At 71.6% G+C, this 113,102-nt stretch carries 101 protein-coding genes, 1 tRNA gene and 1 riboswitch (2 of these 103 cut by a window edge); of the genes, 29 read left to right on the top strand and 73 right to left on the bottom strand.

Going from position 1 to position 113,102, the window contains the following annotated elements; all coding sequences use genetic code 11:
- Positions 1-698 carry the 3' portion of a slipin family protein gene (locus ACGFYQ_RS07275; protein ID WP_393740818.1) on the top strand. The gene continues 274 nt to the left of window position 1, outside the view, so the window shows 698 of its 972 coding nt (coding positions 275-972); its start codon lies off the left edge, out of view; it ends in the stop codon at positions 696-698.
- A 505-nt stretch (positions 699-1,203) separates the two neighbouring features.
- On the opposite strand, the gene ACGFYQ_RS07270 is transcribed toward ACGFYQ_RS07275, so the two are convergent.
- The 11 genes from ACGFYQ_RS07270 to ACGFYQ_RS07220 all read right to left on the bottom strand — a co-directional run bounded on the left by ACGFYQ_RS07270 (position 1,204) and on the right by ACGFYQ_RS07220 (position 17,581).
- The gene (locus tag ACGFYQ_RS07270; protein WP_393740816.1) at positions 1,204-2,898 is read right to left on the bottom strand and encodes a proline--tRNA ligase; all 1,695 of its coding nucleotides are present in this window, start codon (positions 2,896-2,898) and stop codon (positions 1,204-1,206) included.
- Positions 2,899-2,957: 59 nt separating this feature from the next.
- Positions 2,958-3,500, bottom strand: coding sequence for a GNAT family N-acetyltransferase (locus ACGFYQ_RS07265; protein ID WP_393740814.1), 543 nt, complete (start codon positions 3,498-3,500; stop codon positions 2,958-2,960).
- Positions 3,501-3,562: 62 nt separating this feature from the next.
- The gene (locus ACGFYQ_RS07260) at positions 3,563-4,408 is read right to left on the bottom strand and encodes a GNAT family N-acetyltransferase (RefSeq protein ID WP_393740812.1); all 846 of its coding nucleotides are present in this window, start codon (positions 4,406-4,408) and stop codon (positions 3,563-3,565) included.
- A 142-nt stretch (positions 4,409-4,550) separates the two neighbouring features.
- Entirely contained in the window at positions 4,551-5,708 is a 1,158-nt protein-coding gene (ispG, locus tag ACGFYQ_RS07255; protein WP_376679682.1) for a flavodoxin-dependent (E)-4-hydroxy-3-methylbut-2-enyl-diphosphate synthase, read from the bottom strand.
- 176 nt (positions 5,709-5,884) lie between these two features.
- On the bottom strand, positions 5,885-7,186 hold the full coding sequence (locus ACGFYQ_RS07250) for a M50 family metallopeptidase (RefSeq protein ID WP_393740809.1): 1,302 nt from the start codon (positions 7,184-7,186) through the stop codon (positions 5,885-5,887).
- On the bottom strand, positions 7,183-8,436 hold the full coding sequence (gene dxr, locus ACGFYQ_RS07245; RefSeq protein WP_393740807.1) for a 1-deoxy-D-xylulose-5-phosphate reductoisomerase: 1,254 nt from the start codon (positions 8,434-8,436) through the stop codon (positions 7,183-7,185). The genes ACGFYQ_RS07250 and dxr overlap by 4 nt, the downstream gene beginning before the upstream one ends.
- 20 nt (positions 8,437-8,456) lie before the next feature.
- Positions 8,457-9,758 carry a hypothetical protein gene (locus tag ACGFYQ_RS07240; RefSeq protein WP_393740805.1) on the bottom strand — a complete coding sequence of 434 codons (1,302 nt, stop codon included), beginning with the start codon at positions 9,756-9,758 and terminating at the stop codon, positions 8,457-8,459.
- Positions 9,759-9,847: 89 nt separating this feature from the next.
- Positions 9,848-11,791, bottom strand: a complete 1,944-nt coding sequence (locus ACGFYQ_RS07235) for an acyl-CoA dehydrogenase family protein (RefSeq protein WP_393740803.1) — start codon at positions 11,789-11,791, stop codon at positions 9,848-9,850.
- Between the two features lie 154 nt (positions 11,792-11,945).
- Complete coding sequence (locus ACGFYQ_RS07230; protein ID WP_393740801.1) at positions 11,946-13,391, bottom strand: aldehyde dehydrogenase family protein; 1,446 nt, start codon at positions 13,389-13,391, stop codon at positions 11,946-11,948.
- Between the two features lie 289 nt (positions 13,392-13,680).
- Positions 13,681-15,261, bottom strand: a complete 1,581-nt coding sequence (locus ACGFYQ_RS07225; RefSeq protein WP_393740799.1) for a PucR family transcriptional regulator — start codon at positions 15,259-15,261, stop codon at positions 13,681-13,683.
- A 130-nt stretch (positions 15,262-15,391) separates the two neighbouring features.
- Entirely contained in the window at positions 15,392-17,581 is a 2,190-nt protein-coding gene (locus ACGFYQ_RS07220) for an ATP/GTP-binding protein (RefSeq protein ID WP_393740797.1), read from the bottom strand.
- 457 nt (positions 17,582-18,038) lie between these two features.
- Here ACGFYQ_RS07220 and gabT point away from each other — a divergent pair, with 457 nt between their 5' ends.
- A complete protein-coding gene (gene gabT, locus ACGFYQ_RS07215; RefSeq protein WP_393740795.1) occupies positions 18,039-19,373 on the top strand; it encodes a 4-aminobutyrate--2-oxoglutarate transaminase in 1,335 nt (444 codons plus the stop codon).
- 153 nt (positions 19,374-19,526) lie between these two features.
- Positions 19,527-20,330: a phosphatase PAP2 family protein gene (locus ACGFYQ_RS07210; protein ID WP_393740793.1), complete on the top strand. Its 804-nt coding sequence runs from the start codon at positions 19,527-19,529 to the stop codon at positions 20,328-20,330.
- Here ACGFYQ_RS07210 and ACGFYQ_RS07205 read toward each other — a convergent pair.
- The 8 genes from ACGFYQ_RS07205 to ACGFYQ_RS07170 form a co-directional block, all read right to left on the bottom strand.
- Positions 20,296-22,101, bottom strand: coding sequence for a chitinase (locus ACGFYQ_RS07205; protein ID WP_393740791.1), 1,806 nt, complete (start codon positions 22,099-22,101; stop codon positions 20,296-20,298). The two genes, ACGFYQ_RS07210 and ACGFYQ_RS07205, sit on opposite strands and share 35 nt — an antisense overlap.
- Before the next feature lie 97 nt (positions 22,102-22,198).
- Entirely contained in the window at positions 22,199-22,663 is a 465-nt protein-coding gene (locus ACGFYQ_RS07200; protein ID WP_393740789.1) for a hypothetical protein, read from the bottom strand.
- A 155-nt stretch (positions 22,664-22,818) separates the two neighbouring features.
- Complete coding sequence (locus ACGFYQ_RS07195) at positions 22,819-24,237, bottom strand: NAD(P)/FAD-dependent oxidoreductase (protein WP_393740787.1); 1,419 nt, start codon at positions 24,235-24,237, stop codon at positions 22,819-22,821.
- A 23-nt stretch (positions 24,238-24,260) separates the two neighbouring features.
- Entirely contained in the window at positions 24,261-25,067 is an 807-nt protein-coding gene (locus ACGFYQ_RS07190; protein ID WP_393740785.1) for an ABC transporter permease, read from the bottom strand.
- On the bottom strand, positions 25,067-26,005 hold the full coding sequence (locus ACGFYQ_RS07185; protein ID WP_393740783.1) for an ABC transporter permease: 939 nt from the start codon (positions 26,003-26,005) through the stop codon (positions 25,067-25,069). Before ACGFYQ_RS07185 ends, ACGFYQ_RS07190 begins: the two co-directional genes overlap by 1 nt.
- Positions 26,002-27,168: an ABC transporter ATP-binding protein gene (locus tag ACGFYQ_RS07180; protein ID WP_393740781.1), complete on the bottom strand. Its 1,167-nt coding sequence runs from the start codon at positions 27,166-27,168 to the stop codon at positions 26,002-26,004. The genes ACGFYQ_RS07185 and ACGFYQ_RS07180 overlap by 4 nt, the downstream gene beginning before the upstream one ends.
- A 69-nt stretch (positions 27,169-27,237) precedes the next feature.
- The gene (locus tag ACGFYQ_RS07175; protein ID WP_393740779.1) at positions 27,238-28,488 is read right to left on the bottom strand and encodes a PotD/PotF family extracellular solute-binding protein; all 1,251 of its coding nucleotides are present in this window, start codon (positions 28,486-28,488) and stop codon (positions 27,238-27,240) included.
- A gap of 47 nt (positions 28,489-28,535) precedes the next feature.
- A complete protein-coding gene (locus tag ACGFYQ_RS07170) occupies positions 28,536-30,050 on the bottom strand; it encodes a gamma-aminobutyraldehyde dehydrogenase (RefSeq protein WP_393740948.1) in 1,515 nt (504 codons plus the stop codon).
- Positions 30,051-30,244: 194 nt separating this feature from the next.
- Here ACGFYQ_RS07170 and ACGFYQ_RS07165 point away from each other — a divergent pair, with 194 nt between their 5' ends.
- The 3 genes from ACGFYQ_RS07165 to ACGFYQ_RS07155 all read left to right on the top strand — a co-directional run bounded on the left by ACGFYQ_RS07165 (position 30,245) and on the right by ACGFYQ_RS07155 (position 32,848).
- A complete protein-coding gene (locus ACGFYQ_RS07165) occupies positions 30,245-30,796 on the top strand; it encodes an NADAR family protein (RefSeq protein ID WP_393740946.1) in 552 nt (183 codons plus the stop codon).
- Positions 30,797-30,847: 51 nt separating this feature from the next.
- A tRNA-Ser gene (locus tag ACGFYQ_RS07160) sits at positions 30,848-30,909 on the top strand.
- 343 nt (positions 30,910-31,252) lie between these two features.
- On the top strand, positions 31,253-32,848 hold the full coding sequence (locus tag ACGFYQ_RS07155; protein WP_393740777.1) for a TROVE domain-containing protein: 1,596 nt from the start codon (positions 31,253-31,255) through the stop codon (positions 32,846-32,848).
- A gap of 76 nt (positions 32,849-32,924) precedes the next feature.
- On the opposite strand, the gene ACGFYQ_RS07150 is transcribed toward ACGFYQ_RS07155, so the two are convergent.
- A complete protein-coding gene (locus ACGFYQ_RS07150) occupies positions 32,925-33,635 on the bottom strand; it encodes a DUF4190 domain-containing protein (RefSeq protein ID WP_393740775.1) in 711 nt (236 codons plus the stop codon).
- 110 nt (positions 33,636-33,745) lie between these two features.
- On the opposite strand from ACGFYQ_RS07150, the gene ACGFYQ_RS07145 reads away from it, so the two are divergent.
- The 5 genes from ACGFYQ_RS07145 to ACGFYQ_RS07125 all read left to right on the top strand — a co-directional run bounded on the left by ACGFYQ_RS07145 (position 33,746) and on the right by ACGFYQ_RS07125 (position 38,725).
- Entirely contained in the window at positions 33,746-34,771 is a 1,026-nt protein-coding gene (locus ACGFYQ_RS07145; protein WP_393740773.1) for an adenosine deaminase, read from the top strand.
- A 36-nt stretch (positions 34,772-34,807) separates the two neighbouring features.
- Entirely contained in the window at positions 34,808-35,497 is a 690-nt protein-coding gene (locus ACGFYQ_RS07140; protein WP_393740771.1) for a glycerophosphodiester phosphodiesterase, read from the top strand.
- Positions 35,494-36,663 (top strand): sensor histidine kinase, encoded by a 1,170-nt coding sequence (locus tag ACGFYQ_RS07135; RefSeq protein WP_393740769.1) that lies wholly within the window; start codon positions 35,494-35,496, stop codon positions 36,661-36,663. The genes ACGFYQ_RS07140 and ACGFYQ_RS07135 overlap by 4 nt, the downstream gene beginning before the upstream one ends.
- Positions 36,660-37,388 carry a response regulator gene (locus ACGFYQ_RS07130; protein ID WP_393740767.1) on the top strand — a complete coding sequence of 243 codons (729 nt, stop codon included), beginning with the start codon at positions 36,660-36,662 and terminating at the stop codon, positions 37,386-37,388. The genes ACGFYQ_RS07135 and ACGFYQ_RS07130 overlap by 4 nt, the downstream gene beginning before the upstream one ends.
- A gap of 149 nt (positions 37,389-37,537) precedes the next feature.
- A complete protein-coding gene (locus tag ACGFYQ_RS07125; RefSeq protein ID WP_393740765.1) occupies positions 37,538-38,725 on the top strand; it encodes a serine hydrolase domain-containing protein in 1,188 nt (395 codons plus the stop codon).
- Here the strand turns inward: ACGFYQ_RS07125 and ACGFYQ_RS07120 are convergent.
- The 3 genes from ACGFYQ_RS07120 to ACGFYQ_RS07110 form a co-directional block, all read right to left on the bottom strand.
- The gene (locus tag ACGFYQ_RS07120; protein WP_393740763.1) at positions 38,718-39,182 is read right to left on the bottom strand and encodes a hypothetical protein; all 465 of its coding nucleotides are present in this window, start codon (positions 39,180-39,182) and stop codon (positions 38,718-38,720) included. The two genes, ACGFYQ_RS07125 and ACGFYQ_RS07120, sit on opposite strands and share 8 nt — an antisense overlap.
- A gap of 77 nt (positions 39,183-39,259) precedes the next feature.
- Positions 39,260-40,438 carry a PotD/PotF family extracellular solute-binding protein gene (locus ACGFYQ_RS07115; protein ID WP_393740761.1) on the bottom strand — a complete coding sequence of 393 codons (1,179 nt, stop codon included), beginning with the start codon at positions 40,436-40,438 and terminating at the stop codon, positions 39,260-39,262.
- 92 nt (positions 40,439-40,530) lie between these two features.
- Positions 40,531-41,970: a gamma-aminobutyraldehyde dehydrogenase gene (locus ACGFYQ_RS07110; protein ID WP_393740759.1), complete on the bottom strand. Its 1,440-nt coding sequence runs from the start codon at positions 41,968-41,970 to the stop codon at positions 40,531-40,533.
- Between the two features lie 169 nt (positions 41,971-42,139).
- Between ACGFYQ_RS07110 and ACGFYQ_RS07105 the strand changes: the two genes are divergently transcribed.
- The 10 genes from ACGFYQ_RS07105 to ACGFYQ_RS07060 all read left to right on the top strand — a co-directional run bounded on the left by ACGFYQ_RS07105 (position 42,140) and on the right by ACGFYQ_RS07060 (position 51,888).
- Positions 42,140-42,643, top strand: coding sequence for an Lrp/AsnC family transcriptional regulator (locus ACGFYQ_RS07105; RefSeq protein WP_362131488.1), 504 nt, complete (start codon positions 42,140-42,142; stop codon positions 42,641-42,643).
- Between the two features lie 3 nt (positions 42,644-42,646).
- Positions 42,647-44,008 (top strand): aspartate aminotransferase family protein, encoded by a 1,362-nt coding sequence (locus ACGFYQ_RS07100; protein WP_393740756.1) that lies wholly within the window; start codon positions 42,647-42,649, stop codon positions 44,006-44,008.
- A 197-nt stretch (positions 44,009-44,205) separates the two neighbouring features.
- Positions 44,206-44,973, top strand: a complete 768-nt coding sequence (locus ACGFYQ_RS07095) for an ABC transporter ATP-binding protein (RefSeq protein WP_393740754.1) — start codon at positions 44,206-44,208, stop codon at positions 44,971-44,973.
- Entirely contained in the window at positions 44,955-46,028 is a 1,074-nt protein-coding gene (locus ACGFYQ_RS07090) for a hypothetical protein (RefSeq protein WP_393740752.1), read from the top strand. Before ACGFYQ_RS07095 ends, ACGFYQ_RS07090 begins: the two co-directional genes overlap by 19 nt.
- Before the next feature lie 26 nt (positions 46,029-46,054).
- Positions 46,055-47,146, top strand: a complete 1,092-nt coding sequence (locus ACGFYQ_RS07085) for an LOG family protein (protein WP_393740750.1) — start codon at positions 46,055-46,057, stop codon at positions 47,144-47,146.
- 80 nt (positions 47,147-47,226) lie between these two features.
- Positions 47,227-48,132, top strand: coding sequence for a hypothetical protein (locus ACGFYQ_RS07080; RefSeq protein ID WP_393740748.1), 906 nt, complete (start codon positions 47,227-47,229; stop codon positions 48,130-48,132).
- Positions 48,133-48,234: 102 nt separating this feature from the next.
- Positions 48,235-48,837, top strand: a complete 603-nt coding sequence (locus tag ACGFYQ_RS07075; protein WP_393740746.1) for a hypothetical protein — start codon at positions 48,235-48,237, stop codon at positions 48,835-48,837.
- A gap of 146 nt (positions 48,838-48,983) precedes the next feature.
- Positions 48,984-49,220 (top strand): ferredoxin, encoded by a 237-nt coding sequence (locus tag ACGFYQ_RS07070; protein ID WP_393740744.1) that lies wholly within the window; start codon positions 48,984-48,986, stop codon positions 49,218-49,220.
- Positions 49,210-50,604 (top strand): NAD(P)/FAD-dependent oxidoreductase, encoded by a 1,395-nt coding sequence (locus tag ACGFYQ_RS07065; protein ID WP_393740742.1) that lies wholly within the window; start codon positions 49,210-49,212, stop codon positions 50,602-50,604. Before ACGFYQ_RS07070 ends, ACGFYQ_RS07065 begins: the two co-directional genes overlap by 11 nt.
- A gap of 39 nt (positions 50,605-50,643) precedes the next feature.
- A complete protein-coding gene (locus ACGFYQ_RS07060; RefSeq protein ID WP_393740740.1) occupies positions 50,644-51,888 on the top strand; it encodes a cytochrome P450 in 1,245 nt (414 codons plus the stop codon).
- A gap of 46 nt (positions 51,889-51,934) precedes the next feature.
- On the opposite strand, the gene ACGFYQ_RS07055 is transcribed toward ACGFYQ_RS07060, so the two are convergent.
- The 9 genes from ACGFYQ_RS07055 to rpsB all read right to left on the bottom strand — a co-directional run bounded on the left by ACGFYQ_RS07055 (position 51,935) and on the right by rpsB (position 61,801).
- Entirely contained in the window at positions 51,935-52,969 is a 1,035-nt protein-coding gene (locus ACGFYQ_RS07055; RefSeq protein ID WP_393740738.1) for an ABC transporter ATP-binding protein, read from the bottom strand.
- Positions 52,969-54,585: an ABC transporter permease gene (locus ACGFYQ_RS07050; protein ID WP_393740944.1), complete on the bottom strand. Its 1,617-nt coding sequence runs from the start codon at positions 54,583-54,585 to the stop codon at positions 52,969-52,971. Before ACGFYQ_RS07050 ends, ACGFYQ_RS07055 begins: the two co-directional genes overlap by 1 nt.
- Before the next feature lie 95 nt (positions 54,586-54,680).
- The gene (locus tag ACGFYQ_RS07045) at positions 54,681-55,781 is read right to left on the bottom strand and encodes a thiamine ABC transporter substrate binding subunit (RefSeq protein ID WP_393740735.1); all 1,101 of its coding nucleotides are present in this window, start codon (positions 55,779-55,781) and stop codon (positions 54,681-54,683) included.
- Positions 55,782-55,866: 85 nt separating this feature from the next.
- A riboswitch (TPP riboswitch) is annotated at positions 55,867-55,976 on the bottom strand.
- A 74-nt stretch (positions 55,977-56,050) separates the two neighbouring features.
- Entirely contained in the window at positions 56,051-57,163 is a 1,113-nt protein-coding gene (gene rlmN, locus ACGFYQ_RS07040) for a 23S rRNA (adenine(2503)-C(2))-methyltransferase RlmN (RefSeq protein ID WP_393740733.1), read from the bottom strand.
- A 93-nt stretch (positions 57,164-57,256) separates the two neighbouring features.
- Positions 57,257-58,333 (bottom strand): phosphatidate cytidylyltransferase, encoded by a 1,077-nt coding sequence (locus ACGFYQ_RS07035; protein ID WP_393740731.1) that lies wholly within the window; start codon positions 58,331-58,333, stop codon positions 57,257-57,259.
- Positions 58,333-58,890, bottom strand: coding sequence for a ribosome recycling factor (gene frr, locus ACGFYQ_RS07030; protein ID WP_030016386.1), 558 nt, complete (start codon positions 58,888-58,890; stop codon positions 58,333-58,335). The genes ACGFYQ_RS07035 and frr overlap by 1 nt, the downstream gene beginning before the upstream one ends.
- A gap of 85 nt (positions 58,891-58,975) precedes the next feature.
- Entirely contained in the window at positions 58,976-59,755 is a 780-nt protein-coding gene (gene pyrH, locus ACGFYQ_RS07025; RefSeq protein WP_073913371.1) for a UMP kinase, read from the bottom strand.
- Positions 59,756-59,917: 162 nt separating this feature from the next.
- The gene (gene tsf, locus ACGFYQ_RS07020) at positions 59,918-60,754 is read right to left on the bottom strand and encodes a translation elongation factor Ts (protein WP_393740728.1); all 837 of its coding nucleotides are present in this window, start codon (positions 60,752-60,754) and stop codon (positions 59,918-59,920) included.
- 135 nt (positions 60,755-60,889) lie between these two features.
- Positions 60,890-61,801: a 30S ribosomal protein S2 gene (gene rpsB / locus ACGFYQ_RS07015; protein ID WP_393740726.1), complete on the bottom strand. Its 912-nt coding sequence runs from the start codon at positions 61,799-61,801 to the stop codon at positions 60,890-60,892.
- A gap of 249 nt (positions 61,802-62,050) precedes the next feature.
- Between rpsB and ACGFYQ_RS07010 the strand changes: the two genes are divergently transcribed.
- Entirely contained in the window at positions 62,051-62,539 is a 489-nt protein-coding gene (locus ACGFYQ_RS07010) for a M23 family metallopeptidase (RefSeq protein ID WP_393740724.1), read from the top strand.
- A gap of 435 nt (positions 62,540-62,974) precedes the next feature.
- On the opposite strand, the gene ACGFYQ_RS07005 is transcribed toward ACGFYQ_RS07010, so the two are convergent.
- The 18 genes from ACGFYQ_RS07005 to proS all read right to left on the bottom strand — a co-directional run bounded on the left by ACGFYQ_RS07005 (position 62,975) and on the right by proS (position 77,516).
- Positions 62,975-63,532, bottom strand: a complete 558-nt coding sequence (locus ACGFYQ_RS07005; protein WP_393740942.1) for a TetR/AcrR family transcriptional regulator — start codon at positions 63,530-63,532, stop codon at positions 62,975-62,977.
- 52 nt (positions 63,533-63,584) lie between these two features.
- Positions 63,585-64,421 carry an RNA polymerase sigma factor WhiG gene (whiG, locus tag ACGFYQ_RS07000; protein WP_362394126.1) on the bottom strand — a complete coding sequence of 279 codons (837 nt, stop codon included), beginning with the start codon at positions 64,419-64,421 and terminating at the stop codon, positions 63,585-63,587.
- 209 nt (positions 64,422-64,630) lie between these two features.
- Positions 64,631-65,854 carry a DNA-processing protein DprA gene (gene dprA / locus ACGFYQ_RS06995; RefSeq protein ID WP_393740721.1) on the bottom strand — a complete coding sequence of 408 codons (1,224 nt, stop codon included), beginning with the start codon at positions 65,852-65,854 and terminating at the stop codon, positions 64,631-64,633.
- Entirely contained in the window at positions 65,851-67,482 is a 1,632-nt protein-coding gene (locus tag ACGFYQ_RS06990; protein ID WP_393740716.1) for a YifB family Mg chelatase-like AAA ATPase, read from the bottom strand. The genes dprA and ACGFYQ_RS06990 overlap by 4 nt, the downstream gene beginning before the upstream one ends.
- A complete protein-coding gene (locus tag ACGFYQ_RS06985) occupies positions 67,482-67,853 on the bottom strand; it encodes a YraN family protein (RefSeq protein WP_393740714.1) in 372 nt (123 codons plus the stop codon). Before ACGFYQ_RS06985 ends, ACGFYQ_RS06990 begins: the two co-directional genes overlap by 1 nt.
- Positions 67,854-67,962: 109 nt before the next feature.
- The gene (locus ACGFYQ_RS06980; protein WP_005311352.1) at positions 67,963-68,271 is read right to left on the bottom strand and encodes a DUF2469 domain-containing protein; all 309 of its coding nucleotides are present in this window, start codon (positions 68,269-68,271) and stop codon (positions 67,963-67,965) included.
- 55 nt (positions 68,272-68,326) lie between these two features.
- Positions 68,327-68,833, bottom strand: a complete 507-nt coding sequence (locus tag ACGFYQ_RS06975) for an NUDIX hydrolase (RefSeq protein WP_393740712.1) — start codon at positions 68,831-68,833, stop codon at positions 68,327-68,329.
- Entirely contained in the window at positions 68,823-69,605 is a 783-nt protein-coding gene (gene lepB / locus ACGFYQ_RS06970) for a signal peptidase I (protein ID WP_393740710.1), read from the bottom strand. The genes ACGFYQ_RS06975 and lepB (ACGFYQ_RS06970) overlap by 11 nt, the downstream gene beginning before the upstream one ends.
- A gap of 44 nt (positions 69,606-69,649) precedes the next feature.
- Complete coding sequence (gene lepB / locus ACGFYQ_RS06965; protein ID WP_393740708.1) at positions 69,650-70,555, bottom strand: signal peptidase I; 906 nt, start codon at positions 70,553-70,555, stop codon at positions 69,650-69,652.
- A gap of 104 nt (positions 70,556-70,659) precedes the next feature.
- Positions 70,660-71,553, bottom strand: coding sequence for a signal peptidase I (gene lepB, locus ACGFYQ_RS06960; protein WP_393740706.1), 894 nt, complete (start codon positions 71,551-71,553; stop codon positions 70,660-70,662).
- A complete protein-coding gene (gene lepB / locus ACGFYQ_RS06955; RefSeq protein ID WP_393740704.1) occupies positions 71,546-72,292 on the bottom strand; it encodes a signal peptidase I in 747 nt (248 codons plus the stop codon). The genes lepB (ACGFYQ_RS06960) and lepB (ACGFYQ_RS06955) overlap by 8 nt, the downstream gene beginning before the upstream one ends.
- A 44-nt stretch (positions 72,293-72,336) precedes the next feature.
- Positions 72,337-72,687, bottom strand: a complete 351-nt coding sequence (gene rplS, locus ACGFYQ_RS06950; RefSeq protein WP_073911044.1) for a 50S ribosomal protein L19 — start codon at positions 72,685-72,687, stop codon at positions 72,337-72,339.
- 133 nt (positions 72,688-72,820) lie between these two features.
- Entirely contained in the window at positions 72,821-73,642 is an 822-nt protein-coding gene (gene trmD / locus ACGFYQ_RS06945) for a tRNA (guanosine(37)-N1)-methyltransferase TrmD (protein WP_393740701.1), read from the bottom strand.
- Positions 73,642-74,211 carry a ribosome maturation factor RimM gene (gene rimM, locus ACGFYQ_RS06940; protein ID WP_393740699.1) on the bottom strand — a complete coding sequence of 190 codons (570 nt, stop codon included), beginning with the start codon at positions 74,209-74,211 and terminating at the stop codon, positions 73,642-73,644. Before rimM ends, trmD begins: the two co-directional genes overlap by 1 nt.
- Positions 74,212-74,306: 95 nt before the next feature.
- Positions 74,307-74,546, bottom strand: coding sequence for an RNA-binding protein (locus ACGFYQ_RS06935; protein ID WP_007266827.1), 240 nt, complete (start codon positions 74,544-74,546; stop codon positions 74,307-74,309).
- Between the two features lie 2 nt (positions 74,547-74,548).
- Positions 74,549-74,989 (bottom strand): 30S ribosomal protein S16, encoded by a 441-nt coding sequence (gene rpsP / locus ACGFYQ_RS06930; protein WP_030386406.1) that lies wholly within the window; start codon positions 74,987-74,989, stop codon positions 74,549-74,551.
- A gap of 318 nt (positions 74,990-75,307) precedes the next feature.
- On the bottom strand, positions 75,308-75,904 hold the full coding sequence (locus ACGFYQ_RS06925; RefSeq protein WP_328927878.1) for a hypothetical protein: 597 nt from the start codon (positions 75,902-75,904) through the stop codon (positions 75,308-75,310).
- Between the two features lie 199 nt (positions 75,905-76,103).
- Complete coding sequence (proS, locus tag ACGFYQ_RS06920) at positions 76,104-77,516, bottom strand: proline--tRNA ligase (RefSeq protein ID WP_393740696.1); 1,413 nt, start codon at positions 77,514-77,516, stop codon at positions 76,104-76,106.
- Between the two features lie 131 nt (positions 77,517-77,647).
- Between proS and ACGFYQ_RS06915 the strand changes: the two genes are divergently transcribed.
- Positions 77,648-78,334, top strand: a complete 687-nt coding sequence (locus ACGFYQ_RS06915) for a methyltransferase type 11 (RefSeq protein ID WP_393740693.1) — start codon at positions 77,648-77,650, stop codon at positions 78,332-78,334.
- Between the two features lie 13 nt (positions 78,335-78,347).
- On the opposite strand, the gene ftsH is transcribed toward ACGFYQ_RS06915, so the two are convergent.
- The 6 genes from ftsH to ACGFYQ_RS06885 all read right to left on the bottom strand — a co-directional run bounded on the left by ftsH (position 78,348) and on the right by ACGFYQ_RS06885 (position 88,423).
- Positions 78,348-80,282 carry an ATP-dependent zinc metalloprotease FtsH gene (ftsH, locus tag ACGFYQ_RS06910; RefSeq protein ID WP_393740691.1) on the bottom strand — a complete coding sequence of 645 codons (1,935 nt, stop codon included), beginning with the start codon at positions 80,280-80,282 and terminating at the stop codon, positions 78,348-78,350.
- Between the two features lie 127 nt (positions 80,283-80,409).
- Positions 80,410-81,984, bottom strand: coding sequence for a signal recognition particle protein (gene ffh / locus ACGFYQ_RS06905; RefSeq protein ID WP_393740689.1), 1,575 nt, complete (start codon positions 81,982-81,984; stop codon positions 80,410-80,412).
- 314 nt (positions 81,985-82,298) lie between these two features.
- Positions 82,299-84,725 (bottom strand): [protein-PII] uridylyltransferase, encoded by a 2,427-nt coding sequence (locus ACGFYQ_RS06900; protein WP_393740687.1) that lies wholly within the window; start codon positions 84,723-84,725, stop codon positions 82,299-82,301.
- A 207-nt stretch (positions 84,726-84,932) separates the two neighbouring features.
- Positions 84,933-85,271 (bottom strand): P-II family nitrogen regulator, encoded by a 339-nt coding sequence (locus ACGFYQ_RS06895; RefSeq protein WP_328927872.1) that lies wholly within the window; start codon positions 85,269-85,271, stop codon positions 84,933-84,935.
- The gene (locus ACGFYQ_RS06890; RefSeq protein WP_393740684.1) at positions 85,268-86,617 is read right to left on the bottom strand and encodes an ammonium transporter; all 1,350 of its coding nucleotides are present in this window, start codon (positions 86,615-86,617) and stop codon (positions 85,268-85,270) included. The genes ACGFYQ_RS06895 and ACGFYQ_RS06890 overlap by 4 nt, the downstream gene beginning before the upstream one ends.
- Positions 86,618-86,932: 315 nt before the next feature.
- Positions 86,933-88,423, bottom strand: coding sequence for a hypothetical protein (locus ACGFYQ_RS06885; protein ID WP_393740682.1), 1,491 nt, complete (start codon positions 88,421-88,423; stop codon positions 86,933-86,935).
- Between the two features lie 373 nt (positions 88,424-88,796).
- On the opposite strand from ACGFYQ_RS06885, the gene ACGFYQ_RS06880 reads away from it, so the two are divergent.
- Positions 88,797-89,465: a bifunctional DNA primase/polymerase gene (locus ACGFYQ_RS06880; RefSeq protein ID WP_393740680.1), complete on the top strand. Its 669-nt coding sequence runs from the start codon at positions 88,797-88,799 to the stop codon at positions 89,463-89,465.
- A 90-nt stretch (positions 89,466-89,555) separates the two neighbouring features.
- Here ACGFYQ_RS06880 and ftsY read toward each other — a convergent pair whose 3' ends face one another.
- Positions 89,556-90,779, bottom strand: a complete 1,224-nt coding sequence (ftsY, locus tag ACGFYQ_RS06875) for a signal recognition particle-docking protein FtsY (RefSeq protein ID WP_393740678.1) — start codon at positions 90,777-90,779, stop codon at positions 89,556-89,558.
- Between the two features lie 143 nt (positions 90,780-90,922).
- On the opposite strand from ftsY, the gene ACGFYQ_RS06870 reads away from it, so the two are divergent.
- Positions 90,923-92,365, top strand: a complete 1,443-nt coding sequence (locus ACGFYQ_RS06870) for a cytosine permease (protein WP_393740676.1) — start codon at positions 90,923-90,925, stop codon at positions 92,363-92,365.
- Positions 92,366-92,428: 63 nt separating this feature from the next.
- Positions 92,429-93,415: an LLM class flavin-dependent oxidoreductase gene (locus tag ACGFYQ_RS06865; RefSeq protein ID WP_393740674.1), complete on the top strand. Its 987-nt coding sequence runs from the start codon at positions 92,429-92,431 to the stop codon at positions 93,413-93,415.
- A gap of 41 nt (positions 93,416-93,456) precedes the next feature.
- Here ACGFYQ_RS06865 and ACGFYQ_RS06860 read toward each other — a convergent pair whose 3' ends face one another.
- The 4 genes from ACGFYQ_RS06860 to ACGFYQ_RS06845 form a co-directional block, all read right to left on the bottom strand.
- Complete coding sequence (locus ACGFYQ_RS06860; protein WP_393740672.1) at positions 93,457-94,887, bottom strand: sugar porter family MFS transporter; 1,431 nt, start codon at positions 94,885-94,887, stop codon at positions 93,457-93,459.
- A gap of 227 nt (positions 94,888-95,114) precedes the next feature.
- Positions 95,115-99,266: an AAA family ATPase gene (locus ACGFYQ_RS06855; RefSeq protein ID WP_393740670.1), complete on the bottom strand. Its 4,152-nt coding sequence runs from the start codon at positions 99,264-99,266 to the stop codon at positions 95,115-95,117.
- Positions 99,267-99,449: 183 nt separating this feature from the next.
- Positions 99,450-99,668, bottom strand: a complete 219-nt coding sequence (locus tag ACGFYQ_RS06850) for a hypothetical protein (protein ID WP_069922122.1) — start codon at positions 99,666-99,668, stop codon at positions 99,450-99,452.
- Positions 99,669-100,017: 349 nt separating this feature from the next.
- On the bottom strand, positions 100,018-100,299 hold the full coding sequence (locus ACGFYQ_RS06845; protein WP_393740667.1) for an acylphosphatase: 282 nt from the start codon (positions 100,297-100,299) through the stop codon (positions 100,018-100,020).
- A gap of 136 nt (positions 100,300-100,435) precedes the next feature.
- Here ACGFYQ_RS06845 and ACGFYQ_RS06840 point away from each other — a divergent pair, with 136 nt between their 5' ends.
- A complete protein-coding gene (locus tag ACGFYQ_RS06840; RefSeq protein ID WP_393740665.1) occupies positions 100,436-101,350 on the top strand; it encodes a CAP domain-containing protein in 915 nt (304 codons plus the stop codon).
- Between the two features lie 33 nt (positions 101,351-101,383).
- On the opposite strand, the gene ACGFYQ_RS06835 is transcribed toward ACGFYQ_RS06840, so the two are convergent.
- Complete coding sequence (locus ACGFYQ_RS06835) at positions 101,384-101,989, bottom strand: flavodoxin family protein (RefSeq protein WP_393740663.1); 606 nt, start codon at positions 101,987-101,989, stop codon at positions 101,384-101,386.
- Between the two features lie 125 nt (positions 101,990-102,114).
- On the opposite strand from ACGFYQ_RS06835, the gene ACGFYQ_RS06830 reads away from it, so the two are divergent.
- Positions 102,115-102,522 (top strand): winged helix-turn-helix transcriptional regulator, encoded by a 408-nt coding sequence (locus tag ACGFYQ_RS06830; RefSeq protein ID WP_393740661.1) that lies wholly within the window; start codon positions 102,115-102,117, stop codon positions 102,520-102,522.
- Here ACGFYQ_RS06830 and mutM read toward each other — a convergent pair.
- The 9 genes from mutM to ACGFYQ_RS06785 all read right to left on the bottom strand — a co-directional run bounded on the left by mutM (position 102,495) and on the right by ACGFYQ_RS06785 (position 111,444).
- Entirely contained in the window at positions 102,495-103,355 is an 861-nt protein-coding gene (gene mutM, locus ACGFYQ_RS06825; RefSeq protein ID WP_393740659.1) for a bifunctional DNA-formamidopyrimidine glycosylase/DNA-(apurinic or apyrimidinic site) lyase, read from the bottom strand. The genes ACGFYQ_RS06830 and mutM overlap by 28 nt on opposite strands.
- 131 nt (positions 103,356-103,486) lie before the next feature.
- Positions 103,487-104,347 (bottom strand): ribonuclease III, encoded by an 861-nt coding sequence (gene rnc / locus ACGFYQ_RS06820; protein ID WP_393740657.1) that lies wholly within the window; start codon positions 104,345-104,347, stop codon positions 103,487-103,489.
- Between the two features lie 19 nt (positions 104,348-104,366).
- On the bottom strand, positions 104,367-104,540 hold the full coding sequence (rpmF, locus tag ACGFYQ_RS06815) for a 50S ribosomal protein L32 (RefSeq protein WP_003965982.1): 174 nt from the start codon (positions 104,538-104,540) through the stop codon (positions 104,367-104,369).
- Between the two features lie 2 nt (positions 104,541-104,542).
- On the bottom strand, positions 104,543-105,211 hold the full coding sequence (locus ACGFYQ_RS06810; RefSeq protein ID WP_393740655.1) for a YceD family protein: 669 nt from the start codon (positions 105,209-105,211) through the stop codon (positions 104,543-104,545).
- Between the two features lie 111 nt (positions 105,212-105,322).
- Positions 105,323-106,336 (bottom strand): cell division initiation protein, encoded by a 1,014-nt coding sequence (locus ACGFYQ_RS06805; RefSeq protein WP_393740653.1) that lies wholly within the window; start codon positions 106,334-106,336, stop codon positions 105,323-105,325.
- Positions 106,337-106,439: 103 nt separating this feature from the next.
- The gene (coaD, locus tag ACGFYQ_RS06800) at positions 106,440-106,919 is read right to left on the bottom strand and encodes a pantetheine-phosphate adenylyltransferase (protein WP_393740940.1); all 480 of its coding nucleotides are present in this window, start codon (positions 106,917-106,919) and stop codon (positions 106,440-106,442) included.
- A gap of 14 nt (positions 106,920-106,933) precedes the next feature.
- Positions 106,934-107,512, bottom strand: a complete 579-nt coding sequence (gene rsmD, locus ACGFYQ_RS06795) for a 16S rRNA (guanine(966)-N(2))-methyltransferase RsmD (protein ID WP_393740651.1) — start codon at positions 107,510-107,512, stop codon at positions 106,934-106,936.
- Positions 107,513-107,555: 43 nt separating this feature from the next.
- A complete protein-coding gene (gene recG / locus ACGFYQ_RS06790; protein WP_393740649.1) occupies positions 107,556-109,754 on the bottom strand; it encodes an ATP-dependent DNA helicase RecG in 2,199 nt (732 codons plus the stop codon).
- 37 nt (positions 109,755-109,791) lie between these two features.
- On the bottom strand, positions 109,792-111,444 hold the full coding sequence (locus tag ACGFYQ_RS06785; RefSeq protein ID WP_393740647.1) for a DAK2 domain-containing protein: 1,653 nt from the start codon (positions 111,442-111,444) through the stop codon (positions 109,792-109,794).
- Positions 111,445-111,685: 241 nt separating this feature from the next.
- On the opposite strand from ACGFYQ_RS06785, the gene rpmB reads away from it, so the two are divergent.
- On the top strand, positions 111,686-111,871 hold the full coding sequence (rpmB, locus tag ACGFYQ_RS06780; protein WP_007266795.1) for a 50S ribosomal protein L28: 186 nt from the start codon (positions 111,686-111,688) through the stop codon (positions 111,869-111,871).
- A gap of 97 nt (positions 111,872-111,968) precedes the next feature.
- On the opposite strand, the gene thiD is transcribed toward rpmB, so the two are convergent.
- The gene (gene thiD / locus ACGFYQ_RS06775) at positions 111,969-112,769 is read right to left on the bottom strand and encodes a bifunctional hydroxymethylpyrimidine kinase/phosphomethylpyrimidine kinase (RefSeq protein WP_393740645.1); all 801 of its coding nucleotides are present in this window, start codon (positions 112,767-112,769) and stop codon (positions 111,969-111,971) included.
- On the bottom strand, positions 112,766-113,102 hold the final stretch of the coding sequence (locus ACGFYQ_RS06770; protein ID WP_393740643.1) for a thiamine-phosphate kinase. 647 nt of this gene lie beyond the right edge of the window; the window shows 337 of its 984 coding nt (coding positions 648-984); the start codon falls outside the window, past its right edge; its stop codon occupies positions 112,766-112,768. The genes thiD and ACGFYQ_RS06770 overlap by 4 nt, the downstream gene beginning before the upstream one ends.

Raw genomic sequence — 113,102 nt, 5'->3', positions numbered from 1 at the left:
ACTTCAAGGTCGTCGACCCGGCGAACGCGATCGTGGCGGTGGAGGACTACCGCTTCGCCGTCTCGCAGATGGCGCAGACCTCGCTCAGGTCGATCATCGGAAAGTCGGACCTGGACGATCTGCTGTCCAATCGGGAGATGCTCAACCAGGGCCTGGAGCTGATGATCGACAGTCCGGCGGTGGGCTGGGGCGTGCAGATCGACCGGGTCGAGATCAAGGACGTGTCCCTGCCGGAGACGATGAAGCGGTCGATGGCCCGGCAGGCGGAGGCGGACCGGGAGCGGCGGGCCCGTGTGATCAACGCGGACGCGGAGCTTCAGGCATCGCACAAGCTGGCCGAGGCGGCGGAGGTCATGTCGGAGCAGCCGGCGGCGCTGCAGCTGCGCCTGCTGCAGACGGTGGTGGCGGTTGCCGCCGAGAAGAACTCGACGCTGGTCCTGCCCTTCCCGGTGGAACTCCTGCGCTTCCTGGAACGCGCGGCCCCGACTCCGGCCCCGGCCTCGGGCGAAGCCCCGCCCCCGGACGACGCCGCGGCCCCCCGGGCGGTCACCGGACCGGAAGGCGGCCTGTCCCTGGACGGGTCGCCGCCGCCCCAGGGCGGCGCAGCGGCCCCCCGGGCGGTCACCGGACCGGGAGACGGCCTGTCCCTGGACGGGTCGCCGCCGCCCCCGTCGGGCCCGGACGAGCCCTGCGGCTAGTGCTGTGACCGCAAAGGTTCACCGGAGCGCGACGCCCAGCACGGCACCTCGCCGCGTTGTCGGACCGCGCAAGTACGTCCAGTACGAGCCGCGGCCCTCCGCCTTGCGATGCACCGCACCTGGGGGCACCTCCCTGGGGGTCCCCCCGGACGGAGTCTGGGGGAGGTAGCTGGGGGAGCCGCGCCCCGGCAAACCTTTCCGGCCACAGCACTAGGCGGCAGCCGCTGCGCGGAGCAGTCCCCCACCCCGCCCTTCCCGAAACCAGGCTCCGCCCGGACCCGCGCCTCAAACGCCGGCGGGGCTGGATCTGGCTGATGCCGTCTCCCTGGCGGGCGTGGAATTGCGCGCAGCGCATTCATCCCGCCCAGGCGGGCTGGATCGCCCGCAGGGCAATTGCAGCCTCGCCGGGCACAACCCAGCCCCGCCGGCGTTTGAGGCGTGGGGGTCCCCCCGGACGGAGTCTGGGGGAGGGTCTGGGGCGGAGCCCCAGCAGACGGCCCGCGGGTTACGTCAGGCGGGTCAGGGCTTCGGGGAGGGGGAGTTCCTCGCGGGTGCCCGAGGCGCGGTGCTGGAGTTCGACCACACCCTCCGCCGAGCGACGGCCCGCGACCAGGATCCACGGGACGCCGATGAGCTCCGCGTCCGTGAGCTTCACGCCCGGGGACAGGCCCGGGCGGTCGTCCAGCAGGACCCGCAGGCCCGCCGAGGCCAAGGCGGCCGCCGCCTGCTCCGCCAGCGCCAGCGGCACGGCCTTGCCCGCCGCCACCACGTGGACATCGGCCGGGGCCACGGCCGCCGGCCAGCACAGCCCGCGCTCGTCCGCCGTCTGCTCGGCCAGTGCGGCCACCGCACGGGAGACACCGATGCCGTACGAGCCCATCGTGACCCGGACGGGCTTGCCCTCGCGGCCCAGCACGTCCAGCCCGAAGGCGTCCGCGTACTTGCGGCCCAGCTGGAAGATGTGGCCGATCTCGATCGCCCGGTCGAGCCGGAGACCGGCGCCGCAGCGCGGGCAGGGGTCGCCCGGCTCCACGACCACCACGTCCAGGTACTGGTCCACCTCGAAGTCCCGGCCGCAGACCACGTTGCGGGCGTGGGTGTCCACCCGGTTGGCGCCGGTGACCCAGGCGGTGCCCGGCGCCACCCGCGGGTCGGCCAGGTAGCGGACCTTGTCCAGGCCCTGCGGGCCCACGTAGCCGCGTACGAGGTCGGGCCGGTCCGCGAAGTCCTCGGCCGTCACCAGTTCCACCACGGCCGGGGCCAGGTGTTCGCCGAGCTTGCCGAGGTCCACCTCGCGGTCTCCGGGCACGCCGACCGCCACGATCTCGCCGTCGACCTTCACCAGGAGGTTCTTCAGGGTCGCCGAGGCGGGCACCCCCAGCTGCGCGGCCAGGGTCTCGATGGTCGGGGTGTCCGGGGTGTCCACCTCCTCAAGCGCCGGGTGCTGCGCGGACACCGGGGCGAGGGCGAAGGTCACGGCCTCGGTGTTGGCGGCGTAGTCGCAGGACGGGCAGTCCACGAAGGTGTCCTCGCCCGCCTCCGCCGGGGCCAGGAACTCCTCGGACGCCGAGCCGCCCATCGCCCCCGACACCGCCGACACGATCCGGTGGTCCAGGCCGAGGCGCGTGAAGATGCGCTGGTAGGCGGCGCGGTGGAGCGCGTACGACTCCGCCAGACCCTCGTCGGATACGTCGAAGGAGTACGAGTCCTTCATCTGGAACTCGCGCCCGCGCAGCACCCCGGACCGGGGCCGCGCCTCGTCGCGGTACTTGGTCTGGATCTGGTACAGCATGACCGGCAGGTCCTTGTACGAGGTGCACTGGTCCTTCACCACCAGGGTGAAGATCTCCTCGTGGGTCGGGCCGAGCAGGTAGTCCGCGCCCTTGCGGTCCTTGAGCCGGAACAGCAGGTCCCCGTATTCCGACCAGCGCCCGCTGACCTCGTACGGCTCCTTCGGCAGCAGCGCCGGGAGCAGCACCTCCTGCGCCCCGATCGCGTCCATCTCCTCGCGGACGACGCGCGAGACGTTGTCCAGGACCCGCTTGCCGAGCGGCAGCCACGTCCATACCCCGGCCGAGCTGCGCCGGACGTATCCGGCGCGGACCAGCATCCGGTGGCTGAGGGTTTCGGCGTCGGCCGGGTCCTCGCGGAGGGTCTTGGCCATGAGGCGGGACATGCGCTGCACGTGTTGCGTAGACATGCCCGGAGGTTACCGGCGGCCGTGCGGGCAGCGGAAACCCGTTTCCGCGGGCCCGTTCCTCAGAGCCTCAGCAGGGGCAGCGGGGCGCCCATGACGGCGTACGGGAGGCTCGCGCTCGGGAAGTGGACCTGGCGGGCGAGATCCTTGTAGCCGAGGGCCCGGTAGAGCCCGCGGGCGGGGCTGTCGGTGTCGATGGCGGAGAGGATCGAGCGCGGTTCGGCGGCGTTGTCGGTGATGCCGGTGATCAGCGCGCGGCCGACGCCGTGGCCCTGGAATCCGGGGTGGACGTGCAGCTCGGTGATCACGAAGGAGTCGTCGAGCCAGTCCTCGTGGCCCCCGGCCCGCAGGTAGGGCTCGACGATCGTGGACCACCAGTGCGTCCGGTCGTTCGGCATCCCGTAGACGAAGCCGGTGAGCGCGCCGTCCTCGGCGAAGGCCCCGAGGGCGCGGGCGCCGCGGCAGGCCATGTGCCGCTGGACGATGTAGCGCCGGATGCCGACCTCCTCCTCGCTGAGGCCGAAGGCGACGGCCTGCACGCGCAGGGCCTCGTCCACGCGGGCGGCGAGGTCGAGGGGGCCGATGCGGAGTCCGGAAGGCAGCATGCGGCGACCTTACTGCGCGGTAGGGGCCTGCCGGTATGCCGTCGCCAAGGTCTGGTACGGATTCAGAACAGCACGCTCATGAAGGCGCCGACCTCGCGGAAGCCGACCCGCCGGTACGAGGCCCGGGCGGCGGCGTTGAAGTCGTTCACGTAGAGGCTGACCACGGGTGCGACGTCCTGCAGCGCGTAGGCGACGACGGCGGCCATCCCGGTCTCCGAGTGGCCGCGCCCGCGGAACTCGGGGTCCACCCACACGCCCTGGATCTGGCAGGCGCGGGAGGTGGCGGCGCCGATCTCCGCCTTGAAGACGATCCTGCCGTCCTCGACGCGGGCGAAGGAGCGGCCGCTGCCGACGAGTTCGGCGACCCTGGCCTGGTAGAGCAGCCCGCCGTCGCCGGCCATCGGGGAGATGCCGACCTCCTCGGTGAACATGGCCACGCAGGCGGGCATGATCAGGTCCATCTCTTCCTTGCGGACGCGGCGGACCAGCGGGTCGGCCTCGACCGTGGTGGACGGGGACTCGATGACCATGAGGGGCTGGTGGGAGCGCACGTCGCGGGCCGGTCCCCAGCTGGGCTCCAGGAGCTGCCACAGCAGCCGGGTGGCCCCGGCGGGCCCGACGATGGAGGAGCAGCGGCGGCCCGTGCGCCGGGCGCGGTCGGCGAAGGCGCGTACGGCGTCGGGTTCGGCGCAGACGGGGACCAGGTTGGCGCCGGCGTAGCAGAGGGAGCGGAGCTCGCCGTCGGCGTACCAGCCCCACATCTCGCCGCCCAGGCGCCAGGGGTCGAGTCCGGCGACCTGGACCCGGGAGGTGACGAAGGCGTTCTCGACCGGCTCGCGTCCGAGGACTTCGAGGGCGGCGTCGAGATCACTGGGCTCAAGGACCCGGGTGGTGGTCTGCGTCAACACTGGGGCCTCACCGTGCAAGTCTGCTGATCTCCGCACTGTACCCGCCGCGACCGGAGGATGCCCGGTCCCCCAGGTCACGAAAAAGCCCCGGCCCCGGCCCGCGAGCTGCGGGAACGGGGCCGGGGGCGGAACGTCGCGGGCGTCAGACGCCGATGGCGACCGTCGGCTCGCCCGACATCACGCCGTCCTTCTCCATCTGCTCGGCGATCTTCATCGCCTCTTCGATGAGGGTCTCCACGATCTTCGACTCGGGGACGGTCTTGATGACCTCGCCCTTCACGAAGATCTGGCCCTTGCCGTTGCCGGAGGCGACGCCGAGGTCGGCCTCGCGGGCCTCGCCGGGGCCGTTGACGACGCAGCCCATGACCGCGACGCGCAGCGGGACCTCCATGCCCTCCAGGCCCGCCGTGACCTCCTCGGCCAGCTTGTAGACGTCCACCTGGGCCCGCCCGCAGGACGGGCAGGAGACGATCTCCAGGCGGCGCGGCTTGAGGTTCAGCGACTCCAGGATCTGGTTGCCGACCTTGACCTCCTCGACCGGCGGGGCGGAGAGGGAGACGCGGATGGTGTCGCCGATGCCCTCGGAGAGCAGCGCGCCGAAGGCGACGGCGGACTTGATGGTGCCCTGGAAGGCCGGGCCGGCCTCGGTGACGCCGAGGTGCAGCGGGTAGTCGCAGGCGGCGGCCAGCTGGCGGTAGGCGTTGACCATGACGACCGGGTCGTTGTGCTTGACCGAGATCTTGATGTCGCCGAAGCCGTGCTCCTCGAAGAGGGAGGCCTCCCACAGCGCGGACTCGACCAGCGCCTCGGGGGTGGCCTTGCCGTACTTCTTGAGCAGCCGGGCGTCGAGCGAGCCCGCGTTGACGCCGATCCGGATCGGGGTGCCCGCGGCCTTGGCGGCGTGCGCGATCTCCTTGACCTTGTCGTCGAACTGCTTGATGTTGCCCGGGTTCACGCGGACGGCGGCGCAGCCGGCGTCGATCGCGGCGAACACGTACTTGGGCTGGAAGTGGATGTCCGCGATGACCGGGATCTGCGACTTCTTCGCGATGACGGCGAGGGCGTCGGCGTCGTCCTGGGTCGGGCAGGCCACGCGGACGATGTTGCAGCCGGAGGCGGTGAGCTCGGCGATCTGCTGGAGCGTGGCACCCACGTCGGAGGTGCGGGTCGTGGTCATCGACTGCACCGAGATGGGTGCGTCGCCGCCGACGGCCACCGACCCCACCTGGATCTTGCGGCTGACCCTGCGGTCGGCAAGCTTCGTCGGCACGGCCGGCATTCCGAGAGAGATGGCAGTCATCTGCTGTGCAACCCCAAGGTGTGGATCAAGGTCCCGAGATCGGCGGGCTCCAGGCTTCGAGATTACGCCAAACCCCGCGCGCTCCACGCATCCGAGGGGGGTCCCCCACCCGAACGCAGGGAGCCGGGCACGATGCGTGCCCGGCTCCCGGTCCGGTCCTCACGGCCCGACGGCCGCTAGGTGATCTTGATCGGGTTCACCACGTCCGCCACCATCACCAGCAGCGTGAAGCAGATGAACAGCCCCGCCACCACGTACGCGACGGGCATCAGCTTGGCCACGTCGAACGGGCCGGGGTCGGGGCGCCGGAAGACCCGCGCCACGGCGCGCCGGACCGACTCCCACAGCGCGCCGGCGATGTGCCCGCCGTCGAGCGGGAGCAGCGGCAGCATGTTGAACAGGAACAGCGAGAGGTTGAAGCCGGCCAGCAGGTTGAGGAAGAACACCAGCTGGTGCTGGGCGGGGATGTCGAGGGTGAAGATCTCACCGCTGACCCGCGCCGCGCCGACGACGCCCATCGGACTGTCCTGCTTGCGCTCGGCCCCGTTGAAGGCGGCGTCCCACAGGTCCGGGACCTTGGAGGGCAGGGCGACCAGCGACTCCACACCGCTCTGCATCATCTCGCCCATCCGGCCGACGGACTGGCCGAAGGACTGCGGGACGTAGCCGGAGGCGGGGGCGAAGCCGAGGAAGCCGGCGGTGACGTACTGGTCCTTGACGTAGTTGCCGCTGCCGTCCGTCTTGGCGACCTTGTTCTCGATCAGGTTCGCCTTCAGGTCGATCCGCTGGCCGACCCGCTCGACGGTGATCACGGCGGGGCCGACGGTGGCGCGGATCTCCTTCTGCAGGGCGGACCAGTCCTCGACCGGGCGGCCGTTGAAGGCGACGATCTTGTCGCCCGCCTTCAGGCCCGCCGCCTTGGCGGGGGCGGCCGGGTCTCCGGGGGCGCACTTGTCGCGCTTCTCGCTCTGCTGGATGACGCAGTCCGAAACCGTGGCGACCGACGTGGTCTGGGTGTTCAGCCCGAAGGTCATCAGGGTGGTGAGGAAGATCGCCACCGCCAGGACCAGGTTCATGAACGGGCCGGCGAACATCACGATCACGCGCTTCCACGGCTTGCGCGTGTAGAAGAGCCGGGTCTCGTCGCCGGGCTGGAGCTCCTCGTACGCCGCCGAGCGCGCGTCCTCGATCATCGACCGGAACGGCGAGGTCGAGCGGGCGGTGACCTTGCCGTCCTCGCCGGGCGGGAACATCCCGATCATGCGGATGTAGCCGCCCATCGGGATGGCCTTGATCCCGTACTCGGTCTCGCCCTTCCTCCGCGACCAGATGGTCGGCCCGAAGCCCACCATGTACTGCGGCACCCGGATGCCGAACAGCTTGGCCGTGGAGAGGTGCCCCAGCTCGTGCCAGGCGATGGAGACCAGCAGGCCGAACGCGAAGATCACGACCCCGAGCACCGTCATCAGCAGTGTCATGCGCCCGCCTCCACGGCGGCCCGAGCCGCCATCTCCCGGGCCCGGGCCCTGGCCCAGACCTCAGCTTCAAGGACGTCCTGGACCGTCAGGGAAGTTCCCGACTCCGGTGTCCCGTGCTCATCGACCACGGCAGAGACGGTATCCATGATTGCCGTGAACGGCAGCCGACCTGCCAGGAACGCCTCGACGCACTCCTCGTTGGCCGCGTTGAACACGGCCGGGGCGGTGCCGCCGAGGGTGCCGACGTGCCGGGCGAGGCCCACCGAGGGGAAGGCCTCGGTGTCCAGCGGGAAGAACTCCCAGGTGGACGCCTTGGTCCAGTCGAAGGCGGGGGCCGCGTCCGGGATCCGCTGGGGCCAGCCGAGGCCGATCGCGATGGGGCCGCGCATGTCCGGCGGGGTGGCCTGGGCGAGCGTGGAGCCGTCCGTGAACTCGACCATCGAGTGCACGTAGGACTGCGGGTGGACCACGACCTCGATGCGGTCGAAGGGGATGTCGTAGAGCAGGTGCGCCTCGATGACCTCCAGCCCCTTGTTGACGAGGGTGGCGCTGTTCACCGTGATCACCGGGCCCATGGCCCAGGTGGGGTGCGCGAGCGCGTCCTCGACCGTGACCCCCGCCAGCTCCTCGCGGGTGCGGCCGCGGAAGGGCCCGCCGGAGGCGGTGACCACGAGCTTGCGCACGTCGGCCCGGGTGCCGGCGGCCAGCGCCTGGAACAGCGCCGCGTGCTCGGAGTCCACGGGGATGATCTGGCCGGGCTTCGCGAGGGCCTTGACCAGCGGGCCGCCGACGATCAGCGACTCCTTGTTGGCCAGGGCCAGGGTCCGGCCCGCCCGCAGGGCGGCGAGGGTGGGCGCGAGGCCGATGGAACCCGTGATGCCGTTGAGGACGGTGTGGCACTCGGAGGCGGCGAGCTCGGCCGCCGCGTCGGGGCCGGCCAGGATCTCGGGCAGCGCCTCGGAGGCGCCGTACTGGGCGCTCAGCGCCTCTTTCAGGGCCGGTACGACGTCCTCGCGGGCCACGGCCACCGTCGTGACCCGCAGCAGCCGGGCCTGCTCGGCCAGCAGTCCGACCCGCCCGCCGGCGGCGGACAGCGCGGTCACCCGGAACCGGTCCGGGTTGCGCAGGGCGAGGTCGATGGCCTGGGTGCCGATGGACCCGGTGGACCCGAGGATGACGATGTCCCGGGGGCCGGCCGCGGGGTCGAAGAGGAGGTGCGGATCGGCGAGGGGGGCTGGGCGGTCGCTCATGCCCCCATTGTTGCCGGAAGTCATGAGCGGCCCGACACGGAGCCCCCTTCCGTGACCCGCAGGAGAAGGTGGGGGAGCGTTCCGGCGAAGTCCGGGAGCGTGACGGCGACGCGCCACCAGGCGTCCGGATCGGCGCCGAGGGCCAGGGCGAACAGCCGGTCCGCCTCGGCCCGGGCGGCGAGCACGGCCTCCGGCCGGTCGTGCCGGTCGGGGTGGTCCACGTCCCCGAGCCAGTGGTCCTCGTCCAGGGCCCAGCAGGCGGGCGCCTTGTGCCGGATCACGTCCTCACCGGTGAGCAGCCCGCGCGCCAGGCAGTCCCGGACCCACCGGATGTCCTCCTCGACGGAGTCCACGGGCACGGCGAGGCTCGCCAGGGCCAGTTCGCGGTCCACGCCCCCGACGGGCTCGGCGGCCTTCGGGGCGAGCCGGCCCACCGCCGCGACGAGCCCGGCGACGGGTGGTCCGCCGGCCGGCTCGGCCAAGGTCCCGCGGACGGTCCGTGCCACGAGGACCGGCAGGGTGCCGCGGAAGGTGTGGGCGTGCCGGAGCAGCTCCGCCCACAGCCGGGGATCGTCGCGCAGCGGGCGCAGCGTGCGTGCGACGGCCGTCCGCATGCCCGCCCGTTCGGGCAGGGTCCAGCGCAGGCCGCTGGTCCCGGGGAGGTCCGCGAGCAGCAGGGTCCGGTGCGCGGGGGCGACGTGGGCGACGAGCTCGTCGCAGGTGAGCAGCCCCATGCGCACGGCCCGTACGGCGGGCCGGTACCACTGGCGTCCGGACGTGTACCACCGGTCGGTGTCGAGCAGCGCCTGGCAGACCTTCCGGGGCAGTCCGCCGACCAGCAGCAGGGCCTCGACCACGCTGGGCGGCAGCGGGTCGCGGGCGTGCTCGCGCAGCAGTATCTCCGGGTCGAGGGGCTCGTGCGGCATCCGCAGCAGGGTGAGGGGTATCCGGACCCGGCGGCCGTGCCGACGGAGCAGCGCGATCAGCTCGTCGGTGCCGAACGGCCCGGGCCCGACCTCCCGCAGCAGCTCCGGTGACGGCCCGGGGCGGGCCGCGTACCGCGCCGGTCCGGGCAGCCCGGGCAGGGGCCGTCCGACGACGTGGGGGTTGCGGGCGACGAACTGCCGGTCCTCCTCGCTGCCGTGGCGCAGCAGCAGGGTGACGGTCGAGGCCGACAGCCATTCGTCGCGGCACAGGTACTTGCGGGTCGGCGCGTCGAGCCGGCCTATCAGGTCGACGACGACGTGGTCCGGTGCGTGGCGCAACAGGTGCGCCACGCACCAGGCCAGCCGTCGGCTGTTGCGGTCTTCCGCGGTCGGCATCGCTGTCTCCGCCTTGCCCGTGCTCGTACGCGTACTGGTACTCGTACTCATCCTCGTACGTCTGTCCGACGTCCGGCGATGATCGCAGGTCAGCGGATGGGGCGGTGCACGTTTTCCCGAGCGGAGGGGCCGGGGGCGGCGTCGGCGATCCAGGGACCGTCGCCCGAGGGGTCGATGATGCCGTCCTCCAGCCAGGTGTAGGTACCGGTCAGGACGCCCTCGACGACCTTGCGGTCGAGGTCGTCGGTGTTGGTCCAGAGCCGGCCGAAGAGCTCCTCGACGCGGATCCGGGACTGCCGGCAGAAGACGTCGGCGAGCTGGTACGCCTCGCGGCCGTGGTCCCCGGTGGCGCGCAGGTGCTCGGCGCGGACGCAGGCCGCGCTCATCGCGAAGAGCTCGGCGCCGATGTCGACGATCCGGCCGAGGAAGCCCTGTTTGGTCTCCATGCGGCCCTGCCAGCGCGACATCGCGTAGAAGGTCGAGCGGGCGAGTTTGCGGGCTCCGCGCTCCACATAGCGCAGGTGGGTGGCGAGGTCGGGGTGACCGCTCGGGTGGAAGGCCCGGTAGGTGCCCGGGACCTGGCCGGCGCCGGTGGCCAGCTGCGGCAGCCAGCGGGCGTAGAACCCGGCGGCGCGGGCGCCCGCCTTCGCCTTGTCGCCGAGTGCCTTCTCCGGGTCGATGAGGTCGCCCGCGACCGACAGGTGGGCGTCGACGGCCTCGCGGGCGATCAGCAGGTGCATGATCTCGGTGGAGCCCTCGAAGATCCGGTTGATGCGCAGGTCGCGCAGCATCTGCTCGGCGGGGACGGCGCGCTCGCCGCGGGCGGCCAGGGACTCGGCGGTCTCGAAGCCGCGGCCGCCGCGGATCTGGACGAGCTCGTCGGCCATCAGGCAGGCCATCTCGGAGCCGTAGAGCTTGGCGAGGGCCGCCTCGATGCGGATGTCGTTGCGGTCCTCGTCGGCCATCTGGGAGGCCAGGTCGACCACCGCTTCGAGGGCGAAGGTGGTGGCGGCGATGAAGGAGATCTTGGCGCCGACGGCCTCGTGCTTCGCGACGGGGCGGCCCCACTGCTCGCGTACGCCGGTCCACTCGCGGGCGATCTTCAGGCACCACTTCCCGGCGCCGACGCACATGGCGGGCAGCGACAGCCGGCCGGTGTTGAGGGTGGTCAGCGCGATCTTGAGGCCGGCGCCCTCGGCGCCGATGCGCTGGGCCGCGGGGACCCTGACCTGGTGGAAGCGGGTGACGCCGTTCTCCAGGCCGCGCAGGCCCATGAACGCGTTGCGGTGCTCGACGGTGATCCCCGGCGAGTCCGCCTCCACGACGAAGGCGGTGATCCCGCCGCGGTGGTTCTCGCTCTTGGGGACGCGGGCCATGACCACGAGGAGGTCGGCCACGACCCCGTTGGTGGTCCACAGCTTCACGCCGTCGAGGAGGTACGCGTCCTCGCCGTCCGGGACCGCCGTGGTGGCCAGGCGCGCCGGGTCGGACCCCACGTCCGGCTCGGTGAGCAGGAAGGCACTGATGGCGGTGGTGGCACAGCGCGGCAGGTAGGCGTCCTTCTGCTCCTGCGTGCCGAAGATCTTCAGCGGCTGGGGGACGCCGATGGACTGGTGGGCGGAGAGCAGGGCGCCGATCGCCGGGCTGACGGAGCCGACGAGGGCCAGCGCCTTGTTGTAGTAGACCTGGGTGAGACCGAGGCCGCCGTACTTGGGTTCGATCTTCATGCCGAGGGCGCCGAGCTCTTTCAGCCCGCGCACGGTCTCGTCGGGGATCTTCGCCTCGCGCTCGATGCGCGCGCCGTCGATCTCCGTCTCGCAGAAGGCCCGCAGCCTGGCCAGGAAGGCCTCGCCGCGCCGGACGTCCTCGTCGGCGGGGAGCGGGTGGGGATGGATCAGGTCCAGCCGCAGCCGGCCGAGGAAGAGCTCCTTGGCGAAGCTGGGCTTGCGCCAGTCCTGTTCCCGGGCCGCTTCCGCGACCTGCCGTGCCTCGCGCTCGGTCACCTTGGGCTGTGCGGGTTGTGTTGCGGACATGAGGGGGCTCACCTCGCCGCCGGAGTCGGGTGGGCACCGGATCACCAGCCGGTGCTACCTGTGAGTCGTACCCCGTTCACGCCCTCGGGAAAAGGGGGACGGCCGGAGCCCCCGCACAGTAGGCTCCGGCCGTCGGCTTTTTGGCCGTACGAGATCAGATGTCGAGGCCGGTCAGGACCAGGACTCGCTCGTACGTGTAGTCGTCCATCGCGTAGCGGACACCCTCGCGGCCCACACCCGACTGCTTGACGCCGCCGTAGGGCATCTGGTCGGCGCGGTAGGACGGCGCGTCGCCGACGACCACACCGCCGACCTCGAGCTCGCGGTGGGCGCGGAACGCGGTCTGGATGTCGCGGGTGAAGACGCCGGTCTGCAGACCGAACTTGGAGTCGTTCACCGCGGCGAAGGCCTCGTCGGTGCCGTCGACCTTCTGCAGCGTCAGCACCGGTCCGAAGACCTCCTCGGTGGCGAGCTTGACGCCGGCCGGGACCTCCGCGAGGACGGTGGGCTCGTACGAGGCACCCTCGCGCTTGCCGCCGGTGAGCAGCTTGGCTCCGGCGGACACGGCCTCGTCGACCCAGGACTCGACCCGCTTGGCGGCGTCCTCGGAGACGAGGGGGCCGACGTCGGTGGCGGAGTCGGACGGGTCGCCGGTGACCTGGGCCTGGACCTTCGCGACGACCTTCTCCACGAGGGTGTCGTAGACGGAGGCGTCGGCGATCACGCGCTGCACCGAGATGCAGGACTGACCGGCCTGGTAGTTCGAGAAGGTCGCGATACGGGTCGCGGCCCAGTCGAGGTCGGCCTCGGAGGCCCAGTCGGCGAGGACGACGGCCGCGGCGTTGCCGCCGAGCTCCAGCGTGCAGTGCTTGTGGGGCACCGACTGCTGGATGGCGTAGCCGACGGTGTCGGAGCCGGTGAAGGAGATGACGGGGAGGCGCTCGTCCTTGACCAGGGCGGGCATCTTCTCGTTCGCGACCGGCAGGACCGACCAGGAGCCGGCCGGGAGTTCGGTCTCGGCGAGCAGCTCACCCAGGATCAGCCCGGAGAGGGGCGTGGCCGGGGCGGGCTTGAGGATGATCGGCGCGCCGACGGCGATGGCCGGGGCCACCTTGTGGGCGCACAGGTTCAGCGGAAAGTTGAACGGCGCGATGCCGAGGACCGGGCCCTTGACGAAGCGGCGGGTCAGCGCCAGGCGGCCGACGCCACCGGCGTCGGTGTCGAGGCGCTGGGCCTCTCCGCCGTTGAAGCGGCGGGCCTCTTCGGCGGCGAAGCGGAACACGGACACCGCACGGCCGACCTCACCGCGGGCCCACTTGACGGGCTTGCCGTTCTCGGCGGAGATCAGCTGGGCGATCTCCTCCGTGCGCTCGGCGAGCCGCTTGGACACGTGGTCCAGGGCAGCGGCACGCACGTGGGCGGGGGTCGCGGAGAACTCCGCCGTCACGGCGTGCGCCGCGGCCACGGCCTCTTCGACCTGGGCGTCGGTGGGCACGCTGACCGTGCCGACCAGGCGGCCGTCCCACGGGGAGTGGACGTCGAAGCTGTCCTCGCCGGTGGCCTGGCGGCCGGCGAGCCAGAAGGCGTGGGTGGAAGTCATGCGAATCCCGGCCCTTCGAGTGTGTGCGGTGGGTCGTTGTCCCCTCCACGGTAGGTCTCCGTCGGGGTTTCACGGTTTATCCGGGGTGTAGTACCTGAGGGCGAGGCCGCGCCGGTTTGTCACTGTCGTCCCAGCGGCTGGAATGCGCTGCGCGCAACTCCACGCCCGCCCGGCGGACGGCATCAGCCAAATCCAGCCCCGCCGACGAGGCGCGGGTCCGGGCGGAGCCCGGGAGGCCCGCGCAGCGGCCTCGGCCCCACCCCCGCACCCAAACCCGCACCCGCACCCGCTACGACGGCGTCGGGGAGGCCTTCAGGGCGAGCCACAGCTCCATGCGGACGTCCGGGTCGTCCAGGGAGCGGCCGAGGATCTCCTCGACCCGCTTCATCCGGTAGCGCAGGGTGTGCCGGTGCACACCGAGATCGGCGGCGGCCGCGTCCCACTGGCCGTGCCGGGAGAGCCAGGCCTGCAACGAGGCCACCAGATCGCCGCGCCCCGTCTCGTCGTGCTCCCGCAGCGCCCGCAGCGTGCCGTCCGCGAACGCCCGTACGGCGTCGTCGGCCAGCAGCGGCAGGACCGAACCCGCCGCCATGTCCTCGTGCTCCACCAACGGCCGTCCCCGTCGCCGGGCCACGGCCAGGGCCTGGTCGGCCTGTTTCAGCGCCGCCGCCACGGCGCCCGGGCCGGCCGGCGCGGACAGGCCGACGACGAGTTCGTCCGGCTCGGGACCGGCGGCGTCCCGGCCGCGCCGCGCCTCCAGGGCCTCCGCGTGGTCCAGGCAGGCCTGTACGGCCGAGCCCCCGTCGGCGGCCAGGACGACGAGCCGGCCCGGTTCCGGGACCACGAGCAGCGGCTCGCCGGTGCGGGCGGCCGCCGACTCCACGGTGTCGGCCAGCAGGGCCAGGCCCTCCGGCTGCGCGGTGCCCGGCAGCGCCGGCTCGGCCGCGATCAGCCGGAACGGGGCCTCCAGCAGGGCCCCGTACAGATCCCCGGCCACGGCTCTCGCGTGCTCCGCCTCCCCCGCCAGCAGCATCCGCAGCACCGCGGCCCCCAGCCGGGACTCGGCGTCGTGCAGCGAGCGCGAGCGCTCGGTGGTGAGGGTCAGGAGCGCGACCGCGGAGTGGACCGCGTACCGCTCGGCCGTGCCCAGCGGGGCCCCGGTGCCGACGGCGAGCGCGCCGCGCGCCCGTCGGCCCGTGCCCAGGGACTGCAGTTCGACCCGGTCCTCCGAACCGCCGACCACGGCGCTCGCGGGCGCGGGCCGCTCCCGCAGCCGCTCCACGTCCGGGGTGAGCCGGGCGGCGCGCCGCGCGGCCCAGTCGGGGGCGGCCGCGACGACCGCGCCCGAGGTGTCGTACAGCGCGGCCCAGCCGTGCACGTGCGCGGCCAGCCTCGACAGCAGCTCGGCGGGCCCGTCGGCGGAGAGCGCGGCGCGCGTCAATTCCCGCTGCGCCTCGAAACCGGCGGTCACGGCCCGGTACTGGTCGGCCGCGAGCGCGGCGGAGACGGCCTTGCTGATGGCGAGGAAGGGGGTCCGCCGCGGGACCTCCAGCAGCGGCATGTCCTCGGTCCGCGCCGCCTCGACCAGCGCCTCGGGGATCGCCTCGTAGTTCACGCCGATCGCGAAGCCGATGCCGACGACCCCGGCCGCGGCGAGGCGGCGTACGTACCGGCCCATCTCCTGCGGATCCTCCGCGTCCAGCTTCATCGCGGTGATCAGGAGCAGTTCCCCGCCCTCCATGTAGGGCACGGGGTCGGCGAGCTCGCTGACGTGGGCCCACCGCACGGGGGTGTCGAGTCGGCCCTCCCCCGCCCGGACGCTGAGCTTGAGGGCCGAGTGCTGGACGAGCGAGGCGAGGGTGAGCGGCATCGGTTACCAGGGGCCTTAGCGGGAGGGGACGGCGGAAGGGGGCGACAGAAGGGCATCAGAGGAGCCGCACCCCATTTCGCCGTGTCGTATGAACGGCTCCCCTCGATTCTGCCACCTCGTACGGGTCAGTTCAGGCCGTCCCGCCGAGCCGGACCAGCAGCGGAGCCGCCCGTTCCCCTTGAACCGAGGTCAAGGAGACCACCGCGTGCCCGGCTGGCACGGTGTTGGCGAGGGCCGACGCGGACCAGCGCTCCCGGTCGACCTGGCGCACCGTGACCGCGTCCGTGGTGACGTCTTTCCCGGTGATGAGCTTGCGCACAGCGTGCAGGAAGCGGGTGGTGGCCCGGTCGGCGTAGACCGCCCGGCTAGTGACGTCCCGGGTCTCGATGAGCTCGGTGCCCCACGCCTCTGAGAAGCGCTTGCCGTCCCAGGTGGTGACCCCGGAGAAGGCCATGCGGCAGCCGACCGCGCCGAGCACCTGGGTACGCAGCTCCTCCGGCACCTCGTCCAGCGTGCGCAGCGTCAGCAGAACGCCCGCGTTGGCCGAGCGCAGCCGCTGCAGGCCGCGCAGCGTCTGCGGGGTCAAGGTGTGCGAGGCGTCATCGAAGGCGAGGCACGCGAAGAGGGAGCGGTCCGTGCGCGCCGCGGCGGAGGTGTTGAACTGAGCGAGCAGAAGCCGGGCCAGCATGCGCGAGGCGTCTGGATGGGCCCGCTCGGGCAGGTCGATGCGGACCCGGACCGGGTGTTCCAGGGAGCGCAGCGAGAAGGGGTGCCCGACGCCGCTGGTGTCGAAGAAGCCGTGGAAGGCGGGCCGGTCCAGGAGCCCGGCCCGGTCAGCGAGCATGGGGCCCGGGTCGCCGTGGGCGCCGTATTGGCGTTCGCGGGCGTCGAGCTCGCGCAGCATGGCCTGAGCCCCGGCGGCCTCCAGGTCCCGGCGGAGCGCAGCCAGGGCGGCGGGCACCCTGTCGAGGAGCTCACGAAGCTCGGCCACCGCGGGGAAACGTCCATACGCGGCGCGGAACGGCCCCAGCAGCTGGGCGAGGGCGGTCGCGGCCCGACGGGTCTCGATCCCGGGAATGTCGCCGACGAAGGCCTCGGCAAGCAGGGAGGCGGCCTCGTCGGGGTCGCTCGTGCCCCCGTAGAGGTCGAGGTCATGGACGGAGGCGGGGTCACCGGGGCGGACCACGACGTCGTAGGCGTCGTCGGGGCCGAGCCCGGCACCTGCGGCGCCGACGGCGATCACCGCGGCTCCCCCGGCGAGCGCCTGGAGGGCAAGGGATTCGACGACGGGACGGACCAGGCGGGCCGTCTTGCCCACACCGGAGGGCCCGACGGCGAGCATCGAGGTTGCCAGCACCGAGGGGTCCAGGGCCAGCCCGGTGCCCCACCTCTCGTCTGGGTTGGGTTCGGCGTCGGTGACGAGGCCGATCCGGACCTGGGCGACGGTCAGGTCGTGTGCGGCGATGCGCACGGGCAGGTCGCGCGCCTTCGAGGGGTGCGCGCACGCGGCCGCGCCGTTATCGCGCACGGACTGCGCGAACGCGGACCGGCGCGAGGGATCGACCCGGACGGATGTGAAGGCCCGGCTGATCCGCGCGTGGTCGACATCGTTCATCCGGCCCGCTTCCGCCTCGGCGGCCAACCGGTCGGCGGATTCCGCCAGTCCGGCGGCACGCAGCTGCGGCCAGGCCACCGGGTCCTCGGGGCTGCCCGCGACGGCAGCCGCCGGAGCGGTTTCGGTGCGGGTGAGCAGTGTGCGCCAGCCGCCGAGCCGGGCGAAGACGTAGAGGAGGGGGAGGTAGATCATGACGTACAGGGCGTAGGTCAGCAGTGAGCCCGCGACATCGCCGAGCTCCTGGTAGGGCAGGTGCCCGAAGGCGAGCGGGTAGACCGGGAGGACTTTGTTCTCGATCAGCAGGACGACCACCAGGGCTCCGGCCGCGGCGCCCAGTGCGCGGTACCAGGGCCCGCGCGAGGCGATCAGCCGGTCGAAAGCGGCGCGCCAGCCGCCGAGCCGGGCGAAGACAAGGAACAGGCCGACGGTGACGAGCAGCTCGTAGAGCTCGAGGGCGACCCAGCCGCGGTAGTCGAGGGGGGCCATGACAAGGCCGTGGCTCCACCAGTTCTCGGGGGTGAAGAGGTAGAGCGGGCTCCCGGCGAAGGGCAACCTTCCCTCGAGGAACATCCGTCGGCAGGCGAAATAGACCAGAAAGGCGACCACGACCCGCGTGAGCACTGCCCGGTTGGACCCCTCGGGCTTGCGGACGGGCGGGACGTAGGCCTGGCGCCAGACGCCCGGGGCAGCGGTCGGCCGGGGCACGCGCAGCCAGGTACTGAAGGGCGAGCCGGTGGTCTGCGCCCCCGCGCGCGGGGGGTGGGCGGGCGGCGGCGGAGGGGGGGCCGCGGCCGGACGCGGCGGGCGCGCGGGCGGCGGCCCGGCCGGGCGGGGCACGTGTGCTCCGGCAGCGCGGCCGCCGGCCCCGTCGGCCGGACCCCCATACCCGCCCTGGCTGTGGCCGTGCGTGCCGTCGGTGTCCATGAAACCCCTGCCCCCCTGACCGTGCCGTGCGCTGCGGCGCTCAATCTAGTGCCCGGCCCGGGCGTTGGGGCCGTACCCCGCCAGGACCGGCGGGACACGTCCCGCCTCCTTCCTATGGCCGTCACGGACAAGGACACGCGGGCACCACTCCCGAACGGAGCATGCAGTACCCCCTCCCCCGGGCCTAGCCTGCGGACAAAGACACAAGTGCGTCCGAAAACACCCCCAGGAGCCCTCTATGACCGCTGTCCCGCAGGAGCGCCGCATCGTCACCGCGATCCCCGGCCCCAAGTCGCAGGAGCTGCAGGCCCGCCGCCTCGAGACGGTGGCCGGCGGCGTGGGCTCCGTGCTCCCCGTCTTCACGGCGCGCGCGGGCGGCGGCATCATCGAGGACGTCGACGGCAACCGCCTGATCGACTTCGGCTCCGGCATCGCCGTGACCTCGGTCGGCGCCTCCGCCGAGGCCGTCGTGCGTCGCGCCTCCGCGCAGCTCGCGAACTTCACGCACACCTGCTTCATGGTCACGCCGTACGAGGGCTACGTCGAGGTCTGCGAGGCCCTCGCCGAGCTCACCCCGGGCGACCACGCCAAGAAGTCGGCCCTGTTCAACTCCGGCGCCGAGGCCGTCGAGAACGCCGTCAAGATCGCCCGTTCGTACACCAAGCGCCAGGCCGTCGTCGTCTTCGACCACGGCTACCACGGCCGTACGAACCTCACGATGGCGCTGACCTCGAAGAACATGCCGTACAAGCAGGGCTTCGGTCCGTTCGCCCCCGAGGTCTACCGCGTCCCGGTCGCCTACGGCTACCGCTGGCCCACCGGCGCCGAGAACTGCGGCCCCGAGGCCGCCGCCCAGGCGATCGACCAGATCACCAAGCAGATCGGCGCCGACAACGTCGCCGCGATCATCATCGAGCCGGTCCTCGGCGAGGGCGGCTTCATCGAGCCGGCCAAGGGCTTCCTGCCCGCGATCGTGAAGTTCGCCAACGACAACGGCATCGTCTTCGTCGCCGACGAGATCCAGTCCGGCTTCTGCCGCACCGGCCAGTGGTTCGCGTGCGAGGACGAGGGCATCGTCCCCGACCTGATCACCACCGCCAAGGGCATCGCGGGCGGTCTGCCGCTCGCCGCCGTGACCGGCCGCGCCGAGATCATGGACGCCGCCCACGCGGGCGGCCTGGGCGGCACCTACGGCGGCAACCCGGTGGCGTGCGCCGGTGCGCTCGGCTCCATCGAGACCATGAAGGAGCTCGACCTCAACGCCGCGGCGAAGAAGATCGAGTCCCTCATGAAGACCCGCCTGACGGCCATGCAGGAGAAGTACGACATCATCGGCGACATCCGCGGCCGCGGCGCCATGATCGCGATCGAGCTCGTCAAGGACCCCGCGTCCAAGACCCCGTTCCCGGAGGCGGCCGCGCAGCTCGCCAAGGCCTGCCACGCCGAGGGCGTGCTGGTCCTCACCTGCGGCACCTACGGCAACGTGCTCCGCTTCCTCCCGCCGATCGTCATCGGCGAGGACCTGCTGAACGAGGGCCTGGACATCATCGAGGCCGCGTTCGCGGGCATCTGATCGAACGGCTAGAACGCGGCTAGAACGTCCGAGCGCAGCGCTCGCCCGATACCGCCGGTAATCGTCGGGCGCTGTGAAGAACGTGTGGGGGGCCGATGGCGGGAGCGCGTTCCCGCTGTCGGTCCCCCTTCCGCTGCCGTACGGTTTCTGCAGATGAGTGAGACACCCCGCTCCCGGGAAACCGAGGGCGACACCAGTGCCGGGCTTCCCCAGCGCCGTACTGGGCATGCGTTCGCGCACACTCCTCACCGATCGGACGGCCGACCGCCCCAAACCCCCCGGGGCGTGCGGCAACCCGATCCGGGCGGCCGTCCCGGAACCATCCCCCCTGTTCCGGGACGGCCGGCTACTCTCCCCGAGGCCGCCGTCCAGGCCGCGCTCTGGCTGACCGTGCTCTGCCTGACCGCCTTCGCCCTGATCACCTGGCAGGTCCTGGTCTCGGGGCCCCTGCTGTCCCCGGACGCGCGCCTCAGCCGCGCCCTCGTCCGCAGCGTCCCCGACACCGTCACCGAACGCCTCTCGGACCTCGGGAACGTCCCGGTCGCGCTGCCCGTGCTCGTCCTCGCCGTGGCGTACGCCGCCTGGCGCGGCGACCGGCGCGGGGCGGCGGCCGCGGCCCTGGCCATGGCGCTGGTCCCGGCCCTGATCGTCCCGCTGAAGGAGTGGACCGCCCGTCCCGGCCCGCTGGAGCCCTGGGCCGCCGGCTACTACCCCTCGGGCCACACCGCGACCGCGGCCGTCGCCTATCTCGGCGCGGCCCTGCTCGTCACCCCGTACACACGCCGGCCCTGGCCGACGGCCGTCGCCCTCGTGCTGACGGGGGCGACGGCCGTGGGCCTGGTCCTGCGGGGCTGGCACTGGCCGCTGGACGTGCTGGCCAGCCTCCTCGTGAGCGCCCCGCTGCTGCTGGCGGTGCGGTGGGTCAGCCGCCGAAATACGCGTCGAAGTTCCGGCTGAACTCCCAGCCCCCGAACCGGTCCCAGTTGACCGACCAGGTCATCAGGCCGCGCAGGCCCGGCCAGGTGCCGTGGGTCTGGTAACCGCCGCAGTCGGTCTTCTTCGTCAGGCAGTCCAGGGCCTTGTTCACCTCGGCGGGCGGGGTGTGGCCGTTGCCCGCGTTGGTCGTGGCCGGCAGGCCGATGGCGACCTGGTCCGGGCGCAGCGGCGGGAAGACGCGGGCGGTGTCGCCGGCGACCGGGAAGCCGGTGAGCAGCATGTCGGTCATGGCGATGTGGAAGTCCGCGCCGCCCATGGAGTGGTACTGGTTGTCGAGGCCCATGATCGGGCCCGAGTTGTAGTCCTGGACGTGGAGCAGGGTGAGGTCGTCGCGCAGGGCGTGGATGACCGGGAGGTACGCGCCGGCCCGCGGGTCCTGGCCGCCCCAGGGGCCCGAGCCGTAGTACTGGTAGCCCAGCTGGACGAAGAAGGTCTCCGGTGCCGCCGTCAGGGCGAAGTCGGGGCCGTACTTGGCCTTGAGGGTCTTCACGGCCGAGATCAGGTTGACGACCACGGGGGTGGTGGGGGCGCGGAAGTCGGTGTCCCCGGTGGCGAGGGAGAGGGAGTGGCCCTCGAAGTCGATGTCGAGGCCGTTGAGCCCGTACTCGTCGATGATCTTGCTGACGGAGGAGACGAAGGTGTCGCGGGCGGCCGTGGTCGCGAGCTGGACCTGGCCGTTCTGGCCGCCGATGGAGATGAGCACCTTCTTGCCGGCGGCCTGCTTGGCCTTGACGGCCGCCTTGAACTCGGCCGGGGATTCAACGTTCGGGCACTCGGCGACCGGGCAGAGCCGGAAGCGGATGTCGCCCGAGGTCACCGAAGTCGGTTCGCCGAAGGCGAGGTTGATGACGTCCCAGGAGGCGGGCACGTCCGCCATCCGGAGGTGGCCCGAGCCGTTGGCGAAGCTCGCGTGCAGGTAGCCGACGAGCGCGTGCGCCGGGAGGCCGCCGCCACCGCCGCCACCGCCGCTCGTCGTGGCCACGGAGACGGGGGCGCTCTTCGGGGACTCGCCCGCCGAGTTCACCGCGCCGACCCGGAAGGTGTACGTGGTGGACGCGGCGAGCCCGGTCACCGTCGCCGAGGCGGAGGTGACGGAGAGGGGCGCGGCGCCGTCCCGGTGGACGGTGTACGAGGTGGCCCCGGGCACCGCCGACCAGGACAGGGAGACCGAGCTCGACGAGGTGGCGGAGGCCGTCAGACCGGTGGGGGCGGCCGGGGGCTGGGGCTGGCCGGGGCCGCCGGGGTCGGGTCCGACCAGGGTGAGGTCGTCGGTGACGTGGGCGGACTGGCCGTACCAGCCGTGGGTGTAGACGGTGACGGAGGTCGTGGCCGGGCCGGTGCGGAATCCGGTCGTCAGCTGCTTCCAGGCGCCCGGGCTCTGTGTCCACGTCGACACGTCGGTGGTGCCCGTCCCGGTCGCGCCGAGGTAGACGTACGCGCCCTGCACCCAGGCGGCCAGCGTGTACGCCGAGTCGGGCTTGACGGTGACGGTCTGGGAGCAGCGGGCGTTGTCCTGGCCGGCCGGTGTGGCCTTGAGGGCGGAGCCGCCGCCGTGCACGGGCGAGGTGACGGTGGCTCCGCTGCCGCCGGAGCAGCTCCAGCCGTCGAGGCCGGCTTCGAATCCGCCGTTGCGTACGAGGTCGGCGTCCGCTGCCGCGGCAGGCGGGCCCGCGGCGAGGAAGCCGGCCGCCGCGAGTGCGGCGGCCGTGAGGAGGGACCACGCTCTGCGCACAACTGCCTCCGGTGCATGGGGGGATGGAGGGGGTCTGGGGGCACCTCCCAGCGGTAGCCGGGGGAGGCGCCCAAGATGGTCCAGACCAATGCCCTTGTCAAGATGTCCGGTCCTCCTCCGCCACCACGCGCGCGGCCGCCTCGTGCATGGCGAGCTCCAGCACCGCCGGGTCGGTGAGCGTGCCCTGCCCGTCCGGGAGCACCAGCCAGCGCACCCCGCCGGTGGCCCGGCCGGGGTAGGGCACGACGATCCAGGTCCCGCGCCCCGCGCCCCGTACGCCCGTCCCGATCCAGCGGGAGGCCGTGCCGGGAGGCACGAAAAAGCCCAGCCGCGAGTCGCCGAAATCGGCGAGCACGGGGCCGGGCCGGGCGAGGAGCAGGTTCAGCACGTCGAGGGTGGCCTCCCCCAGCTCCCCGGGCAGGATCAGCACGTCCCAGCGCCGGCCGGCGGGCAGCAGGGCGACCCCGAGGGGGTTGCGCTCCCACTCCCACCGGCAGGCCTCGGGGTCCGGCGCCACCGATGCCAGCCATTCCACTGCCGTCTTGGTCTCCGGGATCGCCATCGCCCGGCCTCCGTTCGTCTCGTGTCGGTGAAGGGTTCTCACCGGGAGAGAGCGCGACCGGGCGCGGCCATGACGCGGGTTCCGTTACTCCGGGGTGGTGAAGCGGGTCACACGACCACGGGCAGGTGTGCGCCGGGGGCGTGCGCGTCGGCGGATCAGCTGTCGAAGCCGAGGCCGAAGCGGTCCAGCGTCCTGAGCCAGAGGTTGCGGTGCCCGCCGCGGCGGTCGGCGCGGGCCAGCGACCACTTGGTGAGGGTGATCCCGGTCCAGGCGAAGGGCTCCGGCGGGAACGGCATCGGCTTGGACTTCACCATCTCCAGCCGGGTGCGCTCGGTGGGGACCCCGTCGAGCAGGTCCAGCATCACGTCCGCGCCGAAGCGGGTGGCACCCACCCCGAGCCCGGTGTAGCCGGCAGCGTAGGCGACCTTCCCGGAGTGCGCGGTGCCGAAGAAGGCCGAGAACCGCGAGCAGGTGTCGATCGCCCCGCCCCAGGCGTGGCTGAAGCGGATCCCCTCCAGCTGCGGGAAGCAGGTGAAGAAGTGCTCGGCGAGCTTGAGGTAGGTCTCGGGGCGGTGGTCGTACTCCGAGTCGAGCTTCCCCCGGTAGGGGTAGATCGCGTCGTAGCCGCCCCACAGGATCCGGTGGTCCTTCGTGATCCGGAAGTAGTGGAACTGGTTCGCGCTGTCGCCCAGCCCCTGCCGGTTCTTCCAGCCGATGGCGGCGAGCTGCGCCTCGTCCAGCGGCTCGGTCATCAGCGCGTAGTCGTAGACCGGCACGGTGAACGGGCGGATGCGGCGGACCAGCGAGGGGAAGATGTTGGTGCCCAGGGCGACCCGGCGCGCGAGGATCGTCCCGTACGGGGTCTGCACGGTCATCCCGGGGCCGGCCGAGGCCATCGTGAGGCCGCGGGTGTTCTCGTAGATCCGCACCCCGAGGTCCAGGCAGGCCTGCTTGAGGCCCCAGGCCAGCTTCGCCGGGTTGAGCATGGCGACGCCGTCGCGGTCCCAGAGGCCCGCGAGGAAGGTCGGGGAGTCGACCTCGGCGCGCAGCGCGTCGCCGTCCAGCCATTCGGAGCCGCCCGCGAGGCCGAGGCGGCGGGCCTCCTCGTGGAGTTCCCGCAGCTCTTCGACCTGGTGGGGCTCGGTGGCCACGTCGATCTCGCCGGTGCGCTCGAAGTCGCAGTCGATGCCGTAGCGGGCGACCGCCTCCTCGATGGCGTCGAGGTTGCGGGCGCCCAGCTCCTCCAGCTTGGCGAGCTCCCCCGGCCAGCGGGCCATCCCGTTGCCGAGGCCGTGGGTGAGCGAGGCGGCGCAGAAGCCGCCGTTGCGGCCGGAGGCGGCCCAGCCCGCCTCCTTGCTCTCGATCAGTACGACGTCCCGTCCGGGGTCGCGCTCCTTGGCGAGCAGCGCGGTCCACAGACCGCTGTAGCCGCCGCCGACGACCAGCAGGTCGCACCGCTCGTCGCCGGTGAGCGCCGGCTGCGCGGCGGGCTTGCCGGGATCGTCCAGCCAGTACGAGACCGGCTTCGCTTCGGAAAGGGATTTCGCAACACTACGCATGGCGACTGGGGCCATGGCTTCCAACTCCCTACAGGGGTCTACTTCGGTTGTGCCTTCTTGCGGCGGTTGCCGACCATCTGGCCGGCGAGGACCACCAGCACCGCGATGACGAACATCGCCGTGCCGATGACGTTGATCTGCACAGGCGTACCGCGCTGGGCCGATCCCCACACGAACATGGGGAAGGTGACGGTGTTGCCCGAGTTGAAGTTGGTGATGATGAAGTCGTCGAAGGAGAGCGCGAAGGAGAGCAGCGCGCCCGCCGCGATACCGGGTGCCGCGATCGGCAGGGTGACCCGTACGAAGGTCTGCACCGGGCCCGCGTAGAGGTCGCGGGCGGCCTCCTCCAGCCGCGGGTCCATGGACAGGACACGCGCCTTGACGGCGGCGACGACGAAGCTGAGGCAGAACATGATGTGGGCGATCAGGATCGTCCAGAAGCCCAGCTGGATCCCCATGTTGAGGAAGAGGGCGAGCAGTGAGGCCGCCATCACGATCTCGGGCATGGCCATGGGCAGGAAGATCAGCGAGTTGACCGCGCCGCGCGCCCGGAAGCGGTAGCGCACCAGCGCGAAGGCGATCGCGGTACCGAGCGCGGTCGCGGCAAGGGTGGCCCACAGGGCGATCTGGAGCGAGAGCGAGAGGGAGCCGCACAGGTCGGCGACGCCGCAGGGGTCCTTCCACGCGTCGAGCGAGAACTCCTGCCAGGCGTAGTTGAACCGCCCGGTGGGGTTGTTGAAGGAGAAGACGGTCACGACCACGTTCGGCAGGATCATGTACGCGAGCGTGCCGAGGCCCGCGATGACGACCAGATTGCGCCGGAGCCAGGCTATGGGGGTGCGCATCAGACCAGGTCCTCCGTCCCCGCTCGGCGGATGTAGATGGTGACCATGATCAGCACGATGGCCATGAGGATGAAGGACAGCGCGGCCGCCGTCGGGTAGTCGAGGATCCGCAGGTACTGCGACTGGATGACGTTGCCGATCATCCGGGTGTCCGTGGAGCCGAGCAGTTCGGCGTTCACGTAGTCGCCGCTCGCCGGGATGAAGGTGAGCAGGGTCCCGGAGACCACTCCCGGCATGGACAGCGGGAAGGTCACCTTCCGGAAGACCGTCGCGGGTCGGGCGTACAGGTCCCCGGCCGCCTCGTGGAGGCGGGTGTCGATGCGCTCCAGCGAGGAGTACAGCGGCAGGATCATGAAGGGGAGGAAGTTGTACGTCAGACCGCAGACGACCGCGAGCGGCGTGGCCAGCACCCGGTCGCCCTGGGTCATGCCGAGCCAGCTGGTGACGTCGAGGAAGCCGATGTTGTTGAGGACGGCGACGACCGGGCCGCCGTCGGCCAGGATCGTCTTCCAGGCGAGCGTGCGGATCAGGAAGCTGGTGAAGAACGGCGCGATGACCAGCACCAGCAGCAGGTTGCGCCAGCGGCCCGCCCTGAAGGCGATCAGGTAGGCCAGCGGGTACCCGAGCAGCAGGCACAGCGCGGTGGCGGTGCCGGCGTACAGCAGGGAGCGCAGGAACTGCGGCAGGTACTCGGTGAAGGCGTCCCAGTAGGTCTGGAAGTGCCACGTGACCTCGAAGCCCTCTTCGAGGGAGCCGGTCTGCACCGAGGTGGAGGCCTGGTAGACCATCGGCAGGACGAAGAAGACCAGCAGCCACAGGATGCCGGGGAGCAGCAGCCAGTACGGGATCAGCCGCTTGCGTACGGACGCCTTGTGCACCGGAGGTTCGGTGGGGGCGGGCGCCTGGGGCGGCGCTGTGTCTGCAGCGGGGCTGGTCATGCGCCCTCCTCGACCGTCTCGATGCCCGCGTCGCCCATCGTCCCTGCAAGCATGGACTGGGCGGCGTCGAGGCCGAAGGAGTGCTCCGGGTTCCAGTGCAGGATCACCTCGGCGCCCGGGACCAGGCGGGCGTCCCGCTCTATGTTCTGGGCGTACACCTCCAGCTCGGGACAGACCTGGCTGTCGATCACGTACTGGGTGGAGACGCCGATGAAGGAGGAGTCCGCGATCCGGCCGGGGACCTTGTTGCGGCCGGCCGCGATGGTGTGCTCCTCGTCGGCGTGCACCAGCGAGATCTTCTCCGGGCGCACCCCGACCAGCAGCTTGCCGCCGGTGCGGGGGGTGGTCGCGCAGCGGGCCGCGGGCAGCCGGAGCTTCGTACCCGAGGCGGAGACGACGACCTCTGAGCCGGCGGACTCCACCGAGGCCTCGATGAGGTTCGAGGTGCCGAGGAAGTTGGCGACGAACGTGGTGCCCGGGTTCTCGTACAGCTCGGCGGGGGCGCCCAGCTGCTCGACGCGGCCGCCGTTCATCACGGCGACCGTGTCGGCCATGGTCATGGCCTCCTCCTGGTCGTGCGTGACGTGCACGAAGGTGATGCCGACCTCGGTCTGGATGCGCTTGAGCTCCAGCTGCATCTGGCGGCGCAGCTTGAGGTCGAGGGCGCCGAGCGGCTCGTCGAGCAGCAGCACCTGGGGGTGGTTGATCAGGGCCCGGGCGACGGCGACGCGCTGCTGCTGGCCGCCGGAGAGCTGGTGCGGCTTGCGCTGGGCGAACTGTCCGAGCTGGACCAGCTCCAGCATGTCGTCGACCTGCTTCTTGACCGACTTGATGCCGCGGCGGCGCAGGCCGAAGGCGACGTTCTCGTAGATGTTCAGGTGTGGGAAGAGGGCGTAGCTCTGGAAGACCGTGTTGACCGGGCGCTTGTACGGCGGCAGGTGGGTGACCGCCCGGTCGCCGAGGTGGACCGTGCCGGTGGAGGGCTCCTCCAGGCCGGCGATCATGCGCAGGGTGGTGGTCTTCCCGCAGCCGGAGGCGCCGAGCAGGGCGAAGAAGGAGCCCTGGGGAATGGTGAGGTCCAGCGGGTGCACGGCGGTGAAGGTGCCGTAGTGCTTGCTGATCCCGGCGAGGCGGACGTCGCCGCCCGCGGTCTTGTCAGTCATGGATGGGTCCCGGGGTTGGGTAGGGCGAAGCGGTCAAGGGAGGGGTTCGCGGCGGCGGGGCGGGTACGGCTACGCGCCGATCAGCTTGGCGAACTTCTCTTCGTACGCCGTCTCTTCCTCGCTGCTGAGCGAGCGGAAGGCGTGTGCCTTGGCGGCCATCGCCTTGTCCGGGACGATCAGCGGGTTGTCCGCGAGGGCGGGATCGATCTTGGCCAGCTCGTCCTTGACGCCCTCGACCGGGCAGACGTAGCTGATGAAGGCGGCCAGCTGGGCGGCGATCGGAGGTTCGTAGTAGAAGTCGATGAGCTTCTCGGCGTTGCCCTTGTGCCGGGCGTGCGCGGGGACCAGCAGGTTGTCGCTGGAGGTGATGTATCCGGGTGCCGGGATCGCGTACTGGATGTCCGGGTTGCCGGCCTGGAGCTGGATGACGTCGCCGGCCCAGGCGAGGCAGGCGGCCAGGTCTCCCTTGTCGAGGTCGGCGGTGTAGTCGTTGCCGGTGAAGCGGCGGATCTGCTTGGTGTCCACGCCCTTCTGGAGCCGGCCGATCGCCCCGTCGAAGTCCGCGGTGGTGAAGTTCGCGGGGTCCTTGCCCTGGTCGAGCAGGGTCATGCCGACGCTGTCGCGCATTTCGGTGAGGAAGCCGACCCGGCCCTTGAGGGTGGGATCGTCGAGCAGCTGGGTGACGGAGTCGACCTTCTTCCCGCCGGTGGCCTTGGTGTTGTAGGCGATGACGGTGTCGATGCCGGTCCACGGGTAGCTGTACGAGCGGCCGGGGTCCCAGTCGGGGGTGCGGAACTGGGGGATCAGGTTGGCGTAGGCGTGCGGGAGGTGCGAGGGGTCCAGCTTCTGCGCCCAGCCGAGGCGGATGATGCGGGCGGCGAGCCAGTCGGTGACGACGATCAGGTCGCGGCCGGTGTCCTGACCCGCTGCGAGCTGCGGGCGGATCTTCCCGAAGAACTCGACGTTGTCGTTGATGTCCTCGGTGTACTTGACCTTGATCCCGGTCCGCTTGGTGAACTCCTCCAGGGTGGGGCGGGTCTTCTCGTCGTCGCTGGTGTCCATGTACTCGGTCCAGTTGGAGAAGTTGATCTCCTTCTCCTGTGCCGAGTGGTCGTCGGAGGCAACCGCCGTGTCACCCGCGCGCTTGGCGGGCGGGATGCCGCACGCGGCGAGGGTGGACAGGCCTCCGAGGGTGAGCGCCCCGACTCCGGAGGCGCGCAGCAGCGAGCGGCGGGTGAGGGCGCCGCGCCCGCTGGTGAGGCTGCGCCGCATCGCGGCGAGTTGCGCCGCCGAGAGGCGGTCGGGCTCGAACTGCTCCATGCGCGTTGCCCTTTCGGGATGTTGGGCCGCTGGTCAGGCGGTGGCTTCTATCGGTCCCCGAAGATCGTGCAGTGCCAGTCCTTCGCGGCCACCGCGGTGTTGTCGTACATCACGTGCTTGACCTGCGTGTACTCCTCGAAGGAGTACGCGCTCATGTCCTTTCCGAACCCGCTCGCCTTGTAGCCGCCGTGGGGCATCTCGCTGATGATCGGAATGTGGTCGTTGACCCAGACGCAGCCCGCCTTGATCTCGCGGGTGGCCCGGTTCGCCCTGTAGACGTCCCGGCTCCAGGCGGAGGCGGCGAGTCCGTACGGGGTGTCGTTGGCCAGCGCGATGCCCTCGTCGTCGGTGTCGAAGGGCAGGACGACCAGGACCGGGCCGAAGATCTCGGACTGGACGACCTCGCTGTCCTGGGCGGCGCCGGTGATGAGGGTGGGCCGGTAGTACGCGCCCTCGGCGAGTTCGCCCTGCGGGATCTCGCCGCCGGTGACGACGGTGGCGTACGCGCGGGCGCGCTCGACGAAGCCGGCGACCCGGTCGCGCTGGGCGTGGGAGACCAGCGGGCCGAGGTCGGTGGTGGCCGCGAAGGGGTCGCCGAGACGGACGGTCTCCATCAGTTCCGCGACACGGGCGACGAAGGCGTCGTGCAGGGGCCGCTGGACGTACGCGCGGGTGGCGGCGGTGCAGTCCTGGCCGGTGTTGATGAGGGAGGCGGCGACGGCGCCGTGCGCGGCGGCCTCCAGGTCGGCGTCGTCGAAGACGAGGAACGGGGCCTTGCCGCCGAGCTCCAGGTGGAGCCGCTTGACGGTGGCGGTGGCGATCTCGGCGACCCGCTTGCCGACCGCCGTGGAGCCGGTGAAGGAGGTCATGACCACGTCGGGGTGGCCGACCAGGTGCTCGCCGGCCTCGCGTCCGGCGCCCGTGACGATGTTGATCACGCCGTCGGGCAGCCCCGCGTCCTTGGCCGCCTGCGCGAACATCAGCGAGGTCAGCGGGGTGAGCTCGGCCGGCTTGAGGACGATGGTGTTGCCCGCCGCGATGGCCGGGAGGATCTTCCAGGCCGCCATCTGGAGCGGATAGTTCCAGGGCGCGATGGATCCGACGACACCGATGGCCTCGCGGCGTACGTAGGAGGTGTGGTCCCCGGAGTACTCGGCGGCCGCCTGCCCCTGGAGGTGCCGGGCGGCCCCGGCGAAGAAGGCCGTGTTGTCGATGGTCCCCGGCACGTCGAACTCCGTGGACAGCTTGATCGGCTTGCCGCACTGGAGGGACTCGGCGTACGCGAAGTCCTCGGCCTGCTCGGCCAGTACGGCGGCCAGCCGGTGCAGGGCGTCCGAACGCTCCCCGGGGGTGGCGCCGGACCATGCCGGGAAGGCCCTCTTGGCGGCGGCGACGGCCTCGTCGACGTCCGCTGCGCTCGCGAGCTCGTAGGTGAGGACCTCGTCTCCGGTGGCGGGATCGACCACCGTGTGTGACCGGCCGGAGGTGCCGGACCTGAGTCGCCCGTCGATGTACTGCGCGCCGTCCGCGAAGCGGTCCTTGACCTGGAAGCGGTTGCCCATCACGCTCTCACGCTCTCCGTAGCTACAGTTCGAGCTACAGCTCGAATTGAGTGCCGATCCTGACAGAGGAGGGTCCCCCGGCCAAGTGATTCCGTTGTTGCCTTTTGATTACGCGACGGAATCGGTCGACCATGTGTCGAGGCACGCCCTAAATCCCGTACGAAGTGTCCGTGGCGACTGTCAGACTCGCGTGCATGGAGATGATCGACGAGCTGATCAAGCAGGTCAGCAATGGTGAGCGGGTGAAGTTCCTGCCGTTCTGGGGGCACCGTCCGAGGCACGACGGGACGCTCGGGCCGAGCTGCCTCAGCCAGTGGTGGCCGTCCGAATTCACTGTGGGTGACGTCCGCTATGCCACGGCGGAGCACTGGATGATGGCCGGGAAGGCCCGGCTGTTCCGCGACGCGGAGGCGGAGCGCGCCGCGCTGGACGCGACCACTCCGGCGGCCGCGAAGAAGGCCGGGCGGCTCGTGCGCGGCTTCGACGACGCCATATGGGAGCGGGAGCGGTACGCGCTTGTGGTGGAGGGCAGCGTGCACAAGTTCGCCTCCGACCCGGCGCTGCGCTCGTACCTGCTGTCCACCGGGAACCGGGTGCTGGTGGAAGCCAGCCCGCTGGACCGGGTCTGGGGCATCGGCCTGGCGGCCGACGACGAGCGCGCCCTCGATCCGGCGCGCTGGCAGGGACTGAACCTGCTGGGCTTCGCCCTGATGGAGGCCCGGGAGCGGCTGCGCGCCGGGCATTAATCCCTCGCGCTCCCCCGGGGCGGGCGTCTAGCGTGATCCTTGTCCAGGTGCGCAGGTGAGACCTACTTCCACTCTTAATGGGGAGGTCGCGGGTTCGAGTCCCGCCACCGGCTTCGGGTCGGTGTAGCTCAGTCGGCAGAGCACCACGTGGTTTCGCCGAATCTGTTCTCTGGACACCTACGTCACGCACCTCCCGGTGCGCGGGCTGCGGCTCCTTCTTTTGCAAAGACACCAGGCCGCCGCCACCTTGATCTCGGGAGGCCCGCGTGCGGGATGCCCGGTGCGCAGGCAACGGTTACTTCCTCGGATCAGGAGGTGGCGGGTTCGAATCCCGCCCGGCCCCGGCCGGTAGCTCAGCTGGATGGAGCACCTGACTTAGTCCGTCGCCGACCTCTGAGCTCGGGCATCCCGCACGTCACGCCTCCCCCGCTTTCCTTTGAATTCGGGGGGATTCAGATGGCTCGTTTCAACCTGCGCGCGTCCAAGGCGGCGCCCGCCTCGCCCACTTCGCCGGTGCGGTCCGCCGGACGCGCCCACACCGCGCTGGGCGGCCCCGGCCACCTGCGCGATCCGCGCTCCGAACTGTTCCTGCTCGCCGTCGCCAACTTCGTGACGCAGCAGACCTTCCACGAGAGCGGCACCGCCCGCGACAACCGCTTCGCGGCCCTCGTGCGGCGGCTCGCGGTGGAGGACCCCGCGTGGACGGCCGGCCTGCTGGGCTGGCTCCGCGGGGACGCGAACATGCGGACCGCCTCGCTCGTCGGCGCCGCCGAGTACGTGAAGGCGCGCCTCGACGCGGGCACCACCGACGGGCCTTCGAACCGGCAGGTCGTGGACTCCGTGCTGCGGCGCGCGGACGAGCCCGGTGAGCTGCTGGCCTACTGGACGGCGACGTACGGGCGGAACGTGCCCAAGCCCGTCAAGCGCGGCATCGCCGACGCCGTGCGCCGGCTCTACTCCGGCACCTCGCTGCTGAAGTACGACACCGCGTCCAAGAGCTACCGCTTCGGCGACGTCCTCAACCTCGTGCACGCCTCCCCCGACCCGGCCAAGGCCTGGCAGGGCGAGCTGTTCCGCTACGCGCTCGACCGCCGGCACAACCCGGACAGCGCGCGGCTCCCGGCCGGCAACCGAACCCTCGCCGCCCATCAGGCACTGATGGAACTGCCGGTCCCCGAGCGGCGCGCCGTGGTCACCGGGGCGGACGGCGCCGAGCGGCTCGCGGAGGCGGGCATGAACTGGGAGGCGCTGGCCGGCTGGTTGCAGGGGCCGATGGACGCGGCCGCCTGGGAGGCGGTCATCCCGTCGATGGGTGCGATGGCGCTGCTGCGCAACCTGCGCAACTTCGACGAGGCAGGGGTCTCGGACGAGGTGGCGGCACGGGTCGCGGCGAAGATCTCCGACCCGGAGGCCGTCGCCCGGGCGCGGCAGTTCCCCTTCCGCTACCTGGCGGCCTATCAGCACGCGCCTTCGCTGCGCTGGGCGTACCCGCTGGAGCGCGCGCTCGGCCACTCGCTGGGCAACGTACCGGCGCTGCCCGGTCGGACGCTGGTCCTCGTCGACCGCTCCGGGTCGATGTGGTCCCCGCTCTCGGACCGCTCCACGCTCAACCGGGCGGACGCGGCGGCCGTGTTCGGGGCGGCACTGGCGCTGCGGGCCGAGGACGCGGACCTGGTGCAGTTCGGCTCGACCAGTCAGGTGGTCCCGTACACGCGGGGCGAGTCCGTACTGAAGGTGCTGGAGCGGTTCGGGGACCTCGGCGGCACCTACACGGCCCAGGCCGTGCGGGAGCACTACCGGGGCCACGACCGGGTGCTGATCGTCACCGACGAGCAGGCCGCCGCCTCGTACGGCGGTGACCCGACGGCCGAGGTGCCGCGGTCGGTGCCGGTGTACACCTGGAACCTGGCGGGCTACCGGGTGGGCCACGCGCCGTCCGGCTCCGCGAACCGGCACACCTTCGGCGGGCTCACCGACGCGGCCTTCCGCATGGTGTCCCTGATCGAGGGCGGCCGGGACGCCGACTGGCCGTGGGCGGCGGCCTCGGCTTGAGCCCTGGCCCAGGCTGAGGCCCGGCTCAGACTGAGGCCCGGCTCAGCCTGAGGCCCGGCTCAGCCTGAGGCCCGGCTCATATCTTCTCGTGCACCCGCGAGTTGGAGTACGGGCTCTCGTAGTCGGAGTCGTCGTCCCAGTCCCCGCGCATGAAGGGGGCGAACATGGCGACCAGCATCAAGGCGCCCAGCACGATGCCTATCGCGCCGAGGATGATGCCGGCGAGCGCCATCCCGCCGTTGTCGGCCTCGCCGCGCGTCGCCTTGCCCTTGCCCAGGGCGCCGAAGACGACGGCCCCGATCCCGAGCCCGATCGCGAGGAAGCTGGTGAAGCAGCCGACGACCGAGATGATGCCGAGGACGAGGCCGGTGACGCCGAAGCCGTTGCTCTTCGGCGCCGCGTACAAGGGGTACCCGGTGTTGCCCGGGTAGCCGGCGTATCCCGGGTATCCGGGGTACCCCGCGTCCCCGGGGTACCCGTAGCCCGGCGCGGGGGTCGGCGTCGGCATCGGAGTGGGCATCGGCGTCGGCGTCGACGTCGGATACCCGTACCCGCTCGCGTCCGGCTGGGCCGGATACCCGTACGCGGGCGGCTGAGTCGGCGCGGGCGTCGGAGCGGGCTGCGGCATCTGCGCCCCCGGCATCCCGGCGACCGTCTGCTGGTCGTGCACGGACGGCGGTCCCGCGACGCCCGGCGCACCCGGCGGGCCCTGCTGCTTGCCCAGGTCCACCGCCGGCCGCTCCGGCGGCGCCCACGGGTCCCTCGGCTCAGGGCTCTGGTCGGTCATGCGGCGCCCCCCTCTCGTACAGCCATGCTAAGCGCTGCCACCGACAGTCACGTTGCTGCCTACGATGAAGGCCGACCTGCCCGCACCCGCGTCCTTCCGGAGGCACCTTCATGACCGACCTGCATCCCTTCATCGCGGGACTGCCCAAGGCGGAACTGCACGTCCACCACGTCGGCTCGGCATCACCGCGCATCGTGGCCGAGCTCGCCTCCCGGCACCCCGACTCGAAGGTCCCGACCGACCCCGAGGCGCTCGCCGACTACTTCACCTTCACCGACTTCGCGCACTTCATCGAGGTCTACCTCTCCGTCGTGGACCTGGTCCGCACCCCCGAGGACGTCCGGCTGCTGACCTTCGAGGTCGCCCGTGACATGGCCCGGCAGAACATCCGCTACGCCGAACTCACCATCACCCCGTACTCCTCCACCCGCCGCGGCATCGAGGAGAAGGCCTTCATGGAGGCCATCGAGGACGCCCGCAAGGCCGCCGAGGCGGAACTCGGCGTCATCCTGCGCTGGTGCTTCGACATCCCCGGCGAGGCCGGCCTGGAGGCCGCCGCCGAGACCGCCCGCCTCGCCGTGGACCTGCGCCCCGAGGGCCTGGTCTCCTTCGGCCTGGGCGGCCCCGAGATCGGCGTCCCGCGCCCGCAGTTCAAGCCGTACTTCGACCGGGCCCGCGCCGCCGGCCTGCACAGCGTGCCGCACGCCGGCGAGACCACCGGCCCCGAGACGATCTGGGACGCCATCCGCGAGCTGGGCGCCGTGCGCATCGGCCACGGCACCAGCTCCACCCAGGACCCGGAACTGCTCGCGTACCTGGCCGAGCACCGCATCGCGCTGGAGGTCTGCCCGACCTCCAACATCGCCACCCGCGCGGTCACCGACCTCGACCGGCACCCCGTCAAGGAGATGGTCGCCGCGGGCGTGCTCGTCACCATCAACAGCGACGACCCGCCGATGTTCGGCTCCGACCTGAACAACGAGTACGCGGTGGCCGCCCGCCTCCTCGACCTCGACGAGCGCGGTCTCGCCCGGCTCGCCAAGAACGCCGTGGAGGCCTCCTTCCTCGACGAGGCCGGCAAGGCGAAGCTCAACGCGGAGATCGACACGTACACGGCCGAATGGCTCGCGCGCTGACTCCCCTTGATCCCGCCGGCCCCTGAGAATGGGGCCATGCGCACCCTGACTGCCGTCGGCCACCGCGGCGATCCCTACCGTGTCCGTGAGAACACCCTGCCCTCGATCCGCTCCGCCTTCGCGCGCGGGGCGGACGCGGTCGAGATCGACGTACGGCTGACCCGCGACGGGGTGCCGGTCCTGCTCCACGACGAGACGCTCCAGCGGCTGTGGGGCCATGACGTGCGCCTGGACGCCGTCACGGCCCCGCAGCTCAAGGAACTGACGCAGAGTGGGATCCCCACGCTGCGCGACGCGCTGACGGCGGCAGGGGCGGGCCGGTTGATGCTCGACCTGCCGGGTGCCTCGTACGAGGCGGTACGGACCGTGGTGGACCAGGTCCGCGAGTGCGGGGCGCGCGAGCGCACGTACTACTGCGCGGGGCCGAACACCATGCTGTCGGTCCGTGCCGCCGATCCGGGCGCGGAGATCGCGCTGACCTGGACCACGCTGTCGCCGCCGCGCCGGGTGCTGATCGACGCGGTCTCCCCGCGCTGGCTCAACTACCGCTTCGGGCTGGTCAGCCGGGAGCTGACGGACGCGCTCCACCGGGACGGCCTGCTGGTGTCGGCCTGGACCGCGGACACCAGGCGGACGATGCGGGGGCTCCTGAAGGCAGGGGTCGACTCGATCACCACCAACCGGGTGGACGCGCTGACCGCCGTACGGGCCGAGCTCGGGAAGTGATACGCGCGCGGGCCGTGCGGCTGGGCCGGGCCTGGCCGTGGGGGGTGGACCTGGGCCTGACGCTACTGGTGCAGCTGGCCGTCACGATGCCGTTCGTGCTGCCACGGGAGGCCGGGCTGCCGGCCGTGACCTGGGGCTCGTACTCGATGACCACGCTGGGCGTGCTGCCGCTGGTGTGGCGGAGGTACCGGCCGGTCACCGTGCTGACGGTGATCCTGCTCGTCGGCGGGGTCTACAAGGTGGCGCTCGACGGCCCCGGCCAGCCGCTGCCGTACGCGGGGCTGATCGCCTTCTACACGGTCGCCCTGCTGTGCCCCGCACGGGTGCGGGCGGCGGTCGGGGCGCTCTCGGTGGCGGCCGTCCTCGCGTCCGTGGGGCTGGCGAAGGGTTCGGCCAGGGAGCTGTCCTTCACCCTGTTCTGTGCGGGCGCCGCCTACGTGCTGGGCCGGCTCCAGTACACGCGGCAGGCCTACACCGCGGCCGTCGAGGACCGGGCGGCGCAGCTGGAGCGGGCGAACCGGATCGAGGCCGAGCAGGCCGTGGCGCGCGAACGGGCCAGGATCGCACGGGAGATGCACGACATCCTCTCGCACGCCGTCAGCATCATGATCGTGCAGGCGGAGGCCGGTCCGGTGGCGGTACGCCGGGCCCCGGAGCGGGCCGAGGCGGCCTTCGAGGCGATCTCGGAGACCGGCCGGGACGCGATGGTGCAGCTACGGGCGATGCTCGGGGTGCTGAGGGAGGACGGGCCGGCGCCGCGCGAGCCGCAGCCGGGGATCGCGGCGCTGCCCCGGCTCCTGGACCGCGTGCGGCAGGGCGGGCCGGCGGTCTCGTACGAGGAGACCGGCGAGGTCCGGGCGCTGGCCCCGGCGGTGGACACGGCCGTGTACAGGATCGTGCAGGAGGCCCTGACGAACGTGGTGAAGCACGCCGGGGCCCGGCGCGTGGCGGTCCGGCTCCACCACGCGCGTGAGGAGCTGACGGTCACGGTGACGGACGACGGGCGGGGTCCGTCCGCGGGCGGTGCCGGCGGGCACGGCCTGATCGGGGTCCGGGAGCGGGCCGCCGCGCACGGCGGGTCGGTGGAGGCCGGTCCGGGGCCGGGCGGACGGGGCTTCTCGGTGCGGGTGTTCCTTGTAACCTCCCCGGTGGAGGTGGGGAATTGACGATCCGTGTGGTGGTGGCGGACGACCAGGAGCTGGTGCGCAGCGGGTTCGCGATGATCCTGGACGCCCAGGAGGACATCGAGGTCGTGGCCGAGGTGGGGGACGGAGCGGCGGCGGTGGAGGCGGCGGCCCGGCTCTCGCCGGACGTGGCGCTGCTGGACATCCGGATGCCGGTGCTGGACGGGATCGAGGCGTGCCGGACGATCTCGGCGCGGGGCGCGTGCCGGACGGTGATGCTGACGACCTTCGACGCGGACGAGTACGTGTACGAGGCGCTGCACGCGGGAGCGAGCGGGTTCCTGCTGAAGGACGTGCGGCGGGACGATCTGGTGCACGCGGTACGGGTGGTGGCGGCGGGCGAGTCGCTGCTGGCGCCTTCGGTGGCGCGGCGGCTGATCGAGGAGTACACGGCGGCGACGGCGCGACCTTCGGTCGCGGCGCTCGCGGCGGGCCGGCTGGAGGTGCTGACGGCGCGGGAGCGGGAGACGCTGCTGCACTTGGGGCGGGGGCTGTCGAACGCGGAGATCGCGGCGGCGCTGGTGGTGAGCGAGCATACGGTGAAGTCGCACGTGGGCAACGTGCTGGCGAAGCTGGGGCTGCGCGACCGGATCCAGGCGGTGATCTGCGCATACGAGACGGGCTTGATCGCGGCGGGGGCGCCGGCGGGAGCGAGGGCGGGGGCGAGGGCGGGGGCTCACTCTGAGGTATCTCCCTCTGGGGAGTGAGAGCCGGGCGTGTCGGCTCCCTCGCGCCGGTGAGTTGTCGTACCGCTGAAGACCCCTCCGTGGGGTGATCCGCAACTATCCCTCTGACCAGCAGCATTGAGTCATCGGAGGCCGCAGTGGCCCCGGATGTCTCACAGGGGGATCCCGTCATGAACGCTCGTTCGCGCACAGTGATCGCCGCCGCTCTGGTGCTGGGGATCACTTCCGGTCCGGTCGCCGCTCATGCCGCACCGGCACCCGTCCCGGCGGAGCTGGCCGCGCCCGTCGTCCGTACGCCGCCCAACGCGGCGGCGCTGGAGAAGGCGATCGCCGGGCTGGGTCCGGAGCACAGGGACGCGACGGCCGCACTGGTCCGGGTCGGAGGTACGAGCGGGAGCTGGCGGGGGAGTTCGGGTGTCGCGGACATCCGCACCGGACGGGACGCGGTGGAGCAGGGGCGCTTCCGGGCCGGGTCGGTGACCAAGACCTTCACCTCGGCGGTGGTACTCCAGCTCGCGGCCGAGGGCCGGGTGGATCTGGACCGGCCGGTCCGGTCGTACCTGCCCGCGACCGTCCCCGACACCTACAGCACGGTCACCGTCCGGCAGCTGCTCAACTACACCAGCGGCATACCGGCGGCGGACGGCCCGGGCGATTCGTTCGAGGCGCAGTGGCAGCACCGCTTCGACATCACCGACCCGCATGCGCAGTTGGCCAATGCCTTTGCCAAGAAGCCGGAGTTCACCCCGGGCAGCGCCCAGCACTACCTGAACATCGACTACACGGTGCTGGGCGTGCTCATCGAGAAGGTGACGGGCACGACGTACGAGGAGGCGGTCGCCCGGCGGATCCTGAAGCCGCTGGGCCTGCGTCAGACCTCGTTCCCGGCCCGGACGCAGACGAAGATCCATGGTCCGCACAACCGGGGCTACCAGGCGGTGGTGAAGGCGGACGGCTCCAGGGAGCTGCGGGACGTGACCGAGTGGAACTCCTCGGACCGGTGGGCGGCGGGGGACATCATCTCGACCACGGCCGATCTGGAGCGGTTCACCATAGCCCTGTTCAGCGGGCGGATCGTGCCGAAGGCCCAGCTGGAGGAGATGTTCACGGTACCGGCGGTGAAGGACTTCGTGAGCGGGAAGGACGCCACGCTGACGGCGGGGATGTCCCGGATGGTCCTGCCCGACGGCACCGTGGCCTGGGGCAAGACCGGCGGCCGGCACGGCTACAACACGGCGATAGGCGGAACCCGCGACCTCTCCCGCACCCTCGTGTACTCGGTGAATTCCACCGACGCCAAGGGCCAGGACATGAACCCGGTCGCCCTCGGCATCGTGATGGCGGCCTTCGCTAAGTAGGCATCGCCTCAAGGCGCTTGATCATGCGGCGCAGGATCAGCAGGGGGATCACCCCGAAGACGCCGAACGACATGTCGATGACGCTCCACCAGAAGGGTATGCCGCGGATCGGGCCGCAGATCAGGGCCAGCGGGATGATGCCGGCGCAGGCGACCATGCCGGCTTCGACGATCCAGATGTTGCGGACCGGGTCCCGGTGGACGCCGTAGAAGAAGACGGCGATGACGAGGTGCGCGAAGGCGAGCCAGTCGGTGCCGTAGAGGAGGAAGGGGTGCTCGGCGTCGGCGCGGTCCAGTCCGTCGCCGACCCGCCGCAGCCACTCGTTGTCCAGTAGGGCATTGGCCCAGTGGAGCTCGCTGACCAGGGGGAAGGCCGTCAGTCCGCTGAGCACGAGGCAGACGAGGAACAGGGTCAACCAGGCACGGATCCGCCGCTGAAGGGCACTTCTCTCGCTCATGGAAGGAAGCCTACGCCGATTTCTGAACACGTTCAGCCATATTGATGAACGTGTTCAATTCTGGAGCCGGTCCGTGATCAGAGGCCGACGATCGCGTTCCACCGCCGGGCGAAGGAGCGGCGTTCGGCCGAGGAGATGTCCCGGGCCACGACGAGCCGCTCGCGCATGTCGCCGTCGGGGAAGATCAGTGGGTTCTCGGCCAGTTCGGCGGTCTCCTTGTCGCCGGAGCCGGCCAGGACCTCGCGGGCGGCCGGGACCGGGCAGACGTAGTTGACGGACGCGGCGAGCTCGGCCGCCACCTCCGGGGCGTAGTAGTGGTCGATCAGGGCCTCCGCATTGGCCTTGTGCCGGGACAGGTTGGGCACGAGGAGGCTCTCCGCCCAGAGTTCGGCCCCCTCCTCCGGAACCACGAACTCGATGTCCGGGTTGTCGGCCTGCAGCTGGATGGCGTCACCGGAGTAGGCCTGGCAGGCCAGGACGTCGCCCTTGCTCAGATCGGAGGTGTAGTCGTTGCCGGTGAAGCGGCGGATGTGCTTCTTGCGCACCATGTTCTCGACCTGGTCGCACATCCGGTGGAAGTCGGACTCCGTCCAGCGGGTGACGTCCACCCCGTCGCCCTGCATCAGCAGCGCGAAGGACTCGTCGAGGCCGGAGAAGAGGGTGACCTTGCCCGAGAGGTCGGGGTGCCAGAGGTCCTTGACCGACTTGATCTCCCGGCCGAGTGCCTTGCGGTTGTAGGCGATGCCGGTGATCCCCGACTGCCAGGGGACGGTGTGGAGCCGGCCCTCGTCGAAGGCGGGGGAACGCAGTTGGGGGTCCAGGTGCCGGGCCACATTGGGCTGCGCCGAGCGGTCCATCTCCTGGGCCCAGCCGAGGTGGACGAAGCGCGCGGCCATCCAGTCGCTGACCACGACCAGGTCGTGGCCCGTCTCCTGATGGTTCATCAGGGCTGGGCTGACCTTGCCGAAGAACTCGTCGTTGTCGTTGATCTCCTCGGTGTACCGGACCTCGATGCCCGTCCGCTCGGAGAAGGCGTCGAGCGTCGGACGGCGCTCCTCGTCCTCGTCGTCGGTGTCGATGTACAGCGGCCAGTTGGAGAAGGCGACGCTCCGGTCCCCCGCGGACCGGTCGAGGCCTTCACGCCGGCCCTCGGGGACATAGGCGGCGGGGACTCCGCAGCCGGTGAGGGCGGCCAGCAGGCCCGTGGCACCGAGGCCGCGCAGCGCGGCGCGGCGGGAGAAGGCGAGTTCAGGCATGGGTTCAGCCTCGGGGAGCGCGAAGGGGCGGGCAATAGACATGTTGTCTACCGCCCGCCCCTTCAACGCTGTGCTGTGATCGATGCGACCGATCAGCCGTCGAGCGAGGTCATGACGTGCTTGATGCGCGTGTAGTCCTCGAAGCCATAGGCGGAGAGGTCCTTGCCGTAGCCGGACTTCTTGAAGCCGCCGTGCGGCATCTCGGCGACGAGCGGGATGTGGGTGTTGATCCACACGCAGCCGAAGTCGAGGTTCTTGGACATCCGCATCGCGCGGCCGTGGTCCTTGGTCCACACGGAGGAGGCGAGGGCGAACTCGACGCCGTTCGCGTACGCCACGGCCTGGGCCTCGTCCGTGAAGGACTGGACGGTGATGACGGGGCCGAAGACCTCGTTCTGGATGATCTCGTCGTCCTGCTTGAGGCCGGAGATCACGGTGGGGGCGTAGAAGTAGCCCTTCTCGCCGACCTGGTGGCCGCCCGCCTCGACCTTGGCGTGGGCGGGGAGGCGCTCGATGAAGCCCGCGACCTGCTTGAGCTGGTTCGGGTTGTTCAGCGGGCCGTAGAGCACGTCCTCGTCGTCCGGCTGGCCGGTCTTGGTGTCGGCGGCGGCCTTGGCGAGCGCGGACACGAACTCGTCGTGGATCGACTCGTGCACGAGCACGCGACAGGCGGCCGTGCAGTCCTGGCCGGCGTTGAAGTACCCGGCGACGGCGATGTCCTCGACGGCCTTGGCGATGTCGGCGTCCTCGAAGACCACGGCCGGGGCCTTGCCGCCGAGCTCCAGGTGGACGCGCTTGACGTCCTTGGAGGCGCTCTCGGCGACCTGCATGCCCGCGCGCACCGAGCCGGTGATGGAGGCCATCGCCGGGGTGGAGTGCTCGACCATGGCCTTGCCGGTCTCGCGGTCACCGCAGACGACGTTGAAGACGCCCTTGGGCAGGACCGAGTCGATGATCTCCGCCATCAGGACGGTGGAGGCGGGGGTGGTGTCCGAGGGCTTGAGCACCACGGTGTTGCCCGCGGCGATGGCCGGGGCGAACTTCCACACGGCCATCATCATCGGGTAGTTCCACGGCGCGACCTGGGCGCAGACGCCGACCGGCTCGCGGCGGATGATCGAGGTCATGCCCTCCATGTACTCGCCGGCCGAGCGGCCCTCGAGCATGCGGGCGGCGCCCGCGAAGAAGCGGATCTGGTCCACCATCGGCGGCAGCTCCTCGCTGGCCGTGAGGCCCAGCGGCTTGCCCGTGTTCTCCGACTCCGCGGCGACGAGCTCGTCCGCGCGCGCCTCGAAGGCGTCCGCGATCTTCAGCAGCGCCTTCTGGCGGTCCGAGGGCGTGGTGTCACGCCAGCCCGGGAAGGCCGCCGCGGCGGCGGCCATGGCGGCGTCGACGTCGGCCTGGCCCGACAGCGGGGCGGTGGCGTACACCTCGCCGGTGGCCGGGTTGACCACCTCGGTGGTCCGCCCGTCGGCGGCGTCCTTGAACTCCCCGCCGATGTAGTTGCGCAGACGACGCAGTTCGGTGGTCACTACAGCCACACTCCTGATCACATGTCCAACGATTGAGACGAATCCCAAGCCTAGCCTCTCGGCGGACGCTTTCGACAGACCCGCACGCCACGAACTACGAAATCAGTGAGATCCGAGTCCCCAGACAACGGATTTCATCGATTCCGTCTTGCGGAACAGACGACTCCTCGTGCACAGTGAGGTCGTGGTCAGTCGAAGCGCAGATTCCAGGAACAGACAACCGTCCCCTTCGGTCGATGCTGTGTCCCTGGCGATCATCGAGCAACTGCAGGAGGACGGTCGCCGTCCCTACGCATCGATCGGCAAGGCCGTCGGCCTCTCCGAAGCGGCTGTGCGCCAGCGCGTGCAGAAGCTGCTCGACCAGGGCGTCATGCAGATCGTCGCCGTCACCGACCCGCTCACCGTGGGCCTGCGGCGCCAGGCCATGGTCGGCATCAACGTCGAGGGAGACCTCGACCCGGTGGCCGACGCCCTGACCGCAATGGCCGAATGCGAGTACGTGGTGATGACCGCGGGCTCGTTCGACCTGATGGTGGAGATCGTCTGCGAGGACGACGACCACCTGCTGGAAACGATCAACAAGAAGATCCGCACGCTCCCCGGCGTGCGGACAACCGAAAGCTTCGTTTACCTGAAGCTCAAGAAGCAGACCTACATGTGGGGAACTCGATAGCCCGTGAGCCAGGACCTCTCCAAAACCGCGTACGACCACCTGTGGATGCACTTCACCCGCATGTCGTCCTACGAGAACGCGCCCGTCCCCACCATCGTGCGTGGTGAGGGCACCTACATCTTCGACGACAAGGGCAAGCGCTACCTCGACGGTCTCGCCGGACTGTTCGTGGTCAACGCCGGTCACGGCCGCAAGGAACTGGCCGAGGTCGCCTACAAGCAGGCCCAGGAACTCGCGTTCTTCCCCATCTGGTCGTACGCACACCCCAAGGCTGTGGAGCTCGCCGAGCGCCTCGCCGACTACGCCCCGGGCGACCTGAACAAGGTCTTCTTCACCACGGGTGGCGGCGAGGCCGTCGAGACCGCCTGGAAGCTCGCCAAGCAGTACTTCAAGCTGCAGGGCAAGCACACCAAGTACAAGGTCATCTCGCGTGCCGTCGCTTACCACGGCACCCCGCAGGGCGCCCTGTCCATCACCGGTCTGCCGGCCCTGAAGGCCCCCTTCGAGCCGCTGGTCCCCGGCGCGCACAAGGTGCCGAACACCAACATCTACCGCGCCCCGATCTACGGCGACGACCCCGAGGCCTTCGGCCGCTGGTGCGCCGACCAGATCGAGCAGGAGATCCTCTTCGAGGGCGCCGACACCGTCGCCGCCGTCTTCCTGGAGCCGGTGCAGAACGCCGGCGGCTGCTTCCCGCCGCCGCCCGGGTACTTCCAGCGGGTCCGCGAGATCTGCGACGAGTACGACGTGCTGCTCGTCTCCGACGAGACGATCTGCGCCTTCGGCCGCCTCGGCACGATGTTCGCCTGTGACAAGTTCGACTACATCCCGGACATGATCACCTGCGCCAAGGGCATGACCTCGGGCTACTCCCCGATCGGTGCCTGCATCATCTCGGACCGCCTCGCGGAGCCCTTCTACAAGGGCGACAACACCTTCCTGCACGGCTACACCTTCGGCGGCCACCCGGTCTCCTCGGCGGTCGCGCTGGCCAACCTCGACATCTTCGACAAGGAAGGCCTCAACCAGCACGTGCTGGACAACGAGGACGCCTTCTTCTCGACGCTGAAGAAGCTGCACGACCTGCCGATCGTCGGCGACGTCCGCGGCAACGGGTTCTTCTACGGCATCGAGCTCGTCAAGGACAAGAACACCAAGGAGTCCTTCACGGACGAGGAGACGGAGCGCGTGCTCTACGGCTTCCTCTCCAAGGCGCTCTTCGACAACGGCCTGTACTGCCGGGCCGACGACCGCGGCGACCCGGTCATCCAGCTGGCCCCGCCGCTGATCGCCGACCAGGGCACCTTCGACGAGATCGAAGGAATCCTGCGCTCGGTGCTCACCGAGGCGTGGACCAAGCTGTAGCCAGCCCCCGGACCAGGCGTCGAACCGTCCGACGCCGCACTGGTCCGTCCACATGGCCCGGATCCTCCGTTCGAGTGAGAACGCGGGGGTCCGGGCCGTGTGCTGTCACCATCCAAGACGTTCATCTCTTTACATCTCAGTGCGGCGCCAGTTACCGAACGGGCTCCGCTTCGTTCCCCCGGACGGAGGTGTACGCCATGGTGGCTCCACCGGACTCTGCCCCGCCTGACAATGCCCCGCTCCAGGACGATCAGCTCTGGGCACGGTCCCTTCACTACTCCCACAGCGGTTCCCCCGGCCTCATCGGGGTCTCCGTCGGAGTCCGCCAGGGCGAGATCCTGGCCCTGACCGGCCCGCGCGGCAGCGGGAAGACCACCCTGCTGCGCTGCCTGTCCGGACAGCTGCTTCCCGAACAGGGCGAGGTCTGGTTCAACAGCATTCCCGTGCACACCATGGGCGCGCTGGCCCGTGAGCGGCTGCGCCGTGACCGGTTCGGCTGGATCGGCCCCGAGCCACAGCTGCTGCCCGAGCTGAAGGTGTGGGAGAACGCGGCCCTGCCGCTGCTGATCGCCGGCGCCTCCCACCGCGCCGCCAAGCACGCCGCCTGCGAATGGCTGGACCGCCTCGACATCGGCGGCTACGCCCGCAAGCGCCCCCGGGCCCTCACCCGGGCCGAGTCCCAGCGGGTGGCGCTGGCCCGGGCCCTGGTCAACGAGCCCGCGGTGATCTTCGCCGACGACCCCACGGCTCCGCTGCACCGGGCCGAGCGCGCCCTGCTGCTCCGTACGCTGACCACCGCGGCCCGCTCCCACGGGATCACCGTGCTGCTGGCCACCCACGACGAGGGGACAGCGGCCGTCGCCGACCGCCGCCTGGCCCTGCTCGACGGCCGCACCGCCGCCGCCGCGGGGCCCTACGCCTCCGAGACCACGGAGGACCAGGCCGCGTGCTCGCTCTCCGCCTAGCCCGCGGCTCCCGCCCGCTCGTCCAGCTGCGCCGGCTCCTGGTCGCCGCCGCCTCGGCCGGTACCGGGTTCCTGCTGCTCTACGTGCTCGCCGAGGCGGTGGCCCGGCCCGCCGGATCGTTCCCTCGGCTGCTGTGGGCCCTGGTGCCGCTGGCCGCCACCGTCCACTTCGCCGTCGCCGTGGCCCGGACCGACCCGTCGACGCGGCCCCGGGAAGGACTGGACGCCGCCGGGCTGGGACCCGTGCGGCTCGGTCTCGTCGCGGCGATCTCCACCGCCGTCGCCTGCACTCTGGGCAGCGCCCTGGCCCTGGCCGCCTTCCTCCACCTGCGCGGCGATCTGGCCGGGCTGCCGTTCGACGGGGCCGGGGCCGGGCTGCTCCACGCCGACCAGCCGCTGCCCGTCGCGGCCGCCCTCACCCTCTTGGCCCTGCTCCCCCTGACCGCGTCGGCCGCCGCCGCGTGCACCCTGCGCCGACGCACCCCCCTGGCCCCACAGACCGGACTGCCCTGGGGCATCGCGCTGACCGCCTGCGGACTCGCCGTCGAGGCATACGCGGGGCGGGGCGGGCCCGGCATGCTCGCCGGCTGGTCGCTCACCGCGATCGGCCTCGCCCTCGCCGGACCCGGCCTGGCCTACGCGTGCGGCACCCTGGTCCAGGCCGTGCGCCCGGGCGCGCTCCGGCTGCTGGCCGGGCGGGCCCTCCAAGAGGAGGCCCCGCGGCTCGGCCCGCCCCTCGGCGTGCTGTGCGCGGTCGGGGCGGGCGCCCTCACCGCTCTGGCCCTGCGGGACCGGGGCGGGCTGCTCGTCCCGCTGGGCCCGCTGACCGCACCGGCCGCGGCCCTGGTCGCCCTGTGCGCCGCCGCGACCCTTCTCACATCCGCGGTGGAGGCCCGCCAGGGCCGCGCCGCCGACCGCGAGGCCCTGCTCGACCTCGGCGCACCCGCCAAGGTCCTCCGTACGGCCGCGAGTTTGCGGGCGACCGCCCTGATCGCCGTATGCGTACCGGTCAGCTGGGGTGTGGCACAGCTGACGTCCCTGGCACTGACCCGCTGACACGGGCAGCCCTTAGGGTGGGCCGAATGGTCAACGCAGACATCGAGATCGAGACGCTCGCCGAATTCGACCAGGTCGTGGCCCGCGGCTCGCTCAGCGGTTACCGGATCCAGTCGGTCAACCTCCTGGAGCGGACCTTCGCGCTGCTGTCCGCCGACACCTCGGCGGCCGTGTTCCTGGGCTGCGCGATGGAGCCCGACGCCTCCGTGAAGGTCCGCGCCGACGGCGCGCTGGTCTTCCCGCCGGTGCCGGACCTGCCGTTCAACCCGTACCGCGGCCTGCTCTACACGCCCGAGGAGCTGTTCGCCGGGCTGCCCGCCGGGTACGAGGCCACTCCGGACGCCCAGGCCTACGCCTGGATCCAGGAGACCAAGGCGGACGGCGACGTCTTCTCCTCGATGCTGCGCTCCATCCACGACGACGCCATCTCCGACGCCCTCGACGAGCACCTCGCCGGTGCCCGGGTGGTCGGCGTGATGGGCGGCCACGCCATGTCCCGCGGCGGTACGGAGTACCGGGGCGCGGCCGAGCTGGGCCGGGTGCTGGCCCGGTCCGGGCTCACGGTGGCCACCGGCGGCGGCCCCGGCGCGATGGAGGCCGCCAACCTCGGCGCCTACCTGGCCCCGGCCCCGGACGAGGCCCTCCCGGAAGCCCTGGAGCTGCTGGCCAAGGCTCCTTCCTTCGCCCCGTCGGTGTCCGACTGGGCGCGGGCGGCCTTCGCCGTACGCGACCGGTGGCCCGGTGGCGGTGACTCGGTGGGCATCCCGACCTGGTTCTACGGTCACGAGCCGCCGAACGCCTTCGCGGGACACATAGGGAAGTACTTCGCGAACGCCACCCGCGAGGACGGGCTGCTGGCGCGGTCCACGGCGGGCGTGGTCTTCCTGCCGGGTGCGGCGGGCACGGTCCAGGAGGTCTTCGACAGCGCGACGCCGAACTACTACGCGTCGCGGGGCGAGCCGGCGCCGATGATCCTGGTCGACCGGGCCCACTGGACCGAGCACCTCCCGGCCTGGCCCCTGCTCCAGGCACTGGCGCGCGGCCGGGCGATGGAGTCCCGGATCGCCCTCGTGGACTCGGTGGACGAGGTTCCGGACGCACTCGCGTCAATGAGCTGAGCTCCGGAAGCAACTTCCCGGCCGGTTCTCACGTCTGGCAGAGGTACCGCAAATCCTGCCAGACGTGAACGGAGCCCTTGGTGCTCATAGGCCTGCTGACCGCTGTCGCGGCGTCCATCTGCTACGGGACGGGATCCGTCCTGCAAGCCGTCGGATCGCGCCGCGCCGCCCGGATGTCCCCGTCCGCCGCCGGGGTGACGGCGCACGGCGGCCCCAACCTGTCGTCCACCGCCAAAGCAGCGATGACCTGGGAGTTCATCGTCGGCACGATCCTGGATTTCGTGGGCTTCGGGCTGGGCGCGCTGGCGGCCCGGCTGCTGCCGCTCTTCCTCTCCCAGACGGTCATCAGCGCGAACCTGGTGATCACGGCCGTGCTGAGCGTGAAGATGCTCGGCATCCGGCTGAGCCGCAAGGAGTGGACCTCCATCGGCGTCGTCTGCACGGCTCTGGTGCTCCTGGCGACGGCGGCGGGCCACGAGGGCGGCCACCACGCGCCGATGTCCACGCACTGGTGGCTGCTGGCGATCACCCTGCTGCTGATGGTGGGCGGCACCGTGGCCGTACGCCTCCTGGGCGGCCGGGCGGCGATCCTGGCGGGCCTGCTGTCGGGCCTGGGCTTCGGCGCGCTGGGCGTCGGCGTCCGGATCCTTGACGGCGTCGACCCCTTCGACCTCGGCACGCTGCTCGCCGACCCGGCGCTCTACGCCATTCTGCTGGCGGGCTTCGGCGGCATGTACCTGCACACGGTCGCCCTCCAGATCGGCTCGGTGAACGGCGCGACGGCGGCCCTGGTCGTCGGCGAGACGGTCCTCCCGGGCGCGATCGGCGTCCTGTGGCTCGGCGACGCCTCCCGCCCGGGCCTCGCGTGGCTGGCTGCCCTGGGCTTCGTGCTGGCCGTCACCGGCGCGGTGGCGGTCGCCTGGTACGGCAAGCACGAGGGCTCCGACGCGGAGGCGGAAGCCCCGGTCCCCGAACCGGTGGCGTAGCCCCGCCGGTTCCCCGGTCGGCCGGTTCACCCGGTCGGCCGGTCCCCGATGGTGGCGCGGGCGCGGCTGCCGCTTGCTGGACGGGGGAGAAAGCGAGGGTTCATGGAACCCACGGGTGAGCGGCTGCGGACCCCGCGAGCCGCAGGACTGGCCGGAATCGCCTTCGCGCTGCTCCTCGCGGCGGCGATCGTGCTGATGCGGATCGCCGTCCCGTCGGGGGACGCCGCCGACGCGGCCGTCGATCCGGACCGGCGCTGGGCGGTACGGGTGGCCCTGGAGATCGTGCCGTTCGCGGGGATCTTCTTCCTGTGGTTCATGGGCGCCTTGCGCGCCCACGCCGGCGAGGCCGAGGACCGGTTCGTCGCCACCGTCTTCCTCGGCAGCGGGTTCGTCTTCGTCGCCACCCTGTTCGTCGCCGCCGGCGCGGCGGGCACCGTGCTGGCGGAGGACACGCCCTCCGACTTCGGCCGCCACTACGCTTACACGGTCCTCGCGACCTACGCCATGCGGATGGCCGCCGTCTTCGTCTTCGCGACCTCGACGATCGGGCGGCGGCTCGGGGTCTTCCCCAAGCCGCTGGTCCTGCTGGGCACCGTCGCCGGGCTGGTCCTGATCGTCGTGGGGTCCGGTGTGCCCTGGTCCGAGCTGGTGTTCCCGGCCTGGGCTCTGATCATCAGCGTCCACATCCTGCGTACCCGGCCCTGACCTGCGGACCATCCGCCCGGCAGGCCGTCCCCGGATCCCGCGTGCATGCTGGATGAGGGAGGGACCGGGGAGGGGCAGGGGGCTCGGGAACGACGGGAATCACGGGGACCACGGGGATGATCGGGCCACGGAAGGGCTGATCTTTCATGAGGCTTGTCGTCGACCTCAATCGCTGCCAGGGATACGCGCAGTGCGCGTTCCTCGCTCCCGACGTGTTCGCCATGCACGGGGACGAGTCGCTGCTGTACGACCCGGAGGCGGACGAGGAGCAGCGCGAGAACGTCGCGCGCGCCGTCGCCGCCTGCCCGGTCCAGGCGATCCTCGTCGAATACGACGCGTCGGACGAGCCCGCACTCACCGCGGAGGTGCGCGGTGAACGGTGACGGAAGCCTGGAACGCCTCAAGCGCGACGGCCGCATCGTCGTCGTCGGCGCCTCCCTGGCCGGCTTGCGGGCGGCCGAGACCATGCGCGAGAAGGGCTTCACCGGTTCGCTCACGATGATCGGTGACGAACCGTACGAGCCGTACGACCGGCCCCCGCTGTCCAAGCAGGTCCTGCTGGGCAAGGCGACCGCGGACCGCACCCTGCTCCCCCGCCGCCGGGACATCGACGCGAAGTGGCGGCTCGGGGTCCCGGCCACCGGCCTGGACATGGCGGCCCGGCGGGTCAAGCTCGCCGACGGCGACGAGGTGGAGTACGACCGGCTGCTCATCGCCACCGGTGTACGGGCCCGGCCGTGGCCCAATGAGGAGGAGGGAGCGCTCGACGGCGTCTTCGTCCTGCGCACCCGCGACGACGGCGCGGCACTGGAACGCAGCCTCGCGGCCGGTCCCCGCCGGGTGCTGGTGATCGGAGCCGGCTTCACCGGGTCGGAGATCGCGTCCGCCTGCCGGGAGCGCGGCCTGCCCGTCACCGTCGCCGAGCGGGGCAACGCTCCGCTGGTCGGCGCGCTCGGCGGGGTCATCGGCGAGGTCGCGGCCGAGATGCACCGCGAGCATGGGGTGGACCTGCGTACCGGCGTGATGGTGACCGGGCTGGAGGGCGACCCCGCAGGGCGGGTCCGCGCCGCCCACCTCTCGGACGGCGCCACCGTCGAGGCCGACGTGGTGGTCGTCTCGCTCGGCGCGCAGCGCAACACCGAATGGCTCGCCGGATCCGGACTGGGTGCGGGACCACGGGGCATCGCCTGTGACGCGGGCTGCCGAGCCTTCAACATCTGGGGCATCGTCACCGACGACATCTATGTGGCGGGTGACGTGGCACGTTCCCCGCACGCGCTCTTCGGGTACCAGTTCCTGTCCCTGGAGCACTGGGGCAACGCCGTCGCCCAGGCCGAGACGGCGGCGCACAACATGCTCAGCGAAGGCATGGACCGCCGCCCCCACGTGTGGGTCCCGGCCTTCTGGTCCTCCCAGTTCGGCGTGAACATCAAGTCCGTCGGCGTCCCCCCGATGGGGACGGAGATCCTCATCACGCAGGGCTCGCGCGACGAGCGCAGGTTCGCTGCCGTGTACGGGTACCAGGGGCGCGTCATCGCCGCCGTCACCTTCGACCAGTGCCGCTGGCTGCCGTTCTACCAACACCTGATCGAGACGACCGAGCCGTTCCCGCCGTCGTTCACCACCGTGGACCGCAGGCCGGAGGGGCACAAGCCGATGCCCGCGGACTTCCCCGACCCGTCGGTGCCCACGCACGGCCCGACCATCACCCTCAGCGGCTACTCGCCGGCCGACCGGAAGATGACCTTCACCCCCGCGCGCCACTGACCCCACCGCGCCCTCCCCCGAGGACCACGAGGACCTGTCATGACACAAGCCATCCTGCGGGAGATCATCGACTACGCGAACCGTGCCGATCCGTATCCGCTGTACGAGGAGCTCCGCAAGACGCCGGTGGCCCACGACGGGGACGGGCCTTACGTCATCAGCACGTACTACGAGATCCTCAACCTCCTCCACGACCCGCGGATCAGTTCCGACCGCCGCAATCTGACGCCGACCTCGGGTGACCCGCTGGGCCAGACCGAGGAGGAGGAGACGACCCTGCCGCCGGCCTTCCTGAACCTCGACCCACCGGAGCACGACCGGCTGCGCCGGATGACGAACCGGCCGTTCGGGCCGCCGCACTCCCCGCACCGGGTCCACGGGATGCGCGGCGAGCTGGCGGGCATCGTCTCCGGGCTCATCGACGGCATCGTCGCCTCCGACGCGCTGGACCGGATCGACCTGGTCGACCAGTTCTCCTACCCCTTCCCGGTCTCGGTCATCTGCCGCCTGCTCGGTGTGCCGCCGGAGGACGAGCCGCGCTTCCACGTCTGGGCGGACACCCTCGCGGCCAGCCTGGACCCGGACCCGGACGCCGATCCCTCACAGCGCCACAAGGGCTCGCAGGACGTCCGGATGGAGCTCGGCATGTACCTGGCCGGGCTGATCGAGGAGCACCGCAAGAACCCCGGCGACGACATGCTGTCCCACCTGGCGACGGCGGACGGACCGGACGGCACGATGACGACGATGGAGATGCTCAGCACCGCGGCCCTCCTGCTGATCGCGGGCCACGAGACCACCGTCAACCTCATCACCAACGGGATGCTCACCCTGCTGCGCCACCCGGAGTTCCTCCAGCGGCTGCGCGAGGACCCGGGCCTGGCCGTCCCCATCGTCGAGGAACTGCTCCGCTACGAGCCGCCGGTGCAACTGCTGCCCCAGCGCAGCACGCTCGCCGAGATCGAGGTCGCCGGGGTCACCATCCCCAAGGGCGCGTCGCTCTGGCTGATCCTGGCGTCCGGGAACCGCGACCCCCAGCGCTTCGACCACCCGGACCGCTTCGACCCTGACCGCGGGGACATCCAGCACCTCGGCCTCGGCAGCGGGATCCACAGCTGCTTCGGAGCTCCGCTGGCCCGGCTGGAGGCTCAGCTGGCGCTGAGCGAGCTGGCCCGCAGGCTGGAGAACCCGCGGCTGCTGGAGGACCCGCCCCCGTACCGCCAGAACGCGGTCCTGCGCGGCCCGCGCCACCTGCCGATCGCCTGCGACGGGATCCGCCCCTAGTGCTGTGGCCGGCAAGGTTTGCCGGCCACAGCACTGGAAACGGCCCTCAAGACCCGGGGGCGTCCGCCGGGAGTACGACCACCTCCGCCGGGGCGAAGGTCACCGCGACCCGGTCCCCCACGGCCGGCGCTCCCGCCAGCCCGCACTCCGCCTCCAGCACCGGCCCCGACTCAGGCCGCAGCAGCAGCGCGACGTGCGTGCCCCGGAAGGTGCGCGAGAGCACCTCGCACCGCAGGCCGTCCGGGCCCAGCACGACCCCCGCCGGGCGGATCAGCAGCTGCCGCTCCCCCTCCGCCGCCCCCGCGGGGACGGGCACCTTCCCCCACGGGGTCCCCGCCACGCCGGCCGACACCACGGCCGGCACCACGTTCTCGAAACCCAGGAACCGCGCCACGAACTCCGACGCGGGCCGCTGCCACACCTCCAGCGGGGTACCGGCCTGCGCGATCCGCCCGTCCCGCATCACGACCACCCGGTCGGCCAGCGCGAAGGCCTCCCCCTGGTCGTGCGTGACGGCCAGCACGGTGGTCCCCAGCCGGGAGAACAGCCCCTGGAGCTCGACCACGAGGCGCTCCCGCAGCCCTCGGTCCAGCTGTCCCAGCGGTTCGTCCAGCATCAGCAGCCGCGGCGACGGGGCCAGCGCCCGGGCCAGCGCGACCCGCTGCTGCTCGCCGCCCGACAGGGAGGCCACCGCCCGCTTCCCGGCCCCGGGGAGCCCGACCAGCTCCAGCAGCTCCTCGACCCGGCCCTCGCGGGCGTCCTTCGAGGAGCCCCGTATCCGCAGCCCGAAGGCGACGTTTCCGCCGACGTCCCGGTGCGGGAAGAGCTGGTGGTCCTGGAACATCAGGCCGACGCCCCGCCGGTGCACGGGCACGGCCGCCTGGTCCGTTCCGCCCAGCAGCACCCGCCCCGCGGACACCGGCTGGAGACCTGCGACGACGCGCAGCAGGGTGGACTTGCCGCTCCCGCTCGGCCCCAGCACGCACACGATCTCGTGCTCGGCGACCTTCAGGTCCACGGAGTCCACGGCCGCCCGCTCACCGAAGCGGACCGACACCCCTTCCAACTGAAGCAGCGTCATCAGAACTCCCCGGAGGTCTTGTCGGGTCGCAGTCGCTCCAGCACCAGCAGGGACACCGCGCACACCAGCATCAGAATCGTGCTCAGGGCCATCGCCTGCCCGTAGTTCAGCTCACCGGCCCGCCCCAGCAGCCGCGCCACGGCCACCGGCAGCGTCGGCCGGTCCGGCCGTGCGATGAAGACGGTCGCGCCGAACTCCCCCAGCGAGACCGCGAAGGCGAACCCGGCCGCGATCAGCAGGGCCCGCCGCACCAGCGGCAGGTCCACCTCCCGCCACGCCCGCAGCGGGGAAGCGCCGAGCACGGCGGCCGCCTCGCGCAGCCGCGCGTCGACGGCGCGCAGGACCGGCAGCATGGTCCGTACGACGAAGGGCACGCCCACCAGCGCCTGCGCGAGCGGCACCAGGATCCACGAGGTCCGCAGATCCAGCGGCGGCTCGTCCAGGGTGATCAGGAAGCCGAAACCCACCGTCACGGCGGACACCCCGAGCGGCAGCATCAGCAGCGCGTCGAAGCCCCGTACGAAGCGACCCGCGCGCCGTGTCAGCGCGGCGGCCGCGAGCCCCCCGATGACCAGGGCGATGGCGGTGGCGGCGAGCGCGTACTGGAGCGAGTTCCAGATCGCCTCCAGCGGCGGCACCAGGAACGTGCCGCCACCGGCGCCCGCGTCCTGCAGCGCCCGGTAGAAGCCGAGGCCGTATCCGCCGGGAGCGTCGAAGGACCGCTCCACCAGGACCGCCAGCGGGGCCACGATCAGCAGGGCGACCGTCAGCAGGACCCCGCCCAGCAGGCCCCGCTGGGCCCAGCCGCGCGGCCGGTGCGCCGTGCGCCCCGGGTCCACGAGCCGCAGCGCGGTCTCCCGCCGGCGCACCGTCCGTGCGTGCACGGCGAGGACCCCGCCGATCGCCGCGAACTGCACCATCGTCAGCACGGCGGCCGTGGACAGGTCCAGGAGCTGCGCGGTCTGCCGGTAGACCTCGACCTCCAGGGTGGAGTACGAGGGCCCGCCCAGGATCTGTACGACGCCGAAGGAGCTGAAGGTGAACAGGAACACCATCAGCGAGGCGGCGCCCACCGCCGGGGCCAGCGCGGGCAGCGTCACCCGCCGCCAGGCGGCGAACCGTCCGGCGCCCAGCACACGGGCGGCCTCCTCCTGCCGCGGGTCCAGCTGCGCCCAGAGCCCGCCGACCGTCCGTACGACGACGGCGTAGTTGAAGAAGACGTGCGCGAGCAGGATCGCCCACACGGTGGTGTCCAGCCGGACGCCCCACAGCTCGTCCAGCAGACCGCCCCGGCCGACCAGCGCGAGGAACGCGGTGCCGACCACCACGGTCGGCAGCACGAAGGGGACGGTCACCACCGCCCGCAGCAGCTGCTTGCAGGGGAAGTCGAAGCGCGCGAAGACGTACGCGGCGGGAAGTGCGATCAGCAGCGTGAGCGCGGTGGACGCGAGCGCCTGCCAGGTGGTGAACCACAGCACGTCGGCGATGTCCGGCCGGGCGATCACCTCGCCGATCCGGCCGAACTGCCAGCCGTCGTCGGTCTTGAGCCCGCGCCCGACGATCGCGGCGACGGGATAGGCGAAGAACAGCCCGAAGAAGACGAGGGGTACGGCCATCAGGGCGAGCCGCACCGCGGTCGCCCGCCCGCCCTCGCGAGGGCCGGGGCCCGGTGCGGCGCCCCCCGGCGCCGCACCCGGCTCCTTGGTGCCGCTTACTTCACGACGAGCGAGGTCCATGCCTTGACCCACTGCTCACGGTTCTTGGCGATGGTCTCGGGAGCGACGCTCTCCGGCTTCTCGATCACCACACCGTGCTTCGTGAACAGCTCCGGCAGGGAAGCGTCCTTCGTCACCGGGTTCACGAACATCTGGAGGGGCATGTCCTCCTGGAACTTCTTGCTGATCAGGAAGTCCACGAGGGCCTTGCCGCCCTCCTCGTTCTTCGCGCCCTTCAGCAGACCCGCGAACTCGATCTGGCGGAAGCAGGTGCCGGTGGAGACGCCCGTCGGGGCCTCGGCCGGCTGCGGCTCGCCGTACAGCACCTCGACCGGCGGGCTGGAGGCGTAGGAGACGACCAGCGGCCGGTCGCCCTTGGCCTTCTTGCCGCCCGCGGAGCCGGAGAAGCGCTCGTTGTAGGCCTGCTCCCAGCCGTCGACGACCTCGACGCCGTTGGCCTTGAGCTTGCTCCAGTAGTCCTTCCAGCCCTCTTCGCCGTACTTGCCGACGGAGGCGAGCAGGAAGCCGAGGCCGGGCGAGGAGGTCGCGGCGTTCTCGGTGACCAGCAGGTTCTTGTACTCCGGCTTGACCAGGTCGTCCAGCGTCTGCGGCGGGGCGAGCTTCTTGTCCGCGAAGTACTGCTTGTCGTAGTTGACGCAGATGTCACCGGAGTCGATCGGCGTGACCCGGTGCTCCTTGTCGAGCACGTACTCCGGCTTCACGCCGGCCAGGCCCTTGGCCTCGTACGGCGTGAAGATGCCGTTGTCGAGGGCGCGCGAGAGCAGGGTGTTGTCCACGCCGAAGAAGACGTCGCCGCGCGGGGAGCCCTTGGTGAGGATCTCCTGGTTGAGCGCGGCACCCGCGTCCCCGGACTTCAGCACCTTGACGGTGTAGCCGCTCTGCTGCTCGAACTCCTTGAGGACCGGCTCGGACACGACGAAGGAGTCGTGGGAGACAAGCGTGACGGTCTTGGACTTGGGGGCGTCGCTCGCGCCCGCGGGCTTGTCCTTGGCGTCGCCGCCGCCGCAGGCGCTGAGCGCGGTGACGCCCAGCGCGGCCGCGAGCGCCGCGCCCGCGATCCTCTTGGTGGTGCTCACTGGTGAATTCCTCCTGGGATGTCCAGGAGAAGACGCGGCCCTGCCCGGCGCTCTGTGGGAGCGGACGCCGGGCAGGGCGCAACAGCTTGAGTGGTGACCGAACTTCCTACCCCGAATGACCGGGGCGAGGTTCAGAGGGTCTGCGGATGACGGATACCGCACTCTCAGCGCTGTGGCGCTCCCCTGTCGGAATATGAAATTGGTTCGGCCACAGGGTACCCCGTGGCCGATTGTGACCGGTCGTGGCCGGAAACCGACGCAGTCGGAACTCAGCGCTCCGAAGCGGCCAGCTGGCCGCACGCGCCGTCGATCTCCTGGCCGCGGGTGTCCCGTACGGTCACGGGCACGCCGTGCCGGGCGATCGCCTCCACGAAGGCCTTCTCGTCCTCGGGCCGCGAGGCGGTCCACTTGGATCCGGGCGTCGGGTTCAGCGGGATGAGGTTGACGTGGACACGCTTGCCCTTGAGCAGCTTGCCCAGCAGGTCACCACGCCAGGCCTGGTCGTTGATGTCGCGGATCAGGGCGTACTCGATGGAGATCCGGCGGCCGGACTTCTCGGCGTACTCCCAGGCGGCGCCGAGCACCTCGCGGACGTTCCAGCGGGTGTTCACGGGGACCAGGGTGTCGCGCAGCTCGTCGTCGGGGGCGTGCAGCGAGACCGCGAGGCGGCACTTGAAGCCCTCGTCGGCGAAGCGCAGCATGGCCGGGACCAGGCCGACGGTGGAGACGGTGATACCGCGCTGCGACAGGCCCAGGCCGTCGGGCTCCGGGTCGGTGAGCCGGCGGATGGCGCCGACCACGCGGTTGTAGTTGGCCAGCGGCTCGCCCATGCCCATGAAGACGATGTTCGACAGGCGCGCCGGGCCGCCGGGGACCTCGCCGTCGCGCAGCGCGCGCATGCCGTCGACGATCTGGTGCACGATCTCGGCGGTGGACAGGTTGCGGTCCAGACCCGCCTGGCCGGTGGCGCAGAACGGGCAGTTCATGCCGCAGCCGGCCTGCGAGGAGATGCACATGGTGACCCGGTCGGGGTAGCGCATCAGCACGGACTCGACGAGCGTGCCGTCGTGCAGCTTCCACAGGGTCTTGCGGGTGGTGTCGTTGTCGCACGAGATGTGCCGGAGGACGTTCATCAGGTCCGGGAGGAGCTCCTGCTGGAGCTTCTCGCGGGAGCCCGCGGGGATGTCGGTCCACTCGGCCGGGTCGTGCGCGTAGCGCGCGAAGTAGTGCTGCGAGAGCTGCTTGGCCCGGAACGGCTTCTCGCCGATCGCGGCGACCGCCTCACGGCGCTCGGCCGGGGTCATGTCGGCGAGGTGCCGGGGCGGCTTCTTGGCTCCGCGCGGGGCGACGAAGGTGAGCTCTCCCGGAACAGGGCGGGCCATGGCAGGTACTCCTTGTAAGACGAAAGGCGCGCCGCAGAAGCAGCGCGCCTTCCAAGAGTAACCGCCCGGCGTGTTACGACGCCTTTCCGCAGGTCAGCCCGTACCCACGAACGCGGCCAGCAGCAGCCACACCACCGGAGCCGTCGGCAGCAGCGAGTCGAGCCGGTCCATGATCCCGCCGTGTCCCGGCAGCAGGGTGCCCATGTCCTTGATGCCCAGGTCCCGCTTGATCATCGACTCGCCGAGGTCGCCCAGCGTGGCACTGACCGCGACCGCGAGGCCCAGCAGCAGGCCCTGCCACCAGGAGCCGCCGTCGATCAGGAACTCCATGCACAGCGCACCGGCCGCCATCGCGAAGGCCACCGCGCCGAACAGTCCCTCGCGGGTCTTTCCGGGGCTGATGCGCGGCGCGAGCTTGTTCTTGCCGAAGCGCCAGCCGACCGCGTAGGCCCCGGTGTCGCTGACCACGGTCAGGAGCAGGAAGGTGATCACCCGCTGCGGCCCGTCGTCGGCGGTGAGCAGCATGGCGACGAAGGTGGCCAGGAAGGGCACGTAGAACGCCGCGAAGGCACCCGCCGTGACGTCCTTGAGGTAGTCCTCGGGCGGCTCGGTCATCCGCCAGACGAGGACCGCCAGCACCGTCAGGGCCATCGCCACCCAGGCGCCCTCGGCACCGCGGACGTATCCGGCGATGACCATGGCCGCGCCGCCGATGGCGAGCGGCACCAGCGGGGCCTTGATGCCCTTCTTCTCCTGCAGCCGGGAGGTGAGCTCCCACAGGCCCACGACGACCGCCACGACGATGACGCCGACGAAGACCGCCTTGACGATCAGCAGCGAGGCGAAGATGACCGCGCCGAGGCCGACGCCGACCCCTATGGCGGCACGCAGGTCCCGCCCCGCGCGCTTCTTCGGCGGCGGTGGCGAGGAGTCCTGCGGCTGCGGGGCATGCGGGGGCGGGGGGCTGGGCATGGGCTCCTGCGGCGGCGTCTCGGCGCGGAAGAGGAGGCCGCCGTCCGGGGCGGCCCCCCGATCGCGTGCTTCCCGGTCGTCGAAGTCACGGCCGGCGGCATCGGGCACGATGGGCATGGGCCGAGTGTGCGGGCCCACCTGCGCATCGTATGCGGGACCCGCCGGAACGGGCTCCGGCTGCCAGGAAGAGTCGTTCATCAGACTTCGAGGAGCTCGGCTTCCTTGTGCTTGAGCAGCTCGTCCACCTGCGCGACGTACTTCGCGGTGGTGTCGTCGAGCTCCTTCTCCGCGCGGCGCACCTCGTCCTCGCCGGCCTCCTTGTCCTTGACGAGCTTGTCAAGGGCGTCCTTCGCCTTGCGGCGGACGGCGCGCAGGGAGATCTTGGAGTCCTCGGCCTTGGTGCGCGCGACCTTGATGTACTCCTTGCGGCGGTCCTGCGTCAGCTCGGGGAAGGTCACCCGGATGATGCTGCCGTCGTTGCTCGGGTTGACGCCGAGGTCGGAGTCGCGGATGGCCTGCTCGATGTTGCGCAGGGCGCTCTTGTCGAACGGGGTCACGATCGCCATGCGCGGCTCGGGCACCGAGAAGGACGCGAGCTGGTTGATGGGCGTGATGGCGCCGTAGTACTCCGCCACGATCTTGTTGAACATCGCCGGGTGCGCACGACCGGTGCGAATCGCGGCGAAGTCTTCCTTGGCGACGACGACGGCCTTTTCCATCTTCTCCTCGGCCTCGAGGAGGATCTCTTCGGTCACCACGTGCTCCTGCATGTCTTGAATGGATGGTTCAGGCGGGCGGGGCGGGCGGGGCCGGGCCGGGCTCGGTCCGGCGACGGACTGCTCAGGCCCGGGTTCCCTGGTCGCTGACGAGCGTGCCGATCTTCTCACCCTTGACGGCGCGCGCGATATTGCCCTCGGCGAGCAGCTCGAAGACGAGGATCGGCAGCTTGTTGTCGCGGCACAGCGTGATGGCGGTCGCGTCCGCGACCTTGAGGTCGCGGGAGAGGACCTCTCCGTACTCCAGCGCGTCGAACTTCACCGCGTCCGGGTTCTTCTTCGGGTCGGAGTCGTAGACCCCGTCGACACCGTTCTTGCCCATGAGCAGGGCCTCGGCGTCGATCTCCAGGGCGCGCTGGGCGGCCGTGGTGTCGGTGGAGAAGTAGGGCATGCCCATGCCGGCGCCGAAGATGACGACGCGGCCCTTCTCCAGGTGCCGCACGGCACGCAGCGGGATGTACGGCTCCGCGACCTGGCCCATGGTGATGGCGGTCTGCACGCGGGAGTCGATGCCTTCCTTCTCCAGGAAGTCCTGGAGGGCGAGGCAGTTCATGACCGTGCCGAGCATGCCCATGTAGTCGGACCGGGCCCGGTCCATGCCGCGCTGCTGGAGTTCGGCGCCACGGAAGAAGTTTCCGCCGCCGATCACGACGGCGATCTCCGCGCCGTCACGGACCACCGCGGCGATCTCGCGCGCGATGGCGTGGACGACGTCGGGGTCGACGCCCAGTCCTCTGCCACCCGAGAAGGCCTCGCCCGACAGCTTCAGCATGAAGCGGCGGCCCTTCTTGTCCTGGTCGCTCTTGTCGTCGGATGCGGTGTGGGGGTCCACGCCCTGATTCATGGAGATCTCCTCGTGCACATACGAAGAAGGCCATTGCCGGTGGGTCCTCGCGGTTCCCTCTGCGGCAATGGCCTCCTCGTCAGATCTGCGGTCGTCCTGCGCAAGCGCGGACGACTGCCTCAGACCCTACCGGGGTCCGGTGTCCGTCGCGTACGGACGGACTCAGATGCCGACCTTGATGCGGCTGAAGCGCTTCAGGGTGACACCGGCCTCGTCCAGAACCTTCTGGACGGACTTCTTGTTGTCCAGCGCGTACGCCTGGCCCAGCAGTGTGGCGTCCTTGAAGAAGCCGTTGATGCGACCCTCGACGATCTTCGGCAGGGCGGCCTCGGGCTTGCCCTCCGCGCGGGTGACCTCTTCGGCGATGCGACGCTCGGACTCGACCTTCTCGGCCGGAACGTCTTCCTTGGAGAGCCACTGCGGGGCGAACGCGGCGATGTGCTGCGCGATGCCGCGGGCGACCTCGGCGTTCTCCTTGTCGAGCTCGACGAGGACACCGATCTGGAACGGCAGGTCGGGCATCGTGCGGTGCATGTACGACGCGACGTAAGCGCCGGAGAACTGCGCGAAGCGGTCCAGGACGATCTTCTCGCCGAGGTTGGCGTTCGCCTCGTCCACGAAGGCCGTGACGGTCTTGCCGGGCTCGATCTCGGACGCGAGCAGCGCCTCGATGTCGGCCGGGGAGCTGGCGGCGACGTGCGCGGCCAGCTGGTTGGCGACGGCCAGGAACTTCTCGCCCTTGGCGACGAAGTCGGTCTCGCACTTCAGCTCGACGAGGACACCGGAGGTGTTGTCGTCGGCGATCAGGGAGACGACGGCACCGTTCTCGGCAGAACGGCCCTCGCGCTTGGCGACGCCCTTCTGACCCTTGATACGGAGGGCCTCCTGGGCCTTCTCGACGTCGCCGTCAGCCTCGACCAGCGCGTTCTTGCAGTCCAGCATGCCGGCGCCGGTGAGCTCGCGGAGCTTCTTGACGTCAGCGGCGGTGTAGTTCGCCATGAGTCTGTGATTCTCTCTCGAAGTCGTAGATCTACGGGTGAACGGCGGAGGCGCCGCGCTTTTGGCGCGGCTCCCCCGCCGTCATCGTCCGTGCTGCGAGTGCCCGGCGCGTGAACGCCGGGCGCTCTCAGTGGGTCAGGCCTGCTCGGCGTCGGCGGCCGGGGCCTCGACAGCCTCGGCGGCCGGGGCCTCGACAGCCTCGGCGGCCGGGGCCTCGGCGACCTCGGCAGCGGCCTCGGCCGGAGCGGCCTCGGCGTCGTCAGCCTTCTTGTCGCCCTCGAGCAGGTCGCGCTCCCACTCGGCGAGCGGCTCGGCGGCGGCCTTCTCGCCCGGCTTCGAGTCGCCGGTCGCGGCGCCGGAGCGGGCGATGAGGCCCTCGGCGACGGCGTCGGCGATCACGCGGGTGAGCAGGGTGACGGAGCGGATCGCGTCGTCGTTGCCCGGGATCTTGTAGTCGACCTCGTCGGGGTCACAGTTGGTGTCGAGGATCGCGACGACCGGGATGTGGAGCTTGCGCGCCTCACCGACGGCGATGTGCTCCTTCTTGGTGTCGACGATCCAGACGGCGCTGGGGACCTTCGACATCTCGCGGATACCACCGAGGGTCTTCTCCAGCTTGGTCTTCTCGCGGGAGAGGACCAGGAGCTCCTTCTTGGTGAGACCCGAGGCGGCGACGTCCTCGAAGTCGATCGCCTCAAGCTCCTTCAGACGCTGAAGGCGCTTGTAGACGGTGGAGAAGTTGGTGAGCATGCCACCCAGCCACCGCTGGTTGACGTACGGCATACCAACGCGCGTCGCCTGCTCGGCGATGGCCTCCTGGGCCTGCTTCTTGGTACCGACGAACATGATGGAGCCACCGTGCGCGACGGTCTCCTTCACGAACTCGTAGGCGCGGTCGATGTACGACAGCGACTGCAGCAGGTCGATGATGTAGATGCCGTTGCGCTCCGTGAAGATGAAGCGCTTCATCTTCGGGTTCCAACGGCGGGTCTGGTGACCGAAGTGGACGCCGCTTTCCAGCAGCTCCCGCATCGTGACGACGGCCATGGCCATCTCCTTGGTTTCTCGGTTTGGTTCCTGACGCCCCGACGCGCCCTGCCCCCATGAGGGACCGAGAGACGCTTTCACCTGGCCGTTTCCGGCTGATGCTGGGGCGTGCGAAGTCGACCCGGTGACCCGGATCGCCACAAGAAGTGTACGGGACCCGGCGGTATGCCGGGTGACGCCGTTGTCCACATCCGCCGGTCCGTCCACAGGGCGGCGCGCGCGACGGCCTGGCGCGGGACCCTTCGGGCCATGACGACACTGCTGCTCAGCCTGCTGCTGACCCTGGCCCAGGCGGCCGTCCCCGGGGTCCGGCCCCTGCCCGCACCGCTCTCGGTGGCCCGCTGGTGGGACCCGCCCCCGACCCCGTACGCGGCCGGCCACCGCGGAGTGGACCTGTCCGCGCCGGTGGGCGCGGAGCTCCGCGCGGTCGCCGCCGGCCGGGTCCACTACGCGGGCCCGGTCGCCGGCCGCGGGGTCCTCTCGATCGCCCTGCCGAACGGCCTGCGCACGACGTACGAGCCGGTCCGCCCGCTGGTCTCGGAGGGCGATCAGGTCACGGCGGGCCAGGTGGTGGCGATCCTGACGGAGGGCTCCCACTGCCCGACCCCGTGCCTGCACTGGGGCCTACTGGCGGGCGAGTCCTACCTCAACCCCCTCACCCTGCTCCCCCACCCCACTCCCCGCCTCCTGCCGGCCTACCCACCCAGCCCAGCCGACGCACGAGGCGCGGGGCCCTAGACGGAGCCCCGATCCTTCAGCCCCGCCGGCGTTCGAGGCGCGGGCGCCCGGGGCGGGGCCCGATCTTTCAGCCTCGCCTCGCCGGCGCTTGAGGCGACGCGGGGTCCGGGGCTGAACCCCGACCTTTCAGCCCCGCCGGCATTCGAGGTGCGGGCGCCCGGGGGCGGAGCCCCAACTTTCAGCCTCGCCGGTCTTCGAGGCGCGGGGTCCAGGGCGGACCCCCGACCTTTCAGCCCCGCCGGCATTCGAGGCGCGGGCGCCCGGCGGCCGATCCCCAACTTTCAGCCTGGCCGGTCTTCGAGGCGCGGGGTCCGGGGCGGCGCCCCGATCTTTCAGCCTCGCCGGCGTTTGAGGCGCGGGGTCCGGGGCGGCGCCCCGATCTTTCAGCCTCGCCGGCGTTTGAGGCGCGGGGTCCGGGGCGGCGCCCCAGGGACCTCAGCCCCGGACGCCCCGCAGGGCCATGGCGACGGCCGTCTCCGTCACGACCTCCGGATCCTCGGCCGCGCCGAGCTCGATCCGCCGGACAGCGGCATCCACGACTCCCTGGAGCAGCATCGCCGCAAGACGCGGTTCGGCCTGCCCCAAAGAACTCAGCGCCTCGACGATCATCGCCACCAGCCCCCCGTGCGCAGCACGGATCTTCTCCCGCGCCCCGGCGTCCAGCTCGCTCGCGGAGATCGCCACGACCGCCCGGTGCCGCCGGTCCCCGACCAGCGCCAGCTGGCTCCGCACATAGGCCTCGATCTTCGCCTCCGGCGACTCGGCCTGCTGCATCGCGGCCTCGATCTCGGCGGCCCAGACGGGGAAGTCCACCGCGCACAGCTCTTCGACCACGGCCGCGCGGGAGCGGAAGTACTCGTACACGGAGGACCGGGCGAGCCCGGTCCGCTCCGCAAGGGCGGGGAAGGTCAGCGCTTCCGTCCCGCCTTCGGACAACAGGGAACGCGCGGCGTCCAAGAGGGCGCCACGCTGCATCGACCGGTGCTCGGCCACGGAGGCCGCTCGAATCCTGGGCACGACTCCACTCTACGGAGGTGCCGCAAGCTCACCGCCCCACATCCGCGAGCTTCGCCCGCAGTTGCAGCACGGACTTGGTGTGGATCTGGCTGACCCGGCTCTCGGTGACGCCCAGCACGTTGCCGATCTCGGCCAGCGTGAGCCCCTCGTAGTAGTAGAGGGTGACCACCGTCTTCTCCCGTTCGGGCAGGGTGTTGATGGCCCGCGCCAGCAGGCGCCGCAACTCCCGGTCCTCCGCCACCGCAACCGGGTTGTCGGCGGCGGTGTCCTCCAGTGTGTCCATCAGCGAGAGGCGGTCGCCGCCCTCCCCGCCGACGTGCAGCAGCTCCTCCAGCGCGACCACGTTGGCCAGGGACAACTGGCTGAAGACCGTGTGGAGATCCTCCACGCCGATCCCCATCTCCCCGGCGACCTCGCTCTCCGTCGGGGTGCGCCGCAGCTGCGCCTCCAGCGTGGCGTAGGCCCGCTCCACGGCCCGCGCCTTCTGCCGCACCGAGCGCGGAATCCAGTCCAGCGCCCGCAGTTCGTCGATCATCGCGCCGCGGATCCGGGTGATCGCGTACGTCTCGAACTTGATCGACCGGTCGATGTCGAACTTCTCGATGGCGTCGATCAGCCCGAAGACCCCGGAGGAGACGAAGTCGGCCTGTTCCACATTGGGCGGCAGGCCCACGCTGACGCGGCCCGCCACGTACTTGACCAGCGGCGAGTAGTGCAGGATCAGCTGCTCCCGCAGCCGCTCGTCACCGGTCTCCTTGTACGAGCGCCAGAGCACCTCCAGGGACGAGGGCGCGGTGGACCGCACGCTGCCACGGGCAGCGGGGGGCACCGCAGCGCGGTCGGACCCTGAGGTGTGCTGGGGCATGCTTCGCCTTTGCCGGAGCGGGATTCCTTGGGAGCGTAGCGTGACGGGAGTGTCGCGGTGCGCGAAGAGTACGGGATCGCGCGGGGGCGCAGGAGCGACCCGGCTCGCGCGGGCGACCCGGGACCGGCGCCTGGCGCACGGTCCCGGCGACTGCCACCGGGAGGACCGCGTCTCTCATCGGTTTCACTCTTTCACCGGAACGCTCCAGGTCAACGACCGCCTCGCCGGGTGGTTCCGGTTTGTATGCCTCCTTCAGGTGTTCGTGCGCTCAACTTCCAGCCGTCGCCCTGCCGTTCGACGAACCCCAGAGAGTGAAGTTCGTACAGTCTGCCGATGACTTCATCGGAGCCGTTGCCGGAGGCAAGTGCCACTTCGTCCACGTGAACTGGGCGTCCGGCCGGGAGCGCTTCGAGGACTCGGGCCGTGTCCGGGTCCAGCAGGTCCCTGGCGAGCACGGGGCCGCGCCGCTCGGGGGCCAGCTCGCCGATGGAGCCGACCAGTTCCGCCACCTCCGCCGCGTCGCTGACGAGCACGGCCTCGCCCCGCAGCAGTTCGTGCACCCCGGCCGAGAGCCCGCTGGTGGCGGGACCGGGGATGCCTATCGTGAACCTCCCGAGCTCCTGGGCCCGCCGGGCGGTGACCAGGGACCCGCTGCGGTGGGCGGCCTCCACCACCACCGTGCCGCGGGTGAGGGCGGCGATGACCCGGTTGCGCAGGACGAACCGGCTGGGGGTCGGGTGGCTCCCGGGCGGCAGCTCACCCAGGACCAGCCCCTGGCCGGCGATCCGGCCGAGGAGCCCGGCGTGTCCGCGGGGATAGGCGACATCCACCCCGCAGGCCAGCACCGCCGCCGTGGCACCGCCCGAGGCGAGGGCCCCGCGGTGGGCGGCGCCGTCGATGCCGTACGCGGCCCCCGAGACCACGACCCAGCCGCGCTCGGCGAGCCCGGCGGCCAGGGTCTGGGCCATGTGCGCGCCGTACGGGGTGCAGGCCCGGGCCCCGACCACGGCAACCGAGCGCAGCGCCCAGGTCCGCAGGTTCGGCCGGCCCCGCAGCCACAGGCCGACGGGCCGGGCGTCGCCGAGGTCGTCGAGCTGCGTCGGCCACTCCGCCGATCCGGGGCACACGAACCGGCCCCCCGACGCGGCGGCCAGCTCCAGGTCCCGGCGCGGGTCGGCCAGCGCCGCCCGCCTTCGGTACCCGGCGAGCCGCTCCGCCCCCACCCCGGCCGGGACGCCCACCTCCGCCTCGGGCCCGGTCAGCATCCGCATCAGCCCCACGGCCCCGTACTCCCGCAACCACCGCCCGCCCCGCTCGTCCCCGGGCTCCAACACCCGCGTCAACGCCGCCCTCGCCAGGCGTTGGCGATCCTCGTCCCCGGGCCCTGGCCCGGGGACGGTCTCGGACCGGGCGCCGGCCTCGGCCCCGGTCATGAGCCGGCCCCCGCCGCCAGCGTCGCCCCACGGGCGATTCCGGTCCGCAGCTCCAGGGCGACGGCCACGTCGAGTGCCTCGGGCCGGTCCCGCCCCCGCAGGTCGGCGACGGTCCAGGCGACCCTCAGCACCCGGTCCAGCCCCCGGGCGGTGAGCAGTCCGCGTTCCAAATCCCGCTCGGCCTGTGCCAGTGCCCCGGGGCCCGCCTGCCATCGTGTGCGCAGCTCCTGCCCGGGCACTTCCGAGTTGAGCCGCCACGGGGTGTCGGCAAGCCGGGCGGCAGCGCGATCCCTGGCTTCGCGAACGCGGTCGGCGACCACCGCGGTGGATTCCCCTCGGCCGCCCTGCCCCAGCAGGTCGGAACGGGTCACGGGCTCGACCTCCACTCTGAGGTCCACCCGGTCGAGCAGCGGCCCGGACAGCCGTGCCTGATAGCGCCGGATCACCGAGGGCGGACACTCGCAGCCGGCTCCGAGCAGGGTGTGGCGTCCGCACGGACAGGGATTCGCCGCGAGCACCATCAGAAATCTGGCGGGCAGCCGCACCACGCCCGCGGCGCGGGCGATGACCACGTGCCCCGATTCGAGGGGCTGCCGCAGCGCGTCCAGTGCCCGGCCGTGGAACTCAGCGGCCTCATCGAGGAACAGCACGCCCCGGTGCGCCAGGGAGACTGCCCCCGGCCTGGGAATCCCGTTCCCGCCTCCCACCAAGGACTGCATGGTCGCCGAATGGTGCGGCGCGCAGTAGGGCGCTCTGGCGACGAGTGGCTCTCCGGGCGGCAGGATTCCCGCTACCGAGTGGACGGCCGTGACCTCCAAGGATTCCTGCCGTGTGAGCGGCGGCAGGAGCCAGGGCAGTCGCTCCGCGAGCATGGTCTTGCCCGCTCCGGGAGGCCCGTTGAGGAAGAGGTGATGGCTCCCGGCGGCCGCCACCTCCAGGGCACGGCGTGCATGGTGCTGCCCGGCCACGTCGGCGAGGTCGGGAAAGTCCGAGTCCCGCCGGCCGTGGCGGCCTGCGGACAGGCCCGTGCCCAGGCCCGCGCCCGGGAGGACCAGGCCGGCCAGTATCGGATCCGGGCGGCCCGGCGGGTCCGGGGGATCCTCCTCGGGGACCACCCCGTCGGTCAGGACCGCGATGAGCTGGCGCAGGCTGCGCACCCCGAGCACCGAGACGTCCGGCACGAGCGTGGCCTCGGCGGCGCACTGCTGCGGCACCACCACCTGCCGGTATCCGGCCTCGGCCGCGGCGAGCACCGCCGGCAGGATCCCCCGGACCGGCCGCACCCGGCCGTCCAGCCCCAGCTCCCCGATGAGCACGAGGTCGGCGATCGCACCCGGGTCGACCACCTCCGCGGCGCCCAGCACGGCGGCCGCGACGGCCAGATCGAAGCCGGCTCCCGACTTCGGTACGGAGGCCGGGCTGAGCCCGACCGTGAGCTTCTTCTGCGGCCATGCCGCGCCCGAGTTGACCACGGCGGCGCGCACCCGGTCCCGGCTCTCCACCAGGGTCTTGTCCGGCAGTCCCACCAAGGTGAAGGCCGCGACCCCGGGCTCCAGGTCGGCCTGGACCTCCACCACCACGCCGTCGACACCCGCCAGGGCCACCGAACAGGCGCGGGCGAACCCCATCAGGCCACCCCCCTGACGTGCTCCACCACGGGCGCACCGCGCCGCGGCAGCAGGACTCCGACGAGGTCGATGCGCACCCCGCCCGGGGGTGGTCCGCCGTGGTCGGCGAGCCAGCGCCCGGCGAGCGTCCGTAAGCGCTCGGCCTTGCCGGCCCGCACGGCGGCCATGGGATGCTCGAAGTCTCCCGCCCGGCGGGTCTTCACCTCGCACACGACGAGGGCGTCACCGTCCCGGGCGACGATGTCGATCTCCCCGCCGCGGCACCGCCAGTTCCGCGCGATCACGGTCATCCCGGCCTCGGTCAGCCGCCTCGCCGCGAGCTCCTCGCCGTACCGCCCCAATGCCTGCTGTGCCACGCCCTTCGCGTTCATCCGGCACCACCTCCGGTACCGACGATCCCGCGCCCCCGCCCACCCTGTGGATCTTGGTGGACAACTCCGCCGTTGTGGATAACCCGGTCACTCGTACGACGGAGGAAACTCAGCTGCCCGGCAGTTCGAGGTCGCTCTTGTTGAGCTCCTCGATGTTCACGTCCTTGAAGGTCAGCACCCGCACCTGCTTGACGAACCGGGCCGGCCGGTACATGTCCCAGACCCAGGCGTCCGCCATGGAGACCTCGAAGAAGACCTCCCCCTGGACCGAGTGCACCTGCATCTCGTAGTCGTTGGTGAGGTAGAAACGACGTTCGGTCTCGATCACATACTTGAACAGCCCGACGACGTCGCGGTACTCCCGATAGAGCTTCAGCTCCATCTCGGTCTCGTACTTTTCGAGGTCCTCGGCACTCATGGCATGTTCCCCTTCAGCCGTGCGTCCCCCTATTGTGCGCCAGGCCCATGCGCCCCTAAACGATTTCCGGGGCCAGGACCACCGGCGCACCCGGAGGACCGTCGTCGAGCAGCGTCCGGAGCAGCTCGGCGAGTCTGGTCGGGTACACCGTCTCATGGGCCGCGAGAAGTTCCTCGGAGGTCCACCACCTGGCTCCGGTGACGCTGCGCCGCTCCAGCTCGGTGAGGCCGCCCATCTCGGTCGCCGTCTGGGCGGTACGGGCCAGGAAGTACCACTCGTCCTGCTCCCAGCGGCGCCCGTCGAAGGGGAACGAGCAGTACCGGCGCCACAGGACGGGCCCCAATTCCACCTGTGTGATCCCCGTCTCCTCCGCCAGCTCCCGCAGCGCGGCGTGCTCCCGGGTCTCGTCGCCCTCCAGCCCGCCGCCCGGGGTGAACCACCAGTCGTCCGCGGGGTTCGCCGGTTCGAAGCCGTGCAGCAGCAGGATCCGGTCCGCCGGGTCCAGCAGGATCACCCGCGACACCTTCCGGGGGCCGGGCGCCGCGGCCGCCTCAGCGGGCACCAGCCCGCTCCCGCCGCCGCCCGCGCCCGAGAACCCGTACGAGCGGCCCGTACGCGGCCCCCAGGACCACCAGGGCGGCCCCCACCGCCACCGCCGCCAGCTGGAGCCGCAGCGGCCCCGGCCGGGAGACACCGCCGGGCAGCCCGGCATAGGTCGACGGCCGCTCCAGCATCTTCATGGAAGGCCAGGCCAGCGCGTCGACGCGGGCACTGACGGTCGAGCGGGGCACGGTGCCCTGTCCGGCCTCCTGGAGATGGGCCCGGGAGTCCAGGGAGGCGGCCCGGCGGTCGCCCAGCAGGAAGAGGTTGCCCTCCGGCACCGTCACCTCGAAGGGGGTGCCGGGGGCCGGGGCCTGCCCGGGTGGTGTGGGAAGCCCCGAGTCGGGCTTGGTGGCGTCGATGTACGGCTCGTCCAGCGCCGTGCCGTTCACGGTCAGCTCACCGCCGGCGCCGCAGCACTTCACGGTGTCGCCGCCGATGCCGACGACCCGCTTGACCATGGGCGAATCGCTCCACATGGAATCAGTAAAGATGACCACGTCCCCACGGCGCACCTCACCGCCGTCGATGCGCTGCGCCAGCACCCGGTCCCCCGGCACCACGGTGGGCATCATCGAGTCGGTGGGCACGGTGTAGGGCTGGTAGACGAGCGCCCCCCACACGAAACCGCCGAGGAAGAGCGCAAAACCGATGGCCACGGCGATGCCCGACAGCACGCTGCCGAGACCACCGTGGCCATCCTTGCCACTGCGTATTGCTTGTGTTCCGCCCATTGCAGCGCCCCCACACCTCGGAGATCGTCGACCTGGGCGGCACCCTACCCGGCGGTACGCCCGCTGGTCAGCCTCCGCCGGCGCCACATGACGAGCGGCACAGCGCCGGTGAGCCCCAGCGCGGCGGGGCCGAGCCCGACCGGTGCCAGCCCGGAGGCACCGAGGCCGAGCGCGGTGGCCTTGGTCTGGTTGCCGATGCCCGGCTGGTCGAAGGTGTCCGGGATCGGCAGGGTGGACCAGCGGTTGATCGGCCACGCGACCACCACGGCCCGTCCGACGACCTTGTCGACCGGCACGAAGCCCTGGGTGGAGTCCTGCATGTGGTAGCGGGAGTCCTGGGAGTTCTGCCGGTGGTCGCCCATCACCCAGATCTTGCCCTTGGGCACGGTGATCGGGCCGAACGGGGCGTCGTCGCAGGGGGTGTTGCCGGGGTAGATGTACGGCTCGTCGAGCGCCTTGCCGTTGACGACGACCGGTCCCCCCTTCTTGCACTCGACCGTGTCCCCGCCGATGGCGATGGTCCGCTTGATCAGGTCCTTCTCGGCGGCGTCCGGCATCAGGCCGATCTTGCTGAGGATCTGCTGGGCGAGGTTCGGCTCCGGGGTGGGCTCTCCGGACAGCCAGTTCGCCGGATCGTGGAAGACGACGACCTCGCCCCGCTCGGGCTCGGAGCCGAACCAGGGAGTCAGCTTGTCCACGAGCACCCGGTCCCCGCGCTGCAGGGTGTCCTGCATGGAATCGGACGGGATCGAGAACGCCTGCACCAGGAAGGTCTTGATCAGCAGGGCCAGCAGCAGTGCGATACCGATCAGGAGCGGAAGCTCCTTCCAGAACGAGCGGTGCGGGCGCGCCGCGGTACCGCCGTCCTCGGCCTCGCCCTCGACAGCGTCGTCCGGCCGCTCCTCGCCCTCGTCGCGTCCGGAACGTGCGCCTACCGCCACATCCCCCACATCCACTCCCTCACTCGGATTCGCCGCCCGCTCCGGATCGGACACGGGCCCTCCCCTCCCTTAACGAGCGGGAGTTCCCTAAGGCGCGGGAGACCCAGGACACACTATGCGAACGACGTGCCCCGACGGCGCCGACGACGCCCGCGTGCCTCGCGTCGCGCCTGATCGGGCACCGTCCGGAAGGTCGCGGGCGTCTCCAGCCGGCGCCAGTGTCCGAACGGCCAGGCGATCACCACGGCCTCGCCCACGACCCCGTTCTCGTCGATGGTGCCGTCGAAGGCCTCGTCGAGGTGGTAGCGGGAGTCGGCCGAGTTCGCCCGGTGGTCGCCCATCACGAAGAGCCGGCCCGCCGGCACCCGCACCTCGAAGCGGATGTCCGAGGGCGCGTTGCCCGCGTTCACGTACGGCTCATCGAGCGGCGAGCCGTTGACGGTGACCCGGCCCCTGGCGTCGCAGCACATGACGGTGTCCCCGCCGACGCCGATGACGCGCTTGATCAGGTCCTGCTCGTCGGCCGAGGGCAGCAGTCCGATGAAGGTGAGGGCCTGCTTGATCTGCTTGACACCGACCGGGTCCGGAGCGGGCCTGGCGGCCTCGCCCTTGAGCCAGCCGCCGGGGTCCTTGAACACGACGACGTCGCCGCGCTCGACCTTGGAGCCGAACCACGGGGTCAGCTTGTCCACCAGCACCCGGTCGCCGATCTGGATGGTCTGTTCCATCGAGCCCGACGGGATGAAGAAGGCCTGCACCAGGAAGGTCTTGAGGACCAGGGCGATGCACAGCGCCACGGCCACCAGCAGGGGCAGCTCACCGGCCCGGCGCGTACGGCGGCGCCGACGCACCCGGCGGGCCAGCCTGCGCCGCTCGGCCCGGCCGCCCGGTACCACCGGGACGGGTTCCGGCTCCGGCTCGGGCTCGGGTTCCGGCTCGGGCTCCCACTCGGATTCCCAGTCGGGTACGCGCCCCCGTCTGCCGCGCGGCCGCCCGCGGCTACCCATGCCCGCCCCCGGCCGTGCCCCAGCGCGAGACGGGCCAGCCGATCCACGCGGCCCGCCCGATCACCTTGTCCACCGGCACCATCCCCCCGCCCGGTTCTCCCAGGTGGTCCCTCGAGTCCCGGGACTGGGAACGGTGGTCACCCATCACCCACAGGGTCCCAAGGGGTACGACGATCCGGAAGGGCACCTTCGAGGGCGCGTCACCCGGGTACAGGTACGGCTCCTCCAGCGGGACGCCGTTGACCTCGATGCGCCCGCCCGCGTCGCAGCACACCACGTCGTCGCCGCCGACGCCCACGACCCGCTTGACGAAGTCGGTGTCGGACGGCTCCGCGAGCCCGAGCGCCGAGGCCACGCCGTGCAGTGCCTCGCCGACCGGGTGGCCCGCGGGGCGTTCCCGTACGAAGGACCCGGTGCCGTCGAAGACCACCAGGTCCCCACGGCGCGGCTGATCGCCGAAGCGGTACGCCAGCTTGTCGACCAGCACCCGGTCACCGACTTCGAGCGTCGGCTCCATCGAGCGGCTCGGAATCAGGAAGGGCTGGACCACGAAGTTGCTGAGCAGCAGCAGGAAGACGGTGCAGACCACGCCGAGCACTCCGGCCCGCCGCCATGTCAGCCGCGGAAACCATGTCCGCCCCTCCCGCGACCGCGACGTCGAAAACGCAAAACGCGACCGCTCCTCCCCCTCGTCGGGGGAAGAGTGGCCGCGCTGCGTGTGAGGTGCTTCGGTGTCCATCGGGGGCGAGCCTATCCGGCCGCCCCGGGACCCCGGAGGGGACCTCAGTTGTCGCGCTTCTCCTTGATCTTCGCGGCCTTGCCGCGGAGCTCACGGAGGTAGTACAGCTTGGCGCGGCGCACGTCACCGCGGGTGACGAGCTCGATCTTCTCGAAGATCGGGGAGTGGACCGGGAAGGTACGCTCCACGCCGACGCTGAAGGAGACCTTGCGAACGGTGAAGGTCTCGGACACACCGGCGCCCTGGCGGCGGATGACGACACCCTTGAACTGCTGGATACGGGAGCGGTTGCCCTCGATCACGCGGACGTGCACGTTGATCGTGTCACCCGGGCGGAAGGCCGGGACGTCCGAGCGGAGCGCGGCGGCGTTGACGCCATCGAGCAGGTGAGACATGTTCTTCGTCTGCTTTCTTCGCATGACGCCACAGGTCGCCGATGCGGGTTTCCGTAGAGAATTCGGGAGCCGTGGGACTCGGCGGACGACGGTCCCCCTGTGGCAGGGGCGTCCACGAGCACACAGCAGCCGCCTATTCTTCCACGGCTTGGGGCCTGCGCCAAAATCGGCCGTCGGGGGACGGCTTCCAGCCCAGGATGGAGAGGATCTCCCGGTCCTTCTTGTCGAAGGCGGAGGCCTCGCAGCGCTCGATCAGGTCGGGGCGGTTCCGCGCGGTCCGGCGGAAGGCCTCGTCCCGGCGCCAGCGGGCGATCTTCCCGTGGTGACCGCTGAGCAGCACCTCCGGGATGCCCCGGCCGCGCCACTCGGGGGGCTTCGTGTAGACGGGCCCCTCCAGCAGGTTGGCCATCTCGCCGGGGGCGAAGGAGTCGTCGCGGTGCGACTCGGCGTTGCCGAGCACCCCGGGCAGCAGCCGGGCCACTGCCTCGGTGACGACCAGTACGGCCGCCTCGCCGCCCGCCAGGACGTAGTCGCCGATGGAGACCTCGTACACCGGCATGCGCGTGGCGTACTCGTCCATGACGCGGCGGTCGATGCCCTCGTACCGGGCCGGCGTGAAGATCAGCCAGGGCCGCTCGGAGAGCTCGACGGCCAGTTCCTGGGTGAAGGGCCGGCCGCTGGGGGTGGGGACGACCATGACGGGCCCGTGCGCGCCCGCCTCGTAGCCGTCCGCCAGCGCCGCGTCCAGGGCCTCGCCCCACGGCTCGGTCTTCATGACCATGCCGGGGCCGCCGCCGTACGGGGTGTCGTCGACCGTGTTGTGCCGGTCGTACGTCCAGTCCCGCAGGTCGTGGACGTGTACGTCGAGCTGGCCGCGGGCGCGGGCCTTGCCGACGAGGGAGACGTTCAGCGGCTCCAGGTATTCGGGGAAGATCGTGACGACGTCGAGACGCATCAGGCTTCTTCCCCGGAGCCCTGGGAGTCCTCGTCCCGGGTCGAGTCGATGATCGCTTCGCGCTCGTCGATCAGCCCGGGCGGCGGGGTGATGACACAGCGCTGCTCCTCCAGGTCGATCTCGGCGACGATCTCCTCGACGAAGGGGATCATCACCTCGGAGCCGTCCGGCCGCTCGACGATGAAGAGGTCCTGCGAGGGCAGGTGCGAGATCTCGGTGATCCGGCCGATCTCGGTGCCGTCGGCGAGGACCACGTCCAGGTCCATCAGCTGGTGGTCGTAGTACTCGTCGGGCTCCTCCGGCAGCTCCGCCGGGTCCACGTCCGCGATCAGCAGGATGTTGCGCAGTGCCTCGGCACCGGTGCGGTCCTTGACGCCCTCGAAGCGGAGGAGCAGCCTCCCGCTGTGCACCCGGCCCGTCTCGATGGTCAGCGGTCCCGCCGACGCGGGTTCCGTCCGGAGTACGGCACCGGGGCTGAGCCGCAGCTCCGGCTCGTCCGTCCGCACCTCGACGGTGACCTCACCCTTGATCCCGTGGGCGCGGCCGATCCGCGCGACTACCAGCTCCACTGTGTGTCTCTCCTGTTCAGACGACGACGGGCCGGGGCGGGCACGTATGCCCTCCCCGGCCCGTGCCGGTGATCACTCTTGCAATGGACCCGGTCTCAGCGGACCTGGTCCACGTCGACGAGGTCGACGCGGATTCCCCGGCCGCCGATGGCGCCCACGACGGTACGCAGAGCACGCGCGGTGCGGCCGTTGCGGCCGATCACCTTGCCGAGGTCGTCGGGGTGGACCCGGACCTCGAGCACCTGCCCGCGGCGCAGGTTGCGCGAGGCGACCTGCACGTCGTCGGGGTTGTCCACAATGCCCTTCACGAGGTGCTCAAGAGCCTCCTCGAGCATGATCAGGCCTCGGTCGACTCGGCGGCGGCCTCAGCCTCGTCCGCCTTCTTGTCGGCCTTCTTGGCCTTCTGCGTGATGGCCTCGCCCTTGCCCTCGCCGATGCCCTCGAGGGCCTTGGCGAACTCGTCGAAGGAGCGACGCTTGCTCTCCTTCGTCTCCGGCTGCAGGAGCGGCGCGGGGGCGGGGAGACCCTTGTGGGCCTGCCAGTCACCGGTCAGCTTCAGGATGGCGAGCACAGCCTCGGTGGGCTGGGCGCCGACGGACAGCCAGTACTGCGCACGCTCGGCGTTGACCTCGATGCGCGACGGGTTGTAGGTCGGGTGGTAGATACCGATCTCTTCGATCGCGCGACCGTCCCGGCGGGTGCGGGCGTCGGCGACGACGATGCGGTAGTGCGGCTGGCGAATCTTGCCGAGGCGCTTGAGCTTGATCTTGACTGCCACTGGAGTGGTGTCTCCTGAACTTGACGTGGTTGGGCACATGAGATGCCACGTGGGGTTGCGGTACTCGGGTGCCCGATGGACGCGTCAGCCGGAGGAGAGAGGGGTCCTATGCGACTGTCGAGTACAGCTAGCCATTGTGCCATACGCCTGCGGCGGGATCGGCCGCGCGGGGTGGATCAACACCCCCGCCCTGCGGGCGCGGCTGGGCCCCGCCCCGGCCGCCGCGTGGTGGCGCGGTGCGCCATCACGCGGCCTGCCGCGGGTACCGCTACGCGAGCGTGAGCGTCCGTCGGAGGGGCGGTGACCCGGGCGGGGCGGTCAGGAGGCCGCCGCGATGGCCACCTCGGGGATGCGGAAGGGCTTCATGCAGCCGCCGCACACGATCGGCGCCTGGGCGAGCACGGAAGGGACCACGCGGACGTTGCGCCCGCAGTCACAGACCGCCTTGACGCGCACGCCGCCGCCGGAGGAGCCGTGCCGGGCGGCCGGTCCTCGGAAGCTGCGCTTGGTGTCGGCGGCCGTGGCGGCCGTGTGCGCCTTCAGCGCGCGCTGGAGCCGCTCCATGGTGGGGCGGTAGCGCCGCTTCGCCTCGGGATTGAGCGTGACCAGCGAGAAGCCGCTGCTGGCGTGCGGCTCTTCGGAGTGGTCCAGCCCCATCTCCTCGGCGATCGCGAGGAATCTGCGGTTGTGGTAGCGGCCGGCGCGCGAGGTGTCGCGGACTCCGCGGGCGGCGGCGATGCCGTGGACTGCCTCGTGCAGCAGTCGCTCGAAGGAGAGCTCGGCGCCGCAGGCGGACGAGGACTCTCCGATCAGGGACTCGGGCGCGGCAAGGTCAGGCAGCTCGGGGTGGTACCGCTGAATATCGGCCCACGCCTGCGCCAGCTCTGCGGCGAGAACAGGGGGTGTCGTGCTCACGTCGTGACAACGAGCCGAGGTGCCCCGGTGTTCCGATTCCGGGCCATTCCAAATTTTTTGCACGTACCAGTCAGTTCAGTCTCATGCGTCCTGAGGAGGACGGGTGCGTCGATCTCAGGAGGAGTCGGTACGTAACGTCGACCGATAAGCATCAGCCCCGGCGCGCGGCACAGGCCGCACGCCGGGGCATGGGAGCCGCTCAGTAGGAGCGCGCGACGATCGCGAGGGTGCCGGGGGCGTCGTCCGCCTCCGGAACCGACCCGTCGGCGGCGATCAGGCAGCGCACGGAGACGGCCTGCTCGGCCAGCTTCGCCTCGCCCTCCGGACCGAGGTCCGCCCACGGGATCCGTGCCCAGCCGCCGGCGATGGCGGCCTCGGCGGCCTCCTCGATCGTCGAGACGTCCGAGGTACGGGCCTCACGGCGCTCGCGGGACTCGCGCAGCAGCTGCGCCTGGTCCTCGTCCAGCACCTTGGGCAGCAGGTCGGCGAGCGCGTCGATCTGCACCGGGGTCTTCCCGCCCGGGATCCGGCGGGCCAGCATCGCGGTGCCGGCCTCCAGGTCGCGGGGGCCGATCTCGATGCGGACCGGTACGCCCTTGAGCTCCCAGTCCACGGCGCGGCGGCCGAAGGGGGTGTCCACGCGGTCGTCGACCTGCACGCGGATGCCGGCGGCCTTCAGCTGGGCACCGAGCTCGCGGACCTTCGCGACGGCCTCGTCGCCCTTGATCGCCATGACGACGACCTGGACGTGGGCCAGCCGCGGCGGGACCCGCAGGCCGTTGTCGTCGCCGTGGGACATGATCAGACCGCCGACCATGCGGGTCGAGACGCCCCACGAGGTCTGCCAGACGAGCTCCTGCTTGCCTTCCTTCGACAGGTACTGGGTGTTGAAGGCCTTGGCGAAGTTGGTGCCGAGCTCGTGGCTCGTGCCCAGCTGCAGGGCCTTGCCGTCGCCCATCATGCCCTCGAGGGTGAGGGTGTTGATGGCGCCGGCGAAGCGCTCCTTGGCGGTCTTGCGGCCGAGCACGACGTCGATGCCGAGCACGTTCGTCATGAAGTCGCCGTAGACGTCGCGGTGGATCCGGGCGGCGTAGTCGCGGGCTTCCTCGTACGTGGCGTGGGCCGTGTGGCCCTCCTGCCAGAGGAACTCGCTCGTCCGGAGGAACACGCGCGGGCGCATCTCCCAGCGGACCACGTTGGCCCACTGGTTGATCAGCAGGGGCAGGTCGCGGTAGCTCTGGACCCACTTGGAGAAGTAGTCGTTGATGATCGTCTCGGAGGTGGGCCGGACGACGACCGGCTCTTCCAGCTCCTTGCCGCCGCCGTGCGTGACGACCGCGAGCTCGGGGGCGAAGCCCTCGACGTGCTCGGCTTCCTTCGTCAGGTACGACTGCGGGATGAAGAGCGGGAAGTACGCGTTCTGGGCGCCCGCGTCCTTGATGCGCGCGTCCATCTCCTGCTGCATCCGCTCCCACAGGCCGTAGCCGTACGGTCGGATGACCATGGTGCCGCGGACCGGACCGTTGTCGGCCAGCTCGGCCTTGTTGATCAGATCCTGGTACCAGCGGGGGAAATCCTCCGCCTGCGGGGTGAGAACGGGTGCCTTTGCCATGGCGCGAATGGTACGGCGCCCGGCGCTCGATGCGTGAATCGGGTGGCACGCTCCTCTGGACGCGGGGGCCGATGGGGAGTTCTCTGTCAACGGGGGCAAGGGGGCGACATGGAATCAGGAGCGCTCTTTCGATGACACCGACGCCGACGGCGACGCTCGTCGCCCGGGACTGGGCGGAGATCCAGGAACGGATGCTGGTACCGCTGTACGAGGCGGTCTACGACCGGCTGGAGATCGGGCCGGGTGACCGGCTGCTGGGCCTCGACTGCGGGGCCGGGCTGCCGCTGCTGCTCGCGGCCGGGCGGGGAGCCGCGGCCACGGGCGTGGAGGCGGATCCGGCACGGCGGGCGCTGGCCCGTGAGCGGCTGCTGGAGGTGCTGCCCGCTCCGCCGGCGGCACCGATGGCGTCCCGCCCGTACGACGCCCTGCTGGCCTTCTCCCCCGCCCCGGCGGCGCTGGCCCGGGCACTGCCCGCGGTCCGGCGCGGTGGGGCGGTGGTGCTGGCCGACTGGGGGCCGGCGGAACGGTGCACGGTGCCGGCGGTCCTGGGCGGCGGGCCCGCGCCCCGGGACCTGGACGCGCTCGTGGAGCGGGCCGGGCTGCGGCCGGACGGGTCGGGGCGGGTGTTCTGCCCGTTCGGGTACGCGGACGTGGACAGCGCCGTGCGCGGGCTGCTGTCGACGGGGCTCTTCGACGGCGCGGCCGATCCCGCGCTCGCGGAGAAGGAACTGGCCGAGGCCCTTCACCCGTTCGAGCGACCCGACGGAGCCGTGTGGCTGCCGAACATCTTCCGGTATGTGATCGCCCGGGTGGCGTAACCCGGCGGCCCCTTCAGTCCGTGCCGTGGCCCTTCGTCAGGCGCGGGATCCCGGCGGCCTCGTACGCGGCCGCCTCGTCCAGGGTCTCGGCGGCGAGCAGCGCCTCGGCGAGGGCGTCGAGTTTCGGCCGGTGCTCGCGCAGCAGGCGGCAGGCCTCCTCGTAGCACTCGTCCACGATCCGCCGCATCTCGTGGTCGACCGCGTCGAGGGTGGCGGGGGCCGCGGACAGGCCGTAAGGGCCCTGGCCGTCGGCGGGGATGGCGGTGAGCTTGCCGACGCGGTTGCTCATGCCCCAGCGCCCGACCATGCCGCGGACGATGTTGGTGACCTGTTCGAGGTCGTTCTCGGCGCCCGTGGTGACCACGTCGTAGACGGTGTGCTCGGCGGCCATGCCGCCCAGCGCGCCGATGATGCGGCCGCGGAGGTACTCCTCGGTGTACGCGTACCGGTCCGCGTCCGGGGTCGAGAGGGTGACGCCGAGCGCGCGGCCCCGGGGGACGATGGTGATCTTGCGGACCGGGTCGGCGCCGGGCTGGAGCATGCCCAGCAGGGCGTGGCCGCTCTCGTGGTAGGCCGTACGGCGGCGCTCCTCCAGCGGCATGACCAAGGACCGTTCCGCGCCGAGCTGGACCTTCTCCAGGGCGTCGGACAGGTCGGACTGGGTGACCTGGTCCTGCTGCCGTTTGACGGCCAGCAGCGCGGCCTCGTTGGCCAGGTTGGCCAGTTCGGCGCCGGTCATCCCGGGAGTGGTACGGGCCACCTGGGCCAGGTCGACGCTCTCGGCGAGCGGGATGTCCCGGGTGTGGATGCGCAGGATGGCCTCGCGGCCGCCGCGGTCGGGCGGGGAGACGACCACGATGCGGTCGAAGCGGCCGGGGCGGGTCAGGGCCGGGTCCAGCACGTCCGCCCGGTTCGTGGCGGCCAGGACGACGACGCCCTCCGAACCCGAGAAGCCGTCCATCTCGGTCAGGATCTGATTCAGCGTCTGCTCGCGCTCGTCGTGGCCGCCCATCGCCGCGCCGCCGCCCCGCACGCGGCCGATGGTGTCGATCTCGTCGATGAAGATGATCGCCGGGGCCACCTTGCGCGCCTCGGTGAACAGTTCGCGGACCCGGGAGGCCCCCACGCCGACGATCATCTCGATGAACTCGGAGGCGGAGGCGGAGAAGAACGGGACCCCGGCCTCGCCCGCGACCGCCCGCGCGAGCAGGGTCTTGCCGGTGCCGGGCGGTCCGGACAGCAGGACCCCGCCGGGCATCCGGGCGCCCATCCTCCGGTACTCCTGCGGGTTCTTGAGGAAGTCGACGACGTCGTTGAGCTCTCCCGCGACCTCGTCGATGCCCGCCACGTCCGCGAAGGTGGTGCGCGGGGCGCCCGCCACCAGCTCCACCGGCTTGGGCGGGGCCTTGCGGCCCAGCGCGCCCATGCCGCCCATCCCGGCGCTCATGCGGCGGGAGATGAAGACCCACAGCAGGACCAGCAGCAGTATCGGGGCGAGGGAGAGCAGCAGGTTGGCCAGGAAACTGCGCTGCACGACGACCGGGGAGGCCGTCACGGTCACGTTCTGCTTGGTGAGCTCGGCCCACAGGTCGTCGTCGGCGAAGGCCGGCCGCTGGCTGACGAATTTGGTGTAGTCGCCCTTGTCCCCGTCGGGCAGCGGCTGCTCGGTCTTCAGCTGGCCCTGGATGGCGTCGCCCTTGGCGTAGATCTTCGAGACGTTGCCGTTCGCGACCTGCTTGCTGAACTCGGTGTACGAGATCGTCGGCTCGTCGCCCTCGTTGAAGTAGGACAGCACCAGGTTGGTGATCAGGTAGACGATCAGGGCGGCGAGGATCAGCCACCGCCAGCCCGGCATCCGCTTCTTCGGCGCGGGGGCGGGTGGCGCGCCCTCCGAACGCCAGGGCGTATCGGCCCGGTCGCGCGGCGGTACGGGGCTGGGGCTGGGCACGGGCGCCTCCTTCGGCCATCCTCCCGGCCGACCATAAGCGACAAATCCACCCACTGCCCGCGCAGAAGCAGAAGGCCCCGGCTGTGTGAACACAGCCGGGGCCAACGCTCGCGTACCCGCGTGCGTCCTACTTCATGAACTTCTTGAACTCGTCCGGAAGGTCGAAGTCCTGACCCGGCTGGCCCCCGCCCGCCGGAAGGCCGAAGGGGCTGCCGCCGGCCGCGGGCTCGATCGCCTGCGGGCCCTGCTCGCGGCGGGCCGCAGCTGCGGCCTCCTCTTCCTTGCGCTTCATCGGGTTGCCGCTCTTGCGCTTGCCCTTGGCCTGCTTGACCTGCTTCTTCTGCCGGCCGGGGCCGCCGCCCATCCCGGGGATGCCGGGCATCCCGGGCATGCCGCCGCCCTGAGCCATGCGGGACATCATCTTGCGGGCGTCGAAGAACCGCTCCACGAGCGACTTGACGGCGCTGACCTCGGTGCCGGAGCCCTTGGCGATACGGGCACGGCGCGAGCCGTTGATGATCGTCGGGTCCTGGCGCTCGGCCGGGGTCATCGACTTGATGATCGCGGCGGTGCGGTCCACGTCGCGCTCGTCGATGTTGTTGATCTGGTCCTTGATCTGACCCATGCCGGGGAGCATGCCGAGGAGCTTGGAGATGGAGCCCATCTTGCGGACCTGCTCCATCTGGGCCAGGAAGTCGTCGAGCGTGAACTCCTTGGGACCCTTGGCGAGCTTGGCCGCCATCTTCTCGGCCTCGGCCTGCGAGAAGGTCTTCTCGGCCTGCTCGATGAGGGTGAGCATGTCACCCATGTCGAGGATCCGGCCCGCCATGCGGTCCGGGTGGAAGGCGTCGAACTCGTCGAGCTTCTCGCCGTTCGAGGCGAACATGATCTGCTTGCCGGTGACGTGCGCGATGGAGAGCGCGGCACCGCCCCGGGCGTCGCCGTCGAGCTTGGAGAGCACGACGCCGTCGAAGCCGACGCCGTCACGGAAGGCCTCGGCGGTGTTGACCGCGTCCTGGCCGATCATGGCGTCGACGACGAAGAGGATCTCGTCGGGGCTGACGGCGTCGCGGATGTCCGCGGCCTGCTGCATCAGCTCGGCGTCGATGCCGAGGCGGCCGGCGGTGTCGACGATGACGATGTCGTGCTGCTTGGTGCGCGCGTACTCGACGGAGTCCTTCGCGACCTGGACCGGGTCGCCGACGCCGTTGCCGGGCTGGGGCCCGTAGAACGCGACGCCCGCGCGGTCCGCGACGACGGAGAGCTGGTTGACGGCGTTGGGGCGCTGGAGGTCGCACGCGACGAGGAGCGGGGTGTGGCCCTGCCCCTTGAGCCAGAGGCCGAGCTTTCCGGCGAGGGTGGTCTTACCGGCACCCTGGAGACCGGCCAGCATGATCACGGTGGGGGCGGTCTTGGCGAAGCGCAGCCGCCGGGTCTCGCCACCGAGGATCGTCACGAGCTCGTCGTTGACGATCTTGAGGACCTGCTGGCCGGGGTTCAGCGCCTTGCTGACCTCCTCGCCGCGGGCCCTCTCCTTGACGTTCGCGATGAAGGAGCGGACGACCGGGAGGGCGACGTCGGCCTCGAGGAGGGCGATACGGATTTCCCGGGCCGCGGAGTCGATGTCAGCCTCGGACAGCCGGCCTTTGCCGCGCAGGCCCTTGAAGGTATTCGCCAAGCGGTCGGAGAGCGTATCGAACACGGTGGTCGCGATTCCTCGGGTCGGGGGCGTTGTGGTCGTCCCCCAGGGTATCGGGCCGCGCCACCGGCCCGGCCCTGCGGGCGGCATTCCCCTCCCCGCCCCTTCCCGAAACCGGGGCGCTGACCCGGCGCCCCCGGCGCCTGCGGCGCGGCCGAGCCGGGCTCCGCCCGAGCTCCTGGGGCTCCGCTCCAGACCCCGCGCCTCAAACGCCGGCGAGGCTGGTTCGTGCCTTGGGCTGACATTTTCCTGCGGACGACATCAGCCAAAATCCAGCCTCGCCGGCGTTTGAGCCCCCGGCAACGGCGCCGCAGGGGCTACGACAGGGCCGCCTGCACCGAGCCCGCCAATGCGGCGGCCTCCCGGGGAGACAGGGGTTTGCCGTCGCCGTCGACCACGTACACGGTGTCCACCGCGTTGGCGCCCAGCGTCGAGACGTGCGCGCTCCGGACGCGAACCCCGCCGGCCTCCAGCGCACGGCCCACCCGGTGGAGCAGCCCTACCGCGTCGGGAGCCCGCACCTCCAGGACCGTGGCCAGCGCGGACACGTCCGCGACCACCACGACCCGGGGCGGCGGCGGGACCACCCCGCGCCGGCGCGGGTACGCCGCCTCGCGGTCCGCCAGCTTCGCCGGGACGTCCAGCGAGCCGTCCAGGGCGCGGATCAGGTCGGTGCGCAGCCGGGCGGCCTCCGGCAGCGCCCCGTACTCCGCGGCCACCCGCCAGCGCAGCACCAGGACCTCCCCCAGCAGGTCCGGGAGCTCCATGGACCGCAGGTCGGCCGCGCGGACGGTGAGCCGGTGCAGGGCCAGCACCCCGGCCACGGCCGGGAGGACTCCCGGCTGGTCGGGGACGGCCACGACGAGTTCCACGCCGACCGCGTCCTCCTCGTGGCGGGCGTGGAGCGCGAGCACCGGCTCCCCGGTGCGCAGCGCCTCCACCGCCAGACGTTCCTGCTCGGTCGTCGGGATCTCCGGCTCGCGCGCCGCCGGGGCCGTGCCGCGCAGCACGGCGGCGACCCGCGCGACGAGGTCCGCGACCAGCGATCCCCGCCAGGCGCTCCACGCGGCCGGCCCGGTGGCCAGGGCGTCCGCCTCCGTCAGGGCGTGCAGTACCTCCAGCGTGCCCACCGACCCCACGGCCTCGGCGACCGCGCGGACGGTCGCCGGGTCGTCCAGGTCGCGCCGGGTCGCGGTGTCGATCAGCAGCAGGTGGTGCCGTACGAGCGTCCCCAGCACGTCGATGTCCCGGGCGTCGAAGCCGACCCGTACGGCGACGTCGCGCGCGATCGTCTCGCCCGCCACGGAGTGGTCGCCCGGCCAGCCCTTGCCGATGTCGTGCAGGAGGGCGGCCATCAGGAGCAGGTCGGGGCGGCCGACCCGGCGGGTGAGAGCCGAGGCCCGCACCGCCGTCTCGATGAGGTGGCGGTCCACCGTCCAGGTGTGGACGGGGTTGCGCTGCGGGCGGCACCGTACCCGTTCCCAGTCGGGCAGCAGCCGTGTGATGAGGCCTTCCGCCTCCATGGCCTCCCAGACGGCGATGGTCGGCTCGCCCGCGCCCAGCAGGGTGAGCAGCTGTTCCCGGGCCTCGGCCGGCCACGGCACCGGCAGCGGCTTCGCCTGGAGCGCGAGCCTGCGCAGGGCGTGCAGGGACACGGGGAGTCCGGCCTGCGCGGCGGCCGCGCCGAACCGCAGCGGCAGTACGGGATCCCGGTCGGGCCGCGCGGCCAGGGCCAGTACGGCCTCGCCGTCGGACTCCACGACCCCCTCGGCCAGGGGAGCCCGCTCGACGGCGGGCGCTCCGCGGGTGCCGAGGAGCCCCCGCAGCCTCGGCTTGGCCGCGCGGGCCCGCAGGACCCGGCCGACCTCCCGCCAGGTCACGTCGCCGGCGTACGCGACGACCCGCGCGGCCTCGTAGACCTCGCGCAGCAGCGCGTCCGCGTCGAGCAGCCCGAGCTGGGCCGCGACCTGGTCCTGCTCCTGGAGCGAGAGCCGGTCGGTGGCCCGGCCCGTCACCAGGTGCAGGGCGTCCCGCGCGTCCAGGAGCCGGCGCCGGGCGTCGGCGAGGCCCTCGCGGGGGGCGTCGGCCAGCCAGGACGCCGCCACCGCCCGCAGCGCGGTGACGTCCCGGAGCCCGCCGCGGGCCTCCTTGAGGTCGGGTTCGAGCAGGAAGCGCAGCTCTCCGGCCCGCTCGGCCCGGTCCCGGCACAGGGCGTGCAGCTGCGGGAGCCGTTTGGCCGCCTGGTTGCGCCAGTCGGCCAGTACGGAGGTCCGCAGGCCGGCGAGGAGGCCGGCGTCGCCCGCGACCGGCCGGGCGTCCAGCAGTCCGAGGTGCACCTTGAGGTCCTCGGCGGCGGTCTTGCGGGCCTCGCCCGGGGTCCGTACCGAGTGGTCGAGGGCCAGGCCCAGGTCCCACACCGGGTACCAGAGGCGGTCGGCCAGCGCGCTCAGGGCCCGCGGCTCGGCCTTGCCGTCGTGCAGCAGCACCAGGTCGAGGTCGCTGCGCGGGGAGAGTTCGCTGCGCCCGTAGCCTCCGACGGCCACCAGGGCGGCGCCGCGTACGCCCGTCTCCTGTACGGCGGTCGTGAACAGGGCGGTCAGCCATGCGTCGGTCAGCCCGGCCAGGGCGGAACGCCGCGAAGGCCCGGACCGCGACTCCTCCTGGAGGAGTCGCAGCCGGGCCGCGGCGTATCCGCTGGGTCCCGAGTCGGCCGTGTGGTCCGTGTTCTCTTCGACGCTCGTCACCCAGAGGCTCCCGTCAGTTAGGACCTGTCCGGTCGGCCAGGCCGGGCGAGCGGGGCCTGGCACGCCCGCTCGCCGCGTTGTCGTCGGTCACCGACGTCCCCCAGCTACCGCTGGGAGGTGCCCCCACCGCGTCGATTCCCTCCTCCGCCTTGCGAGCGCACGCACCAGACCCCGCTCGCTTATCCGGCCTGACCGACCGGAAAGGTCCTACAGCGCGTCAGCGCCGCGTTCGCCGGTGCGGACCCGGACCACCGAGTCCACGGGGACGCTCCACACCTTGCCGTCGCCGATCTTGCCGGTGGCGGCGGCGCTCACGATGACCCGGATCACCTCGTCGGCGTCGGCGTCCTCGACGAGTACCTCGATACGGATCTTGGGTACGAGGTCCACGGTGTACTCGGCGCCGCGGTAGACCTCGGTGTGGCCGCGCTGGCGGCCATAGCCGCTGGCCTCGGTGACCGTGAGCCCCTGGACTCCGAAGGTCTGGAGGGCTTCCTTGATCTCGTCCAGCTTGTGGGGCTTGACGATCGCGGTGATCAGCTTCATGCGTCAACCTTCTTGCTCGCGGCGGCAGCGGGGGCGGTGGGGACGGCGGTGCTCCGCGAGGAGGATCCGCCGCCGGCTCCGCTGAAGTCGTAGGCCGTCTCGGCGTGCTCGACCTGGTCGATGCCGGAGACCTCGTCGTCCTCGGTGACCCGCATCCCGATCGTCTTGTCGAGGAGGAAGGCGAGCAGCGCGGACGTCACGAGAGAGTAGGCGAGGACAGCGAAGACTCCGATGGCCTGCTTGCCGAGCTGCTCCAGGCCGCCGCCGTAGAAGAGGCCGGCGACGTCGGACTGGACCCCGCCGGTGGCGAAGAGGCCCACCAGCAGGGAGCCGACGACACCGCCGACGAGGTGGACGCCGACGACGTCGAGGGAGTCGTCGAAGCCGAACTTGTACTTGAGGCCCACCGCCATGGCGCAGAGCAGACCGGCGATGGCGCCGACGGCGATCGCGCCGAGCGGGCTGACCGCGCCGCCGGAGGGGGTGATGGCCACGAGGCCGGCGACCGCGCCGGAGGCGGCGCCGAGGGTGGTGAAGGAGCCGTGGCGCAGCTTCTCGTAGCCGAGCCAGGCGAGCATGGCGGCGGCGGTGGCGACCTGGGTGTTGACGAACATGACCGCGCCGACGCCGTCGTCGTTGCCGAGCCAGGAGCCCGCGTTGAAGCCGAACCAGCCGAACCAGAGCAGACCGGCGCCCAGCATCACCAGCGGGAGGCTGTGCGGGCGCATCGGGTCCTTCTTGAAGCCGACGCGCTTGCCGATGACGAGGATCACGCCGAGGGCGGCGGCGCCGGCGTTGATGTGGACGGCGGTGCCGCCCGCGAAGTCGATGACGCCGAGCTCGAAGAGCCAGCCGCCGGCGCCCCAGACCCAGTGGGCGACGGGGAAGTAGACGACGGTGACCCACAGGGCGGTGAACAGGGCCCAGGCGCTGAACTTCACGCGGTCGGCGAGGGCGCCGCTGATCAGGGCCGGGGTGATGACGGCGAACATCAGCTGGAAGACGGCGAAGACGTAGACCGGGATGGTGTAGCCGTCCCAGAGCTCGGTGATGCCGATGCCGCTGAGGCCCACGTAGTCGGAGTTCCAGCCGATGAGGGAGCCGGAGTCGGTGCCGAAGGCGAGGCTGAAGCCGTAGAGGACCCAGAGGATCGTGACGATCCCGAGGCTGATGAAGCTCATCATCAGCATGTTGAGGCTGCTCTTGACGCGGACCATGCCTCCGTAGAAGAAGGCGAGTCCCGGGGTCATCAGCATGACCAGGGCGGAGCAGATGAGCATGAACCCGGTGTTCGCGGCAGACAGCGTCGGGGCGTCTGCCGCGAGGGTCGTGATGGCTGATGCCATCGGCGTCTCCTCGTCGTCGGTACGTTCGCGTGCGGGCGATCGTGAAAACCTGAGCGGCGCTAAGGGGTCCGGCCCGGTGGGGGGCTGGCCGGGACTGGCCGGTTAATGCCCCTGAGATTCGCGCAGGCCGGTTTCCGGCGGCGCCGCTCGGTGTTTCGCGCCCGTGACGAAGAGGTCGTGCGTGTTACGCGTCCATGAACGAGTGGTTCATGTGAACCGGCCGCGGCTGTGACCCGGAGTCCTGGCTGGGGGAGCCTGATCGGGCTTCACGGGGTGACTGCCGCGGCCGGGGTCTGGGGGCGGCCGCCCGGGCCGCTAGACGGCCTCCGCGGCTTCGGGGAGCCGGGAGGCGAGGATGTCGGTGAGCCGGACCACGTCGGCGACGTCACCGTACTCACGGGCGGCGGTGTCGACGGTCTTGCGCAGGCGCGTGTTCACCCGTTCGGACCGAACCTTTCCCGCCACGTCGAGGGCCCGGCCGACGAGGACGGTGGCCTGCTCGGGCTCGCGCTGGAGCAGGTGCACGGTGGCCATGCCGATGAGGTTGAGGGCGTAGGAGCGCTGGTGCTCCTCGTCCTCCTCGAAGAGTGCGACGGCCTTCTCCATGACGGGTTCGGCAAGGGAGGCGTACGTGGGGCTGCGCCCGGCGACGTAGGCCAGATCGCGGTACGAGTGCGAGTTCTCGCCGTTCAGCTCGGCCTCGGAGAAGAACCGGATCCAGTCGGGCTCGGGCTCGCCCCCGATGCCGACGTCGCCGAAGGTGTCCTCGGCCATCCGCACCGCCCGCTTGCAGCGGCTGGGCTGCCCCATGTTGGCGTAGGCGCGGGCCTCCATCGCATACAGCATGGCCTGGGTGCGCGGGCCGGCGCAGTCGCGGCTGCCGTACTGCGCGAGGTGGATGAGTTCCAGCGCGTCCTCGGGGCGGCCCAGGTGGATCATCTGGCGGCTCATGCCGGAGAGGATGTACGAGCCGAGCGGCTTGTCCCCGGCTTCCTTCGCGGCGTGCAGCGCGAGGACGAAGTACTTCTGCGCGGTGGGGTGCAGGCCGATGTCGTAGCTCATCCAGCCGGCCAGTTCGGCGAGTTCCGCGGCGACCTTGAAGAGCCGCTTCATGACGGGGGCCGGGTGGTTCTCCTGGAGCAGGTCGGTGACCTCGTGGAGCTGGCCCACGACGGCCTTGCGGCGCAGTCCGCCACCGCACTGGGCGTCCCACTGGCGGAACATCACGGTGGTGGCGTCGAGGAGGCCGAGCTCGGGCTCGGAGAGCCGGGGCGGGCGGTGGCCGCCGAGGGCCCCCGCCGACCCCACCGCGCGCGGTCCCGGGTCGGCGGCCGGGGCCGGGACGAGCCAGCGCTGCATGGGCTCGATCAGGGCGGGGCCGGCGGAGAGGGCGAGCGAGGTCCCGAGGAAGCCGCGGCGGGCCAGCATCAGGTCGCTGCGGGAGAACTCGCCGAGCAGCTCGACGGTCTGCGGGCCGGCCCAGGGCAGGTCGACGCCGGAGACCGAGGGGGTCTGGTGGGCGGTGCGCAGGCCGAGCTGCTCGATGGCGACGACGGAGCCGAAGCGTTCGGAGAACAGCTCGGAGAGGATCCGCGGGACGGGCTCGCGGGGCTGTTCGCCGTCGAGCCAGCGGCGCACCCGGGAGGTGTCCGTGCTGATGTGGTGGGCGCCCATCTGTCGGGCGCGGCGGTTGACCTGGCGGGCGAGCTCGCCCTTCGACCAACCGCTGCGGACGAACCATGACGTCAGCTGATCATTGCGGTCAGCACATTCGTCGCTCGTTCCGCTTGCGTCGTTGCCGCTCACTGGAACGCCCCCATCCGCTCAGCATCTTCCACACGAAACCCTGGCGGAGGCGGCGAGCGCCGCCACGGACCTTCACGAGTCCTTCACGCATTGCCTCCGGCATACCCACGGACGGGTCTGCCTTCGGGGTTCGTGTACCGAAAGTAATCCTACGATCACCCCTCCGGCGAGGTCGATCCCCGAATCGCCACCATTCGCCACCCCTTCGAATGAACTCGCCACCCGCCAGGCGCGATTCACTTGACACAAGGCGAAAACGGATCGGTTGGACTGGAGTGCGCCAGGGGCGCACGCGGCGAGGAGTGCGCCGGACAGCCGGTCCCGCCGAGGTCGTAACCACCGGAGCGTCCGACCCGTTGGAGGGGGCATGGGCATGGGCTTCACGATCGGCGGCAGCCGCGGCACCAAGGAGTTCCGTTCCGGCACCCGGCGCCGCGGCCGGACCTCGGAGTGCACGGCGGTGGCGGAGTACACGGGGCTGTGGGGCTGGGACGTGGTCCCCGGCGCCCGCGCCGCGGCGCCCGCCCGCGACTGCTCCTGCGGGGACGGCGAGTGCGCCGCCCCCGGGGCGCATCCGCTGCCCTTCGCCCCCACCGTCAAGGCGGGGGCCACCCTGGACGAGGTCACCGAGGCCTGGGGCGATTACCCGGGCGCCGCGGTACTGCTGCCCGTGGGCCGCTCCTTCGACGTCATCGAGGTGGCCGAGGAGGCCGGGCGGCGCGCGCTGGTCCGGCTGGAGCGGATGGGCCTGCCGCTCGGGCCGGTCGTCGTGACCGGGGACGGCCGGGCGCAGTTCTTCGTGGCGCCGGGCGCGGCGGCCGAACTGCCGCAGCTGCTGTACCGGATGGGCTGGGACGACGCCGACCTCGACCTGCGGGCCCTGGGCGAGGGGGCGTACGTCACGGCCCCGCCCTCCGACCGGGCCGGGCTGGGCCAGGTCTGCTGGCTGCGCCCGCCCGCGCTCGACTCCGCCGGCGGCCCGCCGCAGGCGCGGCTGCTGCTGGGCACCCTCGCCTACATCTGCCACCGCTTCCGCGGCTAGGCCCCGTCCGGCCGCCCGTAGAGCCCCGTACGCCGGTGCCCCCGCCTTCCAGCTGGAGGACGGGGGCACCGGTGTACGTACGGACCGCGGTCAGTCGCCGATCAGGGCGTCCACGAACGCCTCCGGCTCGAAGGGCGCCAGGTCGTCCGGGCCCTCGCCGAGGCCGACGAGCTTGACGGGGACGCCGAGCGCGCGCTGGACGGCGACGACGATGCCGCCCTTGGCGGTGCCGTCGAGCTTGGTCAGGACGATGCCGGTGATGTCCACGACCTCCGCGAAGACGCGCGCCTGGGTCAGGCCGTTCTGCCCGGTGGTGGCGTCCAGGACGAGCAGGATCTCGTCCAGCGGGCCGTGCTTCTCCACGACGCGCTTGACCTTGCCGAGCTCGTCCATGAGGCCGGTCTTGGTGTGCAGGCGGCCCGCGGTGTCGATGAGCACCACGTCGGCGCCCTCGGCGATGCCTTCCTTGACCGCGTCGTAGGCGATCGAGGCGGGGTCGCCGCCCTCGGGGCCGCGTACGGTACGGGCGCCCACGCGCTCGCCCCAGGTCTGCAGCTGGTCGGCGGCCGCCGCGCGGAAGGTGTCGGCCGCGCCGAGCACCACGCTGCGGCCGTCGGCGACGAGCACACGGGCCAGCTTGCCGGTGGTGGTGGTCTTGCCCGTGCCGTTGACACCGACGACCATGATCACGCCGGGGGTGTCCTCGCCGCTCTCCGTCTTCACGGTGCGGTCGAAGTCGGTGCCGACCAGGGTCAGCAGCTCCTCCTTGAGCAGGGCGCGCAGGTCCGCGGGGGTGCGGGTGCCGAGCACCTTGACCCGCTCGCGGAGCCGGTCGACCAGCTCCTGGGTCGGTACGACACCGACGTCGGCGACGAGGAGGGTCTCCTCGATCTCCTCCCAGGTGTCCTCGTCGAGGTGCTCCCGGGAGAGCAGCGTGAGCAGCCCCTTGCCGAGGGAGTTCTGCGACCGGGCGAGGCGCGCGCGCAGCCGGACCAGGCGGCCGGCGGTGGGCTCGGGGATCTCGATCGCGGGCGCGGGCGGCGCCTCGACGACCGGGTCCTCGGCCGCGACGGGGGATTCGAGGGCGGTCTCCGCGTCGGGGAGGGCGACCTCCTCGATGGTGCGGCGCGGCTCTTCCGCCGTCTCTACGGAGTCCTCCCCCACCTGCGGTTCGGCGGGCGGGGCAGTGATGGTCGGCGTGCTCGACGGTGCCGAGGGCGGCAGCTGCTTCTTCTTGCGGCTGCCGACCACGAGCCCGCTGATCACGCCGACCGCGACCAGGGCGATGACTACAGCAAGGATGAGGATGTCCATAACCCACCCAGTATCGGCCACAGCCGCCCCGAACCCCGGACCTTGGACGTTGTCACCGGACCGTAAGCCGTAATTTGTACTTTTAGCGGCAAATCCTCGATGATGGGCGACTTCCCTCCACGCCCTCCCCCACGGAGTACCGCATGCCTGCCGAAGAGACCGCGATCGAGACCCGCGGCCTGGAGCCCGTCCCGGACGGCGAGCGCGGCGGCCGGGTCCGCGAGCTCGTCCCCACCTGGGTGGCCGCCAACATCAGCGTGCTGCTGCTGACCATGGGCGCGGGCCTGGTGATCTTCAACAAGCTCAACATCTGGCAGGTGCTGGTCGTCGCGGTCGCCGCGCCGGTCGTCTCGTACGGGATCGTCGGCCTGATCTCGATCGCCGGCAAGCGCGGCGGCGCCCCGGGCATGGCACTCTCGCGAGCCGTGTTCGGGCAGCGCGGCAACCTCTTCCCGGGCGCGCTGATCTGGGTGGCCCGGTGGGGCTGGGAGACCATCAACGCGGTCAGTGGCGCCTACGCCGTCCTGACCGTGCTCGACCTGCTCTTCGGCGTCGAGAGCAGCACCGCCCTCATCGTCGTCACGCTGCTGTTCTTCGTGGGCTGCACCTTCGTGGTCTCGGGCCTCGGCATCAACGCGCTGCGCGTCTGCTCCACGTGGTCGACGTACCTCTTCGGCGCCTTCAGCGTGCTCGTCCTCGGGTACCTGGTGTTCACCACCGACTGGTCCGCCGTCTTCGGCAAGCCGGCCGGCTCCACCGCGATGATGATCGCGGGCATCGGCACCATCGCGGCCGGCGGCATCAGCTGGGTGCCGTCCGGTCCCGACTTCACGCGCTACCTGCCCCGTACCGCCTCCTCCAAGGCCATGGTCGGCGCGACGATCGGCGGCGCCGGCGTGGTCGTGCTCCCGATGGTCCTGATGGGCGCGGTCATGGCCGTCGGCACCCCGGACCTGGCCACCGCCCAGGACCCGGTCTCCTTCATCGGGGAGCTGCTGCCGACCTGGATCGCGGTCCCGTACCTGCTCATCGCGCTCGTCGGCATGCTGCTGATCAACTCGATGTCCATGTACTCGGCCGGCTTCACCGCGCAGACCCTCGGCATCAAGGTCCCGCGCGCATGGGCGGTCAGCGTCAACGCCGTCATCAGCCTGGTCTTCGGCTTCCTGCTGATGGTGGTCGCGACCAGCTTCTTCGGCTCCTTCATCTCCTTCCTGACCCTGCTGGCCGTGGCCTTCTCCGCGTGGATCGGCGTCTTCGGCGTGGACATGATGCGCCGTACGACGTACGACGGCCCCGCGCTGCTGGACACCACCCGGACGAGCGCCTACTGGTACAAGGGCGGCTTCGCCTGGCAGGCCATGACCGCGTGGGCCCTCGCCCTGGTCGTCGGCCTGCTGTTCACCAAGGTGGACTGGTTCGCCGGACCGCTCGCCACCACCTGGATCGGGCAGAACGGCCTCGGCTGGGCGGCCGGCATCGTGACCTCGGGCGTGCTGTACGCCGTCCTGCCGCGCACGGCCCCGCGGGCTCTCGCGGCGGAGGACGCCGGGGAGCGCGAGCTCGCCGGATCCCTGTCCAACTGACGCTACGTCAGCTAACGTCCCCCTTCGCCCGCCCACCCACATCCGGCGAAGGGGGACTTCTCCATGCCCATCACCGTGGCCCGGTTCAATCTCGTCGACCCGAACGGCACCCCCGAGTCCCTCTCCGCCCGGTACAAGGCGGCGCTGGAGATGGCGAGGTACGCGGACGACCGCGGGATCGACACCGTCCAGACCGAGGAGCACCACGGCGCCGGCAACAACTGGCTGCCCTCCCCCTTCGCCTTCGCGGGCGCGGTCTTCGGCGCCACCCGCCGGATCGCGGTCACCGTCTCGGCGATCATCGGCCCGCTGTACGACCCGCTGAAGGTGGCCGAGGACATCGCGGTCCTGGACCTGCTCAGCGGCGGGCGCCTGGTCACCGTCGCCGGCATCGGCTACCGGCCGGAGGAGTACGAGCAGCACGGCGTGGAGTGGGGCCGGCGCGGCAGGCTCCAGGACGAGTTGCTGGAGACCCTGCTGAAGGCGTGGACGGGCGAGCCGTTCGAGTTCCGCGGCCGTACCGTACGGGTCACCCCGCGGCCGTTCACCCAGCCGCACCCGATGCTCCTGGTCGGCGGGAGTTCGCAGGCGGCGGCCCGGCGCGCGGCCCGGCTGGGGCTGCCGTTCTTCCCGAGCGCGCACCTGCCGGAGCTGGAGGCGTACTACCAGGCGAAGCTCGCGGAGTACGGCACGGAGGGCTTCTGCATGATGCCCGCGGCCGAGACCCCGCTGCTGCACATCGCGGAGGACCCCGACCGGGTCTGGGCCGAGCACGGCGAGCGCTTCCTGCACGAGGCGGGCATGTACGCGTCCTGGCAGTCCAAGGACATCCGCAGCGCCGTACGGTCGGCCGCGCGCTCGGTGGCCGAACTGCGCGCGGAGGGCGTGTACCGGATCCTCACCCCGGACGAGGCCGTCGCGTACGCCCGGGGCGCGGGCGAGGCGGGGAACATGGTGCTGCACCCGCTGTGCGGCGGGATGCCCCTGGACGAGGGCTGGCGCAGCCTGCACCTGCTGTGCGAACAGGTACTGCCCCGGCTCAAGGACTGAGCCGGGGCAGTATCGAGGAGAAGGGGTGTTGGCGGGGGTGGTTACCCCATCTCCTCCAGCGCCTTGCCCTTGGTCTCCGGCACCCACTTGAGGATGAAGGGGATCGAGAGCAGGGCGAAGACGGTGTAGATGACGTACGCGCCGGACAGGCTCCAGTCCGACAGGGTCGGGAACGAGACGGTGATGACCCAGTTGGCGATCCACTGGGCCGAGGCGGCGACGCCGAGGGCCGCGGCCCGGATGCGGTTCGGGAACATCTCGCCGAGCAGCACCCAGACCACGACGCCCCAGGACAGGGCGAAGAAGAGCACGAAGGCGTGGGCGGCGATCAGCGCGACCGTGCCCTGGGTGCTGGGGATCGAGATGGTGCCGCCGATCTCCTCCTTGAAGGAGAACGCCCACGCGCAGAGGCCCAGGGAGACGGCCATGCCCGCCGAGCCGATGAGGGCGAGCGGCTTGCGGCCGATCCGGTCGACGAAGACCATTGCGATCACCGTGCCGATGATGTTGATGATCGACGTGGTGAAGGAGTAGAAGAACGAGCTGCTCGGGTCGATGCCCACGGACTGCCACAGCGAGGAGCTGTAGTAGAAGATCACGTTGATGCCGACGAGCTGCTGGAAGACGGAGAGGCCGATGCCGATCCAGACGATGGGCAGGAAGCCGAAGCGGCCGCCCAGCAGGTCCTTGAAGGTGGACTTGTGCTCGGAGTGCATCGCGTGCTCGATCTCGGCGGCGCGCGCGTCGATGTCGATCTTCGAGCCCTCGACCTCGCGCAGCACCTCCTTGGCCTGCTCGGTACGGCCGACGGAGATCAGGTAGCGGGGGGACTCCGGGATGACGAAGGACATCAGGCCGTAGATCACGGCCGGGATGACCATGATGCCGAGCATCCACTGCCAGGCCTCCAGGCCGGCGATCTCGCCGCGCTGGTCGCCGTCGGCGAGGTTCAGGAGGCCCCAGTTGACCAGCTGGGAGACGGCGATGCCGATGACGATGGCGGCCTGCTGGAAGGAGGCGAGACGGCCGCGGTAGGCGGCCGGGGACACCTCGGCGATGTAGGCGGGGCCGATGACGGAGGCCATGCCGATACCGAAGCCGCCGATGACGCGCCACATGGCCAGGTCCCACAGGGCGAACGGAAGGGCCGAGCCGATGGCGCTCGCGGTGAAGAGGACGGCGGCGATCTGCATGCAGCGGATGCGGCCGATCCGGTCGGCGATGCGGCCGGCGGTGGCGGCGCCGAAGGCGCAGCCGATCAGCGCGGCGGCGATCACCTGGGCGAGTGCGGCGGACCCGACGTCGAACCGGTCGCGGATGGCGACCACGGCGCCGTTGATGACGGAACTGTCGTAGCCGAAGAGGAAACCGCCCATGGCCGCGGCCGCGGCGATGAAGATGACGTGCCCGAGATGGTCGGGGCGTGCCGCCCGGCCACCGCCTGACGCGGGTGCGTTCGCTGTGCTGGTCAAGATGCGCTCCTGGGCCCGGCGTCGACGGCGGGCGGTGTGGGGGTGTGCGTCTGTGCGCGTGTTCCTCCAGTGGCGCACAGCAAACTGCTCACCACCACCTGAACGTCGGACACGGCACAGCAGAGCTTATGACTTCACTTTCTGAAGTCAATAGGCGATGCAGACCCGTCAAGCGCGAGTGAAGAGAGCCACAGTGTTCACTTCCTGAAGAGACGCCTTCGAAGTGGTCAGCGCAGCCGCTGGCTGATGACCTTCGAGACCCCGTCGCCCTGCATCGAGACGCCGTAGAGCGCGTCGGCGACCTCCATCGTCCGCTTCTGGTGCGTGATGACGATCAGCTGCGAGCTCTCCTGGAGCTCCTCCATGATCCGGATCAGCCGCTGCAGGTTGGTGTCGTCGAGCGCGGCCTCGACCTCGTCCATCACGTAGAACGGGCTGGGCCGCGCCTTGAAGATGGACACCAGCAGGGCCACGGCCGTCAGCGAACGCTCGCCGCCCGAGAGCAGCGACAGCCGCTTGACCTTCTTGCCCGGCGGGCGGGCCTCCACGTCGACCCCGGTGGTCAGCATGTTGTCGGGGTCGGTGAGGACCAGCCGGCCCTCGCCGCCGGGGAACAGCCGCGAGAAGACCCCCTCGAACTCCCGGGCCGTGTCCCGGTACGCCTCGGTGAAGACCTGCTCGACGCGCTCGTCGACCTCTTTCACCACTTGGAGAAGGTCGGCACGGGTCTTGCGCAGGTCCTCCAACTGCTCGCTGAGGAACTGGTGGCGCTCCTCCAGCGCCGCGAACTCCTCCAGCGCGAGCGGGTTGACCTTGCCGAGCTGCTGGTAGGCGCGCTCGGCCGCCTTGAGCCGCTTCTCCTGCTGGGCGCGGGCGAAGGGGCCGGGCAGGTTCCGGGGGTGCTGCGGATCCTCGGGCAGCGCCTCGCCCTCGGCGGGCGGCGACGGCGGAACCGGCTGGTCGGGCCCGTACTCGGCGACGAGCCCGGCGGCCTCCATGCCGAACTCCTCCAGCGCCTTGGCCTCCACGGCCTCGATGCGCAGCCGCTTCTCGGCGCCGAGCACCTCCCCGCGGTGCACGGAGTCGGTGAGCTTGTCGAGCTCGCCCTTCAGGTCCCGGCCGCTGTTCCTGGCCCCGGCGAGCTCCCGCTCGCGCAGGCCCTTGGCGTACTCGGCCCCGGTGCGCTCCTCGTCGGCCCTGCGCAGCGAGACCTCCACGTGCGCGAGCAGCTGCCGGGCTCCGTCGGCGACGGCCCGGGCCACTTCCGCCTCGTGGCGCAGCCGGGCCCGGCGGCGCTCGGCGCGGGTGCGGGCCTCCCGTTCCGCGCGGGCCGCCCGGTCGAGCGAGTCGGCCCTTCCGGCCAGCCCCTTGACCCGCTCCTCGTGGGTCCTGAGCTGGAGCCGGGCCTCCATCTCGGTCTGCCGGGCGTTGGCCCCGTCGGCGGCGAGCCGGTCCCGTACCGCGGTGTCGGGCTCCTCCTCGACCGGCATCTCCTCGGCCGTCGCCAGTTGCTCCGCGCACTCCTCCACGTCCATCAGCGCCTGCTCCAGCGCGTCCTGGGCCTTGGCCGCGGCGGCGGTACTGCGCTCGGCCTCGCCAGCGGCCCCCTTCGCCTGCCCGGCGAGCCGCCCGAGCTGCTGCGCGACCCCGGCGCGGGCCTGCTCGCCGGCCCGCCGGCGTTCGGCGAGCTCCTCGACCAGGGCAGCCGCGTCCTGCCGCCGGGTCTGGGCGGCCGCCTGTACCCCGGCCAGCTCCAGGCACTGCCCGTCCAGCCGGGCCAGCTCCGCCGCAGCCTCGTCGACGGCGGCCTGTACCTCGATCAGGCTGGGCGCGCCGGCGGAGCCGCCGTGCGCGACGTGCGCGCCGAGAACGTCGCCGTCCCGGGTCACGGCCACCGCGTCGGGCCGCGCGGCGACCAGGGCCTCGGCCTCGTCGAGCGTCCCGACCACGAAGTGGTCCCGCAGGACCCACCCGACGGCCCGCCGCACCTCGACGTCCCCCTCGACCAGCCCCGCCACGGGCACACCCACGGCTCCTCCGACGGCTCCGGCCGCGGGTCCGCTGACGGCTCCGGCCGCGGGCCCGCTGCTGGCTCCGGCCGCGGGTCCGCCGACGGCTCCGGCCGCGGGCCCGCTGCTGGCCCCGGCCGCGGGCCCGCTGCTGGCCCCGGCCGCGGGCCCGCTGCTGGCCCCGGCCGCGGGCCCGCTGCTGGCTCCGGCCGCGGGCCCGCTGCTGGGGCTCGGCCCCAGACCCCGCGCCTCAATCGCCGGCGGGGCTGAATGGTGCCTGGCGGGGCTGGACTGCCCGCAGGGCAGCTCCAGCCCCGCCGGCGATTGAGGCGCGGGTCCGGGCAGAGCCCGGTTTCGGGAAGGGGCGGGGTGGGGGAAGACGCCCCCGGCCTCGGCGGAAGCCTGGCCGGGAACGACGTCCGCAGCGGCGGCCGACCCAAGGCCCGGGCCCTGGCTCTGGCTCTGGCCCGGCAGGGACGGGGCCGACGGAACGGAGCAGCCCGACGGGCCCTGGTCCGACAGGGCAGCCGGCCCGGCAGGATCCGCGGCCCCGCCCGGCAGGGCGCCCGGGTCGGGGGACGGGGCCTGGCCCGGCAGTGGCAGGGCCGATGGGGCGGGCGAGGGCGACGGGGGCTGGAGCGGGAGCGGAAGGGTGGGGGGTGGGGTGATCAGGAGGGTGGCGCGGCCGGCGTCGGCGGCGCGGAGGTGGCGCAGGGCCTCGGCCGCCGCCCCCGGCGACGCCACCGCCAGCGCGTCCGCCGCCGAGCCCAGCGCGGCGGCCACCGCCGCCTCGTACCCCGGGGTCACCGACAGCCGCTCCGCCGCCGGTCCCAGCAGCCCGGCCAGCCGCTCCCGCGCCGCGAGCAGCGCCCCCGTACCGTCCTTGCGGCGCAGCCCGAGCGCCAGCGCGTCCCGCCGCGCGGAGACCGCCGCGCGCGAACGCTCGGCCTCCGTCACCGCGTCCCGCGCCGCCGCGAGTTCGGCCTCCACGGCCGCCAGCGCGGCCCGGGCGGCCTCGTACTCGCCTTCCACCGAGGTGTCGTCGAGGCCGCCGACCTCCTCCGCCAGGGCCTCGTACTCCTCCTGCGCCGCCACCGCCCGGGCCTCGGCCTCATCCCGCGCCGCGACGAGCCGGTCGATCTCGGCCTGCGCCGCGCCCGCCCGGGAGCGGGCCGCGCCTAGCCGCCCCGTCAGCCGGGCCAGCGCCTCGCGCCGGTCCGCGATGGCCCGCGCCGCGTCCCGCAGCCGCCGTTCCTCCCCGGCCAGTGCCCGCTCAAGCTCCGCCCGGTGCGCGGCCGTGTCCTCCAGCGCGTGGGAGGCCGCTTCCAGCGCCGCCGTCAGCTCCGCCTCCTGCTCGCGGATCCGGGCGGCCTCCCTCTCCATGTCCTCCGGGTCGCGCCCCCTCCGCTCCTCCTCCGCGGGGGCGGTCGCGCTCTTGACCCGCGCGTCGGCCAGGGACGCGGTCCCGCGTACCCGCTCGGCGAGCTGCGAGAGCTCGTACCAGGTCTGCTGCGCCCGCTGGAGGCGCGGCGCGAGCTCCCGTACGGCCTCCTCCAGTTCCGCCTCGCGGCGCAGCGCCTCCGCGAGCCGCGCCTCGGCGGCCTCCTTGCGCTCCTTCAGCGCCGCCTCGTCCGCGAGCTCCGCGTCGAGCGCGCGCCGCAGCGTGACCAGGTCGTCGGCGAGCAGCCGCAGCCGCGCGTCCCGCAGGTCCGCCTGGATGACCGCCGCGCGCCGGGCCACCGCGGCCTGCCGGCCCAGGGGCTTGAGCTGGCGCCGCAGCTCTTCGTTCAGGTCCTGTACGCGCGCGAGGTTGGCCTGCATCGCGTCCAGCTTCCGCAGCGCCTTCTCCTTGCGCTTGCGGTGCTTCAGTACGCCGGCCGCCTCCTCGATGAAGGCGCGGCGCCCCATGGGATCGGCGTGCAGGACGGAGTCCAGCTGGCCCTGTCCGACGATGACGTGCATCTCGCGGCCGATACCGGAGTCGGAGAGCAGCTCCTGGATGTCGAGCAGGCGGCAGGTGTCGCCGTTGATCTGGTACTCGCTGCTGCCGCCGCGGAACATGATCCGGGTGATGGTGACTTCGGCGTAGTCGATGGGCAGCGCGCCGTCGGAGTTGTCGATCGTGAGGGAGACCTCGGCGCGCCCGAGCGGCGGACGCCCGGTGGTTCCGGCGAAGATGACGTCTTCCATCTTCCCGCCGCGCAGGGATTTGGCCCCTTGTTCGCCCATGACCCAGGACAGCGCGTCCACCACGTTGGACTTGCCAGAGCCGTTCGGACCCACGACGCAGGTGATGCCGGGTTCGAAGCGCAGGGTGGTGGCGGATGCAAAGGATTTGAAGCCGCGCAGGGTCAGGGACTTGAGGTGCACGCCGCCGGACTCTACCTTTCGCGTTCGGTTTCACCCATGAAGGTGCAGGGCACAACTGACGTTAAAGGAATCAGCCCCCCACCTGGCCTCATGCCGTGGGGCGCGGCGTCGAAAGAAAGAAGGGACGCCGGAGCGTCCCTTGCAGATCATGCGGGGCTGGATTCGAGCGACGAATCGTGCGGATCAGGTGAGCGCAGGCTCCGCCTGGGGTACGTCGATCTCGATGCTGTCGAGCAGCGAGTCTCCGTCGTGCTGAGCGGCGGCCGCGTTCAGCGCGTCATTTTCGGACTGAATCCGTACGAGCTCGGACTCAAGGTCCTGGACGCGCTGCTGAAGCCGTCGCATCTCGGCGAGGAGTCGCGGATCGGAACCGCCGACGTAACCGAGAAGCGCCTTTGCCATGATGGATGGTCCTCCACACTGAGTGACCGACCGAAGCGGTGTGGGTCGTGAGGGAATCGCACCCGCGGATGTCCGGCAGCGACTGACAGTCACTGCGCTTACTACTGCCAACACTGCCAAACAGCTCAGGTGCGCGGGGCTTCCAGCGTCTCACCAAAAAGTTTGACGGTCAACACGATCACGCCCCGTATCGGCGGGCAGCCCGGGCCCCGCAAGGGGCGTGGAGATCATCCTCGTCTCCGAGCCTTCCACGGATCGTGCGCGTCGGCAACGCGTCGACGGAGAATGCGCAGATCCGACCGTGTGCGGACGATCCCGGGGTGTGATCAGTACATGATCAGGCGATCGGTCATCTGATCGCGAAACCGTCATAGCCACCGCGCGGTGTGCCCCAGATCTCTGTCACTCCGTCCACCTCGCCGGGCGTGTCGGCCGAGCACAGCCAGTCGAGCAGCCGGTGGCAATTCTCACGTTGACCTTCCGCCACCACCTGCACTCGCCCGTCGTCGAGATTGAGCGCGAAGCCGACGACTCCGCCGATCTCCAGAGCGTTCTCCCTGGTGAACCAGCGGAAGCCCACTCCCTGCACACGACCGCGCACCCAGGCGATCAGGCGGACATCTTCATTCATGCGTGAACGCTAACCGGGCAAACACTTTCGGGGCACATCGCCCCCTGGCCCCATGGCGTACAGTCCCGGACCAATGAACTCACCCGTTTGGGTGAGTAAGGGACGATCTTGACCAGGTAAGGAAGGCACGACGCCGATGGGACGCCACCGACTCCACGCCGCACCGCACCGCGGCGGCAAGCGCGGCACCGCCCTGCGTACCGGCCTGCTGGGCGTCTCGGTGGCCGTGGCCCTCGGGACGGCGGCCGTCACCACCGGCATGGTGCCGGTCGGCAGCTCCTTCCCCTATGTGGGGGTCGACGGTTCGGGTTCCGCCGGCACGACGGAGGCCCGGGCGAAGGCCTCGCCGGCCCCCGTCGGCAGCGCGCTGGAGCAGCAGGGGGGCCTCGCCAACCTGTCCGGCCGCGCCTCCGCGGGCACCGGCGCCGGCACCGCCGGCCCGTCGGCCTCGCCTTCCCCCTCCGCCTCTCCCTCTCCCTCCGCTTCCCCCTCCGCCTCGCCGAGCCCGTCGGCGTCGGCTTCCGCCGCGGCCGCGCCGAGCGCCTCGCCTTCCGCGAAGCCGTCCGCGAAGCCCTCCGCGAAGCCGTCCGCCAAGGCCCCGGCCAAGCCCGTTCCCGTCCCGTCGAAGCCGCCCGTCAAGGTGCCGACCACCCCGCCGACGGCCGATGACGGCCACTCCGCCGAGGAGGCGGCCGTGGTGACCCTGGTGAACCAGGAGCGCGCCCAGGCCGGGTGCGGACCGGTCCGGGCGAACCCGCCGCTGGCGGCGCTGGCCGGAGCCTTCAGCAAGGACATGGCGGTCCGCGGCTTCTTCGACCACACCGACCCCGACGGCAACACCCCCTGGGACCGGGCGACCAAGGCCGGGATCTCGGGCCTCGGCGGCGAGAACATAGCCCGCGGCCAGGGCGACGCCCAGGCCGTGATGAACGCCTGGATGAACAGCCCGGGCCACAAGGCGAACATCCTCAACTGCGAGTTCCGCACCCTGGGCGTCGGCGCCCACATCGCCGCCGGCGGCCCCTGGTGGACCCAGGACTTCGGCTTCTAGTTCTGGTCCCCCCGCGTCCGAAGGCCCGGGGATCTAGAGCGCGGCCAGGGCCGCGCGGCCCGCGACGACGACGCGGGTGTGCTCGGCGACGCGGCGGCCCAGGTGCTCGGCCGTCGCGATGTCGGCCTTGTGGACCGCGTCCGCGCCCTCGTCCGAGTTGGACTGGGCGGCGGCGCCGGCGAAGACGCCGAGGCGGTTGAGGTCGTTCTCCGAGGCGGTGCTGGAGTTCCAGCCCGGCTTCAGACCCAGGTTGACCCAGCTCATGCCGTGCTGCGCGGCCAGGATCTGGAAGAACTGCAGGGTGTGCAGCTTGTCGCCGCTCTTGGAGGCGGAGTTCGTGAAGCCGGCCGCCACCTTGTCCTGCCAGACGTCACCGAACCAGCGCTTCGAGGTGGCCTCGGCGAACACGTGGAAGGCGCCGGAGGCGGTGCCCATGTAGGTCGGGGAGCCGAAGACGATCGCGTCGGACGCGTCGAGCAGCGCCCACTGCGCGTCGTCGATCTCGTCGACCTTGATCAGGTGGACCGTAGCGCCGGCCTCGGCGGCGCCGTTGCGGACCGCCTCTGCCACGACGGCGGTGTGACCGTAGCCGGAGTGGTAGGCGATCGAGACGACGGGGGTGTGCGTGGTTCCGGACAAGGCGGTTCTCTCCCTCGGAGAAGTGCTCGCCGCACACGGGGCGTGGTGCGACGAAGGAAAGACAATCACTAACTTTTCGAAAGCGCAACCCAGTGGATAGCGCTGCACGGAGGTACGCTCTTCCCATGGACACACCAGCCGTCTGTACCGACGCCGCCGGATGCGAACTACCGTTCGACGCATTCGCGCGTGCCTGCCCGTCCCGCGAGACCCTGGAGCACGTCACCGGCCGCTGGGGCAGCCTCACCGTGGGCGCGCTGCGCGAGGGCCCGTGCCGCTTCAACGAGCTGCGCCGCCGGGTGGAGGGCGTGAGCGAGAAGATGCTCTCCCAGACCCTGCACGCGCTGGAGCGCGACGGCATCGTCAATCGCGAGGCACAGCCGACGAACCCGCCCCGCGTGGACTACGAACTGACCCCGCTCGGCGTCGAGGTGGCGGACCGTCTGCTCTCGCTCATCCACTTCCTGGAGGGGAGCATGCCGGAGGTGCTGACCGCCCGGCAGACCTACGACGACACGCGCGGAGCCCGCTGACAGCGCGGGCAGAAGTAGCTGGACCTGTTCATCCAGGGGCGGCGGCGCATCGGTGTGCCGCAGCGCCGGCAGGGCTCGTCCTCGCGCCCGTAGGCGTCGAGCGAACGGTCGAAGTAGCCGGACTCCCCGTTCACGTTGACGTAGAGGCTGTCGAAGCTCGTGCCGCCCACGTCGAGGGCGGCGTTCATGACGTCCCGGACATGGCCGAGGAGTTCCGCGCTCCGGGGGCGCGTGAGGGTGGCGGTGAGGCGCTCGTAGTGCAGCTTGGCGCGCCACAGCGCCTCGTCCGCGTAGATGTTGCCGACCCCGCTGATCAGGGACTGGTCCAGCAGCGCCCGCTTGACCGTGGTCCGCTTGGCGCGCAGCGCCAGGTGGTAGGCGCCCTCGTCGAACAGCGGGTCCAGGGGGTCGCGCGCGATGTGCGCGATGACGTCGGGCAGCCCGTCGGGCGTGTTCTCGTGCAGCGAGAGCCCACCGAAGGTCCGCTGGTCCACGAAGCGCAGCTCGGTGCCGGCGCCGTCGTCGAACCGGACCCGGATCCGCAGGTGCTTCTCGTCCGGGGCATCCTCGGGCTGTACGAGCAGCTGCCCGCTCATTCCCAGATGCCCCAGGACGGACAGGTCCCGCTCCGGCAGGGGCAGCCACAGGTACTTCCCGCGCCGCTGCGGCACCCCGATGGTCTGCCCGGTGAGGCGCGCCGCGAAGTCGGCCCCGCCGCCCGGATGGCGCCGTACGGCCCGCGGGTGCAGGACCTCGACGGCCTCGACGGTCCGCCCGGCCACCCAGCGCTCCAGCCCCCGCCGCACGACCTCGACCTCGGGCAGCTCGGGCACGGTGTTCCTCCGGTGGCGATGCGGTTCTGGGCGCTGCCGCCGAGCCTACCGGCCCCGCCGCGGCGCCCGGGAAACGGGACCGCCCCGCCCTTGCGGGGCAAGGGCGGGGCGGGGGGATCCCGAAGGAAGGGTCAGGCGTCCTGGGCCGTGTCGGCGGGCTTCGGCGCCCCGCCGTCCTCGGCTTCGGTCCCGGTCCCGGCCGAGACCGGGACCTCGACCGCAGGAGCGGCGGCGGCAGCGGCTTCCGCCGCGATCCGCTCGTCCGCCGCGGTACGGATACCGCGCCAGGCGGATTCCGCCGCCTGCTGTTCCGCTTCCTTCTTGCTGCGGCCGGTGCCGGTGCCGTACGAGACACCACCGACGCGGGCGGCAGCAGTGAAGGTCTTCTCGTGGTCCGGACCGGTCTCGGTGACCAGGTATTCCGGTACGCCAAGACCTTCGGCCGCCGTGAGCTCCTGGAGACTGGTCTTCCAGTCCAGGCCGGCTCCGAGGTTCGAGGACTTCTCGATGAGCGGGTCGAAGAGCCGGTGAACCAGCTCCGAGGCCGCGTCGAGGCCCTGGTCGAGGTAGACCGCGCCGATCACCGCTTCAAGGGTATCGGCGAGGATGGAGGCCTTGTCCCGGCCGCCCGTGCCCTCTTCGCCCCGGCCGAGCCGGATGAAGGAGCCGAGTTCGAGGCCGCGCCCGACCTCCGCCAGTGCGCGCGAGTTGACCACCGCGGCCCGAAGCTTGGCCAGCTGGCCTTCGGGAAGATCGGGGTGGGTCGTGTACAGCGTGTCCGTGACCACCAGGCCCAGCACGGAGTCCCCGAGGAACTCCAGCCGTTCGTTGGTGGGCAGACCGCCGTTCTCGTACGCGTACGAGCGGTGGGTCAGTGCACGCACCAGAAGGGCGGACTCGAGTTGATACCCGAGCCGCCCTTCCAGAAGCGTGTGGGACGAGGCCGCGTTGTTACTGTCTGCCTGCTTCTCAGCGTTGGACAGCTCAGACATTGCGCCTCTCACCAGCCGCTCAGACCTCGAGGACCTGGCGCTTGTTGTAGGTGCCGCAGCTCGGGCACGCAATGTGCTGGAGCTTCGGCTCCTGGCAACGCTCACACGAAACCAGGGTGGGGACCGCAGCCTTCCACTGCGACCGGCGGTGGCGCGTGTTGCTGCGCGACATCTTCCGCTTCGGAACAGCCACGGCTACTTCTCCTGCTTCTCGGCGGCGCCCTGAACTCCGTCAGAGGCAGTGCCGCTCATGTTGTCCTTCTCGCCGTCCTGATCGGTCACGACGAGTCCTTGCAATGCCGCCCAACGGATGTCGACGGCGTCATGGTGGTGGTCCGGGTCGTCGTTCAGGCTGAGCCCGCAATCGGGGCACAGTCCGAGACAGTCCTCCCGGCACACCGGCTGCAGCGGCAGTGCGAGCACCACCACGTCGCGCAGCACGGGTTCGAGGTCGAACAAACCGTCCTCGAGGAAGAGCGTGTCCTCGTCGTCCTCGGCGTCGTCGGCCGGTTCCGCCTTGGAGCGGCTCCGGTCGTCGGCGTCAGGGTACGAGAACATCTCCTGGAAGTCCGCCTTGAGCTCGCGCTCGACGGACTCCAGACACCTTACGCACTCCCCTACGGCCGATGCACGGGCGGTGCCTGTGACAAGCACCCCTTCCATGACCGACTCCAGGCGGAGCTTGAGCTTCAGCGGGGTGCCTTCCGGTACCCCGATGACCCCGGCGAGACCGAGGTCCGCCGGTGCCGCGATCTCACGGGACAGCCGCTGCATGGCACCAGGACGCCGACCCAGCTCGTGTGTGTCGAACACGAGGGGGTTGCGGTGGTCGAGGCGGGTATTCAGGGCCGTTCCTGCTTTCACGGATCGCTAAAGATCAAAAATTCCGCCGCTTAAGGGCAGCATGGATCGCGGTGCATACGCGCGACCGAACAGCCAGGATACCCGGCACCGCGCTCTGCGCCCAATCCGGGCCTAGCGCCCCTGTTCGTACTGGCGCAGCTGGTCCAGGTTGATCATGCTCGTGTCGAAGAAGCTGGTCTCGTCGAGCGAGGGCTGCGGCGCCTGCGGCTCCTGGTACGCGGCGTACGGGTCCGGCTGCTGCTGATAGCCCGCGTAGGGGTCTGGCTGCTGCTGGTACCCGGCATAGGGGTCCTGGTGGCCCTGGTAGGCGTACCCGTCCTGCTGCTGGGGCTGCTGGTAGGAGTACGTGTCGTACACCGGCTCCGGCTGCGCCGGGATCGGCGCCCGGACCTGCTGGGGCTCGGCCAGGCCGGCCAGGAAGTCCGCGTCGCTCGACGAGCGGGTCTGCTGGGCGCCCGCCGCGTCCTGGGCGGCCATGTGCGCGCCGAGGTCGTCCGTGGGCACCCGGCCCAGCAGCTTCTGCCGGCCGCGCCCGACGGCCTCCAGGGTCTTGGAGAGCACCGCCTCGAAGGTCGCCAGCTTGGTGTCCACGTACGCGTCCGCCTGCTGCCGCTGCGTCTCGGGGTCGTGGCTGCGCTCGGGCGCGTCCGCGTCGGGGTAGCCGTGCTCGTCCAGCCCCGGACCGCGGCCCAGCAGTTTCTCGCGGCCGCGGTCCACCGAGCCGATGGTCTTGGTCAGCACGACCTCGAAGTTGGCGAGCTTGCTGTCGACGTAGTCGTCGGCCTCGGCCCGGATCTCCTCGGCCTCCCGGCGGGCCTCGTCCAGGATCCGGTCCGCCTCGGCCTGGGAGCGCCGGGCGATCTCGGTGTCGGAGATCAGCGAACCGCGCTGGTTGTGGGCGGACTCGATGATCCGCTCCGCCTCCCGGCGGGCCTCCTCGACCATCTGCTCCCGGCCGCCGATGAGCTCCTGCGCCTGCGCGAGCGAGCCGGGGAGCGCCTGGCGGACCTCTTCGAGCTGGGCGAGCAGCTCGGCGCGGTTGATCACGCAGGAGGCCGACATGGGCATGGACCGGGCGCCGCCGACGGCCGCGACGATCTCGTCGAGCTTCTTCTGCACGTCCATGGGGGCTCGCACTCTCTCGGCCTCAGGCGGTTCCTGAGACGGACGGGTCGACTGTAAGGCCAGCGGGCGGGCCCCCGACACTGACTGACGGACCGTCAGTGGCTCAGCGGTTGCGCAGCCGCTCCATCAGCGCCGTGTGCACGTGCGCCGGCAGCAGGTGGGCCACGTCGCCGCCCCAGGCGGCGACCTCCTTGACCAGCGAGGACGACAGGAAGCTGTAGGTGGGGTTCGTCGGCACGAAGAGCGTCTCGACGCCCGACAGCCCCATGTTCATCTGGGCCATCTGGAGCTCGTAGTCGAAGTCGCTGACGGCGCGCAGGCCCTTGACGATGGCCGGGATGTCCCGCTGCTTGCAGAAGTCGACGAGCAGGCCGTGGAAGGACTCCACCTGGACGTTCCCGTAGTCCGCCGTCGCCTCGCGGATCAGCTCGATCCGCTCCTCGACGGTGAACAGTCCCTGCTTGGACTGGTTGATCATCACGGCGACGTGGACCACGTCGTAGAGCCGGGAGGCGCGTCCGATGATGTCGAGGTGTCCGTTGGTGATGGGGTCGAAGGACCCCGGACAGACGGCGCGGCGCAACTGAACTCCCTCGTTCATGAGTCTTCGCTGGTGAAGGCGGCGCGACCGTACCAAAGGGTGCCCTCGCCGTACTTCCGCGACCGGAGCGGCTCGAAGCCCTCGGGCCACGGGAAGGCGCCGCTCCTGGTGCTGCGCTCCACGGTGACGAGCGCATCGCCGGTGAGCCAGCCATTGGACCGGAGTGTGAGGAGGATCTCCCGGAGATCGCCGTGGTCCACGGCGTACGGCGGGTCCAGGAAGACGATGTCGTACGGGTCCCCGGACGCGGTGGCCGCCACGATCTGCTCGGCCTTGCCCGACCGGAACTCGGCTCCGGGCAGGTCCAGCGCCTTGATGTTGTCGCGGATCGCCTTGGCGGCCTTGGTGTCGGCCTCGACCAGCAGGGCGTGGGCGGCGCCGCGCGAGAGGGCCTCCAGGCCGACGGCGCCGGAGCCGCCGTACAGGTCGAGGACCCGGGCCCCTTCGACGCCGTGCAGCGACTCCCAGGTGGAGAAGAGCCCTTCGCGCATCCGGTCCGAGGTCGGCCGGGTGCCGGTGCCCGGGGGCACGGCCAGCCGTCGCCCGCCGGCGCTGCCGGCGATCACGCGGGTCATCTGGGGGGTCCTTCAATCTTCGGAGGTATCGGCACCCCCATTGTCAGCCCTTCTCCAGGTACTGCTCCCGCTCGGTGTCCAGCAGAGCCTCCAGGGCGGTCCGCAGGCCGGGCAGCCGCTCCAGTTCGGGATCGTCGGCGACGACGCGTGTGGCCTCCTCCCGGGCCTGGGCGATGACCTCCTCGTCCTCGATGACGGCGAGCATCCGCAGCGAGGAGCGCACCCCCGACTGGGCCTGCCCGAGCACATCGCCCTCGCGGCGCTGCTCCAGGTCGATCCGGGACAGCTCGAAGCCGTCGAGGGTGGCGGCGACCGCGGCCAGCCGGGCCCGGGCGGGGCTCGCCTCGTGCATCTCGCTGACCAGCAGGCACAGGCCGGGCGCGGAGCCGCGGCCGACGCGGCCGCGCAGCTGGTGGAGCTGGGAGACCCCGAACCGGTCCGCGTCCATGATCACCATGACCGTGGAGTTCGGCACGTTCACCCCGACCTCGATGACGGTGGTGGCGACCAGCACCTTGACCTCGCCGGCCGCGAACCGGCGCATGACGTCGTCCTTGTCGGCCGGGTCCATCCGGCCGTGCAGCACCTCCACGCCCAGCCCGGCCAGCGGTCCGCGCGTGAGCTGCTCGGCGATGTCCAGGACGGCGAGCGGGGGCCGCTTCTCGGCCTCGTCCTCCGCGGAGGCCTTCTTCTTCTTGGGCTCGTCCTCCCCGTCACCGATGCGCGGGCACACCACATACGCCTGGTGCCCGTTCTCCACCTCCTCGCGCACCCGCTCCCACGCCCGCGTGAGGAAGTGCGGCTTGTCCTTGGCCGGCACCACGTGGGTGGCGATCGGCGAGCGCCCGGCGGGCAGCTGGTCGAGGACCGAGGTCTCCAGGTCGCCGAAGACGGTCATGGCGACGGTGCGCGGGATCGGGGTCGCGGTCATCACCAGCAGGTGCGGCGGCTGCTTCCCCTTGGACCGGAGCGCGTCGCGCTGCTCGACGCCGAAGCGGTGCTGTTCGTCCACGACGACCAGGCCGAGGTCGTGGAACTGCACCTTGTCCTCGATCAGCGCGTGCGTGCCGATCACGATCCCGGCCTCGCCGGTGACCAGGTCGAGCAGCGCCTGCCGTCGCGCGGGCATCCCCATCGACCCGGTGAGCAGCACGACCTTGGTGCCCTGGTCGGAGCCGCCGAGCATGCCGCCCTCGGCGAGCTCGCCCATCATCTCGGTGATGGAGCGGTGGTGCTGCTGCGCGAGTACCTCGGTGGGCGCGAGCATCGCGGCCTGCCCGCCGGAGTCCACGACGGCGAGCATGGCCCGCAGGGCCACCATCGTCTTGCCGCTGCCGACCTCGCCCTGGAGCAGGCGGTGCATGGGGTGGCTGGTGGAGAGGTCGTCGAAGATCTCCTTCGACACGGTCTGCTGGCCCTCGGTGAGGGTGAAGGGGAGCTTGGCGTCGAAGGAGTCGAGCAGACCGCCGGGGGTGGGGCGGCGGGGGACGGCCGGGAGCTGGGAGTCGGCGTGCCGGCGGCGGGCCAGAGCCACTTGCAGGACGAAGGCCTCGTCCCACTTCAGGCGCTGGCGGGCGTCGTCGATGTCGACCTTGGTGGCCGGCCGGTGGATCTTCAGCAGGGCCTCGGTGAGGGGGACCAGCCCGCGGCCCTCGCGCAGGGAGGCGGGGAGCGGGTCCACGGCTTCCTGGACACCGGGCAGCACCGCGTCCACGCACTTGGCGATCTTCCAGGACTCCAGCTTCGCGCAGGCCGGGTAGATCGGGATGAGCTGGTTGGCGAAGGCGGTGGCCGCGTCCCGGTCGGAGGCGTCCGCGCCGAGCGGCTCGTACGCGGGGTGCGCCAGCTGGAGCTTGTGGTTGAACTTCGAGACCTTGCCGGCGAACATCGCGCGGCTGCCGGGTAGCAGGTCCTTGTGCGGCTTGTGCACGCCGGCGCCGAAGAAGACCAGCTGGAGCCGGCCGCTGCCGTCGGTGATGGTCACCTCCAGCCGTTTGCCGCGGCCCCCGTTGAAGGTCAGGATCCGGGCGTCGGCGACCTGGGCGACGACGGTCACGTGCTCGTCGATCTGGTCGGCGAGCTCGGCCAGCGAGGTCAGCTCACCGCGCTCGGCGTACCGCCGGGGGTAGTGGTGGAGCAGGTCCAGGGCCGTGTGCAGGCCGAGCTGCTCGGCCAGCACCTTGGCGGTGGCGGGGCCGAGCGTCTTCTTGAGGTCTTCGTCGAGCGCGGGCACGTCTTCCATTGCACACCATGCCGCTGACAAGGCCGCTGTTCGACCCTTACTCCACGCCGATGAGGAGCGGGGCCGAGTACCGCCCGCCCCGGTAGGTGACGGTGTCCACGGCCAGGTGCCCGTGCTGTACGTAGGCCTCCAGGCGCTCGGCGAGGGCGTCCGGCACCTCGGGTCCCAGGACCAGGGTGACGAGTTCGCCGCCGGAGCCCAGCATCCGCTCCAGGACGGCCTCGGCGGTCTCGGTCAGGCCCGCGCCGATGACGGCGACGTCGCCGTCGATGAGGCCGAGCACGTCGCCGGCCTGGCAGATGCCGGCCGAGGTGAAGGACTGCCGTTCGGCGACGGCCAGTTCCGCGTAGCGGGTGGCGCCGGCCGCGGCGGTCATCGCGACGACGTCCTCGTCGAAGCTGCCGTCCGGGTCGTGCACGGCGAGGGCGGCCAGGCCCTGCACCGCGGAGCGGGTGGGGATCACGGCCACGCGCACGCCGTCGGCGCGGGCCTGTTCGGCCGCGGCGGCCGCGGCCGCGCGCAGTTCGGCGCCGCCCGGCAGGAGGACCACCTCGCGGGCGTGCGCGCGGCGGATGGCGTCGACGAGCTCCGCGACGGCCGGGACCTCCCCGGGGGGCGCGAGCACGGTGGTCGCGCCCGCCTCCCCGCACAGCACGGCCAGCCCTTCGCCGGGGACGACGGCGACCACGGCCCGCTGGGCGCGCTCGCCACGGCCCCGGCGCCGCTCGTCGCCGAAGTGCGTGATGCGTATCCGGTACGGCCGGCCGGCGACGACCCCGGCCTCCACGGCCGCACCCGGGTCGTCGACGTGGACGTGGACGTTCCACAGCCCGTCCCCGCCGACCACGACCAGGGAGTCGCCGAGCCCGTCGAGCCGTGCGCGCAGCTCTGCGACGGCCGCCTCGGAGGCCTCCAGCAGGTAGATCACCTCGTACGCCGGCCCGTCCTGCTCCTGCGCGCAGGGCTCCGGGGTCTGCGGTACGGGTACGGCCCGGCCGCGCACCGGTTCGGCGGCCGGTTCCTGGCCGGAGAGCGCCTGCCACAGGGCCCCGAGTACGGCGACCAGGCCGCAGCCCCCGGCGTCGACCACCCCGGCCCGGCCCAGCGCGGCCAGCTGCCCGGGCGTCTCGGCCAGTGCGGCGCGGGCCGCGTCGTAGGCGGCCCGGGCCACGTCGGCGGCGGTCCCGGCGGCGGTCCCGGCGGTCTCGCCGGCCCGCGCGGCCGCGGCGGCGACGGTGAGCATGGTGCCCTCCACCGGGTGCGCGACGGCCTCGTACGCCTCCTGCGCGGCCCGGGTCAGCGCCTCGGCCAGCAGCCTGCCGGGCTCCCGTCCCGCGGGCTCGTCGCCGAGTACGTCGGCCACTCCGCGCAGGAGCTGCGCCAGGATCGTCCCGGAGTTCCCCCGGGCCCCGATGAGCGCCCCGCGCGCGTAGGCCCGTACGGCCCCGGCCAGGGAGGTACCGGACGTGGCGAGGGCCTCGTCCTCGAAGGCCGCCGTCAGGGCGCGGTCGGCCGATTCGGCGGTGAGGTAGAGGTTGGTGCCGGTGTCCGCGTCGGCCACGGGATAGACGTTGATCGCGTCGATGTCCTCGCGGGCCCGGCCCAGTGCGGCCAGGGCGAGCGAGCTCCAGGTGCGCACCGCTTCGGCGTCGAGCTCGTCAGGGGGCTGCGGCTGCGGCTCGTGCGGCACCGGGCGTTCCTCCTTGTGCGGGCCAGGGTTCACCGCAGGGTAACCAAGGACTGCCCGGGCGTCCGGACCACGGGGCGCGGGCAGCGGCGGTCATGGTAGTTTTCTTGGACGGACGCAGTCGTTGTATGCTGCTCCGGTTGCCCGACGAGAGTCGGGCCATTCCCCCGGCAAACCACTTCAGACTCTCTGATCCGGTGCGCCGGTTTCACTGTAATTGCATCTGAAGTCTTTGGAGTGACCTGTGGCTGCCAACTGCGACGTTTGCGCCAAGGGGCCGAGCTTCGGCAACAACATCTCCCACTCGCACCGCCGCACCTCGCGTCGCTGGAACCCGAACATCCAGCGCGTCCGTGCCGTGGTCAATGGGACGCCGAAGCGCCTCAACGCCTGCACCTCGTGCATCAAGGCCGGCAAGGTCTCGCGCTGACGCCTCACGTCGTAGCGCAGCCCTTTCCGGTTGCCAAAAGGAAGGCCGGTTCACCTCTGGTGAACCGGCCTTTTGCCTTTCCCGGACCGGGTGGGGCTCAGCGCCACCGCCAGGCGTGATCCACCGGGCCGATGCCCCCGCCGAGCGCGAAGCCGGCGGCGATGGCGCCCGTGACGTACTCCTTGGCGGCCCTGACCGCCTCCGGGACGGACAGTCCCTTCGCCAGGCCCGCCGCGACCGCGCTCGCCAGGGTGCAGCCCGTGCCGTGGGTGTGCCGGTTGTCGTGCCGCGGGGCCCGCAGCCAGTGTTCTTCGGTTCCGTCGGTCAGCAGGTCCACGGCCTCGTCCCCGTGCGCCGCCAGGTGTCCGCCCTTGATCAGCGCCCACCGGGGCCCGTAGCCGAGGATCGCGTCGGCGGCCCGCCGCATGTCGTCCTCGGTCTCCACCACCACGCCCGTGAGCTGCGCCACCTCGTCCAGGTTGGGCGTGGCCACGGTGGCCCGCGGCAGCAGCTCCTGGCGTACGGCGTCCAGCGCCGAGGCGGCCAGCAGCGCGTCCCCGTGCTTGGAGACCCCCACGGGGTCCACGACGGCCGGGGCGGGGGTGGCGGCCAGCAGCGCGGCCACCGTCTCCACCAGCACGGCCGAGGAGAGCATCCCGGTCTTCACGGCCTGGACGCCGATGTCGTCCACCACGGCCCGGTACTGGGCCGTCACGGCCTCGGCGGGCAGCTCCCAGGCTCCCCGTACGCCGAGGGAGTTCTGCGCGGTCACAGCGGTCACCACGCTCATGCCGTGCACGCCGAGCGCCAGCATGGTCTTGAGGTCGGCCTGGATGCCCGCGCCGCCGCCGGAGTCGGATCCGGCGACGGTCAGGCACAGCGGCGGGGCGCTGGTCACAGCGCGCCGTCCTCGGTCGCCGGGTCGGCCCCGAAGTGGTCCCAGCCTCCGGTGCTGGTCCAGGGGGCGCCGTCCACGGTCACCTGGGGCAGCGCGGAACGGTTCAGCACCTCCCCGATGACCTTCCAGCGGGCGGGGAGCTTCACGTCCGGCGGGAAGGTGGCCACGATCGCGTGGTCCTCTCCCCCGGTGAGCACCCACTGCAGCGGGTCCACGCCGACGGCCTGCCCGATGTCGTGCATCTGGGTCGGGATGTCGACGGCCGCCGAGCGCAGGTCGATCCGTACCTTGCTGGCCTCGGCGATGTGCCCGAGGTCGGCGATCAGGCCGTCG

The sequence above is a fragment of the Streptomyces sp. NPDC048258 genome (genome assembly GCF_043201995.1).
Taxonomy (GTDB): Bacteria; Actinomycetota; Actinomycetes; order Streptomycetales; family Streptomycetaceae; genus Streptomyces.
This window is presented reverse-complemented; position numbering and strand designations above follow the sequence as displayed.

What these genes read in the sequence shown, in the direction of transcription:
- trmD (WP_393740701.1), bottom strand. Translation starts at nt 73,642, where the DNA reads ATGCGTCTCGACGTCGTCACGATCTTCCCCGAATACCTGGAGCCGCTG.
- ACGFYQ_RS07240 (WP_393740805.1), bottom strand. Translation starts at nt 9,758, where the DNA reads ATGCCGACCGCGGAAGACCGCAACAGCCGACGGCTGGCCTGGTGCGTG.
- whiG (WP_362394126.1), bottom strand. Translation starts at nt 64,421, where the DNA reads ATGCCCCAGCACACCTCAGGGTCCGACCGCGCTGCGGTGCCCCCCGCT.
- lepB (WP_393740704.1), bottom strand. Translation starts at nt 72,292, where the DNA reads ATGGACACCGAAGCACCTCACACGCAGCGCGGCCACTCTTCCCCCGAC.
- ACGFYQ_RS06935 (WP_007266827.1), bottom strand. Translation starts at nt 74,546, where the DNA reads ATGCTCGAGGAGGCTCTTGAGCACCTCGTGAAGGGCATTGTGGACAAC.
- pyrH (WP_073913371.1), bottom strand. Translation starts at nt 59,755, where the DNA reads ATGAATCAGGGCGTGGACCCCCACACCGCATCCGACGACAAGAGCGAC.
- tsf (WP_393740728.1), bottom strand. Translation starts at nt 60,754, where the DNA reads ATGGCGAACTACACCGCCGCTGACGTCAAGAAGCTCCGCGAGCTCACC.
- ACGFYQ_RS07155 (WP_393740777.1), top strand. Translation starts at nt 31,253, where the DNA reads ATGGCTCGTTTCAACCTGCGCGCGTCCAAGGCGGCGCCCGCCTCGCCC.
- rlmN (WP_393740733.1), bottom strand. Translation starts at nt 57,163, where the DNA reads ATGGCCCGCCCTGTTCCGGGAGAGCTCACCTTCGTCGCCCCGCGCGGA.
- ACGFYQ_RS07165 (WP_393740946.1), top strand. Translation starts at nt 30,245, where the DNA reads ATGGAGATGATCGACGAGCTGATCAAGCAGGTCAGCAATGGTGAGCGG.
- ACGFYQ_RS06850 (WP_069922122.1), bottom strand. Translation starts at nt 99,668, where the DNA reads ATGGCAAAGGCGCTTCTCGGTTACGTCGGCGGTTCCGATCCGCGACTC.
- ftsY (WP_393740678.1), bottom strand. Translation starts at nt 90,779, where the DNA reads ATGGACATCCTCATCCTTGCTGTAGTCATCGCCCTGGTCGCGGTCGGC.
- ACGFYQ_RS07170 (WP_393740948.1), bottom strand. Translation starts at nt 30,050, where the DNA reads ATGGGCAACCGCTTCCAGGTCAAGGACCGCTTCGCGGACGGCGCGCAG.
- lepB (WP_393740706.1), bottom strand. Translation starts at nt 71,553, where the DNA reads ATGGGTAGCCGCGGGCGGCCGCGCGGCAGACGGGGGCGCGTACCCGAC.
- gabT (WP_393740795.1), top strand. Translation starts at nt 18,039, where the DNA reads ATGACCGCTGTCCCGCAGGAGCGCCGCATCGTCACCGCGATCCCCGGC.
- ACGFYQ_RS07145 (WP_393740773.1), top strand. Translation starts at nt 33,746, where the DNA reads ATGACCGACCTGCATCCCTTCATCGCGGGACTGCCCAAGGCGGAACTG.
- ACGFYQ_RS06980 (WP_005311352.1), bottom strand. Translation starts at nt 68,271, where the DNA reads ATGAGTGCCGAGGACCTCGAAAAGTACGAGACCGAGATGGAGCTGAAG.
- ACGFYQ_RS07035 (WP_393740731.1), bottom strand. Translation starts at nt 58,333, where the DNA reads ATGAACGACTCTTCCTGGCAGCCGGAGCCCGTTCCGGCGGGTCCCGCA.
- ACGFYQ_RS06845 (WP_393740667.1), bottom strand. Translation starts at nt 100,299, where the DNA reads ATGAATGAAGATGTCCGCCTGATCGCCTGGGTGCGCGGTCGTGTGCAG.
- lepB (WP_393740710.1), bottom strand. Translation starts at nt 69,605, where the DNA reads ATGGGCGGAACACAAGCAATACGCAGTGGCAAGGATGGCCACGGTGGT.
- ACGFYQ_RS07175 (WP_393740779.1), bottom strand. Translation starts at nt 28,488, where the DNA reads ATGGAGCAGTTCGAGCCCGACCGCCTCTCGGCGGCGCAACTCGCCGCG.
- ACGFYQ_RS07070 (WP_393740744.1), top strand. Translation starts at nt 48,984, where the DNA reads ATGAGGCTTGTCGTCGACCTCAATCGCTGCCAGGGATACGCGCAGTGC.
- ACGFYQ_RS06990 (WP_393740716.1), bottom strand. Translation starts at nt 67,482, where the DNA reads ATGGGGTTCGCCCGCGCCTGTTCGGTGGCCCTGGCGGGTGTCGACGGC.
- ACGFYQ_RS06840 (WP_393740665.1), top strand. Translation starts at nt 100,436, where the DNA reads ATGGGACGCCACCGACTCCACGCCGCACCGCACCGCGGCGGCAAGCGC.
- ACGFYQ_RS06985 (WP_393740714.1), bottom strand. Translation starts at nt 67,853, where the DNA reads ATGAACGCGAAGGGCGTGGCACAGCAGGCATTGGGGCGGTACGGCGAG.
- ACGFYQ_RS06870 (WP_393740676.1), top strand. Translation starts at nt 90,923, where the DNA reads ATGCCTGCCGAAGAGACCGCGATCGAGACCCGCGGCCTGGAGCCCGTC.
- ACGFYQ_RS07050 (WP_393740944.1), bottom strand. Translation starts at nt 54,585, where the DNA reads ATGGCCGTACCCCTCGTCTTCTTCGGGCTGTTCTTCGCCTATCCCGTC.
- ACGFYQ_RS07120 (WP_393740763.1), bottom strand. Translation starts at nt 39,182, where the DNA reads ATGAGCGAGAGAAGTGCCCTTCAGCGGCGGATCCGTGCCTGGTTGACC.
- ACGFYQ_RS07230 (WP_393740801.1), bottom strand. Translation starts at nt 13,391, where the DNA reads ATGACTTCCACCCACGCCTTCTGGCTCGCCGGCCGCCAGGCCACCGGC.
- ACGFYQ_RS07190 (WP_393740785.1), bottom strand. Translation starts at nt 25,067, where the DNA reads ATGCGCACCCCCATAGCCTGGCTCCGGCGCAATCTGGTCGTCATCGCG.
- ACGFYQ_RS07150 (WP_393740775.1), bottom strand. Translation starts at nt 33,635, where the DNA reads ATGACCGACCAGAGCCCTGAGCCGAGGGACCCGTGGGCGCCGCCGGAG.
- ACGFYQ_RS07010 (WP_393740724.1), top strand. Translation starts at nt 62,051, where the DNA reads ATGACGACACTGCTGCTCAGCCTGCTGCTGACCCTGGCCCAGGCGGCC.
- ACGFYQ_RS06895 (WP_328927872.1), bottom strand. Translation starts at nt 85,271, where the DNA reads ATGAAGCTGATCACCGCGATCGTCAAGCCCCACAAGCTGGACGAGATC.
- dprA (WP_393740721.1), bottom strand. Translation starts at nt 65,854, where the DNA reads ATGACCGGGGCCGAGGCCGGCGCCCGGTCCGAGACCGTCCCCGGGCCA.
- proS (WP_393740696.1), bottom strand. Translation starts at nt 77,516, where the DNA reads ATGGCAAAGGCACCCGTTCTCACCCCGCAGGCGGAGGATTTCCCCCGC.
- ACGFYQ_RS07270 (WP_393740816.1), bottom strand. Translation starts at nt 2,898, where the DNA reads ATGTCTACGCAACACGTGCAGCGCATGTCCCGCCTCATGGCCAAGACC.
- ACGFYQ_RS07060 (WP_393740740.1), top strand. Translation starts at nt 50,644, where the DNA reads ATGACACAAGCCATCCTGCGGGAGATCATCGACTACGCGAACCGTGCC.
- ACGFYQ_RS07265 (WP_393740814.1), bottom strand. Translation starts at nt 3,500, where the DNA reads ATGCTGCCTTCCGGACTCCGCATCGGCCCCCTCGACCTCGCCGCCCGC.
- rsmD (WP_393740651.1), bottom strand. Translation starts at nt 107,512, where the DNA reads ATGACCCGCGTGATCGCCGGCAGCGCCGGCGGGCGACGGCTGGCCGTG.
- rpsB (WP_393740726.1), bottom strand. Translation starts at nt 61,801, where the DNA reads ATGGCCGTCGTCACGATGCGGGAGCTGCTGGAAAGCGGCGTCCACTTC.
- ACGFYQ_RS07140 (WP_393740771.1), top strand. Translation starts at nt 34,808, where the DNA reads ATGCGCACCCTGACTGCCGTCGGCCACCGCGGCGATCCCTACCGTGTC.
- recG (WP_393740649.1), bottom strand. Translation starts at nt 109,754, where the DNA reads ATGGAAGACGTGCCCGCGCTCGACGAAGACCTCAAGAAGACGCTCGGC.
- ACGFYQ_RS07195 (WP_393740787.1), bottom strand. Translation starts at nt 24,237, where the DNA reads ATGGCCCCAGTCGCCATGCGTAGTGTTGCGAAATCCCTTTCCGAAGCG.
- rnc (WP_393740657.1), bottom strand. Translation starts at nt 104,347, where the DNA reads ATGTCTGAGCTGTCCAACGCTGAGAAGCAGGCAGACAGTAACAACGCG.
- ispG (WP_376679682.1), bottom strand. Translation starts at nt 5,708, where the DNA reads ATGACTGCCATCTCTCTCGGAATGCCGGCCGTGCCGACGAAGCTTGCC.
- ACGFYQ_RS06865 (WP_393740674.1), top strand. Translation starts at nt 92,429, where the DNA reads ATGCCCATCACCGTGGCCCGGTTCAATCTCGTCGACCCGAACGGCACC.
- ACGFYQ_RS07250 (WP_393740809.1), bottom strand. Translation starts at nt 7,186, where the DNA reads ATGACACTGCTGATGACGGTGCTCGGGGTCGTGATCTTCGCGTTCGGC.
- ACGFYQ_RS06915 (WP_393740693.1), top strand. Translation starts at nt 77,648, where the DNA reads ATGACACCGACGCCGACGGCGACGCTCGTCGCCCGGGACTGGGCGGAG.
- dxr (WP_393740807.1), bottom strand. Translation starts at nt 8,436, where the DNA reads ATGAGCGACCGCCCAGCCCCCCTCGCCGATCCGCACCTCCTCTTCGAC.
- ACGFYQ_RS07055 (WP_393740738.1), bottom strand. Translation starts at nt 52,969, where the DNA reads ATGACGCTGCTTCAGTTGGAAGGGGTGTCGGTCCGCTTCGGTGAGCGG.
- ACGFYQ_RS06890 (WP_393740684.1), bottom strand. Translation starts at nt 86,617, where the DNA reads ATGGCATCAGCCATCACGACCCTCGCGGCAGACGCCCCGACGCTGTCT.
- ACGFYQ_RS07210 (WP_393740793.1), top strand. Translation starts at nt 19,527, where the DNA reads ATGAGTGAGACACCCCGCTCCCGGGAAACCGAGGGCGACACCAGTGCC.
- ACGFYQ_RS06880 (WP_393740680.1), top strand. Translation starts at nt 88,797, where the DNA reads ATGGGCTTCACGATCGGCGGCAGCCGCGGCACCAAGGAGTTCCGTTCC.
- ACGFYQ_RS06830 (WP_393740661.1), top strand. Translation starts at nt 102,115, where the DNA reads ATGGACACACCAGCCGTCTGTACCGACGCCGCCGGATGCGAACTACCG.
- ACGFYQ_RS07185 (WP_393740783.1), bottom strand. Translation starts at nt 26,005, where the DNA reads ATGACCAGCCCCGCTGCAGACACAGCGCCGCCCCAGGCGCCCGCCCCC.
- ACGFYQ_RS06805 (WP_393740653.1), bottom strand. Translation starts at nt 106,336, where the DNA reads ATGGACGTGCAGAAGAAGCTCGACGAGATCGTCGCGGCCGTCGGCGGC.
- rplS (WP_073911044.1), bottom strand. Translation starts at nt 72,687, where the DNA reads ATGTCTCACCTGCTCGATGGCGTCAACGCCGCCGCGCTCCGCTCGGAC.
- ACGFYQ_RS07225 (WP_393740799.1), bottom strand. Translation starts at nt 15,261, where the DNA reads ATGCCGCTCACCCTCGCCTCGCTCGTCCAGCACTCGGCCCTCAAGCTC.
- ACGFYQ_RS07075 (WP_393740746.1), top strand. Translation starts at nt 48,235, where the DNA reads ATGGAACCCACGGGTGAGCGGCTGCGGACCCCGCGAGCCGCAGGACTG.
- ACGFYQ_RS07235 (WP_393740803.1), bottom strand. Translation starts at nt 11,791, where the DNA reads ATGTCCGCAACACAACCCGCACAGCCCAAGGTGACCGAGCGCGAGGCA.
- ACGFYQ_RS07200 (WP_393740789.1), bottom strand. Translation starts at nt 22,663, where the DNA reads ATGGCGATCCCGGAGACCAAGACGGCAGTGGAATGGCTGGCATCGGTG.
- ACGFYQ_RS07115 (WP_393740761.1), bottom strand. Translation starts at nt 40,438, where the DNA reads ATGCCTGAACTCGCCTTCTCCCGCCGCGCCGCGCTGCGCGGCCTCGGT.
- ACGFYQ_RS07095 (WP_393740754.1), top strand. Translation starts at nt 44,206, where the DNA reads ATGGTGGCTCCACCGGACTCTGCCCCGCCTGACAATGCCCCGCTCCAG.
- ACGFYQ_RS07180 (WP_393740781.1), bottom strand. Translation starts at nt 27,168, where the DNA reads ATGACTGACAAGACCGCGGGCGGCGACGTCCGCCTCGCCGGGATCAGC.
- ACGFYQ_RS07085 (WP_393740750.1), top strand. Translation starts at nt 46,055, where the DNA reads ATGGTCAACGCAGACATCGAGATCGAGACGCTCGCCGAATTCGACCAG.
- ACGFYQ_RS07125 (WP_393740765.1), top strand. Translation starts at nt 37,538, where the DNA reads ATGAACGCTCGTTCGCGCACAGTGATCGCCGCCGCTCTGGTGCTGGGG.